Genomic DNA, 114,061 nt, shown 5'->3' with positions numbered 1-114,061 from the left:
GGAGCCGACCATCTCAATTAGGTAAGGGGAGATTTTTTTTGAAACGGTCGCGGGGTATGTATCTGATCTATACGGGCTGTTTTCTGATACTCGTCGGAATGGTCTATGGTATTTTTCTATTGACGGGTAAGTCGTTCATCTGGGAAGGTGACGGCCTGGCGCAGCACTATCCGGTTTTAGTAAAGTTTTACACGTGGTTGCATCACGGCGGCCTGACGGGCTGGTCGTGGGACCTTGGATTAGGCGCGGACAAGTTGACGACCTTTTCTTACTACGTGTTGGGAGACCCGTTCAGCTACTTGATTGGCCTGTTTCCCAAGCGCCATCTGGAAATGGGGTACAACCTGCTGATTTTACTGCGGCTGTACGCCAGCGGACTGGCCTTCCTATTCTTTACCCGGCAACGGTCGTTTCGGCCGCTGAGCGCGTTATTAGGGACCCTAGCGTACACGTTTACCGGCTACAGTCTCTACGTTAGCATTCGGCACCCGTTTTTCTTGTTGCCGATGAGCTTATTTCCATTGCTGGCTTACGGTATCGACCACGTTTACCGGGGCCGGTCGTGGGTCCCACTGGCCGTCGTCACGGGACTAGCGCTCGTCAGCAATTTTTACTTTGCTTACGTCCTGGCGATTGGTAGCCTGGTGTACGCGGTCTTGCGCTACTTGCGTTTGCGCCGTGAGCAGACCTTGCCGCTGGGCCGGCTCAGCTGGCGCTTGATTGGTGCGGGGCTGACGGGTTTCTTGCTGGCGGGTATCCTGTTGATTCCGTCCTTACTGGGCGTGTTGTCCTCGACGCGAGCCGGTGGGCAATTTGCCAACGGTTACGGGCTGTTTCCCGTGAGCTACTACTTGCGGCTACCCAACGCGCTGGTCACGACCGGCAATCCCATGCGGTTTTGGGTCAACCTGGGCGTGGCGGGCCTGACGTTTTTAGGCATCGTCTACGTGCTCCGGCATTTCCGGCGCTACCTGTGGCTAAATGTCAGCCTGGTGCTGCTGGGCGTGGGGACGCTCCTACCGGCAGTGCCGGCGCTGATGAACGGTGGGACCACGCCGTCACAACGTTGGCTGTTGCTGGCCGCCTTGCCGTTTGGCTTGGCGACGATGACGTTGCTGGATCACCTGGACAGCTTGACGCGCGCGGATCTACGGGTGTTGTGCTGGAGTGTGGTGGGGCTTCTGGTCGCCATTTGGGCGGCTAACGGCTTTATTTACAGCAATCATCCGCATGATTTCATCATTTACGGACTCCTACTCTTGACGCTGGGGGCCTTGTTGTGGGGCACCTGGGGACACTGGTCGTCGCGGCAATGGGCCCGCGTGCTGGTGCCATTGTTGGGGCTGAACATCGTGGTCAACGGCTACGGTTACTTCAATCCTAACGCCGGCGGGGCCAGTCAGCAGTTGTTGCCGCGCGGCGTGGCCAGCAAGTACCAACGCGAGATGCTGGATGGCGCGGAAACGGCGGTCAAGAACCAGCGGGGATTCAGCCGTTCGGCCACCAGTAAATATTATAATTACAGTAATGAAGCGAAGACCAACCTGGGGATGAACCTGGGCGTCCACGATATCATGAGCTATTTCTCCGTGCAAAATGCCGCGGTCGGCGATTTCAGCCAGGCACTGGGCAATTCGCAATTTAAAATGAATAAGCCCATTAACCAGGCCGATAGCCGGACCACGCTGAACAATCTGTTAGGCGTGCGCACGATTTTTGCCCGCAGTAATCAGCGGGGGATGCAAGCCTTACCGGCAGGGTATCGGCCGGCCAAGCGCCACGGTAAGGTGGTCAAGTTCCGTGATCGACCGGTCCATGGCTTGGGCAATAACTACGCCACGACCGTACTACAGTCGGCCAATGCGTTGCCGCTGGCTTATCTGCAGCAGCGACGGTTGACGCCCACCCAATTTGACCGGCTCAACGGTATCGACCGGGAACAGGCGCTGACGACGGGGGCTTTGGTCGGCGGTCAGGTCGCGGGCGTGCCCGCAGCCACCTATCACAGTCGGTCCCGGCGGATTGCTTATACGGCGACCACCGATGACCAAACGGTGCTGGATAGTTTGCACCAAGTGGTCAAGTACCGGCAACAAGGGAACCGACTGCTACCAGCAGAGCTGTTGCCCCAACGCCCGTCGTTGCGCAAGTACAATCCGGACCGTTCCGTGAACATTCACAACGATCAGGCGCGGCTCAAACGATTGACCCGGGAGAATCGGCGAATCGTCCAGCGAAACCAAGCACGAAATCGTGCGGGCGTGCGCCAGTTGATCAGTGACAATCAAAATCAGCCGCTAGCAGTCGACCTGCACGTCACGACGCCCAAGCAGACGCGTAAGACCGAGCTTTATTTGGAACTAACAGGCATTCAAACGCAGGACTTCAGTGTGGCCGACAAGTATCGCGGCTCTCAGAATACCCAGGCGTTTAAGAACCAGGCGTTCACGGGTATCGCGCGGTTGAACCGGTTGCGCAATGCCCTGTGGAACGTGGGGGATGGTGCCTACACGATGACCGTGGGAAGCAAGCAAAACGTGACGAGCTTCAGTCAGTTGGGGCAGGGCAACTTGTCGGATTTCCAGCCGAAGCACCGGGTACTATTGAACCTGGGCTACACGGCCCAGCCCCGCAAGACGATTCACCTGACGTTTAAGGGCGTCAAGCAATTGTCGTTCAAATCGGCCAAGCTGATTGCCGTGCCGTTCGGTCAGTCGTACCACCGTCACATGACTCAGCTCAAACAAAATGGGTTGCGGCATTTGCGGGTCACGGACAACCGGGTGACCGGGGTCGCTACGGCATCGCAGCCCACGGTCTTGACCACGTCGATTCCGTATTCGAAGGGCTGGCAGTTGACGGTTGACGGCCAGCCGACGCCGGTGAAAAAGGTTAACGTCGGCTTCATTGGTGCGCGCTTAGCCGCGGGCCAGCACCGTATCCGGCTGACCTACCGCACACCGGGGTTACGCCTGGGAAGCTGGTTGACGGGGCTGGGATTTATGGTCTTGGTGATCACAGGCCTCTGGACTTGGTACCGACGAAAAAATTAAAGCATGATCGTCTATTCAGCAGGTAATTTGGCTGGATAGGCGATTTTTTTGCGAAAAAAAACGATTTTTAGGCAAAAATATTTTTCAAGTGTCATAGTGTGTCACCCTCATAGTGTATGATTTAGATTGTTTAGGGGGAACCGGTCAGCTACTCGTGAGTGATAGGGCTAGTGAGCCGAGGATACCGTAACAAGGCGGCAGTGGGTGAGACTACTGTCCGCTAGAAGGAGGAATTTACATATGAAGTTGAGGCAAATCGTAAGCGGTTTACTGGTAGCAGTGACGCTCGGCGGGGTGGTCGTGGCGAGTCCTGGGACCGTGGCGCAAGCAAAGAAAAAAGTCGTCACGACGACGCAAAGTGTAGTCGATGGCAAGACAGTTTACACCTATAATGGCCAAAATTACACGCCGCGGCAGGCTGCTAAGCTGGGACTTATTACCAAAAATGGTGTCAAGGAGAACCGGTGGGCCTACAAGCTGACTAACGTGAAAGCTAAGCGCAGTAAATCCGGTAAGACCCTGAAGATTTCTGGCAAGCTGGTGGTCACCAACATTCCAATCAGTGTGTTCACGCCAGCTAAGCAGGTGCAAATCATCACCAAAAACGGCCTCAAGCACGCCAAGCTGACCAAGAAGCTGACATTTAAGAAGACGTTCAAAATCAAAAAGAAGGTCAAGAAGGTTACGCTGCGGGCCGGATACACCGGTAAGACTAGGCTGAAGGCCTTTAACGTGTTGTCGGCGGATAAGAGTTTTAAGGTAACGAAGTAGTTTAAGGAGGCAGAACATGTCATCTTTGAAAAAGAAATTTTTGTTGTGTTTGGCAGTCATCATTGGCTTTGGTTGCTTAGGTGTTGGGTCAATTAGTGCTCAGGCCAAGGCGAAGCCAGGATTTCCGCGAAAAACAATCACTTATCACATTAACTCGACGGGAAGCTACTATCGGAGTGTGTGGCGTAAGGCGGTTAAGGACTGGAATAAGTTGAAGATTGTGAAGTTGGTCAAGACTGGCCGGGCTTCTGATGCAGATTTGATTTTGACGACGACTAAGAATGTGGGGTTTAAAAGTTATTCTGATTCTGGAAGTCCCTATGACTATGGAAAAGGGCATTTTGTTACGAAAGAAGGAGAAGATGGCACCCTTACTCAAACTCAGGATTGGGGCTATTCGCTGCGACTATCTCGAAAGCTGATGAAGCGCATGTATTTTGACAAGACTGAGCGGAGCGGCTGGGCAGAAACGGCAATCGGCGATATGTTGGGCCTGAACTGGACCAAGCACTATGATAGCGTTATGAACAATACATCATTTAAATCTGATAAACCCACGAAGTATGACAAGAAGAATCTCAAAAAATTATACAAGAACATACCGTTCTAGATAGGACTGAAAATCATGAAAAAATTATTCAAAGCAAGTCTCATTGCCGCATTAAGTTTTGTATTAGTCGCCCCAAGCCTGACCACACCAGCTAGTGCCAAGAGTAAGGTCAAGGTCATTTCGACTAGCAAGGTGGCGCACAAGACGTATCACGGCAAGCACGGGAACATCTACAGCAGTGCCAAGCTGACCCACCGTAAATACAAGATGAGCAAGTACCGCTACACGACTTGGACGGCGACGAAGAAGGCCGTTATCAAGAATCATGGTAAGAAGGCGACCCTGGCTTACATCAAGTCCGGGAAGAAGGCCGGTTGGATCTACAAAAAGTATTTGACGGCTGGGAAGGCACCGTTTAATAAGCAAAAGCGGTTGTATAATACTTATTCTGCTTATATGAAGGCTTTGATGCAGGCTAGTGCTGGGAGTCAGAGAACACCTAATAGAGATGATGGGTATGAGGGCATGGCCGATTCAATTTCAGATAATTTCGGAAATGTATACTACGACTACAGCGATAGTGATGTTCAGAAGGACGCCACGAAAGATAAAAATGCACTGGTAAAAATCTACGGCGTGTTTAAGAATCGTTTCTCAGGTTCTCGGCGTTCTGACATGGATGCAATGGCGAAGGAATTAGATAATATGCAAGTTACGATGGATAATTTAGATCAATTCTCTTCCAACGAGGAAACGTTTGCGCAGACGTTGAGTACCGCTGTGCGTGACTTGAGCTAGTTAATTGTTACAAAATTAAAGGAGACAGCCCACATGAAACTAATGAAAATCTTTAGCGCCGTCATGGTCGCAACTACCCTGGGTGCAGCGGTGACCGTTGTAACGCCGAGCGTGACGGCGGATGCCAAGGCAAAGAAGTCATTGAAGACCTTTCCCAAGTCTTTGCGGCGGACCTGGTACCACTATGAGAAAAATGGTAAAGGTAAATTGGTCTACAGTAAGCTGAAGATTTCGGCCAAGAAGATTGTGAGCAACTGGAATGGTTATGATACTAGTAAGGTTTTTACGACAAAGTCTAATTTGCATCAATACAATCCGGCTAAGAAATTACAAAAGGGCAAGGATAACTGGATCTTTGCTTACAAGTCCGGTGCCAAGACGCGGCTTGATTCCTGGAATCCGGAGTTCCCGAAAGACATGACTTATAAGCGCTCCCGGGAACAATACAAGGTTGTAACGGCTAAGGTCAATGGTAAGAAGGTCAAGGTTTTGCATGACACTATTTTGCCGTCCCTTCCCCAAAATACTATGTACTACTACACCAGTAAGAAACTAGCCAAGCAGACCAACCCCAAGGGGCACAATTACGCTGACCACTACGGCGCCAAGTAATCCCCATTGCCACATCCCCACGGGTGTGGCAATGCCGAAAGCAGCTAACCAGCTGACTTCACTGAGGATGTGATGGCGGTCGGTCTTTCCACACAAAAGTTCCCTGACCGCTTGACCTCATTTCCCGAAGCTTAGATCCCCCCATTCGGGAGCAGAAAACCACGCGCAAACACTTGCCTGAAGAGGCGGGGTGTTGCGCGTGATTTTTGTGGTTGATCTGAATTAAGAAGCCGCTGCGGCCGAGCTAGCGATAACCGTGAAATGGGTAATCACAAACTGATGGCGTTGGTTGTCATGGCCAAAGAGGGCCACACGAGCACCACTGGTGGCTTGGTAGAGAAAATTAAGCCCGTGCTGATGAATCAGGCAGTTGTGCACCTGGTCCGCGTCATCAGTGACCTTGACGAAGATAAGCAGGGGATTCAGCTTGAGTACTTTGGGGTCGCTAGCGATGGTGCCGTTGATGGCAAGTTCTTTCATGGTTATCACCTCAGTAGTATTATACGAACAAACGTTCGATAACGCAAGCGGAAATTTGCTGTGTGAGGTGAAAAAAAGCGTGTAGATGACGTCAACCCCCGTAAAATTAGCGTCTAAGCCCTCTGAAAGAAGTTTCTGGGCAGATGGGCCTCGACTTCGGTAGACGAGCCTTCAGAGCTTATAATAATCTTGAAGTTACTCCGTTGGACGCACAGGACTTTAGGAGGTCTATCATGGCTAGTATCCAAAAATATCACGATAAACATGGTCACACACGCTATAAGGTCCAAGTTTACTTGGGCATCGACCCAGTGACGAGAAAGCCGCGGCGGACCACACGTCGTGGCTTGAAGACCAGACAGGAAGCGCGCTCGATTGGTGATCGGTTGCTGGGCACGACGACCGGGAAACCTTCTCATGAGCAGGATAAAGCGACTTTTAGGGATGTTTATCTGCGCTGGTTTCCTCTCTACCAGAACACGGTCAAGGAGAGCACGTGGGCGACTACCAAGCGGTTATTTCGGCTCCACATTTTGCCGGTACTGGGAAATGACCGCATCACGCAGATTGGCGTTCTGGACTGTCAAGATGCCATTAATAGCTGGTTTGCCGCGGGGCTGACGAAATACCACACGCTCCTGAACTATACCGCCAGCGTGTTGAATTTCGCTATTACCCTGCAGCTGATCACCGACAACCCAGCGAAACACGTCATCGTGCCCGTGAACAAGGATAATCGGGCGCGTGAAAATCTGGCAAATTATTTCGACCGGGCTGAACTCAAACACTTCTTCGATTGCCTGAACGAAGACGACAATGACCCGCAAGCCAACGTATTCTTCCGTTTGGCAGCCTTCAGTGGGATGCGCAAATCAGAAATGCTGTGTCTGCAATGGTCGGATATTGATTTTGCCAAGAACACGGTGACCGTTTCGAAGACGCAATCTCGGGGGGACAACGCCCGCTTGCTGGTCCAATCACCAAAGACGCTGCGCAGTAACCGCACCGTTTACCTGGATGCCAAGACCGGCCAAATCTTGCGACAGTGGCAGCTTGACCAACAGCAATGGTTAGCTGGGGGTGACAGTGATGGGAGCCAACTGGTCTTTGCCAACGAGAAAAACGAGATGTGCCAGCCGACGAAGCCAAGAAAATGGTTGGAGCACACGCTTAAGAAATATGGGCTGAAGCACATTACCATGCACGCCTTTCGCCACACCTACGCCACGCTGGCCTTTGAAGCGGGAGCGTCCATCAAATCAGTCCAGGATCAGCTCGGCCACGCGAGTTACCAAACGACGCTGGACCTCTATACCGCCGTGACGGCGAAGGAGAAAAATGAGGCGACAGAAAAATTGGCCAACTATTTGAATTTCTAAACGGGTGAGGTTAAAAAAGTGACTACCAGTTATGGGCCGTTGACAGTCACTGGGGAGGGCATTGCTGACAAAAAGAAAAGCCATCATAGCGGGCTTTGTCAGCTCCTATAATGACTTTTTTAAACTCTGTGATTGGGTATACTGGGCTCGAACCAGTAAATTACGGATTCAGAGTCCGCTGCCTTACCAATTTGGCGAATACCCAATAAGGTTACACGTTGCGTAAACAACTATTTAATAGTAACTTGTTCCGCTTTTGGTGTCAACCGATTTTGCCGAAAAAAGACGAATTCCTGTATGAATTCCCATTTCTGTGTAAATTTATTCATTCAAGGATTGACAATTTTAGGAGAATAGCGTAAATTAGATACTGCTAGTTGATAGTATTGCCCGCTGGTCAAACTGGTTTAAGACGTCGCCCTCTCAAGGCGGAGTTACGGGTTCGAGCCCCGTGCGGGTGATAAGTGGTCCACAAACGTTGGTAAAACAGCGTTTGTGGACTTTTTTTGTTGCGCACAAAAAGGAAAAGCAATTGGCGGGTAAAAGCTTGTGGACTAGACCAATTCTAAAGGGCCCCGATTGTATTGACAACTAGGAAGTCGGTTGCATATTTCTGAGCTAGATTTTTCGTGGGACCTGCATCTAGGGGATGGCGCATCAATAGGAAATGTGCCAGCGAGAGATACCGTTCAATGGTCTAATTAAACAGTGTTACATAAATGAATTCTTGTGAATAAAACTGTGATTAATACCGCAAGCCGGCGCTTACTATTAGTGAAGAACAAAATACAGATTGAATTGCCTCAATCCCTGTCACAAAGGCGTTCTTAAAAAATAACAGGCCATTTACAAATCCATTGACATTTAAACTTACAATCCCGCACGGTTGATGGTATACTATATTTATTAGGACAGTTAAATATTTCAATAAACATAGATTGTGGGCCTACTGGTAAGTTCACTGAAAATACAGACGTCAATTGAATGTCTTTAGTGGACCACAATCAATTAGCTAATTGACTACTAGCTAGTATCAATGATGACAAAGTTGAGGATGAAAAGTCCATTATCTTTGGACAGGGGGTTACTTAGAATGAAGAAAGGAATATTGGCAGCGCTAACAACGGCGGCGGTGGCCGGACTAGGGCTGTGGTTGAGTGCGCCGGGGTACGCTGCTGAGTCAACGTATAACAGCTATAGTGAAGCATTGGCAGGGGCACCACAGGGGGTTGATTTAAGCTCGGATGAGTATAAAGACTATTTTTGGAATGAAGATAATGGCGTGGCCACGGGTGGTAATATGGCCGGCATAGTTGACGCTGGTAGCCCGTCTGGGGCGAAAAATTCTGCGATTCGAATTTCTAAGGCCAGCCAACAAGACAGTTGGGGGGCGATTTGGTCGGAGAAAACCGTCTTTGACCTCTCGAAGCCGGAGACTGTTTCCATGTGGATTTACGCTAGTACCGAACAACAATATCTCCAGAAGAAGTGGGGTATAGGCGATGGTATGGCCTTCGTTTTGCAGAACTCCAAAGATGGTGTCAATGCCTTTTCTAAAGCGATAACTCAGGATAAAAATAAAAATGATGTTGTGACACCCGGTGTTGGTGAAAGCATGGGCGTTTGGGGAATGGATCCTGAGGACTGGCATAAGACTGATTTGGCAGGCAACGCCATAGACCATAGTTGGGCTTTGGAATTCGATACGTTTGTTAATAATTACAATCCACCCGAAAAAATTTTGGCTCAACCTCAATGGGATCTTGATGAATCAGCGCCATCTTCATTTGATTTAGGGAATTATTATAATAATTTTGATTCAAAGGGTGATCCAACTGGTACGGCGGGTACAATCAATGCGCAGGACAATCACATTGCATCGAACTACCCTGGAGATTCAAGTACGTACACAGGTGTTGCTCGGGATGGTTATAAGACAAATATCTGGGGGCTGGTATCGGCCTTGGTACCTATTCCGCTTTGGTATACGTCGAAGTATACCAGTTCATCGTATTATTTCTATAAGATGACGCATCTAGGCTACCTAGACGAAGGAAAAAATGCTGATGCGAACACGGATAAGATGACGGATCACCGGTGGCACCACGTCACTTTAACCTACACACCACCAACAGATGGCGGCAGTATTGGAGAAATGACGTATGTGTACGATGATAAAAATTCTGATACTGGTCAACCTAAGACGCCGGCTAATAAGGCAACAGTTCCGCTTAAACTAGATGAATTCAAGCAGGACGGACAGGATGATTGGGACAAAAAAGTTCGTTGGGGCTTCACTGGTTCTACGGGTACCAGTACGGAAAATAACTTAGTCGTCTTTGATCAAGTGCCTGGTGATGTCGAGAACAGTGCGAAGGCGACGCTCAGCACGCAGGATAACGACGCAGACACCTACTCGCCGGTTGATACCAGTTCAACACCGACAATTTTTGGCGGAATGCCGGTTAAATTAGATTATACATTCAAACGAGATGGTGGTACGAAGGACTGGAAAGACATTAATGCTTCGTTGAATGTTCCCAAGAGTATTACTCTGAGCTCTGGAAGTATTACCAATCCTGATAATTCCACTAGCAAGGTGGATATTTCTAAACGGGAGGGGACAACTCTTCCTGTTAGCTTAGGCAGTGATGGCCAAGGGCTCACCTTGACTGGTTCAGATGAAGCGCACATTACCCTGTATGGGACCGTTGGGACTTCAGCGGCAACTGAGGCGGAAGCGACCAGCTATTTCAATGGGTCTAATGCCTCGGCTACCGCCAAGTTACCTGCGTTTAACGTAAAAGCCTCCGACCTAACGATGACAATTGCTCCGGAAGAAAGTACCACCAGTGTTGACTACGGAGACTCCAAACAGCCTGCTGAAATTGTGGGACAGGCTAAATACCCTTATGGTCCTGCTTATGGGGCTGCTGCGATGAGTCCCGAAGATATCGTTGTCCACCTGAAAGTCAACGGCCATAGCCAGGGATCTAAGGCGTTACCGAATATTCTAGTGAACCGCGGTAGTGATCCATTTGTCTTCCAGTATGAGGTTGATAACAGCCTGCTCAAGAAAGGTGCGAATACCATCACCCTTTACAGCACTAGTAAATCTGAACCTGACGAAAGATCTAATGAGGATTCAACGACCGTCACTGCTGGCTCCTTGGGTTACGGCGATACCAGTGGTAATCTGGTATTTGCGCCCACCGTGCTAAGCGGGACCACGACGACTATTGAACGTGCAAACGATTGGTCATTTTACATTGATGATTCTCGTCAAAGCGGTGACTGGTACCTGTCTGCTAGGACGACGGGGATGACCCTTGATACGGCTGTGGATACGCGACTGGATGGCAACCTCATCTATGTTGGTAGCGATGGGACAACCCAAACGCTAAATGCCGATGACACGACTTTGATCGACTCTGGCAAGGCCGACGGAACTGACAAGAAAACAAACATTGCCAGTGATTGGGGCCCCAAACAAGGGATCCTACTGAGGGTCAATGGCAGTGCGATGCAAGGCGACTACTCTGGCGAAATTATCTGGAATTTGTCGAATGCACCAAGTTAAAAATGATGCCCAAATAATGTTCTCCTAAAACTTACTAGGAGAGCATTATTTTTTACTGTCCAAGGTAACCTTGGCGTGAAATGGCCGGATTGCCTGCGGTCGTGACCGTAACGCTGCGTCCCAAGCAAGGTCCAGGGCAGTCACGTCAGACACCTCATTTAAGCGGGGTACAAGAAAATAAATATTACCCGCAGTCCGGATCCCCTGGTTCAAGTCACCCGCGAAGACATCACTGTTGGAGCGGTCCGCAATCAGGCGTTGGCCGTCATTGAGTGTCAACATTTTGGCGGCGGGATAGGTCTGGATATTGGCGCCCGCGTGAATCTTCATGTGGACGCGAATGATGCCGGTGATGGTGAGCGGTCCGTCGTTACTGGGGATGCGGTAGGGGCGCTGGGTGCGGTAGACCGTGACTTGGTCGATGGCAAACGTCGTGTGGGCCCACCGACTGTTATGGTAGGCCATGGGGTAAGTCCGTTGGTTCGCCAGTGAAAGGTGGTGGCGTCCCAGTGTCAGTTGATTGGCGGCAGTCAGGGACTGCTGTTCGCCGTTGAGTGCGGCAATGCCCACGAAGTTGAAGCTGATGGCATACAACAGTGTGCCACCGATAAAAATTAGCCAGTTGCGTGCTCGTATGCCGTGTAGTGAGTTGGTGGTAACCGGTGCGGGGGGCCTTGACTCGGACCGAGCAGTTGGACCACCACGATTCCCCAACCGATGATGGGCAAGGCCAGTCACCATAACCAGCGGCCGGTCCGCTGGCGGTCATGCAGACGTTGGCGGGTGACGGCCAACGTGGCCAGAGTACAGCTAACTAATCCCCCAGCAACGACCAACAGTAACAGTGTTTTCTCAGGATTAAAGTGGGCGGGGTGTAAGCGAAACGCCGGGTACTGCAGGACCGTACTCATCAGCGTGCTCAGTAGGCCGACCGTCAACAACGTAAGCACACCCATACGCCGCCAGTAAACACCGCGACTGAGCGGACCGTGAGACGTGAACCAGGTCAGGCGCCGGGTGCCACAGCTTGGGCATTGTGCGTGAAATGAAGGGAGCTTTTGCCCGCAATGGGAACAGCGGTGCTGAAAAAATGACCAGTGCAGGGGGAACGCCTCCTAAGTAGACTCATGATTAGCCAGTCTAGCTGACTACAAAACTTTTTTTGATAAGTAAAAGACTACCAGAGATTGTGACCCAGCACAACCTATTAGTAGTCTTTAAAATAAATAATATTATTAATAAAAAGTATTGCAAAAATTATAACTGGAACAGGTGAGGCTTGCCGTAATACCAGCCTTGGCGGAGGTCGATTTCTAGGCCATTAGCCATCTGGTCCTCGTCAGCGTTTTCCACACCTTCAAGGATCAAGCGCAACTTGTAGTCTTGCGCGACTTTTTTCCAAAAGATCAGGTTATCGGGAATCTCAGCGGCACGACCCTCGGCCCGGAAATTTTGCATGGCGAATTTGATTTCGCTGGCGTAGGGCAGAATCGGCTTGATGTGGTCAAAAGTATTGATACCGGTCCCAATATCATCTAGACTAAGTTGAATCCCGTGGTCGTCAAAAAAATGAACTTGATCGATAATATCCTGATTCGAGACCGCGGTATCCGTTTCTTCTTCGGTCACTTCGAGAATCAGTTTCACGGGATAGATTTGTTGCTGAGCGGTCACAATCGCCTGGGCAATCGTGCAGTCGATAAACTGCCGTTGGTTGACGTTGTAAGAAACCGAGCCAATCTTCAGTCGCAACTTTTGCGCCGTCCGTTTGATTAAGTCCGCTTGGATGTCAATCGGAATCGACTCAAAATCTTTGGGCAGGACCCATTTGTCGTCGACTTGCTGGCGAATGAGCATTTCGTAGCCAATCAGCGAGTTGTTTGAGACATCTAACTGGGGCTGTAGAAAATAACGGTACATGTCGAATGGTTCCTCCTTTCAAGTGTCTGCTCCCATCATACTTTATTTTAACGAATACGGATAGTATAAATGACCAGAAATTTGGGAGTGGAGGGAAATAGCAAAGTGGCGAACCGTTCAGCCCGTGACACACTATTTTATATAAATAGTTATGGTTTTATTATATGAAATGTTTTATAGTGGGTGTTAGAGTAAATTAATGCGTTATACTAATACCTGAATTAAAGAACCAATTGCTGGATTAATTCTTAAATCACTGAACAAGGAGATCGATTCCATGTCATGGACAATGTGGTTAGTACCGCCCATCATCACCAGTATTTTCTTCACCCTGGGAATCATCACCCTGTACTGGTCGATTTTTACTTGGGTCACGGCCAAGGCTGAATCCAGTCGGCGACCGTATAATATCAAACGGGTCCAGGTCATCGTTGGGACTACCTGCGCGGTGGTGTCCGTCTTCGCCCTACAGCTGATTGTGCGGGATAGTCATCTGTCTTGGACATTTACCAACTTTCAACTGCTACTGTTGATTTTTGTGGCGTACTTTTTGGCGTTAAAGATTCCCAACTGGCTGATTTTGCTGGCGGGGGTGGGGTTCATGCTACTAAACGGCAACGTGACCGCCGTCTTGTCTTGGGGGTACACCTTCGTCTACGTGCTGTTCTACTGGCTATCTTACCAGCAAAGCACCCATCTTTGGCGAGCCCCGTACACCCGCTACATCTCGGTTGCCGCGGTATTTGGTCTCGTTTTGTGGCTGTTCGTTAAGACGCGCTTTCAATTGCCATGGACGACTTACTGGACTGAAATTGGCGACTACCTGGTCTTGGCGAGTCTGATGTATGGTTACTTCAAGATTCAAGACAAGGACCGGCGCATCAAGGACCGCTTATTCCAGTCTGCCAATTGGGATGCCCTGACGCACGTGCAAAATTACGCGGCGTATGACCGGGCCGTGAGCTTTCATTTCCATCAAAGCGCTGCGCATCAACGTAATCTGGGGATGATCATGTTTGACATCGACCATTTCAAGCACATCAACGATACCTATGGCCATTTGGCCGGCGACGAGGTGCTCAAGCAAGTCGCCAGTACTGTTACTACAATCTTGAAGCCGTTCGGGAGCGACGTTATCTTGTACCGTACCGGGGGCGAGGAGTTCAATATCTTACTGCCTGACCGCGACTTAAATCGGGCGCGACCAATCGCCCAGGAAGTATTTGATGCGGTTAAAGGGTTAACGACGACTTACAATGGGCAAGACTTAAACGTCACCATCTCCGTGGGGGTGTCCGTTCTGCATGAACGCGACCGTAACCCGCTGGACTTCTACAAGCGCGTCGATGCCAACCTGTACCACTCCAAGCAAACCGGGCGGCACCGCATTACGGCTAGCTAGTAGTATCCGCCTACCATGGTGGTCGGTTAGCTGCCGAGCCGACTGATCATCTGCTTGGGGAAAAGGCATCGAGTAATAAGTCACTAGTAACTATGAGGAACGGCGCCGATTGGTGGTCGTTCCTTCTGTTTATAAATTTTTAAATATTAAATCCGTGTCCCCGCTGAAAAAAGCGTGTAGAATACAGGTTAACCGGGGGATTTCCCGGGCAGAATGGAGCGATCATCGTGATTTTATTACTATTGTTATTGTTGCTGCTCTTTCCATTGTTGCGATTGGTCTTCGGCTTGGCCGGCTGGTTGCTGGGAATCGTGGGCACGCTGATTATTGGGGCCATCGTTCTGGTGGCGTTTGCCGCGCTCTTTCGCTTCTTTATTGTGGCGGTGCTGGTCATCGGTGGCGGTATCTGGGCGTCTCACGCCATCTTTAGCTAAACACGTTGCGACCGCAACTTCATAAATGATAAACGAAACGGGCAACCCACCACTGGGCTGCCCGTTTTTAAGTCATCATTCAAAAGACATTTCCACCAAGTACATGTGCTCAGTGGGGATATAGCTAGTGGTGATCCAGACTTCGCGGTAGTCCTCTTTGGAACTGCGCGTGCGGTCGAAGAAGTCGTTTAACAGCTCACCGTTTTTAGCTAAAAAGTCATCGTCCATCCGATTGACCAACAGGTGGCCAACGGGGAAGTAGAGTTCCTGATTCGCTACCGGCACCGAGTCGGGGACGCCAATCGCGATGACGTTGCTATTGCGCTGTTGGATAAAGCGGACCTGATCTTGATGACGGTGGATATAGGTTAAGACGTTATAGATTGAATCTGAGTTGCTCGCCATGCTCTTACTCCCTTCAGTGTCCCCATTGTAACAAATATTGACAACATTACCAGCTTTATGAATGGTAAAAAACGCTCCGCAAACGCTTTCATGGCGGCTGTTGTCGCTTCACTCAGTCCTAGCGAGGTTACAGGACAGCGGGTCAACCACTGGTCCGAATTGGTAGCGACTGACTATTTTTTGTCGAAACGGTAAACCAGTGATTACCCTGACAGTTTTTTTGCACCACTGACTAATTTAAGCGATAATCCTTGATTGCAAACACGATTCAAGCGAGTATAATTATCGCATATGCTTTTTTGATGTTTTATAGAGTAACCTTAGAAGAAAGAAGGCCAAAATTTCATGATGCGACTTGCCCGAAAACACTTGGACTGGTGGGCAGTAGTCCTTGCTGTTGGGTTTATGATTATTCAAGTTGCCTGTGATCTCTCCTTACCGACGTTGACTTCTGACATCATCGATAAAGGGATCGCCAACAACGATATCGGCTACATCTGGCGCACGGGTGGCCTGATGCTCCTTTTGAGTTTTATTGGAGTATTGGGGGCCGCCGGCAACGTGTATTATGCGTCTACGCAGTCGCAACGGATGGGCCAACGAATCAGAACTGATTTATTCAAGAAAGTTACCTACGCGTCCACTGAAGAATTTGAAACAGTGGGGAACGCGTCACTGATCACGCGGACGACCAACGACGTGGTGCAGATTCAAAACGTCATGGTCCAAATGCTGCGGATGATGCTGATGGCGCCTATCATGTTGGTAGGTGCTGGCGTCTTGGCTTACGTCAAGAGTCCCCGGCTGACCATGGTCTTCTTAGTGGCGTTGCCAGTCTTGGCCTTTTTCACCGGGCTGATTATGTACTTTGCGGTGCCGTTATTCAAGAGCCTGCAAAAGAAGATCGACCGCATCAACCTGGTCTTTCGTGAAGGCCTGACGGGGGTCCGGGTCATCCGGGCGTTCAACCAGGACCAATTCGAACAAGACCGCTTTGAAGACGCCAACCAAGATTACACATCCACCGGGATCAAGGTCTTCATGATCGTTTCCCTGATGCTACCCGTTATCACGTTGATCGTGAGTGGGACCAACATCGGGATTGTTTGGTACGGTGGTAAATTGATTGGGAGCCAAGCCATGGAAGTCGGTAACTTGGTGGCGTTCATGACTTACGCCACACAATTGCTGATTAGTTTTATGATGGTTTCAATGGTCTTCGTCTTCTTGCCTCGGGCCCAAGCGTCTGCGGCACGGATCAACGAAGTCATGGACTTGAAGAGCAAAATCAATGATGCTGACCAACCCAAAGAGCTGAATCCAGCAACGGCCAGTCTGACGTTTGATCACGTGAACTTCCGGTACACCGGGGCGGAAAAATTAGCCCTGACTGACGTGAACTTCACTGCCACAGCCGGCCAAACCGTGGCCATCATTGGGGGGACCGGTTCAGGGAAATCCACGCTGGTCAACCTGATTCCCCGGTTATTTGATCCGGAAAGTGGTCAAATCAAACTGAACGGCACGCCACTCACAGCGCTGAGCCAAAAAGCGCTGCACGAAGCCGTTTCCATTACCCAACAAAAGGCGGTGCTGTTCTCTGGGACAGTCCGCAGTAACATGACCTTTGGGATGCCTGACGCCAGCGACAGCCAGATTTGGCACGCTTTGGACGTGGCGCAGGCCAGCGACTTCATTAAAGAAGAGGGCGGCTTAGACGGCGTCGTTGAACAAAACGGGGACAACTTCTCCGGTGGTCAACGGCAACGGTTAGTCATTGCCCGGACGATTTTGAAGCGGGCCAGTGTCTACATTTTCGACGACTCGTTTTCTGCCTTGGACTTCAAGACCGATGCACTGTTGCGGCAAGAACTGCGTAAGGATGAGCAGGTCCAAGCCGGCGTGACGGTCATCGTTGCCCAACGGGTCTCCACGGTGGCGGATGCCGATTTGATCTTAGTGATCGACGGTGGGAACATCGTGGGTCAAGGGACTCATGACGAGTTGAAAGCTACCAACAAGACTTACCAAGAAATTCTAGAATCACAATTGCGGAAGGGGGATACCGTCGATGCGTAATGGACGTGGTGCCGCAACAAAACAGCGGCCACAAAATTTCTGGGGAACGACGATCCGGCTGTTCCGCTACATGAAAGCCTGGCTTCCCGGTATCTTCGTAGTGTTAGTCTTCGCTATCGTCTCGGTGATCTTGCAGATCAAGACGCCGAAGATCTTAGGTGAAGCCACCACGGAACTGTTCAAGGGTGTGATGAAGGGGACCGCCGAGTTAAAGGCCGGAATCGCCATTCACAGCCTGCCCGTTGACTTTGGCAAAATCGGCCACATCTTATTGGTCGTTGGTATCATGTATGCCGGAGCTGCGTTATTTGGCATCGTCCAACAACTGATTATGAGTTGGATTTCCCAGAAGGTCGTTTACCGCTTGCGGCGCGACTTAAAGGAAAAGATGCAACGGTTACCCATCAGCTACTACGATACCCATAGTAACGGGGACTTGATGTCCCGGATGGCCAACGATATGGATAACATCGGGGGCACGCTCCAACAGACTTTGTCGCAAATGGTGACGAGTGTTTTGACCTTCTTTGGGGTCTTGTACATGATGTTGACCATCAGTGGCTGGTTAACGTTGGTTGCCTTGATTTCCGTTCCACTGAGTATCTTGGTGGTCGGTATCGTGGCACCAAAGTCACAGCGGTTCTTTGCTAGTCAACAGAAGAACTTAGGGCTATTAAACAACACGGTTGAAGAAACGTACGCTGGCCACACGGTGGTCAAGACGTTCAACCGTGAAGGCGCCACCCAAGAAGAATTCGAAGAACACAACCGGAAGTACTACCAATCTGCGTGGAAGGCTCAATTTGTCTCCAGTCTGATCTTCCCACTGATGAACTTCGTGAAGAACTTGGACTACCTGGCCGTTGCCGTTATTGGTGGGATTCAAGTGGCCAACGGGACTGTCAGCTTGGGGAACGTGCAGGCCTTCCTGCAATATACCAACCAGTTCTCCCAGCCAATCACGCAAATGGCCAACTTGACCAACACGATTCAAGCGACGATTGCCTCTGCGGAACGGATTTTCTCCGTCTTGGATGAGGATGATATGGTCGAGACCAAGACTGCAGAAGTGCCAAGTGCCACGGCGCCAGATGGCAACGTCATTGAATTTGACAACGTCGCCTTCAAGTACGTGGAAAATAATCCGCTGATCGAAGACTTTAACCTGAAAGTCAAGCCGGGTGAAATGGTCGCTATCGTTGGGCCAACCGGGGCCGGGAAGACGACCATCATCAACTTGTTGGAACGCTTCTACGACGTGGACTCGGGTCAAATCAAGTATCGGGGGCAAGACACGCACGCCGTGGGGCGGACGGACTTGCGCCGGCACTTCGCGATGGTGCTGCAGGATACCTGGTTATTTACCGGGTCAATCTTCGACAACATCCGTTACGGTCGCGAGGATGCCACGGAAGAAGACGTGTACGCGGCGGCCAAGGCGGCCCATGCCGACACCTTCATTCGTCAATTACCGGATGGTTATGACACCATCTTGAACGAAGCGGCAACGAATATTTCGCAAGGCCAACGGCAATTATTGACGATTGCCCGGGCCTTCGTGGCGGATCCAGATGTCTTGATCTTGGATGAAGCCACCAGTTCGGTCGACACTCGGACGGAAATGCTGATTCAACACGCCATGCAAAGCCTGCTGGCGGGACGGACGAGCTTCGTGGTCGCTCACCGGTTGTCTACGATTCAAAATGCAGAGAACATTGTGGTCATGAACCACGGTCACATTGTCGAAACAGGGAACCACAACAGTCTGCTAGCGGCCAATGGCTTTTACGCCGACCTCTACAACAGTCAGTTTACGGGGAACGATTTGGCATAATACCATAGGATTTGGAAGCGTCTTGCCGTTAGTGGCAGGGCGCTTTTTTTGCGCCGGCTTTGGGTGAAAGCGTCCGCCTTACCGTTACTTTACTGGCTGCCAGCTAAAGATACTAAGCTGAATTAATACGTTGCCTCACGGAGCGCCAGTGGTTTGTCCGCTAAAGCTAGCGAAAGCAGGGCCTACGTCAACCAGGATTCCCTGTCTCTAAAGATACCAACGAAATGGGGGCGTGTTTTGTAACCAGTTCTGGCGGATATTTAACGAATTTTAAAATGTAGATGGAAACGTGTTGGCGAATGGTAGGTGGCCAATTACGTCTAGAGGATTGCCAACTACGAGTTTAAGACAATCTTGAATTGCCATTTGCCAGGCGGGATGGGTACAATGGGGACAGAGAAAGAGAGAGGTGCGGTCCATGGCGTATGTAGAAACGAAAGCGGCCCTCAAGCGGCTGGTCGCAGAAAAAGTGGTACCCGGGGTGAGCTTTGCTTTGATCGACGGCGACCGGGTGGAAACGGGACAGTATGGTGTCGCCGCCATTGTGCCCCATACGGAACCACTGCGGCCGGGAATGCTGTACGATGTGGCCTCGCTGACCAAAGTCGTGGGAACGTTGAGTGTGGTCTTACAGCTATTGGCCACGGGCCGATTACGGTTGACCGACCGGGTTCACGACTACTTGCCGGAGTGGCAGGATAAACGGGTAACGGTACGGCATCTACTCACCCACACGTCAGGCATTACGGGCTACATCCCCAACCGCAACCAGCTGGACGCCCCGGCGTTGACCCACGCTCTGTTGCATTTGCACGTGGGACCGACCTTTGGACGAAAAATGGTCTACGCTGACGTCAACTACATTTTCCTGGGCTGGATCGTTGAACAAATCTTGGGCGAACCGATTCAGGCGGCCGTGCAACAGCGCGTGTTGACGCCACTGGGGATGACCCACAGTACGTTTACCCCCAGTGATCCGGCGGCCTGTATCCCTACGGCGGTGACCGTGACGCGAGGGCTGGTTCGCGGCGAAGTCCATGATCCCAAGGGCTACGTATTGCAGCGCCGATGCGGGTCCGCGGGATTGTTCAGCACCATCGACGACCTGATCCGGTTCTGTCAGGCATACTGTCATCCGGAAACGGTTCCCGCCGTGCTGCCGCCGCGCTATGTCAATCAGCTAACCAACGACTGGACACCGGATGGTCGGGCAGGCCGTTCATTAGGCTGGGCGCTGACCGCAACGCAGTGGCCGCAAGCTCATCGGGTCATCTGGCATTCCGGCTTTACCGGTACGTATTTGGTTATCGACCAGGCAGCCCAGCAAGCGATGGTCTTCTTGACGAACCGCGTCCATCCCGTAGCGCCTAACGAACCGTACCTAGACCAGCGTAACGCGGTCATTGGCACGTATCTGGCGGAGAAGAGTCGCTACGCCAATCATGATTTTTCGTAAAATAACTGAAGGTTGAAAGATGAAAATCAGCTAGAAGCATTGTCACCACGCGACTCATGGCTTAAGAATTAGTCGTTTACAGCTTCGTAGTTTGCGCTGGCCGCCTACCGTCCGCCAACTATGGGTTGGAACGCGGTGGGCGGACCGGACCGAGCCTGAGGGACGGTCTCGGCCTCGCTTTGAGCCGAAAGCCCGCGTCTCAAAGACGCCAGTTGCCTAAGCGGCATGAACCCCATGCCACTAAGGCAACTCCCACGGCTGAACCCATAGTTGGCGGACTCTCGGCTACAGAAGTGCTTGCCAGTAAAAGTCGGCTTAGCCCCAGGTAGCAGCTGTTTTGGCAACTAGTCTTTAACTAACGCCATCTTGCTGATAATCGCCAACCCCGCCGGAGGCAGCCAGGGTGGAGCCAGCTGTGACGACGGGGTTGGCTGAGGTTTTGTCTCAGCCTACAGCGTGGGGCGACTTGGGAGACTGGCGGTTTTGGCCAGGCTTTCAAGCGAACCGGAAGACCGTTTCTCAGGCTGGAGGTGTTCCCCAGAGCAGGCGGAACCCTGGCTGACGCAGGCCCGGGTTTCACTAGTTCTGGTGGACAAAACGCTGTCGTTTCGGGAGTCAAGACATTAATTCAACTTTCAACCTTTAGAAAATAAAAGTTCCCACCGCAAATGTCTACTTGACCATTGCGATGGGAACTTCTTTTGTTTTCAGAATAGGTGCAGTTTGGCTAGAACGTTGCCGGAATCGGCAGGGCTTCTTGTTGGCTGAAGTCGGCGTCCGGATATTTACGCTTCAAAGCGGCCACCAGTAGGTGCTTGGCGATGTCGCCGTTACGCGTCAAAATTGGGCCGTGGAAGTAAGAACAGTAGACGTTCTTGTAAATAGCACCTTCCGTGCCATCTTCGCCGTTGTTGCCTTTACCAGAAACGACGTTACCCAGGGGCCGTTCGCCCTTGCCCAGGTAGGTCAACCCTTGATGGTTTTCAAATCCGTGGTAGGTTTCGCCGGTCTCTTGGTTCTTGATGACGATGTCACCGATGAAGCGGTTGTGGTCTTGAGCCAGTGTGTAGTGGTCCAACGCACCGATACCCGGCAACTTTTCGCCGTCCGCGCCGATGTAGTAATGGCCCAGTAATTGGAAACCACCACAGATAGCCAACAGGGGACCGTCAGATTCAATGAATTTGATCAGTTCGGCCTTCTTGGTTTGGATATCCTGGGATACGATAGTCTGTTCAAAGTCTTGGCCACCGCCGAAGAAAGCCAAATCGTAGTCGGCGGCGTGAAAGTCTTCCTCCAGGCTGACTACCTTGACGTTTAAGGTGACATCCATTTGCTTAGCATAGTAGTTCAACGCCAAAATATTACCAACGTCACCGTAAGTGTTCATCAAGTCGCCGTACAGGTGGGCGACGTTTAATTCGTAACTCATAGACCGAGTCCCTCCTTGACGTAGCCTTTATCAGCTAAAATTTTACGCATTTGTAGCATGGCAGTGTAGGTCGCCAGCACGTAAACGCGGTCGGTCGAGACCTTCTTGATTTCCTCGACGACTTTTTCCAAATTGGGTTCAACGATGTGACGGTCGTCAGGGATCCCCGCGACCTTCAACCGGAACGTGATGTCCTTGTAGCGTTCGCCCCCGGTGATGACCGTTGGAATATCCCGGTCGGCCAATTGTTCAAAGTCGCCGTCCCAAATCCAGCTGGTATCGATGCCATCCGCATAGTTGGCGTTGAGCAGACCCACCAGTGAAAATGGATGGGTGTCGGTGCCAATCATGTGTAGCACTTGGTCCAAGCCGACGGGGTTCTTGACCAGAATAATGGTCACGCGCTTGCCATCCACGTTGATGACTTCTTGGCGGCCGAAGACCTGTTGGTTGGCGTTGAAGGCGTCACTGACTTGTTCTGGCGTCACGCCCATGAACCGACCCACCGCGTAAGCCGCGAGGGCGTTGTAGATGTTGTAGGTCCCACCGACCTGAATCTTGAAGGGGTGGCCGTCGATTTCAAATTTCGAAGATGTCGGCGTTTGCTCGCCCAATTTAGTCAGTCGATAAGTCAGCTCAGGCCGCGAGAACCCACAGTTCGGGCAGAAATACTTGCCTTGGTTACTGTAGGTCAGGGAGTGGTAATGCAAGATGTGCTCACAGTTGGGGCACAACACACCATCCGTGTTGGGCTTGGCTTTGAAGTCGCCGTCGGGCTGGTCGTCAAACCCGTAATACTGAATCGGGTTAGGCAATTCCTTGGAATGGAAAATCGGTGAGTCGCCGTTGGCAATGATGGTTGCGTTCGGTGCCAGCGCCACGCCATCGAGAATCTTTTGATAAGTGGTGTAAATTTCTCCGTAGCGATCCATTTGGTCCCGAAAAATGTTCGTGAACACAAAGGCTTTTGGTTCAATATATTGGGTCACCTTGATAACGTTGGCCTCATCGACTTCCAAAACCGCCAGTGGCCGGCCAGTTTTGGGGTTCTTGGCGTTTAAGAAGGTGGTGACGATTCCTTGTTCCATGTTAGAACCGGTGGGATTCGTCAAAATATCGGGATACTTTTCGTGGAGCACGGAGACCGTTAATGCCGTGGTCAGCGTCTTCCCGTTAGTGCCCGTGATAACGATGACGTCATACTTGGCGCCCAAGGTCCGCAAAATGTTGGGATCGAGTTTTAACGTAATTTTTCCGGGGAGAGAACTTCCCCCGTGTAGAAACGTGTGGAGAAACCAGTAAGAGGATTTCCCCGCGAAGGTGGCAACGCCGCTTCTGAATGACATGCAATTCGCTCCTTAATCGCGACAAGATTTTTTAATGTCGGTTTCCTTAATATTCAAGCCTTAATTTTAGCATTTTTTCCGCCTGAAAGGGAGCACTCTGCTTGAACTTTCCCAAATCGCAAGGAGTTGGGCTGGTTAGCTGACAAGTTGGGTGGGGCTGGCGGACTCTTGTCTACGTGGAACATTGTCAGCAACTAACCGACTGGGTCTTAAGTCTGGGGCGTTGCACCATGGCTTACTGGTCACGCTATGGTTGATAATGACATGGGCTGAGATTATCAGGTAACTATGGTCGAGCAAACTGATGCCTACGGGCCGAGTGATTGGGTTTGGCAAAGACTGATGTAGCCGAGAGTGAAGCGAAATAGGCGCTCAGCCGTGGGATTTTCTAAGTGTTCTGCTTAGAAAATGGCGTCTGGGAAACGCGGGGTTCGGTTCCCAGCGAGGCCTGAGACCGTACTTTGGCTCAGGCCGGTCCTGCCCACCGCGTTCCAGCGCCTATTTCGCGAACGGTAAGGCGGTCCATTTCCGCAACGAGTCAGTGACCATCCAGTTGGTAACGGTTTCGTGGAAGAAATCTATCACCAATTGGCCGCGACAGTCGAATTTTCTAGCGTAATCGGCTATAATAGATAGAAACTGTCAAAAAGGTGGGAGCAACGTGGCGCAGCTATTTTTTCGGTACGGCGCAATGAATAGCGGGAAGACCATTGAAATCTTAAAGGTCGCCCATAACTATGAGGAACAGGGCAAGCGGGTCATCATCATGACCAGTGGCTTGGATACCAGAGATGGGGTCGGCCACGTCTCAAGTCGGATTGGCTTGAAACGCACGGCTCATCCCATTTTTAAGGAAACCAACCTCTACGATGAGGTGCAACGCATTGATGCGCAGGCCAACTGTGTGTTGATCGACGAAGCACAGTTCATGACCAAAGACCATGTGTTTCAATTGGCCAAGGTAGTCGATGACCTCCACATTCCGGTCATGACTTTTGGCCTGAAGAATGATTTCAAGAACGAACTGTTTGAAGGGTCCAAGTACCTCTTGCTTTACGCGGACAAGATCGAGGAAATGAAGACCATTTGCTGGTTCTGCACCAAGAAGGCCATCATGAATCTGCGGTTCCATGATAATCGGCCGGTTTACGAGGGTGAACAGGTTCAGATTGGCGGCAACGAGGCGTATTATCCCGTCTGCCGGCGCCACTATTTCAACCCACCATTGGATCAGATTGGTAAGTCGCGGCCAAAGTAGGCTGAGCAAAGCCGACGCGACGCAACAGGTTGCAAGGCGGTGAGAAGACCGTCTTGCCTGACGTAAGTTAATTTTGAAACGAGGTTAAATCGAATGGATGAAATGTTTGACAAGCTCCAAGCTGTAGCCGACCGCTACGACGAGCTCAATGAATTGATCAGTGACCCCGAAGTCATCGCGGACACGCAGAAATTCATGAAGCTGTCCAAAGAAGAAGGGGAGCTACGGGAAACGGTGGACAAGTACCACCAATACCAAGACGTCACCAAGCAAATTGCGGATGACGACGAGATGCTCCGGGAAAAGCTCGACGATGACATGGACGCCATGGTCAAAGAAGAGCTCAAGGACTTAACGGCCCAAAAGGAAAAACTCGAAGACGACATCAAGGTCTTACTGTTGCCTAAGGATCCGAACGATGACAAGAACATCATCATGGAAATCCACGGGGCCGCTGGTGGGGACGAAGCCAGCTTATTTGCGGCGGACCTCTTTAGCATGTACTCCAAGTACGCTGAACGCCAAGGTTGGAAGATCGAAATCGTCGACGAAAACGCGACTGAAGTCGGTGGTTTCAAGGAAATCGTCTTGATGATCACTGGCGACAAGGTCTACTCCAAGCTCAAGTATGAAAACGGCGCGCACCGGGTCCAACGGGTTCCCGCCACGGAATCCGCTGGCCGGGTCCATACCAGTACCGCCACAGTCGGCGTGATGCCTGAAGAAGAAGACGTCGATATCGACATCGACCCGAAGGATATTCGGACCGACGTTTACCGTTCCTCTGGTGCCGGTGGGCAACACATCAACAAGACCTCTTCGGCCGTGCGGATGACCCACTTGCCAACTGGAATCGTGGTCGCCATGCAAGATGAACGGTCGCAGCAACAAAACCGGGCTAAGGCCATGACCATTTTACGGGCCCGGGTCTACGACTACTACAAGCAACAAGAAGAAGACGCCTACAACGCTGAACGGAAGTCGGCCGTGGGGACCGGGGATCGTTCCGAACGGATCCGGACTTACAACTACCCACAAAACCGGGTGACGGATCACCGTATCGGCTTGACGTTGAACAAGTTGGACCGGGTCATGAACGGGGAATTAGACGACATCATTGATGCCTTGATTCTGTCCGATCAAGCGGCCAAACTAGAAGACTTAAAGAATAATGGCTAATACCACCACTTTGATGGCGTTAAAGGCCGCCGAGCACCAACTCGCGGCGGCCGGCCAGGAGACCAGCGTTGCCACCTACTTAATGCAGGAAGGGCAAGGCTGGTCCTTTACCCAATTGGTCCAACACTACCGTGAACCGCTATCCGCTGACCAATTAGTTGTTTACCAACAACAGGTGGACCGCGTTTGTACCGGTGAACCGGCGCAATACGTTTTGGGCCACGCGCCGTTTTACGGTCGCGAGTTTCACGTGACTCCGGCGACGCTGATCCCCCGGCCTGAGACCGAGGAATTGGTCGAGTGGCTGTTACAATTGCCCGCGACACCGCAACGCGTCTTAGACGTGGGGACGGGTAGCGGGGCGATTGCCGTCACCTTAAAGGCGGAACGACCGACTTGGGACGTGACGGCCACGGATATTTCGGCGGAAGCGGTGGCAGTCGCCAAAACCAATGCTCAGGCGTTGGGGACAGCCGTGACGTTTGCGGTGGGCGACCTCTTGGCCCCAGTAGCTGGTCAACGATTCGACGTGATCGTGTCCAATCCGCCTTACATTGACCACAATGAGCTTGCCGTGATGGACGATTCGGTCAAACGCTTTGAACCAGCAACGGCACTGTTTGCGGCGAACCACGGTCTGGCGTTTTACCAACGTTTCGCCCAGTCATTAGGCGATTATTTGGCGCCACACGGCCAGTTCTTTGCGGAAATCGGGTACCAACAGGGGCCAGCGGTTCGTCAGTTATTTGCAACGGCACTGCCCCAGGCGACGGTGACTATCAAGGCGGACATCAACGGCCATGATCGCATGGTCCGCGTGCAATTGTGAATTTAGATGGGAGATTAGAGAATAGTTATGGAAACCAAGATTTTTCAACCAACTGAAATCGCGGCTGCGGCTGCGGCGATTCAGGCCGGCCAACTCGTGGCCTTCCCCACGGAAACGGTCTACGGGCTGGGTGCCGATGCGACGAACGAAGCAGCGGTCAAGCAGGTCTATTTGGCCAAAGGGCGGCCAAGTGACAATCCCTTGATCGTGCACGTGACGGGCGAAGACACGGTCAAGCAATACGCCCAGCCGTTGTCAGACAAGGCGGAGGCGCTGATCAAGGCGTTTTGGCCGGGGCCGTTGACGTTGATTTTCAAGCTCCAACCGGGGGCCTTCTCCAAGGCTGTCACCGGGGGCTTGGATACGGCGGCCTTTCGTAATCCCGCTAATCAAGTCACGTTAGACCTGATCAAGGCAGCCGGGGTACCACTAGTCGGGCCGTCCGCCAACACGTCAGGTAAACCCAGTCCGACGCTGGCCAAGCACGTTTACCATGATTTGAACGGCAAGATTGCCGGTATCTTGGATGATGGGCCGACCAAGGTGGGGGTTGAATCGACGGTCTTGGATATGTCCACGGACATTCCGACGATTTTACGTCCGGGTGGCGTGACCGAAGAGCAGCTGGCCGCTGTGATTGGGCCGGTGCAGTCGAACCATCACAAGGTGGGCAAGGGTGAGATTCCTAAGGCACCGGGGATGAAATACAAGCACTACGCACCCAATGCGCAGGTCACCATCGTGGATGACGAAGCGGACTGGCCGGCAGCACTCGCGTGGGCGGCTCAACAGTCTGGCACCATTGGGGTGATGGCGTTGGACCACACGTTGGCTAACGAAACGTTGCCAGCCAACACGGAGGCCTTCTCGTTAGGCGCCGACATGGCTAGTGCCAGCCACCGGTTGTTTGCCGGCTTGCGGCACTTTGACCTGGAATCACCTGTGACGGGTATCCTGGCCCAAGGTTTTGCGGCTACGGGTTTAGGTGCGGCTTACATGAACCGGTTGAATAAGTCAGCTGGCCAACAACATTTTGAAAAATAAGTTTTGGAGACTGGAAGTTTTTCCGGTCTTTTTATTTTGGCCAAAATCTTTGAGGTGACGCGGGTGAGGCTGGCCGTCGCTGGTAATTGGGTTTGCCAACCGCAGTGGGTAAAAACATTGTCGTTATCAGCAGTCAACAATTAGCTGGTCAGGTCGGCGTTTTATAAAATAATAAATAATGCGAAGTAGTCCCACTGGCCCGAAAAATTTGGTAAAATAGGACCAATTACAGTTCAGGGGGAATTGCCAGTGAATTTCAAAGAAAAAGATCCAGAATTATGGGGCGCTATTGCCAAAGAAGAAGACCGTCAAGAAGAAACCATTGAATTGATCGCTTCAGAAAATATCGTCAGTGAAGCCGTGCGGACGGCCCAAGGGTCCGTATTAACGAACAAGTATGCAGAAGGGTACCCGGGCAAACGTTATTACGGGGGCACGCAGTATATCGACGTGGTCGAACAACTGGCCATTGACCGGGCTAAGAAGCTGTTTAACGCGGAATACGCCAACGTACAGCCCCACTCTGGCTCTCAGGCTAACCAGGCCGTCTATGCGGCATTTTTGAAGCCTGGAGACACCATCTTGGGGATGGGCCTGGATGCTGGGGGCCATTTGACCCATGGTGCCAAGGTCAACTTCTCCGGTAAGTTGTACAACGCCTACAGCTATGCGTTGAACCCGGACACTGAACTCCTGGACTACGACATGATTCGCGACTTAGCGCGTAAGGTCAAGCCACAACTGATCGTTGCCGGGGCCTCTGCATACTCCCGGTTCATTGACTGGCAAGCCTTCCGCGACATTGCGGATGAAGTCGGTGCCTATTTGATGGTCGACATGGCCCACATTGCTGGGTTAGTCGCCGCTGGTTTGCACCCCAGTCCAGTGGGCATCGCCGACGTGGTCACCACGACGACGCACAAGACGCTGCGCGGACCACGGGGCGGGATGATCTTATCCCAAGCTGAAAATGCCAAGCGCATCAACTCAGCCGTCTTCCCTGGTACCCAGGGTGGGCCGTTGGAACACGTGATTGCGGGTAAGGCTGCGGCGTTCTTTGAAGACCTCCAACCGGCATTCACCGATTATGGCAAGCAAATCATTGCCAACGCCCACGCCATGGCCGACGAGTTCAACCAATTGCCGCAGGTTCGGGTCGTTTCCGGCGGGACGGATAACCACTTGATGACGCTCGACTTATCCGCAACGGACCTCAACGGGAAACAAGCCCAAGAATTGCTGGACAGCGTGATGATCACGACCAACAAGGAAGCCATCCCTAACGAAACGTTGAGCCCGTTCAAGACGTCTGGTATTCGACTGGGAACGCCAGCCATCACGACGCGTGGATTCAACGCCGACGAATCACGGGAAGTGGCCCGGCTGATCGTTAAGACGTTACTGAACCCAACCGATGAAAAAGTCTTGGCAGACGTGCGGCAACGGGTCCATGAGCTGACCAGTGCCCACCCTTTATCAGCGTTGGACTAAAAAATTTATTGTAAAAACGTTTTCATTTGAAATTAACCGTTTTGGTAGCGGAAATTCATGGTACAATTGTAAGAAATCATAAAGGAGCGCTCATTCATGGGGAAGTTTCAAGTACTTGACCACCCGTTGATTCAACACAAACTGACGATTATCCGGAACAAAGACTGTGGGACCCGCAGTTTTCGGGAGGTTGTCAACGAAATCTCGACCTTAATGGCCTACGAAGTTTCGCGCGATATGCCTTTGAAAGATAAGGAAATCGAAACACCAATGGGCAAGATGACTGCCAAGGAACTCTCTGGTAAAAAGGTCGCCATTGTACCAATCTTACGTGCCGGTATCGGTATGGTTGATGGTATTTTGGAATTGATTCCAGCTGCTAAAGTCGGTCACATCGGGATGTATCGTGACGAGACGACCTTACAGCCTCATGAATACTTCGTGAAGATGCCTTCAGACATTGACCAACGGCAAATCTTTATCGTTGACCCAATGTTGGCAACTGGTGGTTCAGCCATGATGGCCATCGAAGCTTTGGAAAAGCGTGGCGCTGATCCAAAGAACATGAAGTTTGTTTGCCTGGTTTCCGCACCAGAAGGGGTCAAGGCTTTACGTGAAGCCCAACCCGACGTTGATATTTACACGGCAGCGTTAGATGATCATCTGAACGAAGATGGCTACATTGTGCCAGGTCTCGGTGATGCCGGTGACCGTTTGTTTGGAACGAAGTAAACGTTAAAGAGATTCGGCCGTGATGGTCGAGTCTCTTCTTTGTTAGGAAATGGAACATACCATTGCCGTGTGAGGTGGCGGCTAACTTTACTGCGCTGGTCCGGGTGACCATCAGTGTGTTACGTGGCTAGGTCAGGACACGTAGCTAAGTAGCCGTCAAGGCTCATAATAGACGCTCCTGGGCATTTCATGTCACTAACTAGGTGATAAGCCAGGTGACCAATGGACGTCTGTTTAGCGTCATTTTAGGCGGCTGTTACGAGAGCTTGCTCAGTGGATCTGAAGTAGATTTTTGGGGCAATGATCGTGAAAGTTGACTAAAAATTTTTATCGTGGCGAGTGCGCACGCAAGTATACTGTGAAACCGATAACAACCCTTTCGAGACCTGGATTTTAATCTTACTCACAGGAATGTTTATCCTGTGAAAAATTGTTTTGTCTTTTATCTAGATTGGTGGTATCATTTCCAGTGTATTTGAATGGAGCGCTCGCTTCGTTCACTATTCCGCTTTTCTTACAAAATTGCCTGACATGAGTGAGGAATTTAACAGAGAAATGCGTTCATATAGTGTGGAAAAGAGGTGATATTCGGTGAATGGTGATCCAGTTTCAACCTTCCAATTTCTGGGACTGACTTTTAGTACTGCCAACGTTGTATCCGGCCTAGTCGTATTTGTGCTGATGGTGGCAGTCATTTTTTTCACTTCCAGAAAATTGGCCATGAAGCCTACCAAGGGGCAAAACTTTTTGGAGTGGCTAATTGATTTTACCAACGGAATTTTGAAGGGGTCCATTCCAGCCGGCGATGTCGGTAAGTTTGGCTTGTGGGGATTCACGTTATTCCTATTTCTCTTCCTGTCTAACGAATTGGGGTTATTCATCCAAGTAGCGACCCGTGGGGGTGCGACGATTGTTCGCAGTCCAACGTCGGACCCGCTGACAACATTAACGTTCTCGTTAATGACGATGATGATTGCCCAATTTGCTGGTGTTTGGAAATTAGGGTATAAGCGTCACTTCACAAACTACCTGAAACCTTTCGTGTTCTGGCTTCCGATTAGTATCTTTGAGGAATTCACGAACTTTCTGACGTTGGGTCTCCGTATCTTCGGGGTTATCTTCTCTGGTGAAATGCTATTAGGGGTAATCTGGGATCTGGCAGCTTCACATGGTATTGCAACGATGATCGTTGCGGTGCCGATCGAAATGGCTTGGCAAGGGTTCTCCGCGTTCTTGGGGGCTATCCAAGCGTTCGTTTTCGTCACGTTGTCATCAGTTTATATTTCTCAAAAGCTAGAAGTCGAGGAATAAGTTTTATCTAATTTAAGGAGGAAACAAAGATTATGGGAGCTATTGCAGCTGGTATTGCTATGTTTGGTGCCGCCGTCGGTGGGGGTATCGGTGATGGTATCGTTATTTCCAAGATGCTAGAAGGTATGGTTCGTCAACCTGAATTATCAGGTCAATTACGGACGAACATGTTTATCGGTGTTGGGCTGGTTGAAGCCATGCCTATCATTTCCTTCGTTGTTGCTTTGATGGTTATGAACAAGTAGTAACAATGAACCGGTTTAGTTTTAAATATCTGATAGCAAAAGGAGGTGTCAATAGATGCTCTCACATTTAGTAATTGGTCAGTCGCTTTACTTTGGAGATTCTCTGTTCTACATTGTCACGTTCTTACTGTTGATGTGGATCATTAAGGTTGTGGCGTGGGGTCCAGTCACGAAGATGATGCAAGACCGGGCTGACAAGATCAGTAATGATATTGATTCTGCCGAAAAGTCCCGTAACGATGCTGCCGACCTGGTGCAAAAGCGCCAAGCAGCATTAGCAAATTCTCGTTCTGAGGCCCAAACGATTGTCAGCGATGCAAAGACTAACGGTCAACAACAACGCGAACAAATCGTGAACCAAGCCCAAGCAGATGTTCAAACGATGAAGCAAAATGCCCAAAAGGATATCGAACAGGAGCGTCAAGACGCGCTGTCCAATGCCCGTAACGATGTGGCGGACCTATCTATTGAGATTGCTTCCAAGATCATTCAACGAGAATTAAAAGGTGACGACCAAAAGGCATTAATTGATTCTTATATCGAAGGGTTGGGGAAGCAACATGAGTCTTAATAGGGCAACGGTAGCAAAGCGCTACTCCAAAGCATTATTTGATTTGTTGTCCGAAAAAGACCAACTGGAGTCAGGCTACACAGAGCTAGAGGAACTTCGGCGTATCTTCCAGGACAACCCACAGTTGAGCACGATGCTCTCAGACGCTAGCCTGCAGGTTGCTGAACGCGAAGCTTTGCTCCAACCATTGTTGAAGCAAGCCTCACCGTATATCAAAAACCTGATTCAAATGGCCTACGATTACGGTCGGATGGAAAACCTTGTCGATATTATCGACGCTTTCCAAAAGCTGTATGACGATGCCCATGACACGGTCTATGCTGAAGTGACGACGGCAGTCGAATTGACGGCTGAACAGAAGTCACAGATCGAGACCGTTTACGCTAAGCGCGTTGGGGCAAAGAAGGTCATCTTGAGCAGCAAGGTTGACCCTGCTGTGATTGGTGGAGTTATTATCAAGGCCGCAGACACGGTTCTCGATGGTAGCTTACGAACTAAAATTAATCGTTTACGGCAGCAACTGCTAGCATAACGAATTCGGTGATAAAGAGGTGAAACTTTCATGAGCATTAAAGCTGAGGAAATCAGTGCTCTAATTAAACAACAATTAGAAAGCTACAAGGATGAAATCTCAGTTGAAGAAACTGGTACGGTTACTTACGTTGGTGATGGTGTCGCTCGGGCCCACGGTCTGAACAACGCTTTGCAAGGTGAGTTACTGTTATTTGACAACGGGGTTTATGGAATGGTCCAAAACCTCGAAGCCAGTGATGTTGGTATCGTTATCTTGGGTGATTTCACTGGAATCACTGAAGGCGATACGGTTAAGCGGACTGGCCGAATCATGGAAGTTCCCGTTGGCGATCAATTAATTGGCCGGGTTGTTAACCCATTAGGTCAACCAATTGACGGTAAAGGGGACATTTCCACGGACAAGACGCGGCCAATTGAACATAAAGCACCAGGGGTTATGGACCGGCAAGGGGTTAGTGAACCTCTGCAAACCGGGATCAAGGCCATTGATGCCTTAGTTCCAATTGGTCGTGGCCAACGTGAATTGATCATTGGTGACCGGAAGACTGGGAAGTCCTCAATCGCCATCGACACGATCATTAACCAAAAAGACCAAGATATGATTTGTATCTACGTCGCAATTGGTCAGAAGGCTTCTACGGTGCGGTCACAAGTGCAAACGCTGGAGAAATTTGGCGCTATGGACTACACGATCGTTGTTACCGCCAGCCCTTCCGAACCAGCCCCAATGCTGTACATCGCGCCTTACGCCGGTGCAGCGATGGGTGAAGAGTTCATGTTCAACGGCAAGCACGTGTTGATCGTCTACGATGATTTAACCAAGCAAGCCGATGCCTACCGTGAACTTTCCTTGATTCTGCGGCGTGCGCCAGGTCGTGAAGCTTACCCTGGTGATATTTTCTACACCCACTCTCGTTTATTGGAACGGGCAGCTAAGTTGAACGATGAACTTGGTGGCGGTTCGATGACGGCCTTACCTGTCATTGAAACCAAGGCCGGGGACGTTTCTGCCTACATTCCAACCAACGTTATTTCCATCACCGATGGTCAGATCTTCCTGAACAGTGATTCCTTCTATTCAGGTATTCGGCCAGCCATGGATGCCGGGACTTCCGTATCTCGGGTTGGTGGGGACGCTCAGATCAAAGCCATGAAGAAGGTTGCCGGGACGTTACGGTTGGACTTATCTGCCTACCGTGAACTGGAATCCTTCGCTCAATTCGGTTCTGATTTGGATGCCGCTACGCAAGCACGGTTAGCACGTGGGGCCCGGACCGTGGAAGTCTTAAAGCAAGGCTTACACGAATCCGTTCCCGTTGCTAAGGAAGTTATCATCTTGTTTGCCTTGACTCATGGTCATTTGGACAAGTTGGAAGTGACTGACGTCTTACGTTACCAAAACGAACTGTTTGATTACATGGACGCAAGTCACCAAGACCTCGAAGACACGATTACCAAGACTGGGAACTTGCCAGAAGGCGACTCTCTGGAAAAGGCCATCGCTGAATTCGACACGACTTTCCAACCAACTGCCAAGGCCGATGACTCGGCTAACGCGGCTGATTAAGATACTTGAAGGAAGGATGGTGAGAAATAATGGCTGAATCAATTCATGACGTTCAACGTCGGATTAATTCCACGAAAGCGACCCGCCAAATTACGGCGGCCATGCACATGGTTTCGACGGCGAAGTTAAATAAGATTCAGAAACAAGCAGTCGGCTACCAAGACTATGTTTCTAAGGTTAAGGCTGTCGTCATGCATCTTTCGCAGTCTCATCTATTGGATGATAATTCCTCAAGTAGCCTACAGTCGAACCGTCCAGTAAAGAAAACCGCATATTTAGTGATCACCTCCGATCGTGGAATGGTTGGGAGCTACAATAGCAGTGTCTTACGGGATGCAAATGCGTTCATTAAAGAACGGACGCCGAACCCTGACGACTACATGGTGTTAGCCGTTGGAGGCACCGGGGCTGATTTCTACAAGCACCGGGGTGTCAACGTGGCTTATGAATACCGTGGGGTCAGCGATGTCCCTGAATTCAATGAAGTTCGGGAAATCGTAAAGACCGTCACTACGATGTTCAACAACGAAGTCTTCGATGAACTCTTCGTTTGCTACAACCATTTTGTTAACCGAATTTCTTCCCGCTTCCGGGCAGAAAAGATGTTGCCAGTCGACAAGGAAACAATGACGACTGACGCGGCAGAGGATACGCAAGCAACACCGTTGACCGCTGAATATGACACGGAGCCTTCTGATGAAGCGGTGCTCCAAGTGGTCTTACCGCAATACGCGGAAAGCCTGGTCTACGGTGCGATCTTGGACGCAAAGACGGCCGAACATGCATCAAGTACCAACGCGATGCAGTCTGCCACTGATAATGCTGATGATTTAATCGCGACGCTGCAACTGCACTATAACCGTGCACGTCAAGCACAGATTACGACTGAAATCACCGAAATTACTGGTGGACAAGAAGCCTTAAATAATTAATGACGGGAGGAATTAACGAATAATGAGTGCTGGTAAAATTGTTCAAGTTATCGGACCTGTTGTCGACGTTGAATTCCCGTTGAATGATGAATTACCTGACATCAACACTGCCCTGAACATCAAAAAAGATGATGGTAGTGTCCTTGTAACCGAAGTTGCCTTGGAATTAGGTGACGGGGTTATGCGGACCATTGCCATGGACGGTACCGATGGTCTTCGTCGGGGACTGGAAGTAGAAAACACTGGTGCTTCTATTTCTGTTCCTGTCGGTGACGACACACTGGGTCGGGTGTTCAACGTTCTCGGAAATCCAATTGACGGCGGTGCCGAATTTGGACCAGACGCAGAACGGATGCCAATTCACCGTGATGCACCGAAGTATGACGAATTAAACCCTACGACTGAAATCCTGGAAACGGGTATCAAGGTCATTGACTTACTTGAACCTTACGTTCGTGGTGGGAAGATTGGGTTGTTCGGTGGTGCCGGTGTTGGTAAGACCGTTTTAATTCAAGAATTAATTCATAACATTGCCCAAGGCCATAACGGGATTTCCGTCTTCACCGGTGTTGGTGAACGGACTCGTGAAGGTAACGATATGTACTGGGAAATGAAGGGGTCCGGGGTTCTGAAGCAAACGGCCATGGTTTATGGTCAAATGAACGAACCTCCTGGTGCCCGGATGCGGGTTGCCTTGACCGGTTTGACGATTGCGGAATACTTCCGTGATGTTAAGGGCCAAGACGTGCTGTTATTCATCGATAACATTTTCCGGTTCACGCAAGCCGGTTCTGAAGTTTCTGCCCTGTTGGGTCGGATTCCTTCAGCCGTTGGTTACCAACCAACGTTGGCTACTGAAATGGGTCAGTTACAGGAACGGATCACGTCGACCAAGAAGGGGTCAATCACCTCTATCCAAGCCGTTTACGTGCCTGCCGATGACTATACCGACCCTGCTCCTGCCACGACTTTCGCCCATTTGGATGCCACGACTAACTTGGAACGTTCTTTGACGCAACAAGGGATTTACCCAGCCGTGGACCCCTTGGCTTCGACTTCAACGGCTTTGGCCCCAGAAATCATTGGTCAAGAACACTACGACGTGGCGACGGAAGTTCAACACGTCTTGCAACGGTACCATGAATTGCAAGATATCATCTCTATCTTAGGGATGGATGAATTATCCGACGAAGAACAAACTATCGTTAACCGTGCTCGGCGGATCCAATTCTTCTTGTCACAACCATTCTCCGTGGCTTCACAGTTTACGGGGATGGACGGGAAGTACGTCAAGTTGGAAGACACCATCCGAAGCTTCAAGGAAATCCTTGAAGGTAAATACGATGACCTTCCAGAAGACGCTTTCCGGAACTGTGGCGCGATTGAAGATGCCGTTGCGAAGGCTAAGCAAATGAATGACGCCGTTGCCAACAACTAGGGAGGGATTCTAATTGGCTGATAATCAATCAGTGTTATCTGTTAGTATCGTTACCCCTGATGGCCAAGTTTACGAAGGTAAAAGCGACTTATTAGTTGTGAAGACGACCATTGGTGAACTTGGGATTATGTATAACCACGTCCCCCTCATCGCTTCTCTGGAAGTCGATGAGACCCGGGTCAAGTTAGGTGAAAACGAAGATAAAATCGCCGTTAACGGTGGTTTCTTGGAATTCTCTGACAACGTGGCGACCATTGTTGCAGACAGTGCGGAACGTCAAGACGATATTGACGTCAATCGGGCTGAAAGTGCCCGGGAACGTGCCAAAGCAACGATTGAAAAGGCGCAAGCTGCGCACGATGCCGATTCCCTTGCACGGGCTGAGGTAGCGTTGCGGCGAGCAATCAACCGGATCAACGTGGCTAAGCACTAATTTAAAATACGTTCGCGTGTTTCTAGCGACCATTCACCTTTGTTGGTGGATGGTCGCTTTTTTTGAAAAGTAGGACGGTAGGCGGACCAGATTACGACCACAATCAATGCGATGGATTTCCAGTTTACCCGAAAGAAGGGGCGAAAGGGGGATTGGGTCAAAAAGCACGACATTCACGTTTAAATTTGACAGAAATTTAAACAAAATCACCGAAATGACTAGAGCGACAAGGGATTGGCGCGTTGACGGCTTTTTTTGGTGGCCGGACGATCATCAATTAATTTTCGGGTTTAGTTGGGATACTTCACTAATAGTCTGGCGGAGGGATTAATTATCAAATGACGATAATTAGTGAGCATTGTTCAGGCCCGGAGTGGTGCGGGGCGAGCGGTTATTTTGGCGCATGTTAAATTAATGGCTTAGAAGTTATCACAGTGATTTAACTAATCCACTAGGTGGTTTAAACAGTGAATCAGGGCATTTGTAATATTACAAACGCCGATTTTATGGGTATCTCAAGGACAAGGCCGGAAAATTATGCTATAGTTAGTGAGAATGTTTAGAAAGGATTGAGCGAATGTCACTCATTGGATTACAAGGAATTCTAACCATCATCAGTCATTTATTTTTCATCGGGTTAGCCTTTTGGGCTATCTCTGCGTTACACATTGAGCGATTGATGACGTTTTACCCGCGGCAATCACGCGTCTTAATCGTGATGCTGTCGGTCGCAGTTGGATTCGCTTGCAGTTCGTTCTTTTTGGACTTCATCGATAACGTTCGTAATCTGGGCTATCTGTTACGTTAGACCCATAAAAATCTTTGGAGGTATCCCATGGAAAAAATTATTGTTCATGGTGGGAACCGCTTAACTGGTGTGGTCCATATTGAAGGGGCCAAAAATGCCGTCCTGCCAATCTTGGCAGCGTCGATTTTGGGCGAAGAGGGCATCACTCACTTAGCAAATGTTCCGGTTTTGTCTGATGTGTATACGATGAATAAAGTCTTACGCTTCTTGAATTTGTCCGTTGATTTTGATGAGGCCAAACGAGAAGTGACGATTGACGCGACTAAGCAACTTTCTAGTGAAGCGCCGTTTGAATACGTGTCTAAGATGCGCGCTTCCATCGTGGTCATGGGACCACTGTTGGCGCGGTTAGGTCACGCGCGGGTTGCCTTGCCAGGTGGCTGTGCGATTGGAACGCGGCCGATTGATTTACACTTAAAGGGTCTAGAAGCGCTAGGTGCCCGGATCGAACAACATGACGGGTACATTGAAGCCTTCGCTGACCGGCTTAAAGGGGCACATATCTACTTAGATTTCCCAAGTGTGGGCGCGACGCAAAACATCTTGATGGCTGCGTGCTTGGCTGAAGGCACGACCGTGATCGATAACGTTGCCCGTGAACCAGAAATCGTCGACTTGGCTAACATCCTCAACAAGATGGGCGCCCACGTTCGCGGTGCGGGAACGGAAACGTTGCGAATTGATGGGGTGGCTACGATGCACGGAACTGAACACAGTGTGGTTCAAGACCGGATCGAAGCCGGCACCTTCATGGTTGGCGCGGCATTGACGCACGGTAACGTCTTGATCCAAGATGGTATCGTCGAACACAACAAGCCATTGATTTCTAAATTACAAGAAATGGGCGCGCAAGTGATCGATGAGCCAGCCGGCATTCGGGTTATCGGCCCAGACAGATTACAAGCCACCGACGTTAAAACGTTGCCATACCCAGGTTTCCCAACGGACATGCAACCACAAATGACGATTTTACAACTGGCTGCTGAAGGCACCAGTACCATGACGGAAACTGTCTTTGAAAACCGTTTCATGCACCTGGAAGAATTACGGCGGATGAACGCCAAGTACCAGGTCAACGGACGGACGGTCGTCATGCACGGCCCAACTGACTTCAACGGGGCTGAGGTCGCGGCAACCGATTTACGGGCAGCCGCAGCCTTGGTACTGGCCGGTTTAGTGGCCGATGGTTACACGCAAGTCACCAACTTGAAGTACCTGGACCGAGGTTATTACGACTTCCACAAGAAGCTAGCTGCCTTGGGCGCTGAAATCAAGCGGGTCTCTGTGGCTGACGATGACACTGTGGTTTTGAAGAACGCGCACGTGAATAACTAAGAAACTTATAAAAGGTGGCAGCAATGCCGCCTTTTTCTTGTCCCCGCAAACGCTTTGAGCAATGTGGCTAAAGAAAGTAGCCTTGGCGCGGTAGTTCCCGGAATGGCAGTGTTCTGTCCACTAAAATTAGTGAAACTAGGACCTGCCTCCGGCGGGTTAGTGGTTATCAGCAACCTTGTCTTAATTAAGGACTAGTTGTCAAATCAGTCGCTACTTGTGGCTAAACTAACTGTTACTAGCAAGCACACTCAGTAGCCGCCCAGTAGCCGCCCAGTAGCCGCCCAGTAACCACCAGTATCATCTGGTTTGGCAGCGAGAAGAGAAGTTTTGCAAGAGCGGGAGAGAAACCGTTTAGAGTTCACGCGGTTTATGGTATAATGAAATGTTGAAAATTGGCATTAAAATTCAGGAGGACGCATAAGTATGGCGAAAGACATTGGCATTGACCTAGGTACGGCGAACGTTTTAATCTACGTAGTCGGCAAAGGAATCGTATTAAATGAACCATCAGTCGTGGCAATCGACACGAAGACTGACAAGGTATTAGCAGTGGGCTCTGAAGCCTACCGGATGGTGGGTCGGACTCCTGGTAATATCCGGGCAATTCGTCCGTTGAAGGATGGGGTCATTTCTGATTTTGATATCACCGAAGCCATGCTCTCCTATTTCATCAATAAATTAAGTGTAAAGGGCTTCTTATCCAAGCCAAACATCATGATCTGTGCGCCAACGAACATTACTGAGATTGAACGCAAGGCAATTATTCAGGCCGCGGAAAAATCTGGTGGCGCGAAGGTTTATTTGGAAGCTGAACCAAAGGTCGCTGCCTTGGGTGCCGGTATGGACATCTTCAAGCCAAGTGGTAACATGGTTATCGACATGGGTGGTGGGACTTCCGACATCGCCATTCTGTCCTTAGGGGACATCGTTTCCAGTCGCTCGATTCGGGTGGCCGGTGACCGCATGAACTCGGAAATCGTGAACTACTTAAAGCACAACCACAACTTGATCATTGGGGAACGGACCGCCGAAACCATTAAGATCAAGATTGGGACGGCTTACCCTGAACCAGGGAACAAGGAAAAGACCATGGAAGTGCGTGGGCGGGACTCCGTTAGCGGTATGCCAACCACCACGACGATTAACGCCGCTGAAGTGGAAGTTGCCATTCATGACTCCGTGGAACAAATCGTTTCCGCTGCCATGGCTGTGTTGGAAACGACACCACCAGAATTGGCCGCTGACATCATTGACCGCGGGATCATGTTGACCGGTGGGGGCGCTTTGCTCGACGGCATCGACAAGCTGTTCTCCGAACGGTTGACCGTCCCCGTCATCATTTCCGAAGACCCACTGGACAACGTGGCCAAAGGGGCCGGTGTCTTGCTGGAACATATGGACACCAAGACGGCTAAAGAAAATAACTAAAGGTTTGAGACGGTTCATTCAAAGGGAGGTCTGACGATGCGGCAGCTGTTGACCTGGTTAGTGCGCGGGTATCAGCGGTGGATTTCACCGCTATTTCCGCCTACTTGCCGGTACTATCCGACCTGTTCCAATTACATGCTACAGGCCTTGGCGAAGCACGGCGCAATCAAGGGTGGTCTCATGGGAATCGCCCGAATCTTGCGCTGTCAGCCATTTGTCCACGGTGGGGTCGATCCAGTTCCGGATCACTTTACCTTGCGACGAAACGTGGCAGCAGAAAAAGCCTATCGACAGGCGATGAACTTAGACGAAGAGACTCCCAACAAATAAAGGAGAGTTGGCATGAGCAAACGAGAAAAATCTGTACAAGTAACCATTGACGAGCAAAAGCTCCCAGACGGCGGCACGATGTCCGTGCTCAAGATCGGTGACGAAACCATTGGGACGGTCACCCCGGTAGAAGACCGGTTAGAAGCACAATTGAACGACGGGGATGTGTACCGCGTCAAGACCGTCGACGAAGGGGTCGAACTCCTGTTAAAGGACTACCACCTGCATCGCGGTTAATAAATTTTAGTAAAGTTGGCCGGAGCGAAACGTCGAATTTCACTTCGGCCTTTATACTAGGCTTAGAACAAATTTTAGTTTGAATTAAGGAGCAATCATTGTGGCAAAGAATGCGACTGAACGGCGAGGCGAGACGGAATCACGAATCGACTGGGGAATCATCTTCTGTGTCCTCATGTTGGCGTTGATTGGCCTTGCGTCGATCTATGTGGCGGCGACCCACGATAGTAGTGCCACGAGCATTACGTCGGCCGTGGTCTCCCAATTGGCATGGTACGTCATTGGGACCGTCGCCATTATCATCATCATGCAATTTGATTCAGAGCAACTGTGGAAGGTGGCTCCGCTGCTGTATGGTTTAGGGATTTTCCTGCTAGCGGCTGTTTTGATTTTCTACAGTCGGGCGTACTACGTCAATACGGGGGCGCGGAGTTGGTTTGCGATTGGGAGCTTGACCTTTCAACCGTCTGAAGTTATGAAGCCCGCCTTCATCTTGATGTTGGCGCGGGTCGTGACTGAGCACAACAATGCGAATCCGATTCACACCGTCCGAACCGACTGGGTCTTGATTGGCAAATTGATTCTGTGGACGTTACCAGTCGCCTTGTTATTGAAGCTACAAAATGACTTCGGGACCATGCTGGTGTTCTTTGCCATCGTGGGTGGCGTCATCTTGGTCTCCGGAATCACTTGGAAGATCATTGCGCCCGCCTTTAGTGCGATTGCGGTAGTCGGGGGGACGGCGTTAGCGCTGGTTACGACCGATGCCGGCCGGAAGATTTTGGAAAAGGTCGGGTTTCAGGCCTACCAATTCTCCCGGGTCGACACCTGGCTACACCCGTCCCAAGATACGTCAGACACCGGGTATCAGTTGTGGCAAAGTATGAAAGCCATCGGGTCCGGTGGCATCTTTGGGACCGGCTTTAACGTGTCACACGTCTACGTACCCGTGCGTGAATCCGATATGATTTTCTCCGTCATTGGTGAAAACTTCGGCTTCATCGGCGGCTGTGTGCTGATTTTCCTGTACTTCTTATTGATCTATCAAATGATTCGGGTCACGTTCGACACGAAAAATGTGTTCTACGCTTACATCTCGACCGGGGTCATCATGATGATCTTGTTCCACGTGTTTGAAAACATTGGGATGAGTATTGGGCTCTTGCCATTGACCGGGATTCCGTTGCCGTTTGTTAGTCAAGGGGGTTCCGCGTTGATTGGGAACCTGATAGGTATTGGCTTAATCATGTCAATGCGGTATCATTATAAGAGTTACATGTTTAGTCGTAACGAATCGTTTAAGTAGAAGGAGATTATTTAGCATGAGTGAAATGGTAAAGTATTTCTGGACCAAAGGTGTTAACGACGGTACGCGAATCGGTTTGACCACAGAAGGCCAAGACGAATTAGGGACCATCAAGTTTGCTAAGTTACCAGCTGTCGGCGATGACGTGAAGAAGGGTGAAAACCTGTTGAGCGTTGAAGCTGACAAGGCGGTTTCTGACATTCCTAGCCCCGTTTCCGGTAAGGTTACGGCGGTTAACCCAGCTTTAGGTAACGATTTCGACGCTTTAAACGGTAGCGATACTGATGCTGCTTGGTTTGTCGACGTTCAAGAAGACTAATCAACAGGCATTACACGACAGGGTCGGGGCATTTGTCCCGGCCTTGTTGCGTTTTATAGCTTTGGGCCGTTTGCTCAGCACAGATACAATGGTCTTAGCTGGCCGCCTACCGTCCGCCCACTGCGTTCCAACTCATAGTTAGCGGACGGTAAGGCGGCCAGGATGAACGAGGTAGCTGGAAATAGCGTAACGACTCAGTCATTTCTGGCGCTTCTTTGGGGTTTTCCGCCGTAGTCGGGTATAATGGGAGTATCAAAGCAATTGGAGGAGACCCGCATGAACGAAAAGAATGTCTTTCACATTAATGGTTATCTTGGCTTGGTCTTGGTTTTGCTGGTGTTGGCTGGGGGCATCTATCTAAGTATTGCCACAGCGCCCGTGATTGGTGGTATCTTGGTGGTCCTGGCAGTCTTGGCTGCTAGTAGTTTGACAATCATCAGCCCCAATCAATCCAAGGTGCTGACCTTCTTTGGCCGTTACATCGGGACGATTCGTGAAGCCGGGTTGTATTTGACCGTGCCATTGACTAATAAGTCAACAGTTTCCTTGCGGGTGCGGAACTTTAACAGTGCCATCTTGAAGGTCAACGATTTGCAAGGGAACCCAGTGGAAATTGCGGCCGTCATCGTCTTTAAGGTGGTCGACACCAGTAAGGCACTGTTTGCCGTCGAAGACTACGAGCAATTCGTGGAGATTCAAAGTGAATCGGCCATCCGGCACGTGGCTTCGGAATACGCTTACGATAACTTTGGGGATGGTAAGGAACTGACCCTACGGAGTAACCCGACTGAGGTCTCCAACCATTTGACCGAGGAATTACAAGAACGGCTGAACGTGGCCGGCGTCGAGATCATTGAGACGCGGTTGACCCACTTGGCCTACGCCACCGAAATTGCCTCAGCCATGCTGCAGCGGCAACAATCCCAAGCGATTTTATCCGCACGGAAGATTATCGTGGAAGGGGCGGTCTCCATTACCGAGGGTGCCATCGAACGGTTATCGGCGGAAACGAGTTTGAATTTATCTGACAATCAAAAGATTCAATTAATTAACAACATGATGGTTTCAATTATTAATGAACGGGGCTCCCAACCGGTGATCAATACCGGGAAGGTTGCGGAGTAAGACAAATACTGGAGGTTTCTTGATGGATGCACAGCTCAAAAAGGTGTTAAGTGACGTCGCAGTCCTTAGCGAACAAGTCAGACAAGGTGAAGTTTACCAGTCCCTGGGGCGACGTTTGGGCCAAATTATGGACGGTATCAAACGACATCGTCGCACGACCGTGACGCTCCCGGACGACCAAGACGGGGTCCAAGACGTCTTAGCTGACTTTCGCCATCAACTGGACCAACAGGTACCGGTAACGTTGACACAGGAGAATATCAAATTGTTACTGGCACACTTGGCGTCGACTGATGCCAAGCTCCGCTACCAGGGCATCAACTTCACGTTCTACGACGCCTTCCAACAGGATGCCTTAGATTCGCAGCAGATTCGGTTTATCTTAGATCAGTTGTCCCAGCCAGAAGCCTTATTTGCCCACATCTTGGAGCCAGCCAACAACGCTGTCTTCGGCCGGGCCGGACACGTGGCCATGCTGGGCGTGGTCTTGCACTTTCTGGACCAAATGATCGAACACGTCGACAAAGACAAGCTCCACCAAATCGTGATTTTAGCCGCCACGTATCTGTGTTTGGAAACGGATACCCGTGGCTTCGTTAACCAATCGGGCTGGGCGCACGCCTTTACCGCGATTGCGGATTTGTTGGCCGTTTTGTCAAATAGTCTACGATTGCCGCGAGCCGATAAGCTTTTCTTGATGACGGCACTGATGGAACGGATGAAACGGTTGAACACGCCGCTGATCTACGGCGAAAACGACCGCATCGCCAATTACCTGACAGAAATCACCAATCGGAGTGGGCTGTATGCGGATTTCCTGGTGCTGATCTTGAAAAATTGGCGGCAACAGGTAGCCTTGAAGCGGCGGCCAGATAACATTGCGGGGTGGAACCGGTTCTTCAATCGTAAGCGCCTCCTGGACGCGTTACGGTTACGCCAAGACTTGCCGGCCGCACTCAAGGGCTATTTGAGCTCAACTATCGATTTTTTAGGTTGATTTTTATTCTCAATTTTTTCGAGAAATGGTATACTGAAGGCTAACCGAAATATATACGATAGGATGAGTGACAACATGGAAAAGAAAACGAAGATTCACGTAGGTCTATTATTCGGTGGAAATTCTTCTGAGCATGACGTTTCTAAACGCTCAGCGCACAACATTTACGATGCAATGGATAAGTCCCGCTACGAGGTCAGTTTATTCTTACTGACCCGTGACGGTTTTGTCCTGAGTGATGCCGCTTCACGCCGGGTTTTTGATGGCGAAGATGAAGCGACTGTTGCGGCGGCGGAACAAACCAAAGTAGACGCTTCTAACCCATTGGCACCCATTTGGAATTTATCCCAAGCAAAGGACATCGATGTCTTCTTCCCGATTATTCATGGTAACCTGGGTGAAGACGGTACGATCCAAGGGCTTTTCCGTTTGTTGAAAAAGCCTTACGTGGGGAGTGGCGTCTTGGCATCGGCCGTGGCCTTTGATAAGGACATGACGAAGCAGGTCTTAACGGCCCATGGCATTCGCAACACCAAGTATCTGGTCTTGACGCCAGAAAACCGGGATGCGTTTGACTATGACACTGTTCAGGCCAAACTGGGCACGAACGTCTTCATCAAGCCAGCTAACCAAGGCTCATCAGTGGGAATTCACAAGGCGGGGAACGCTGCGGAATACAATGATGGGATTGAAGACGCCTTCCGGTACGATTACAAGGTACTGGTGGAACAGACCATCGACGGCCCAGAAGAAGTCGAGATTTCCATTTTGGGGAATGAAGAACCGGTCGCCTCTAAATTAGGCGCCATTCGGGTGCCCGATTCTGACGTATTCTACGACTACAACAACAAGTTCGTGGATGCCAGTGGGGTGACCTTTGAAGTGCCAGTTGACTTACCAGCTGACCTGACGAAGGAAATCACCCAGATGGGGCTACAAACCTATGCAGCCTTAGGGTTGAAGGGGATGGCCCGAATCGATTACCTGGTCTCTAAGGATGGTGTGCCTTACGTGGGCGAAGTCAACACCTTACCAGGGTTCACCAACATTAGCCTGTACCCACAACTGTGGCAGGCAACGGGCATCAATTACGCTGACCTGATTGACCGGTTGATCCAATTAGGCTTAGACGAGTTCAAGTACCAAGACGAACTGGCCTATGACTTTATTCCATTGGATGACCACTCGGCAGCGTCAACTTACAAGCCTAAACAATAAAGGTCAAAGCCGGTCAGGAGCGGAAACGTTCCGGCCGGCTTTTTCTTTGATCACTGGTTTTAGTGACACATGGGTTGCGCTGGCCACCTTACCGTTCGCTAGAGATGAGTTGGAATGCGGTGGGCGCCGGGTCGAGCCACAGGGCGGTCTCGACCCTCAACTTGAAGCCGAAAATCGTGTCTTCAAGTTGTCAGTTCCCTAAGCGGCGTGAACCTTGCCACTAAGGGAACTCCCACGGCTGAACTCATCTCTAGCGAACTCACGGCTACAGTGGCGGTGGTCACTAATAACTGGTTTATCCAATGGCATCAGCTGCCTGTCTAGAAGGCGCTGTCACCTGATGTTTAATCGTTTACAATATTTTTTAGCTTTAACAGCGTAGAGGAGGAGAGGCAAGTGCGATCTTGGGGACGACAACTGAAGCAAGCCTGGCGAACCGGTATTTTGGCTCCCGGTCTGGCGCTTGGCTGGTGCCTAGCAGTGTTGCTCTTCGCGGGTCTGCGGCTACTGGGTCAGCGTCCTGGTTGGCACGTTGATTTGGTCGTGTTGATTGGGGGACTCATGGTGCTGAGCGCCTGGCAACTGACCCACCTGGCATTGACCCTGATTGGCCGCCGCCCCGCTGGCTGGCAAAGCTGGCAACTGGTTTGGCGCCACAAGGGGACTTGGGTGCTAGTCGAATTGGGCCTGACAATTTTGGCCTTGCCCTTGGGATTGGGCGGTCTTAGTAGTCGGCTGTTAGTCCGGCTTCCATTGCCGGCTGATTTCATCAATTACGTGGGCCTGCACCGGCGACCAGTCGGTTTGGTCGTGGCCCTCATTTACGTGCTGGTAGCGGGCATTTGTGTGTTGCGCGGGCCGTGGGTCTTTCGGCGGTTGGCGCCACAGATTCAGCACCCCGGGACCTGGCGGCAAATGGCTGCGACAGTGCTAGTCAGTGCTGGATTGCTGGCAGTTTGGTGGGGCCTAGCAGAAGGTCTCGTCGCCTTGAACTGGTGGGGTGATGCCCGCTTGACCGCCGTTTCAGCAAAACTCTTAGCGGCGGGGTCGCTCCTTTTGATTTTCCTGGGGTTCGTGGTGGCGGTCATTTTAGCGGCCATCACGCTAGTCTGGAGTTGGTGTGGCCAGCCGTCCGTGAGTCGACCAGTACCCCGGCGACAGGGGTGGTGGCTGGTCGGCTTGCTGGTGATCGCCGGTGGTTGCGTCAGTAGCCAGGCATTATTCAGCGCGCCGCAGTTTGCGCCGATGGTGGCTATCAGTCATCGGGGCGTGGATCACGGGGTTGGCGTGCAAAATACGCTGGGGGCCTTGCGTCATGTGAGCCAATATCACCCAGCCTATGTTGAAATGGACTTGCACGAGACGCGCGACCGCCAGTGGGTCGTCCTCCATGATGAAAATTTGGCCGTCCTAGCCCAGCGTAACGTAACGCCTCACCAGTTGACGTTGGCTCAGTTAGAACGGCTGACAGTCCGCGAGAATGGCTATCACGACCGCTTGGTAGGGTGGCCGACTTACTTGCGCGTGGCAGAGCGCCTGCACCAACCACTCCTGGTCGAAATCAAGACGACGCCGCAGGATTCCGTGCATGCGGTGCGGCGATTCGCCCGGCAGTACGGGCCCCGTTTGCGACGAGAGGGTTCCGCGGTCCATTCATTGGACTATCGGGTGGTGACCCAGCTGAAGGCAACGACGCCGCGGTTGCGCGTGGGGTACATCACCCCCTTTAATTGGGTATCACCGGCAGCCGTGCCCGCTGATTTCTATTCGTTTCAGCGAATCTCCCTCAGCCAGCAGTTTATTTTAGCGGCACATCAGGCCGGGGCACCAGCTTGGGTCTGGACACCGGATTCACGGGCGGCCATGACCCGCATGTGGGCACTGGGCGCGGATGGCGAGATTACCAACGAACTCTCACGCTTACAACAAGTCATGCGCCAGTCACCGCGTGAAAATTGGTGGGCCGTCGTGCAGAACTTTGTGTTCAGCTGTGTATAGATTGGCGGCCAAGCCAATTAATGGATTAAATACGAATGATTATCACTATTAAAAGAATTATATCCGGCATAGATGACCGTTTATAATTCTTTTTATATAAAGATGATAAAATGGACTAGACAAATTAGAGTTCCTTAATAAACTCGCATATCACTTGTATTCGGGGATAAATCCCTTATTATTAGTATTAATGATAAACAGCTGGACGTGGCTATCGCTTTTTTAGGAAAATCCGGAGGTGCCAGACGGTAAGTTAACGTTGTGGACCGTCGCTCGCAATTATCAAGTAATGTTCGGCTTTATCGGAATTGGCAACTGACCAACGTGCGATACGTGAGGGAGAGAAAGCAGATGCGTTTATTAGGGAATAAGGTAAAACAGTATCGGAAACAAAAAAACATGTCACAGCAAGAACTCGCTGATGGCATTTGTACCCAAGCTACGGTGAGCCTGATGGAAAAGAAAAATAAGATTCCAAGCATTAAGATCATGCTACAGGTTTGCCGCCGGTTAAATGTGTCCTTCAATGATATTTTGGCGGGTGTCGGCAGTGGCATGGATGAGCAGTTCGATGAAATCTCGACGGCCATTCGTCAGGAGAATTTCCGGGCGGCGGCCAACTTGTTAGCGGCCGTTGAAATGTCAGATGTCGCCAGCGCCTTTGACCGCGAACGCTATCATTACTATCGCGGTTTTATCGAATTGGGTGCTCACGAACGGCCCGACGAAGCCATTTTCCACTTCAACTTGTTGTTGCACCGCTCTTATCAAATGCCATGGGATCTGTACGCTATCGTTGGCAACGTGGGGATGGCGGCGGCTTATTTGCGGCGGCAGGAATTGGAGAAGGCCCGTTACTACCTGAGCGAAGCGGTGGGCTATCTCGATGAATTCGAATGGCACGATGAATCGGATTTCCGTCGGTTGATCTGGGCCCGGTACCGCATTGCCCAAATGTATCTGGAACTCCAGCAACCGCAATTGGTAATTGAAAGTGTGGAATCGGCCTTGCGGGCAGTTAAACAACAGGCGTCCCTTTACCTGATTGACGTTCTCTACGAAATTCGTGGTCAAGCAGAAGTGGCGTTGAGTGCCAAGGCAGCCGCTCGCCGGAGCCTGACGATTGCCAAGACTCTGGCGCTGGTCACCCACAACATTGCCTTACAACAACGTTTGGCACCAGCCGCCGGGTCAGCCATTGCGGATTAACTCAAAATGATGGGTAAATAAAAACGCCACTGCTTAATAGCAGCGACGTTTTTCAATTTCAATCTTAACTTTTAAGCTTCGGCGTGGGTCACTTTAGCCGGTTGGTTGTTGAGATCCGTCCGTACCACGATGACGTCACAAACGGCCGTCCGGGTAACGTATTCGGTGACAGAACCAATCAAGAGGCGTTCCACGGCGTTTAACCCGGTGGCCCCAATCATAATCAGGTCCGTGTCATTATCACGAGGAACGTCCCGGGCGATAATGGTCTTCGGTGCGCCGTATTCGATCGCGTAGTCAATGTTTGCCAGGCCATCAGCCTTCGCATCAGCCACGTACTTATCGAGTGTCTTCTTTGCCGTTTCCGTAACTTGTTCAACCATGCTGGTATCGAAGCTGGAAATGTTTTGGAAAGCCCGCGTATCAACAACGTGAACGAGATGTAAATCAGCATCGTTACGCTTAGCCACAGCAACCGCTTTCTTAAAAGCTAATTCTGCTTCGTAGGAACCGTCAACTGGGACTAAAATGTGCTTGTATTGTTGTAACATATTGTTCACCTCTCATTACTTTATACTCTTATCATACGTTATTTAACGTGAAATAAAAAGCGAAATGGTCAAAAAATGAAAGAAAAGTGAAACCGGTTACCCCTTAGGCAACCACCGAACAAGAATCAACTGTAGGCCAATCACAACGATAACCCCCACCAATAAAACGGCGGAAATGAAAATCGTATTGTTCATGAACGTGGCCACGGCGGCAACGACGCCAATCAGCATCATGAGGATACCACCAATGCTTAAAACGTTGCTGAGGGCAGCGGATTCTTCGGGATGGAAAACCAAGAAAGCCCGCTTGCGATGACTGTAAAAATACCAGCCAATACCAAGGGCTAACAGGGTGTAGCAAATCATTAAAATCGTAATGGCCAAGGGATGACTCCTCCTTAAAAATTTGGTTCTGTGAGATTAAGTATACCCGATTACGCGCCAGAACCCAAGACGGGTTTTATTCACTAGCGGGGATGAAGTTGCGGGTTGAGACCGCCCGGTGGCTCGGCCCAGCGCGCCCAGCATTCTCACTCATTGCTAGCGAACGGTCAGGCGGCCAGTCCGATTTTAGCCAAAAGAAAAAGACCATTCAAAGGAATGGCCTCCAAAGCAGAGCTTTGATGATCTAAGTGGTGCCGTTAATTGTCTAGTCATGTTGACCCGCGATGACAATGCAGGGGGGAAAGCTAGCTAGAGCGTCTGACTTCCAAGTGAAAAGGCATGTCATGTTCTCTAGCGTCTTGCAATCCCGTTTATAAATTACTTGATCGGCAACTTGTAGTGAGACAACGCGTACACCTTAGAACCACTTGTATATTAGCATATAAATATTAAAATATCAATTAGCGACGTCGATTGGCCCGTAAAAGACGTTGGTACTGTTCGCCTAATTGTGTTTCAAAGCGGCCATTGGCCTTCGGGTGATAGTACTCCGCGTGCTTGAGGTCGTCCGGCAGATATTGTTGTTGGACCCAGTCGCCGGGAAAATTGTGTGGAAATTGATACCCGTTGCCGTGTCCCAACTTCTTGGCGCCACTGTAATGGGCGTCCTTCAAGTGGGCGGGCACTGCGCCGTTGTGGCCGTTCATGACGTCAGCCAAAGCCGCGTCAACGGCAGCAATCCCGGAATTGGACTTAGGGGACAAACACAGCTCGATGACGGCATCGGCCAGTGGAATCCGCCCCTCAGGGAGACCCAATTGTTGCGCAGCCTGAACGGCCTGCACGGTGCGGGCCGCCGCGGGGAGGTTGGCCATGCCGATATCTTCGTAGGCGATGACCATCAGTCGCCGGCAGATCGACGGGAGGTCGCCCGCCGCAACCAGTTGGGCCAGGTAATGCAAGGCAGCATCGGTGTCGCTTCCCCGGATGGATTTCTGGAAGGCCGAGATGACGTCGTAGTGGGCGTCACCATTTTTATCGCCGACCAGGGCTTTGCGTTGAAAACAGGCCTCGGCCACGGTCAAGGTCACGTGAATTTCACCATCGTCAGCTGGTGGGGTGGATTGGGCGGCTAATTCTAGGCCGTTCAGTGCACTGCGCAAATCGCCGTTGGTGGCGCCAGCCATGAAGGCTAAGGCGTCGTCATCCACGTGCAAATCGAGTTGGCCCAGCCCACGTTCCTTATCAGTGATGGCCCGATTCAGCGCGGTCTTAATGTCGTCGAGCGAGAGGGGATGAACCTCAAAGATCTGCGTTCGACTGCGAATGGCGGGGTTGATGTTGATATAGGGATTTTCGGTGGTCGCGCCAATCAAAATGATGCGGCCGCTTTCCAGGTGGGGCAACAGGAAGTCTTGCTTGGTCTTGTCCAACCGGTGGATTTCATCCAGTAGTAAAATGACGGTGCCGCTCATCTTGGCTTCTTCGGCCACGACTTGCAGGTCCTTCTTGGAATCCGTGGCCGCGTTGAGCTTCCGGAAGGCGTATTTGGTGGATCCAGCAATCGCGCTGGCAATGCTGGTCTTCCCGGTACCCGGCGGCCCATATAAAATCATTGATGAAAGTAGCTTAGCCGCCACCATCCGGGCGATGATTTTACCCGGCCCGACCAGGTCTTGTTGGCCAACGATGTCTTCCAAACGTTGCGGCCGCATGCGGTAAGCTAAGGGATGTTGTGCCAAAAATGAGACTCCTTTCCTAGTGGCCGATTAATTTATCGAACCAACTTTTCTTGGGGGCAGCGGCTTTTTCTGCCGGTTTAGCGGGATACTTTTTGCTTAAGCTAATGGGGTTCTGGTTGATGGCGGTATCACTAGCCACGACCAGTCCCAGGTCACTGTCGTTCACGCCATAGATGGTGTCTTGGCGAATCGTGAATTTTAAATTGTGTTGGCTCGCCAGCTTGAGGTAGGGGGCGAGGTCGGCTTGGTCGATGTGGCCGTTTAAGATGACCTGATAGTCCGGATGGGCCGAAATCTCCGTCACAAAGGCGTCCAAGTTCTCCCGGTCCGTAACCTCCGCAATCGTCATCGCTAGCGAGACCCGTTCCCGGAAGGTGCCCAGGTAGTGGCGTTGCTCGTCCGGATTGATTTTCGGGGTGCCGTAGACAGAATTCTGTAAATGTTGTTCCATTTGACTCTTCTCAGCCATGCGTTTCCCTCTTTTCAAGTTAGTTTTACTAGTATAACATGGAATGGTAAAGAGTTTCAGGGAAGGAGACTTTACCAAATGTACGTGGATCAAGACTTTCACGTTTGGGACGACACCACGTTGCCTGGACGATTGGGGAAGATTCGAGCACAGATCGACCCGAAGTTTCAGGCGACCGTGACGGACCTGGACCCGGTCTTTGCCAAATTGGCGGTGCCCATCTACGACCACATTTCGCAGCATCGTCGGCGGTCTAAAAATCCGCCGCCAGATACTTGGGTGGCCTTTAGTACGTCGAAGCGGGGCTATAAAATGTTGCCGCATATCGAGGTCGGCTTCTGGGATGACCGGTTCTTTATTTGGCTGGCTGTCTTGCAGGAGGCGAAGAATCGCCAAGCGTTGTTGAGTAGCCTGGCCGAGGACTTGGTGTGCCAACTGCCGGCGGGGTTTGAATGCGGTGGGGACCATACGGATAAGAATTGTGGGCGGCCACTGACGCGTGAAACGTATCAGGAGCTGATGCGCCAACAGCCGCAGCGGCACGCTGAATGGCAGGTCGGCCGGAATTTTTTGCGGGGCAGCGATTTCTTTACCGGGACGCCCGCCCAGCAGGTTCAGGTCATCCAAGACACGGTGGCGGCGTTGTTGCCGCTGTATGACCAACTGATTCGTATCTGACCGCAACGAAGGGAGTTTTTCTGTGAGTAACTTATTCAAGCGGGTGTGGAAAAATCCGCTGACGATGACCTATATCGCCTTGGTACTGCTGATCATCATTGCCTGGGAAGCGCACGCCTTTTTGTCGTTAGCCCTGTTTACGGTGATTTTCATTTATCTGGGGGATGCGGCCATCACGGGCATCGAACATCATTTTCACGTGCACCATCTGTGGTCAACACTGCTGGTCTACGTGTTGTTCCTGGCCATCTTAGTCGCGGCATTTGGCCAAATCATCCCGCCGCTGGTTTCCGAGGCGTCAAATTTGCCCAATGCACTTGATAAATTGATTAATACTTACCCACAACTGGAGACGGAGCTGACCCGACTGATTAAAAATCTCTCGCAGAACGCTTCCGTCATCAGTAATGGGAAGACGATTCTGACCAGTGGAATGGGTCAGTTGTCTCGCTTTAGTTCAGGAGTGGAAACGATTCTGCTGGCATTTTTCTTCAGTTTCATCTTTAACCTGACGAAAAATCAGTTGAAGACATTTGTCCACGCCTTTACGAAGAGCCGCTTTGCGGGATTGTTCGTGCCGATGGGTCAGCTGATTTTGAAATTCGTTCGAATCTTTGGGACGGTCATCGAAACCCAACTGATTATCTGCACCATCAACACGATTTTGATGGTCTTGGGACTGTGGATCATTGGTATGCCTAGCCTGTTGATCCTGGGCATCATGGTTTTCTTCCTGGGTTTGATTCCGGTAGCGGGGGTCTTGATCTCCTTGATTCCATTAACGGTCGTCGCCTTCTTAACGGGCGGTCTGATTCGTGTCGTGGCAGTTTTGGTGTTAGTGATTTTGATTCACATGTTCGAATCATACTTCTTACACCCACGGCTGATGGCCAACGCCACCAACTTGCCAATCTTCGTGACCTTCATCACGTTGATTGTCAGTGAGCGGATTTTCGGTGCCTGGGGCCTGATCGTAGGGGTACCACTCGTGGCATTCTTCCTGGAAGTCTTTGACGTTCAGCTGAAGCCCCACCGAATCACTTCGGAACAGGCGAGTGAAAAGTGAGTAAAGGAAAGACGCTGGGCCGGGGGGCCTGGCGTCTTTTGGTCAAATTGATCAAAAAAGTGCCCAAACAAAAAATCCCGCCCAAAGGCGAGATCTTTTAAACCAGTCAGAATTAATCTTAACGGTTGTAGTATTCATTTACTACAAGAAATGGGCTTCAATGCACTGGTATCAAGGGATTCCGTATTTCGAAAAATAAAATCTCCCACAGAATCTCCCACAGCTGACTAAAGGTTAGCAATTTTAGCGAAGAGTTCAGCGTTCTTCTGGTCGTTGCCTTTAATCGCGTGAGCGTAGATTCTTAGGGTAATAGCCGGGTCAGAATGACCAAGGCGATTGGCGACATCGACCGGGCTCACGCCGGCACCCATCAAAATGGTCGCATGGGTGTGGCGCAAACTGTGGATGACGTAACGGCCTGACTCAATGCCCGCTGATTCGATGATGTTTTGGAAGTAGTAATGTGCTGAGACATGTTTGAAAGCGAAGATGAATTGCTTGTCAGTATACTTGTTGCCCATCTGGAGACTATCAGATTTGGCTTGAATCATAAACTTGTGTAGGCTAGCAAGCATACTCTCATCAATTGAAATAGTACGAACACTGGAAGGGGTCTTAGTAGGCCCAATTCCCTTAGCCGTTCGGGCCCGCTGAACCGATAGCGTCTTTGCTTTGAAGTCAATGTCGCGCCATTCAAGACCAAGCCCCTCACTCAGTCGCAGACCAGTTGATTCTAATAACTGGAAGAATATGCGCTGGGGTGCTGGTTCTTTTCGGAGCTGCTTGTTGAAACGAGCTAGATCATCCTCACTGAATGGTTTGCGCCGTTCTGATTTTTTAAAGCGAACGCCCTTGAGCTTGTTACGGGTGATAACTTCGTTTTCTTCCGCGGCGTTCATAATCACCATGAAGTATCGATGATTTGCTTGAACAGAAGACGGTTTGAGATGTTCCAGCTGCGGTTGGATAAACAGGTAGTTGTATTCCATCTTGGTTAGCTTGCCGAGTTTACGGTCACCAAGAAGTGGCAGAATATACCGATTGATAGCTGTTTCCATATTTTGACGGTAGTTGGGGCGCCATTCAGCACGCCGCATAGTGAGAAAATGTTTCGTCCACTGACGGACCGTCGTGTTCGAATCTAGTAGCTGATTGGCTTCGTCGTTGACAACCATTACCTCAGCTTCCAACTCTGCTTTATGGGCAGCAATTGGCGTGGTGAACCCACGTTCCTGTTTCTCATGGCGCTTGCCAAAGGAGTCGCGGAAGGGGTAGCGGAACATCCAGCGTGTACCTTTCTTGGTTTCATACGAAAAAACGTTGTTATAATCTGTTTTTGTTGGTTTCATTATTATTCTCCTTAAATGCGTGGACAGCGCCGTTTAGGAGAGGTTGTGTCATCACCTCCTTTAATTTATAATTAATCCAATAGGGTACAACTATGTATTCTTAAAAGAGCTTGCGGATTTATCTACAAGCGTATATGTATTAGGCTAGCGCATCTTACTTCTTGGCGGGAGGGGATGCGCTTTTTTAATTTTTATGATTTGAACCATTTAAATTCTGTGTCGTTGGAAGTCATCGTAGAGCGTCCTAATTTCTTGGAACCACTATATACGTTGGTTGAAGGGGAAGACTCTGCTTCTACATCTTTTCCTAAAATTACCACTTGAGTGTTTGCGATGCTTTGAGCGTGCTTGGCTACGGTGGTCTTGTCATCCTTGCTTAAAGATGGAAATTCATCTGAGACATATACAAGCAAGCCGCGGTTGCCGTCGTATTTCATATTGTCGATGTAAAGAGAAGCATTATACTTTGTCTTTCCGTCGGATGCCCACTGCTGCTCTTCTGATAAGCTATCAATCAGTCCCGAATTGTATTTTTTCAGCTCTTTTGCGGACAAGTTCTGTAAAACATCATTTTCATCTTTCTCAGCTGATGAAGCACTGGAACTGGATGTAGCTGAGGAGGTACTGCTTTCGTTGGTTGAAGATGCATTGTCTGTTGACGAACCAGGAAAAGCAACTGAGAGTCCGAAGAGAACAATGGTTACTCCAAGAGAATATAACAGAACCTTTCCAGAGATTTTTGAGGCCTTTTGTTTGCGACGAGCACTAGCTCTTAAATAATATAATACCCCGAAGACCATGGCAGAGATAAGCGCGAGTGGATATACAAATTGCATGTTGGAGACCCTCCAGTATGTAGTTTTGCAGCTTTTAATGACGTCGGCATTGTTGGTCAATTCATTACAAGGCTTCGCGTAGCTCCTCCCTCACAATGTTTTCCAAATGAGAGGGAATGACAAAACAAGTCATGAATTCGGTTACATTGACTTGTTCTGAACTCCGTTCCTGTAAGTAGTATGGAATGAGAAGTTTGATGGCAGTTCGGTTGGCGTTCAATTCCATTTTGTAATCAGATTGCATTGGACTAAAGTACAACGGATGGGTGGCATGATCACCATTTATGATGTGGGCTATTTCATGTGCTAGGTGCAAGGGCAACTGCTGTTGAAGATACCAGTTGGTGTTGATTAGAATACTTCTTGTCTCAGAGTCAGCCACGGAAGGTGTGTACGGGGACAACTCAGAGGACAGTTTCACGGAGATGTGCTTTTCCCACATTGCGTAATTGATTAGTTCTGTCATGATATCATCCATACTTATTTACCTCGCAGTAATCGTTTGATAAGTTCTCGATCTTCTTCAGGAATTGGTTTCCCATCAAAAGTTAAAAGAGCATCATCATCGTTTAAGTCAACTGACTTCTTGGGTGATTCAGCCTCACCCTCTTCTCCAAGTAGGTAATCCACCGTAACGCTTAAGACACTGGCAACTTTCTGTAGATTTTCTGTACTAGGATCTTTGTGCTTCCAAGAATAAATTGTGTTCTTTCCAAGGCCTGCTTTATCATTTAAAGCAGATAAAGAATATCCACGACTTTTGGCTAATTTTTTTATTCGCTCAAGTAGTGTCATATCAGCATTTCTCCTAATATTGACAATACAAATTAGACTAAAGTGAAATAACATGCTTTACATTTTTAGACTTTAGTGCAATAATGTATTCATCAAGTAATTAAGCAATAAGAAACCAAGTCCTGTCAGTGAAGGCTTTGGCGAGTAGACACTGATAGGAAGGGCTTATTTGCTTATGTCTTATACGCTTATTTTAGACCATAGTCGAAAATAAAGCAACTACTTGATAAAGAAATTACCGAAAGGGGTGAAAATAATATGGCAAAGAAACGGCTATCCATACGTGAGAACAAGGACGGTATTTTCGTCAATGGTGTTGCGCAGAAGAATGTTGTTGATGTTCAAGTAAAAAGAAACCTCCATCAAAAAGTGGAGGTCCAGATCACCTATTTAGCTGATGAGTTTCTAAAAGAAGATTTTAGCAATGGCCTTACTGATCGTACCGACTGTTAATGGGAGTCCTTCTTCCTTTAAAAAACTCTTAACACGATTCCAGTGCGTATCTTCAGTTATGGCATCAATAAACTGGTGTCCCTGAGGGGTTATGTCACTAACAGTAAAGAAAAGAGAGCCGGAGAGTGTCGACATTATATTTCCTTGAAGTAGTCCAGAATCAATGGCTTGCTTTACAGCGTACGTGACATCTTCTCGAGTGAATCCCTCAGCGATAGTTTTATCTATCACATCTTCTACATTGGGATTCATTGGTTCTGATTGAAATGTAACCATAGTTGAGCGTAACGCATTGTAGTTAATCTTCATTATTTATCCACCACCTTAATTTTAAATTATATCAAAAGGAAGTGAATAACAGTGACCGAACAAAGTTTAGTCGATGGTGCTAAAGCCATCACCAACCGCATCAAGATGCGTCTACTTGAAAAAGACATGACGCAGGTGGAGTTGGCTAGTCTGATCAACGAAAAACCCGTGCAACTTAACCGCGCGATTCATGCGGATATGTCGCCCAAGTCGGTTGAAATTCGACAGAAAGTCTATCGAGTTTTGGACATTCAAGATTAGGAGGAAAGAATCATGGCAAAACCACGTTTAGTAATCTACAAAGAGAAAGAAGCCAAGAGTACTCGGCCGGTCTACATTGACACAGACCTACACGCTCAGCTTTTAGCACTGAAAGCCGAAACGGGACTGACAGTTAATAAAATCGTTCAGCGATTCATCACTTACGGTTTGAAGAACGTTGAGATTGAAGAAAGCGAGGAAGACTGATGATCACAGCTAAGTTACTAATGTTTCTCCTCGTTGGCTGGTTGGTCGGCCATTACGGAATCAACGACATGTTCGAATAGAGGTGAGCTGGTATGGAGTTGGAGGCAGTTGTTGATAATGCTGTAGCCACGGAAGTTGAGAAGTATCTAGGACCACGGCTACAAACAATTATTCGAGAATATATCATGTTAGATCGTGATACGGCCTTTAAGGAACTTTGCGTCTCGCGTGCTTTCTTCGATAAGAACATCAAGAACAAGCCGCAAGTAAAGTTGATTGAACGTCGCTACAAAGAATCTAACAAGGTATTTTATGAACCAAGTGAATTGAAACGAGCAATTCTATCTATCACTGAATTTTAAAGTCGTGGACAGCGCCTAATGATGGATAGGGTAATTGGAGGTTACAGAGTGACAGCAGTAACGATCTTTGTAGTAATTTTCGGGCTTGGCGGCTTATTGAGAATTGGTTATGAAAGGTGGCGAAAATAATGGAACCCAAGATTAAATTTTCAATAAAAGATTTAGATGAATTAAAAAAGCTGCTCGTGCTTGCCGAAGAGCAAACAAAGCAGCTAGATGAAACCATTAACAAAATCAAGGAGTTTAAGCTAGTTATCAAATCCTAGTTTGTTAGCAAGGTAACCACCGAGGGCATCTTCAACCATAGCATCATAGCTATTGAAGTCACTAGTTTCTTTGATAAATGAGGCTAAATCAGCATCAGGAACTTCATGAGGATCGGAAACATCAAAACCTGAGGATTTCCACCAAGAGTCGAAGTCGTTGAACTTCGTGTGGGTCGAAATGAAATTGTCGGTGAGTACGGCACCGAGTTCAACTTCATTTTTGCCATCAAGCTCTTTAACGCCTTTTTCAGCTTTATCTAGAAATCCTTGAACCTCATCAAGTCCATTGATGCTGAGGTCAAAATCATTGTTACTCATTTAATCACCTCCTTTCTAGGAAGAGTATATCAATTGCCAGAAAGAAAAGGAATGACACGTGGGTGCCATCTAGGTGACATTGGAGGGACATGTAAGTGAAATTAACTAATAACACTACGCTTAATTTATGGAAAACAGCATTTCAAACGTTTAATCCACAGCCAAAGAAGAGACCCGTTAGCGTTGCACCGCTAACGAGCCCCAGAAAAACATTTATCTACGGTTATCGTACCGGAAAGCGAGGCATTTTTCAATGAAGAAGAGCGAATACTGGCACCAGAAGTTTTTGCAAACCCCAGTAGGCTACGAGAATTTGGCCTACTACCGGTTCCAGCAGTATGAGTATTACCTGAAGTTGGAAGGGGTGGAACTGAATGGCTAATGAGTTAATGATCGTTGAACCGGCCGTGGATGTTCATCCATCGCCAATTACCATCAAGAACCTTGATCAGGTCCAACAAGCCGTGTCCGCAATTGTCGCCAAGTATGGTCAAGATTTCGTGGTGACTGCGGATAACATCAAAGATACAAAATCCATGCGGGCAAGTCTGAACAAAGTGTCCAAGGCAATTGATGAGAAGCGCCTAGCCGTCAAGCGGCAGTATGCCGAACCAGTCAAGATTTTCGACAAGCAAATGGGGGCCTTCAAGGACCAGATTGACGGAGTTATTTCTCCGCTTGACGTAAAAATCAAGGAAGTCATCGCTCAAGAACGCGCTGCCAAGCAAGAAAGGGTTGAAGGCCTGATTGCTGAGATGGCCCCCAGCTACGGCGTGGAACCTGACGCAATTGAAATTGAACCGTCTTGGCTAAATAAATCGGCCACTAAGAAACAGATTGTCGATGGTATCGCTGGTGCCATGACGGCTACCAAGAAAGCGGCTGACCAGCTGGCCGCCGATACCGAGACGATTACCAAGTATGCCACAGTTCAGGGCGTGGATCCCGCCGGTTGGGCTGACCAGGTCAAGCATGGACAAGATGTGGACTACCTGATGAAGGCCATTGACAACCAGGTGGAACGGCAGGCTGAGAAGCAACGCCAACTAGAAGCTAAGGCCGCCGAGGAACGCACACACCAGCAGACTAAGGGTGATACGGTAGTTGATACCAATACCGGCGAAGTGGTCTCACGTGCCGTTGTATTGAAGATTACGGCTACTATTCCACAAATGAAGTTGTTGAAAAGCTACATGGACTCTGAAGGCATCAAGTATGAACGGGAGGGATAGCCGTGGAAATTCAACACGCAACTGACATCAAGCGGGGGCAAGACTTTTCGATGCTGATTTACGCTCAGCCTGGTGTGGGTAAGACGACCACACTGCGGTATCTTCCTGGTCGGACTCTGGTCATCGATGTTGACCGAACGACTAACGTTCTGGCTGGGGTTCCCAATATCGATGTGGTCAAGCTAGACACGAAACACCCGCTAGAAGGGGCCCGCACGCTACTAGGAGAGATCTATAAGACCCAGATTGGCAACTACGATAACATCGCCTTCGACAATTTGAGTGAGTTTGAGCAAGCTTGGCTTGGTGAGAAAGCTAACGAGGCTAAGACTAAGTCCGGGGCTGATATGGGGATTCCTCAAATGGGGGACTATAACCAGTTTGGCTTCTACTTGCCTGATATGATCCGTTTCGTCAACTCATGGCCTGGTGTCAATAAGATTTACACAGCATGGGAGACTACCCGGCAGATTGATACGCCGTCCGGTCAGACTTACAACCAGTTTGTGCCACAAATGCGTGAGAAAATCACAACCAACATCATGGGACTGATGAATGTGGTCGGTCGAATGGTTATCTCGGATAAGACAGGTGCCCGGGGGTTCATCCTCCATCCGTCGAACGCGGTGTTTGCTAAGAATCAGCTGGATAATCGTAAGTTTGCGGTACCGGAGACGCTTTTTACAGAGATTGGTGGTGATGTGGATGTACCAACTCCATCCGTACCAAGCCAAGCTGGTCAGCCAAGCAAGGCAGGCACTAGCCAAGGGCAATAAAGCGGTGCTCTTACAATCTCCGGCCGGGTCTGGTAAATCGATCATGATTGCCGAGGTCGCGCGTCTCGCAGTAGCTAAGGGCGGTCAGGTGATGTTTATGGTCCACCGTAAGGAGTTGGTCAGTCAAATCAAACAATCTTTCCGGGAGAATGATGTTGACTTGACTAAATGTACGGTTCAAACAGTGGGGAAGATTGCCCACAGATTGGATATCTTACCGATTCCGACGTTGATTATCACTGATGAGACTCACCACAGTTTGGCCAAGACTTATCAGAGCATCTATAACTATTACGCGGGAGTGCCGCGGTTGGGATTCACGGCCACTCCATGGCGATTAAACGGCAAAGGGTTGCATGATGTGTACGATGAGTTGGTGCTGGGGCCCTCAATTGATTGGTTAATTGAAAATCACTACTTGGCACCGTATAAATATTTTTCAGTCAAGTTGGTCAACGATGAGAAATTGAAAAAGTCGAGTACCGGTGACTACACCACAAAGTCAATGGATGATGCGGTTGGGCGAACCATCTTTGGGGATGTCGTTAAGACCTACCAGGAGAAGACGGCGGGCCAGCAGGCAATCGTTTACGCCCATTCAGTGGAATTCTCCAAGGAAGTGGCGGGAGCGTTCAGGGCGGCTGGTATCAACGCCGAACACGCTGATGCAAAAACGCCCGCAGCCAAGCGCAATAAAATCATGACTGACTTTAAGTCAGGCGAATTGAAAGTGCTTTGCAATGTTGACCTAATTAGTGAAGGCTTCAACGTCCCAGATTGTTCGGTAGTCATCATGCTCCGACCGACTGAATCATTGGTGCTCTATATCCAGCAGTCGATGCGTTCGATGCGCTACCGACCGAATAAAGTGGCGACCATCATTGATCATGTTGCGAACTATACGCGTTTTGGGTTGCCGGATGATGAGCATACCTGGACCTTGGACGACCGGAAGAAACGTAAGAAGAAAGCCAGCGATGCACTGCCAATTAGAACCTGCGAGTTCTGTTTCGCGGTAATCCCAGCTTCATCCACAGTCTGTCCGGTATGTGGTAAAGCTATTCAACGCAGTGAGTCTGAAATTGAGGTTGACCAAGAAGTCAAGCTGGAGCAGATTCACGGCCGATTGGATATGAAAACCGAGTACAACACGGTCCGCTACGGTCGGATGAAGCCTAGTGAGGCCCAGAGCATGGAAGACCTGTATGGAATTGCGAAAGCCCGGGGGTATAAGCCAGGATGGGCGTGGTTTCAAGCGAAACAACTAGGGTTGATTAAAAATTAGGAGGAAAAATAATGGCAGACTTTATGAACACAGACTACTCAAACAACACAGGCGGTAACTACGATGCGGTGCCCGCCGGTAACTACGAAATGATCATCAATAACGCTAAGGAAGACGCCACTAAGAATGGGGCCGAAACATTGCAGATTGATTTGTTAGTCCGGAACGATTTGGATAAGGTGACGGACTTAGCAGAAACCAACGCAAAGTTCCACAACCGCCACATCTTCATGGATAACTGGAAACGCAAAGCGACCAACCAGTATGACTTGGATGGCTTCCAGTACATCCTGCAAGCGGCGAAGGTCCCAGAAGGCACACCGCTACACACTGTGGATGATTTCATCAAGTTGATTGTCGGTGTACCAGTTCGGGTTTTCGTGAAACAAGAAGAAAACACCTACAATGGCGAGACCAGCACGGTTAACCGGGTGGCACCGTGGAATTTCGAAGTAACGAAGTTTCCACAAGTGCAGCATACTTTTAAGGACAAGAAGAACGCACCAACTCCGCAGCCAACTACTAGTTCGACTGGCAATAATAGTGATCCATTTGCTAGTACTGGGAACGCACCGGTTGTCGATGATTCAGACTTACCGTTCTAATACGAGGAGGCTTGCTGATGTATGAACGAATTCCCAAGGAACTCAAGTCCCTAAAGCGGTGGGGACTTTATAAACTCAAGTGGCAACCGGACCGCAACAAGTATGCCAAGTACCCCAAGGACCCGTATACTGGCGGCGACGGTAAGTCCAACGACCCGTCCACATGGTCAGACTTTGATACAGCGCTACAAGCGATGGGCGACTACGGCATGGACGGCTTGGGATTCTATTTCCAGCCGCCGTATATCGGTATTGACGTGGACCACTTGGAACAAGACTTGGAACGTTGGAAGAGTGGGGATGTGGACGATAACGAAGTACAGCATTTCCTGACAATCACCAAGTCTTATGCTGAGACTAGCGTTTCTGGGACTGGCATCCACATCATCGTTAAGGGTAAAATCCCGGGTGATCGCCGTCGGTCAGGTAACGTTGAGATGTATACGAACGGGCGTTTCTTCGCGATGACGGGTAACCAGATTGGTCCTCACAACGAAGTTAGCGAGCCGGAGCCGAAACTTTTGAAGTTACTATATGACCGATATTTGAAGCCTAGCAATGTTGTCACCTTACCTAATCAGCAACTTCCACAGTTGAATGACTTGTCGGAAACGGAAGTGATTGCGCGAGCTGAATCTTCCCGTACTGGACAGCGATTCAAATTATTTATGGAAGGTGGTTGGGAGCAATTCTATGCCTCTCAGTCGGAAGCTGACCTCGCGTTCGCTAACGACTTGGCATTCTGGACTGGTCGGGACTTCACAAAGATGGATTCGATTTACCGGCAATCCAATTTGATGCGACCTAAGTGGGACGAGAAACACGGTAAGACCACTTATGGGGTAGCAACACTAAACAAAGCGATTAATGAGACGCGAGACGTTTTCAATCGCCGCCGCAAGGAGCCATTGAAGTACAACTTTGAGTTTGCTAACCAGACAGAAAAGAAGAAAGATTCACCGCCCCGAAGCTGGGACGATACCGGGAATGCCGACCGGTTTATGGATCGGTATGGCGAGCTGGTAAAGTATTCATTCACCGATAAAACTTGGATGGTCTACAATGGCAGTTTCTGGTCTGTGGATGAAACTGGTCAGATTCACAGCTTAGTGGACCGAGTTGTTGATGATATGAAAAATGAGAAGCTTGTGGTACCGCCGAATAGCGACCTTTCAACTGATAAAGCCGAGAAAAAGTTTCATGACCACATCAAGAAAGCCCGTTCCAACGCAGGTAAGAAAGCCATGATGGATGAGCTGAAACACCGGGTTCCAGTTCTCCATGGCGAGTTTGATAGTGATAAGACGTTGCTTAACGTAGCCAATGGGTTTGTGGATTTAACCAGCGGTATCCTTCGTGAGCATGATATCAAGAAGCTTTTCTCCCGGCAGGCCGCGGTGGAGTACACCGACACGATTGATGCACCGGAATGGACCCAGTTTTTGAAACAAATTTTCAATGATGATAAAGAACTGATTGACTACGTGCAGAAGGCAGTGGGGTACTCACTCACTGGCTCCACGAAAGAGCAAGTCATGTTTATCCTCTATGGTAACGGGAGAAACGGTAAGTCAATCTTCATTGATACGATTGCCGACACCCTAGGAAACTACGCTCGGTCGATGCAGGCCGACTCAATCATGGTGAAGAATAACAGTTCCGCTGCCAACTCGGATATTGCTCGGTTAGAGGGCGCCCGACTGGTAACTTCCAGTGAACCCAACGACGGTCTCCGACTAGATGAAGGACTGGTGAAGCAACTTACCGGTGGTGACACAGTGACAGCCCGATACCTTTACGGTAAGGAATTTGAGTTTAAGCTATGGCTGGCTACCAACCACAAACCAATTATCCGGGGCACCGATGACGGTATCTGGCGGCGACTCATGCTAGTCCCGTTTGCGGTCAAGATTCCAGACAACCGGGTAGATAAGGATCTGAAGTACAAGTTGCAACGCGAAGAGGTCGGCATACTGAATTGGGCTGTAGAGGGAGCCCTGAAGTGGCAGAGAGAGGGACTGAAGCCGCCGGCAAGTGTAGTCGAAGCTAGTCAGGCCTACCGGAATGAAATGGACGTGACGGCCGAGTTCTTAGAAGAATGCTGCACGATTGGTAAGCATGAGATGGCTCGGGCGGCCGAGCTATACCGACGTTATAAAGATTGGGCAACCAACAATTCTCAGTATCTGATGAATTCAACGAAATTTGGTAAGGAAATGGGGAATAAATTTGAAAAGAAGCATGACCGGCAAGGTACGTACTACGTCGGTGTTAAAGTACAAGAATTTACGGCCCCATTTGACTTGGTGACAAACTACAAGAAGTAGGTGTGACGGGTGTGATGGGTTGTGACGGGTACCCAGATAACCCGTCACGCTTAGAGCCTCAAGCGATGTGACTAGTGTGACTAGTTTTTCTTATAAAACATGATATGAAAAAAATAAATGTATATAAGAGAAAAGGGTCTGAAAGTGCCGTCACACTAGTCACACCCGTCACATGCGTTGGGAGAGTAAGAACTGAGCGTGTGATGGGTAAGAAAGTGGGTCGTCACACCCGTCACAGATTGGAGGTAATCAGGATCGAAAGTGAGCACAAAATTCAGACAGACATCATGCTGGCCCTATCGAAGAAAGGTTTCACCGTATTCCGTAGCAACGCCGGCCGTGTCCGAACAGAGTCTGGACAAACAATTATGTTATTTCCGCGAGGGTTCCCCGACCTCTGCGGGTTCCGGCATTCGGATGGTAGATTTTTCTGTCTGGAAATTAAGAACGCTAAGGGGCGTTTGCGACCAGACCAGAAATTATTTGCACAATTCATTAAATCTTTTCCGGTTTTGTATGGAGTAGCTAGGAGCGTGGATGATGCTTTGGAGGTGGTTAATCGTGAATGAGCTTGTAAAGGCGGTTCGCAAAGTTGAAAACCTTTATGGCAGTGTCGCCACAGCGCCTGACGAAGTGGTTGAGGAGCTTCAAATAGTTGCGAAGCCGTTTTATAGAGGTGGTCATCATCAGCGAAAAACCAATTCCCGACAGCGCAAAGTAATTCTTTTGGCCGCTTTACGTGAGATGGGGACCATGGAACTAACGGCAGATGAAATTCTGGAACGAGTCAACTCAATTTCGGAACTAACCAGCGATGGTGAGTACCCCATGCCGATTAACAATTTGTACATGCTGCTTAAAAAATATGGTTTTAAGTATAAGCGGCGACGAAGGAAGTGAAACGTATGACTGATAAGGATATTCGACCACTGTATTACCAGCATGGGGGCCAAGACTTGTTTGACCATTTTGAGACCGGTGTACTCACCAATGTGCAGTTTGTCGGTTTTATGGTTGGCAACGTGATTAAGTACGTTGTCAGATATCAAGGCAAGAATGGTCTGGAAGATCTGTATAAAGCTCGGACTTATCTGGACCGGTTGATTCAGCATGAGGAGGATAAAAGTGGACGACAAGGCGACTGAAAAACAGAAAAAGTTTGTTCGAAAAATTGCCGCAGAACTTTATATTGATGAGCCAACCAACTTGTCAAAGACAGGGGCAACTAACTGGATTAGTGACCACGTCAAGGAATATAGGCGATCTTGCTATATTTGGTACTGCCAGTTTATGGACGCAATGTCCGACAACCAATAGGAGGTATACCATGCACAAATATTTAATTGTCAACGAATTTCGTCGTCCTGAATTATACCCGTACACTCGGACGGTAACGGTTGAAGCCGCGACTGTGGAGGGAGCACTTTCTAGGCTGTCGTATTATGAATTTGTCAGTAACTCGCGGCTAGCAAAGGCGGTTCGAGCGGGAGTTGCAACGGAAGAAACTAGAGCGGTTTATGAGCTGAAGTCGACTAAGAATTTATTGGAGGAACTCAAATGAAAAACATCGAAATTGGAGATGTAGTTTACTGGCATGATCGTAATGGCGCAACCGTAAACGGGGAAGTTTTTCAAGTTGGCAAGGGAGCCGTTATGGTGACGTTTAACAACGGCTTTGGAACCGTGGTTTCTAACGATAGCATCGTTAAAGTGAAAAAGGGCAAGCGGGGAGTCATTTAAGGAGGAAGACAAATGACACAATATGAACAAGTAGCACTGACGGAACCTAAAGTAATTGAAGGCACGTTAGGTATTTCTGACAATCGCGATGGAACTTATACCATTACAGTAACGAAACAGTTTGCACGGAAGAACGACCAAATTGTTTCTGTAAAGTTTACCAAGAATGGTTTGGCAGCATTGACTGGGTACCTGAGAATGCTTATGGGGGAATAACCATGGCTGATAAAACTTGTCCATACTGCCACGGAAAGGCAGACTTAAATGATCCAGCTAACAGCGATTTTCAAGTTTTTGTTGATACTAGTGATACCGGTTATCCGGTGATTCTCGTAGAATATTATGACGGGGATGGGGATAGTACGCGAGTTATCAACTATTGCCCCATGTGTGGACGAAGACTGGTAGGTGAAGAGCCATGACGACAGCTGAATTTACCGCTGCTATGAAGAAACTTGGTTATGAGGTAGTGCCGTCGGGCACCAGTCTGATTTTCGAGAAGTATGATAGCAGCCCAACTGCATATGGGAGCGTCGATACTCAGGCACTTAATTATTTTGAAGTACGAAACGTTCCTAGTCGAGTGGTACAAGTAATTATGGAGTATGCGAGCACACCGTTTATCAAACGGAACCACATTTAGGAGGGGCGATGTATGGCAAAGTCACTGACAGATAAGCTATTAATGATTGAGAGGTATCAGCAAATGGATAGTCTTATTCCAAAAATTGAAGAGTGGTCAGCCGCTCGAAAGTTAGACACGCAAGATTCAGCTAAGCAATTGTTAAAGCTGATTGAAGAGGTTGGCGAGCTGTCCGCTGCCTACAACAAGAAACAGGTAGTGCAAGAAATTGATAGCGTTGGCGATATTCTGGTGGTTCTGACTATCTACTGCCAACAACGTGGATTATCTATCCGAGACTGTTTAGAACTTGCCTACGAGCAAATTAGCGGCCGTAAGGGGAAGTTGGTCAATGGCGTTTTTGTGAAGGAGGTGGACTTGAATGAGTAAAATCCCTTGGGGAACCTACGGTGCTGGCAATGAAATGGCTGTTGCAAACCAAAATAATATTGAGTCATATGAGTTCAATCCTTTAACGGGAGGAGTGACGGTATATTTTGTAAGTGGCCGAACTTGGGAACTCGATGGTGATATGCAAGATATCTTGAAGTCGTTGCAATTAGAAGATGGGAAGGGGACTGATAGTGATGACTGATGATCAAAAGACGTTTCGAAATTACCTGCTAACCGTATTTGAGGACCAGTGCCGGGATATTATCCGCTCCCTGGTGTGGATTAGCAATCACGTTTACAAGTTACCTCACAATGTGCACGTAGCCTATCATCGGCTGTCTAGTTCCGAACGCAATGCAGTTATCCGGGAGGTGCTGCTGAATGGCAATTGAACTGTCTGACTCGAGCATCCGTAAAATTGTTGATGGGCTGATTACACGCGGTAAGAAATTCTCTAAAAGCGAGTCAGAATTGGAGCTACGAAACACCAAATCATTGCTGTCTCACTACCAGTTATTGGAGAGCCACCTCAACGTGGATATGCCGGAGGTTCATGACGACGTGCCACTGTCTCAGTATGAACGGAGTCTGTACTCCTTACTGGGGTACCGCGTGCGGTCGAAAGAGATGATGGAGTTCGTCAATAACATTCTCAGTCGGTATGAAGAAATTTGTAAGGCTGGGACGTTTGAAGAGCAGCGTCGGTATGATGTGATCAAGAAGCTGTACTTGATTGATGGCAAGTTGACGCGATTACAGCTGGCTGACTTCTACCAGGTTGACGAAAAGACTATTCGGAGAGATGAACGCAAAGCAATTGATGAGTTGTCGATCATGATGTTCGGCATCGACGCTCTAAACGATATGTCCAAAACGCGCCGAATGGATGTCCACAAAACGCCGAACTAAAGAGTTACTATGATATTGTGATATAAATTTAAAGAATGCGTATTGCGGTGGTGCAATAGGTAGACACAGCTGAATTGAGGTACCAAGCCTCCTTCAATTCAGCCTTGCCGTTGTGAGGTGCAAATCCTACCACTGGCATTTTCCATTATTACATCTCCTTCAGACTGACCCTAGCAGTAATGCTGGGGTTTTGTTATGCTGTAATTCAATGTACTAAATTTGAAGGAGAAAGTAATTATGCTTAATTCATTGGCTCTTAGTTTTTTAGGACTAGAGGTAGGATCATGGTCTAGTTGGGTCACAGGCTTAATAACGGCAAGTGGGTTATTATATTCGATACACGCATCACATAAGAGTAAAAAGATACGAATATCAACTAAGATAGCTAACCATGCCCATATGGAAGCAGATGGACAAGTGCGTATTCTGATAGATGTCAGAAATAAATCATCAGAAAAGGCTGTCAGCATTGATACCATTTATCTTTTTGCTGGTGTTTCATGGCTGGGTTGGGATACAGGTTCAACCATCATTGGTGCTAGTGCACCATATCTGTATGAAAATGAAAATAATCATGCTGTTCTAATTCCAGGCGAGACTGGACAATATAGTATTTCCCCCAGTGCTGGAATCTTAAAAGACCTTTGCACTGAATATTCAGTTAAACCGGAAAATTTGATTTTTATGATTAAAGTTAAAGATCGTTCAGGAAGCATAGGAAAGAAATACATTAAAGATGTTTTTCTAAAAACTTGGTATCATGACGGTGAAAATATTAAATGGACGATGATTAAATAGTAGTGTCTTAATTGCAAAATCACGCTAATGATTAAGGAGGGATTACATGATAACAAAGAAGCAGAAACGCGCTATTGAACTAATGTTTGAGGGTAATCTCTCCCAAACACAAATTAGCACAGAACTAAAAATTCATCCGACTACGCTTTCTCGTTGGAAACGTGATGAAGAGTTTGTGGAAGCAATGCGAGCTTTCACTGATGGAGTGATTGCCCGATCGACGCCTAGAGCGATGAGCACAATGGTTCATCTACTGTCAGCTAAAAGTGAGCTGGTCCGGTATAACGCCGCAAAGGATTTACTGGATCGCGCTGGATTTATGCCAACGGTTAAACAAGATGTAACTGCAACAGTCGGTCCCGTGCAAATCACCGATGACATCCCCGCTGGGAGTGATGAAGATGGCTAAAATAAGTCTCGCTCACTCAATGGCACCGAGCTTCTATCAGTTGCACCAAGACATCAAGCATCGATTACATTCGAATTATTGGCTTTCTGGAGGACGGGGTAGTACCAAGTCCTCTTTTATTTCGCTTGAAATTGTGTTGGGAGTTATGAAGGACACGGACGCTAACGCCGTTGTGATGAGACGGTACGCTTCCAATCTCCGTGAGTCCGTTTACGACCAATACCTATGGGCGATTGACACTCTCGGCGTCTCTCATCTGTGGGCGGATTCGGTGAGCCCCATGCAGCTAACCTACATTCCAACTGGCCAGCAAATCCGATTCAAAGGTGCCGACAAGCCCGAGAAGATTAAGTCACAAAAGTTCCGGCATGGCTACACTAAGTATAAGCACTTTGAAGAAGTGGCAGATTTCAAAGGCTGGAAGGAAATTCGGAATATCAACCAGTCACTCAACCGGGGCGGCTCGGATATCCTGACTTTCTATTCTTACAACCCACCGGCCAGTGTCAACAATTGGGTTAACCAAGCTCGCGAGGAGCAAGGACGCCGCGAAGACACGCTGGTGCACACCTCGGACTACCTCAGCGTTCCTAAAGCCTGGTTGGGTAAAGAATTCCTAGCCGATGCAGAGCAGCTTAAGAAGGATAATCCCAAGGCATACGCTCACGAATATCTGGGTGAGGTCACTGGGACGGGTGCCGAGGTCTTCAACAATCTTACTATCAGAGAAATCACAGACGAAGAGATTTCTCACTTCGATAAAATCTACCATGGCATGGACTTCGGGTTCGCCCACGATCCGCTAGCCTATGGGGATGCATACTGGGACGCGGCAAGACGCCGGGTCTTTTTGTTTAACGAGATTTATCAGGTTGGCATGACCAATCGTGAGGCTGTGGAAGCCATTAAGCGGCTTAACCCTGAGAACGGATTGATTACTGCTGACTCCGCTGAACCACGGACTATTGCTGAGTTCCGAGACTATGGACTGAACGTGGTTGGTGCTAGGAAAGGTCCTGGTAGCCGGGAGCACGGATTCAAGTGGCTACAGGACTTGCGTGAGATTGTGATCGACCCAGTGCGGTGTCCGAATACAGCCCGTGAGTTTACTAGCTACGAGTTAGCGCGGGACCCTAACGGCAACTTTAAGGCGGGGTACCCGGATGGCAATGACCACTCAATTGACAAGACCAGATACGAGCTTGAATCGCTTATGAGGAAGGGAGGTTTCAGACCATGGAAGTAAAGACGATGAAACAATTGCTTAAAAACACGGATGGGCGGCGGATTCATTTTGCCAACCAGTTCGACAAGTCGTTGAAGTACTACTTCAACAAAAATGACATTACCAATCGCAACAATGGCGAGTCTAAGCTGAACGAATCTGGCAAGAACGAGCCATTGCGTCGAGCCGACAACCGCGTGTCGAGTAACTTCCATCAATTGCTGGTTGACCAGGAAGCTGGCTACGTGGCCACGGTGCCGCCAACTATTGATGTGGAAGATGACACGCTTAACGATAAGATTAAGGACGCACTGGGGGATAACTTCAACCTCAGACTCAATCAAATGGTGGTGGATGCCTCAAATGCTGGGGTCGCCTGGCTACACTACTGGATTGATGACAGCGGCCAGTTCCGGTATGGCATCGTGCCCCCAGACCAAGTGGTACCTATCTATTCTAGCGATTTGGACCGCAAGCTATTGGCTCTGAGACGAAGCTACAAGCAACTTGACCCTGATACCGGTAAGTACTTCAAAGTGCACGAATACTGGACAGACAAGGACGTGACCGTCTTCAAGTCGACGATGCCGGACTACGGCGACCTATCCCTCTATTCTGACCGCTTTACTCTCTACGATGTGACTAGCGGGGATGAGACGGGCACTGGTGCGGTGCTGGAACATCAGTTGCGCCGGATTCCCTTCATTGCGTTTCCGAAGAACAAGTACCGCCGCCCAGAATTACTGAAATACAAAGGTTTGATTGATGTCTACGATAACGTCTACAACGGATTTGTGAACGACGTTGACGATATCCAGCAAGTCGTTCTGATTCTCACCAACTATGGTGGGGAAGACTTGTCGAGCTTCATGAAGGCGCTCAAAGAAGACCACGCTATCAAGATGGACAGCGTTGGCCCCGGTGATAAGTCAGGCGTTGACAAGCTGACCATCGACATTCCTGTGGAAGCTCGCAATACACTGCTGGAAGTCACCAAGTCAGACCTGTTTGTCGAAGCTCAGGGTATTAATCCGACTGACTTTAAGGAGATTGGGAATGCCTCAGGAACGGCTATTCGTGCGCTGTATGGTCACTTAGAACTGAAGGCGTCTATCACTGAATCTTACTTCCGGGACGCTCTCACCGAACTTGTCCGAGCCATTCTGACATGGCTTAAAGTATCTGACGCTGATAGTCGAAAGATTAATCAGACTTGGACCCGAACGGCTATTCAAAACGACTTGGAACAAGCGCAGATTGTGGCCCAGCTTGCTCAGTACACTAGTGATGAAGCAATCGCCAAGGGCAACCCAATTGTGGATGACCCACAGCAGGAGCTGCAAGACCGGCAAGATGACATCGTTAAGCGTGACGGCTATGCTAATCCTGATGCCCTTGATGACTTAGGTGGTGAGGACGATGACGAAAGCTAGTACCGAGAGATATTGGGAACGACGTCACCTTCAGGTCAAAGCCAAGGAAATTAAGAGCGCTGAAGCCTACGAGAAGGCTCTGCAACCCGAGCTTAATGGCTTATACCGTGAGTTACATGCTGAAATGGAGAAATGGTACGTCAAGTACGCCAACAACCGTGCGATGACTAAGGAAGAGGCCGTCGAAGATCTCGCGGGGGTCAACTCTGAGAACTGGGGGATGACGCTTGAACGATTTGAACGTAATGCTAAGAAGGGGCGACGTACCGAGCGCTTAGATGAAGAGTACTACCGCAGTCGAGTTGCTCGACTACAAGACTTAGAGGAGCAGCTAAGACAGGTTTCGCAGCCATATGCTAGTCGAGAGACTGGTAATATGCGAGATGGATTGGCTAAGCAGTTTGAAGATACTTACATGCGGACCAACTACACTGTTCAGGCGTCTAAGGGGAACTTCACAGCCAACTTCGCGCACTTCAACGAGGCCCAGCTACGAATGGTCGTTTCAAATCCCTGGGGTAAAGATGGCAAGGACTTTTCCAAACGTATTTGGAAGAACTACCAGCAAGACCTACCGAAGATGTTGAGAGAGTCGGTACTCACAAGTACACTGATGGGTTATAGCCCGCAGAAGGCTAGTCAATTGTTTCATGCTAAGTTTCAGGACTTCAAAAAATCCAATTTACACAGGCTGGTTACTTCTGAGATGGGGCACATCGCCGAAGAGGCCGCCGCTAAGGGATACGAAGAAAATGAGATTGAGCAGTACGAATACATGGCTACTCTGGAGTCCCATACTTGTGACACTTGCGGGAGACTTGATGGCCAGAAGTTCAAACTGTCGGAACGCAAGGATGGTATCAACTATCCGCTTATCCACCCGTACTGCCGCTGTACTACAGTTCCATATATGGATGACTTGCCAGAGATTACCGAGCGCTGGTCTCGGGATCCTACAACCGGTAAAGGTAAGATGGTCAAGGACGTTAAGTTTAATGAATGGAAGGATCAGTATGCTGGTAATAAGCTTCTGGGGGCTTTTGTTTCACAGTCTCTAAAAAATAATCTTGATTCAAATAGCATCGGTGCAATTAATAGTAAGCTGGGGCAAAGTTTGGTTCCCATTCAAACGATGTGGAAAAAGTACGCGCCAGACTTTATTATTGAAAAGATGGTAAAAGAGGGCTCGTCTTATTTCATGCCATCTACCGGTAAGGTGACATTTAATACTAATCATATTCATCCGACGAGTAGTGAATGGTTTAGAAATGATAATGACGTTATTTTTCATGAGTTCGGACATGCAATTGATAGCTTTTCTGGTAAAATAAGCTTAAAAGAAGAATTTAATTTTAAGAAGGCTCTCAACGATGACTTCCGCTCATTGATTGAGCAAAAAATAACTCAAAAAATAAGTGAAATTAAGTCTGTCGGGTTGACCTCAACTAGAAAACTGGTGTGGGATCCTAGTACTTCTCAGGGGAAGTACAATGGTGAAAAAATACTTTTTGATACGAAGAGTGGAGAACTGAATAAGTCTAGTGTTCGGAAAATTGTGTATAAGGAATTACGAGAAAGCAGTTCTTTGTATGATGATTCCGGGCACCCAGAGAAGGCTCGGGCTTTCGGGGATGTTTCCGATATGATTGATGCTGCTTCTGTTGTTGATAATCCAGATGAGGAAATATGGATTACTATGGGCCATGGTAAAGAATATTACAAGAGACCAGGGGCTCAAGAGGCGGAAGCGCTTGCGGAAATTACAAGTGCGATTATTAATAATCCAGAATCACTAGATGAGATTAGAAAGATTTTTCCAACTGCTTATGCGTCCTACTTGAAAATTGTCGATAAAATAAACGAGGTGTAAAATGATGAACTTGTTTGGATGGCAGAATAAATATTATGAACATTTTCATGACTACTTCCCTAGCTATCTGTTTTCTGGAGATGAGGCTATCAAGGTCATTAAAAACTGTTTGAAGAAAGATGAACCGTACCAAGTAAAGCCTGATACGAGCAAGGTTTACTAGCACCCAACAAAAACGTTGAGTGCTATTTTTATATCCTAATTGTCCCCAGCACGACGTAAAACTGCTTTTTGTTTTGCCTCAATTCGTGGCCGCTCCACGTAAATCTAGCGAGAGAGGATGTTTGAAATGAAACGAGAATTTTTAAAGGGTTTGAAATTGGAGGACGATCAGATCGATGCCATTATGGCCGAGCACGGCAAGGATGTGGAAGCTTCGAAGTCCCAGTTGGCCGAATTGACCACTGAAACGGAGAGCCTTAAGACTCAGATTGCCGACCGTGACAAGGATATCAAGTCACTCAAGAAGGACGCCGGCGATAACGAGGGCTTATCTAAACAGCTGACTGAACTTCAGGACAAGTACAAGACCGACACGGAGACTTTAACCAACCAATTGAGCCAAACCAAGCTGAATAGTGCGTTGACTACGGCACTGACGGGTGCCAAGGCCCGCAACCCTAAAGCTGTGGAAGGATTGCTCGATATGGATAAGGTCAAACTCACCGATGACGGTAAGCTTGAGGGTTTAGATGACCAGCTCACTGCGCTTCGGAAGACTGATGGCTACTTATTCGATGGTGGCAAGCAGACTCACTACGATCCGGCTGGCGGTCAAGGCTCTGATGATTCTGACCAGGTTCAAACCCTAGTCGACGCTTTTAAATAAAGAAAGAAGGAATAATTTATGGCAACAATTAATTACGCTGAGGCTTACCAACAAGCCATTCAGCAAGCATTCTACGATGGACACTTGTTCTCTGCTGACTTATGGAACTCTCCATCGAACGGTGTTATCAAATTTGACGGGGCCAAGCACATCAAAGTTCCACGCCTGACGATTGATGAAGGTCGGCGAGACCGGGCGCGGCGGACTATCACGCAACCCAACGCCAACTACTCCAACGATTGGGATTCATATGAATTGAAAAACGAACGTTACTGGAGCACGTTGGTTGACCCATCTGATATTGATGAATCTAACATGGTTATCAGTATTGCCAACATTACCAAGCAGTTCAACCTTGATGAAAAGATGCCAGAAATGGACCGTCAAATGTTTAGTAAGCTCTATCAAGAAAAGGTAGCAGCTGATGATGGTGGCTTGCACACCGACACGCTGGATGAAAAGAACATCCTGACTGCTTTCGATAACATGATGGTGAATTTCGATGAAGCACGGATTCCGCAACAGAACCGGGTACTTTACCTGACGCCTAAGAATAATGCTATTCTGAAGCGCGCCGAAGCCATGAACCGTGAGCTTAACTTGAAGGACCCTAACAACGTCCAACGCACGGTCTACAGCATCGATGATGTGACGATTGTGGTTGTTCCGTCTGACCTCATGCAAACTGCATTCGATTTTACCGTCGGCTCTAAGGCTGTGGATGACGCCAAGCAAATCGAAATGTTCCTGATTTACAATGGTGTTCAAATTGCACCACAAAAGTATAGCTTCGTTGGATTCGATGCGCCTAGTGCTGCTAACAGCGGTAACTACTTGTACTACGAACAATCCTACGATGATGTGCTGTTACTTCACACTAAGACTAAGGGGATCGAGTTCGTTACGTCCGATAAGGCGGCTTCCACAGACGACCCAAAAGTGTAGCCCCCGATAAGCCGACTAGTGCCAGTACGGTAGCCGAGATTACCGACTGGCTGGACGCCAATGGTATCAGTCATGACGGGGTAACCTTGAAAGCTGACCTATTGGCGCTGGTACCAGCTGACTAAAGGGGGAATCCACATGGATAAACATCCACGGAGAGACGAACTGCTGGAGCAACTGAAACTGCTCAATCCTGATGATGGGAGCAATCTCAGCTATCAGGTGATGTTAGAGTTTGCGTTCGATAAGGTGGTGCAGGACGTGTCTAACTACACGCACTTGGCTGTTTCAGGGCTGCCTGTTGAGCTTGACACAGTTCTGTTAAGCTTGTGTCAGCAGTTTCTAGCTACTCATCAATTACTCACCCCAATAGCTGATCGTGATGGGGACGTTAAGACACTCAGTGAGGGTGACACGTCGGTTACCTTTCGGTCAGCTAGTGAGGCTTATCTGGAGCTTCAATCAGTGAATACGCTGACTGATAACTATCTAGCCCAGTTGAATTCATTTCGGGTGGTGAAGCGATGAAAGCAGCATTTAATAAGATGGGGCGCCAACTCACCAAGCTGTGGTTTGATCGAGTCACTATCACTGGTGTGGAGACAGTAAAGGACGGTGCCTTTACTGACACCGTGCCGGTAGTGATTGTTGAAAATGAACCAGCTAAGGTGATTCTGAAAGGTCTCAAAGCCAGTGAGCAAACGTTCTTCGGGACTGACGCTTATGACGCTAAACTACTCATCCGTAATGGCCTCAAAATCCCTGCTGGTGCCACTGTAGATGTGACTGACGTAAATGGTCAGGTTACCCACTACAAGCGTGCCAGCAAAGGATATGCCGGGTACGTGAGCCATCAAGAAGTGGCCATGGTCAGAGATGAGAAAGCTAGTGAGGAGGTGGAGTAGATGGGATTCTACACGGTTGATGATGGTGAGTTTCAGGCTTGGACTAAAGAGGTTCAGGTCAAGGCAGCCAATCCCACCAAACTAAAGATGGAGCTTCAGCAATCACTTAAACGGGTTGGGGTGCAAGCACAACGACGTGTCAGCAATTCAACTCCTGTAGACACCGGTAATCTCCGGCGAGGGTGGACCATTCAGGGGCCATTCATTGGCGGAGCCGTCATCTCAATTCAGCTATCAAACAATGTTGAGTACGCACCGTTCATTGAGAATGGTCACCGTACTCGCGGTGGTGGCGGTTGGGTGCCGGGGCGCTTCATGCTCCGTGATTCAATCGAAGCTATCTCTGGTGAATTGCCGCTACTACTGACACCTGGCTTTATGAGCGCGATGGAGGGGTTGCTGTAAATGACTATCATTGAACGTATCGGGCAACTACTCACGACTATCGCACCGGCGTTGCCCGTTTATCGTGAGAATCAATCTGGTGGCTTTAAAGAGCCGTCTTTTTACGTGTCGACTATTGGTGGTCGCAGTGAGCCAGAACTCTTTGGGCGGCAGAAGCGGACTCATGGGTATCAGGTGGTTTACTTTCCGAATCTGAAGAAGCCGAATGCAGATATGGAGCGGATGGAGCAACTGCTATTAAATCAGTTCTTGACACTTCCAGATTTTGCCCACATTCGAGACCGCGACTTCAATCGAGTGGATGGTACGCTGACGCTGGATTTTAACGTTGTACTCTGGGCGGCCCCGGTGGATAACACACCGAAACAACAGAAAATGAAACAAATAGAAAGGGTGACGAATAGTGACCGTAGCGAAAACTAAACAACGGGTGGCCAAAGCTACCTATGATAAGGCCGGACTGGTGAACAGTACCGGCTTTTCTACTACCCAACGAGCAATTTTGAACGTCGTTTTGGACGATGGTAAAGAGTACTCGCTGGACGATGCAAAGAATCTAATCAAGAAATTTAAAGGGGGTATCTAGTATGGCTGGTGGAATTTGGACAACGCAAAACAAGGTACGGCCGGGTGCTTATATCAACACCATTGGAGCGCCACAAGCTAAGGCAGACGCGACTTCTGGCCGAGTCTTACTGGTAAATGGCGTTCAGCTGGATTGGGGCCCACAAGGGATTGTAGAGCTCGATAGTGGCAGTGACTTCCAAGCGCTCTTAGGAGCACCATTATCTGACAGTAAGCTGGTGACCATTCGGGAAGCATTAAGAGGAGCTGTGACGGTTCTTTACTTGAATCTTAACGGCGGTAAGACAGCAACGATTTCCGATGAAGCACTGCCCTGGAACTTCACAGCTAACTATGCTGGGACTAAAGGGAATGAGCTCACAGTTGCCGTCACAAAAGATGCGGCGGATGAAACGCGATTGACCGTGCAATTCTTGTATGGAACAGCAATTGTCGATGAACAAGTCATTCATACGACTACGGCGGCCGGTCTTAAAAGCAATGATTTTGTAACCGTGAAGTTGACCGACGAATCTAGTGCACAAACTAAGCTGGAAGCACTTGCAGGTAAGACAACGTACAAGTTGGCTGGCGGTGTTACTACCCCTGTAGACGTAACCGAGGTACTCAGTGACACACTGGCAACCAAGACGTTTAATGTTGCCACTACGGCTGGTTATCCAGTGGATAGTAACGTTCATGCCTTGCTAGCTCAACTGATTGAAGACTTACGGGATAACGAAGGTTACAAGGTGACTGCGGTGGTTCCCGGTGTTGAAGGACTGGATTATGATCACGAAGCTATCACGGCAGTCATCAATGGTGTTGAACTGACGGATGGTGAAAAGCTGGACGCTACTACAGCAGCTGCTTATGTAGCTGGTGTTGCTTCTGCTGCGGGTGCTACCGGTTCACTGACTTACGTAGCTTACCCTGATGCTGTGGATGCCAACCCACGGCTGACGAATGAAGCAACCATTCGAAATCTAGCTAATGGCTATATTGTCTTTACGGCACGCCGAGACGGTTCAGTGGTGGTCGAGCAGGATATTAACACGCTCACGACGTTTACCGAAGCTAAGCCAAAGGACTTCCACAAGAATCGGACCATTCGAACTCTAGATGCGATTGCTAACGATACACAGGATGTATTCGAAAGCCAGTTTATTGGCAAAGTGAACAACGATTCGACTGGTCGGGATTTATTTAAGGCCAACCGAGTAGCTTATCTGCGGACTTTGGAAACGGCTGGAGCGATTGGTAGCTTCGATCCAAGCGATTTGACTGTCGAACCTGGGGACGACAAGGATTCTATTCTGGTTACTCTGGGCATTACGCCGGTTGACGCTATGGAAAAACTGTATATGACTATCACGGTTTATTAGAAAGGGGCGAGTGATAAATGGATAACGAACAAGTATCTACCGTAGGCCAATTCCTGAATGGCCGGGATACCATCAGCACGAAGGACGCCAAGGTTTTCGTGACAATCAACGGTAAAGTGTTACCGATGATTGAAGCTAACAAGTTTAGCGCTAAGCTGGAAAAGAACAAAGAAGACGTACAAACGCTGGGAAGCCGCTGGAAACACAAAAAGGTTACTAGCGTGGAAGGAACCGGGACATTGGGCGGCTACCTGATTACGTCCAATTGGGCCAAGTACGCCCTGCCTTACATTCGCGGCGGCAAGGACTTGTACTTTGAAGTCACATTGACCATCGAAGATTCGACTTCGAAGGCCGGCAAGCAGACGCTGCATTTCTCTGGGGTGAACCTGGATGATGTACCATTTGCTGACTTTGAAGCCGATGATGATGTGATGCAGTGGGAATCAGACTTTACGTTTGAAGATGTTGAACTGGTAGAGCCATTTACTGGCTTCGATATTTAATTTAGGAGGAATTTAGCATGGCTGATCAAGTAAGCATTCAAGATTTTATTCAAAAGAACGAGGAAGAAACAGCTGAGGTAAAGCTGGACCGTTTCCCAACGCCATTTATTTTACGAGAACTTAGCATTTCGGAAGGAGAACGTCTTCGGAAGCAAGCTACCAAGAAGCAACGTAACCCTAAGAACGGTCAAGTGGAATCAACGATTGACCAGTCGTTGGCTGGTGAGTTGATGCTGGTTGCTGGGATTGTTCAACCGGATTTGGACAACAAGGAACTTCAAACGGCCTATGGCACTTTAGGCGATAGCCTGGGAACATTGAAAGCCATGCTAAAGATGAGTGAATTTGCTACGCTGGCTAAGAAATTCAACGCAATCAACGGTTTTGATACCTCTGTAGACGATGATGTGGAAGCAGTAAAAAACTAATTGAGGCCGGCAACGGCAATGATTTTAAGTACTACTTCTTCTCTATGAACGAATATCATTGGACACCCCAGCAATGGGCTGGACTTTCACGGAAAGAAAAGGCTGTTGTGATTGCGGGTATTGATATTCGCATCAAGGAGGAAGAACAAGAAAGAAAACGAGCTGAACGAAAGGCTAGGTCTAAGCATTAGATTTGGCTTTTCCGCAGGTTAGAAAGGAGGTAGCCTATGGCGGACAAAGTCGTTAGTGCCACGATTAAAATTAACGATGGGTTTAGCGCGGCATTAAGTAAATTAAGCGCAGGGGTCGGCCGCGGTTCTGCGGCGATGAATCAATTGTCGGCTGGGGCCGGGAAGACTGGTGGTATGTTTAAGTCGATGTTGGGCGCCAATATCATTGGTGCTGGTATCACTAAAGGCATCGGCGTAATTACCAGTGGCGTTGGCAGTATGATGTCAGAGCTGAACGAGTCTAGTACTGCTTGGCAGACCTTTAATGGGAACATGGCCATGATGGGCAAGAGTCCGGCACAAATTGCTAAGACGCGTGGTGGACTACAAAAATTTGCCCAAGATACTATCTACTCAGCATCCGATATGGCGTCCACATATAGCCAACTAGCTGCCGTAGGGACCAAGGGGACTGATAAGTTAGTCAAGGGCTTCGGTGGTTTGGCTGCGGCTTCTTCTGATCCACAGCAGGCCATGAAGACGCTTAGCCAACAGGCCACACAGGCTGCAGCTAAGCCCAAAATTCAGTGGCAAGACTTTAAGTTGATGCTTGAACAAACGCCGGCCGGGATGTCACAGGTTGCTAAGACCATGCATCGAAGTACCGGACAGCTGGTTAAAGACGTTCAAGATGGTAAAGTCAAGACCCAAGATTTCTTCGCTGCCATCGCCAAGACAGGGACCAACAAACAGTTCTCAAAGATGGCCACGCAGTATAAGACTGTGGGGCAGGCGATGGATGGTTTAAAAGAAACAGTCGCTAACCGTCTGCAACCAGCCTTTGACCAAGTCAGCAAGGTTGGTATCAAGGCGATTAGCAGTTTTACCGATAGTCTTGGTAATGTAAACTTTGACGCTATCGGGACGAAACTAGTTCCGGTAGTTCAAGGCGTTGTAAATGCTGTCAAGACTGCGGGACAAGCAGTTGGAGCCTTCTTTTCTTCGTTAGGGAAGACAGGAGCCTTAAGCTCGGTTGGTTCAGCCTTAAGCAGTATTGGTAAAGCCTTTGGAGACGTAATGGGTAAGCTGTCTAGCGGCGGGGGTAAAGATCCTTTTGCCATGTTTAAGACTTTGGGGAGTATTAGCGGTAGTGTCATTAAAGGACTGGCTAACGGCTTAAAGGCGGTTGCTGATGTAGCTGGAAGTTTGGACCCCACAGCAATCAAAGTTCTGGCTGCGGCGTTTATCGCACTCAAGATGAGCACCAAGGGCTTAGTTTTAACAGGTATTGTGGTGGCACTGACGATGCTAAGCAAGTTGAACCCTGGAGTTTTAAATGCGATTGCTATGGGAATTGGACTTCTGGCGACGGCAGTCTTGGCTTTCAAAGCAGTTAAAAACGTGAGTGGCATTATTAGTGGCATCGGTCACTCTCTCGGTGGCCTTGGCAAGGGCGGCGGACTTGCCAGTGCCGCTAAGTCATCCACAGCCGCCGCTACGGGATTCATCAAGCTAGGCGTGTCATTGTTGCTTGTCGGTGCTGCGGTTGCCCTGACCGGTGCCGGTCTGTGGATGATGTCCGAGGCGGTTACCTCACTGGTTAGTGCTGGTTGGCCCGCTGTAGCTGTATTTGCGGGGATGGTTGTTGGCATTGGAGTCCTAGCTGCTGTAGTTACAGCTTTGGGACCGGCCATGATTGCTGGCGCGATTGGTTTTGGGATTTTTGGTGCTGCTTTGATTCTCATTGGTGTGGCTACGTTGATTGCCTCAGCAGGGATCGCCCTGTTAGCTACACAGCTACCTACGATTGCCGAATCGGGTGCTATGGCGGCCCTTAACATCGTATTGTTGGGTGGCGCGCTGGCGGTGTTTGGTGCGTTATCCATCATTGCAGCGGCTGGATTACTACTGCTAGGTGTTGGCCTTGCCGTGGCTGGTGTTGGTTTTATGGTAGCCGCGGTCGGAGCGCTCTTATTCGGGGTAGCCATGATGGTTGTTGCTGTAGGCGTCACAATCGCGGCGGTAGGCATGATGATTTTGGCAGTTGCCTTACCACTTATTGCCGCGTCAACGATGATTGCGGCTGTGGGGATGCTACTGATGGGTACCGCTATGGTTGTTGTGGCGGCTGTCGCAATGATTGCCGGTGCCGGTATGATGATTTTTGCACTAGCGCTGGTTATCGCAGCGCCACTCATGATGGTAGCCGCAGCTGGTGCTCTACTACTGGGTGCAGCTTCTATCGCACTCGGGGCGGGGCTTGCCGTTGCTGGTGCCGGATTGATGGTTGTCGCCGCTGGATTACGATCAGTGACTTCGGCGGTTTCAGCGATGGTTTCGGCATTCATCAGCGGCGTTGCCCGGCTTGTGAGTGGTGTAACCTCTGGTATGGCAAACGTCGTCTCAGCAGTGCGGGGCGGTATGCAACAAGCTGTGAATGCAGCACAAAGTTTTGCCGGTGCGCTGTTTAGCGCCGGTGTCAACTTGATTCAAGGACTGGTTAACGGGATTAAGTCGATGATTGGGTCAGCGGTTAGCGCCGTGGCAAGCGTTGCAAGTAAGGTTGTTGGCGCAGCTAAAGGTGCTTTAGGCATCCACTCACCGTCAACGGTTTTCGCTGAAATTGGTGGTTATTTAGTGCAAGGATTTGCGAATGGAATTACAGGTAGTTCCCAGTTGGCTAGTCGTGCAACTGGAGCAATGGCTCAACAAGCAATCGGTGCTATGGATTCCTTAAACCACATGCCTAATGCCAATCCTGGCAATCTCTTAGCTAGTGGCTTCAATAACGCGGCCACAGCGGTTGGTAGTCTCACTTCTGCAATGCGAGGTATCAACGGCACGGCTGTGGATGTGAATGGCCGTCTGAGTGGTAGTGGCACTGGAAATGTGCCCCAGAGCACTTCTTTCGGTAGTAACGGCGGTGGTTATTCCACGGTTAACAACTATTCAGACGCCAATAGCTCTGAGCGAACCGGTAATAGTATCACAATTCAACCCGGGGCATTTGTACTCCAAAGTTCCGGTAACGCAGACTACGATGCGGAAACGATGGTTTCAAAGATTGAGACGTACCTGATTGGACTAAAGGAACGGAGGGGATAGCTAGTGGCGGGGATGCAGTTTAAGTTAACTAACAACAAGAACAAAACGTTTGCGTTGCCGGTTAACCCCAAAGAAATTCAGTTGGATTATGGTACGGATGATAAGACCGTATCGGTGATTAAGCTCGGTCAGATTAACCTTATCGGCGACGAAAAGCTCAAGACCATTGAGATTACTAGTACCATTCCGGTCAAACCAAAACAAGTTCACTATCGCAGTATTTCGAAGCCTTATGCCAAAGGGCAAACATACTTGGATAAGCTTTTGAAGATTTATAAATCTAAGAAGCAAGTACGTCTGGTTGTTACTAAGACCAAGATTAGTTTCAAAGGTATCATGACTGACTTTCAATACGGGATGACGGGCGGTAACGCCGATGAGTACACCTATACCTTCAAGCTAACCGAGAGTAAGCCTCACAAGGCCAAGAAGGTCAAAACTTCTAAGAAGAAAAAGAAGAAGGTCGCCAAGAAAGGCAAGTCCCGGTCGGCCCCACCAAGTAAGATTGGTCGGGGTTCTAAAGTGATTGTGAACGGCCGGCTGCATGCTAGTTCTGCTGGTTCAGGTCCCGGCCTGACCGAGCGCAATGCTACTCGTAAGATTTCGCTGATTGCCAAGGGTGGCAAGTACCCGTACCACGTCACTACACTTAGTGGTGGGGCTCGGGGATGGGTGTCCAAGTCGGCAGTAAAGGCGGTGTGATATGACAGTAACATTTTTCCAGTCACAGACCCCTGGCGAGAAGACTAAGTGGGACCTGCGGGAGATCTTGAAGACCGATATCAAGTGGACGACTGACATTGATTTCTCGGCCGGACAGCTGACTTTCGGCCTGGTTGAAGTCGATGAGGGCTATACGCCGAAAAACGGCGATGTAATTTGGTTCAACTGGGATCACGACCACGTCTTTAAAGGGAAGGTCTTTAAGGTGGATTATGATGAGTCCGAAGTCTTTAACGTTACGGCTTACGACAGCCTGCGGTATTTTAAAAATCAGGACTCACTTATCTGGCCGGTGTCTACCATCTCGCAGCGCTTCACTAAGGTAGCTAAATTGGCTGGTGTCAAGCATAAGGTTGTGGATAAGTCGACTCACAAGCTGGTGGCTGAGGTGGCTGACAGTAAGAGCTACTTTGATATGCTCAAGGCATCCTTTAAGTCCACACGGTTAGCTACGGGTCACCGATACTTTCTGCACGATAACTACGGTGTGGTAGAGCTAAGACGGTCACCGTACAAGAAACTGAAAAATGTGATTGGTGACCGGTCGCAGCTGACCGGCTTTTCTTTTACGAAAAGTATTGATGAGGCAGCCAACGTGGTTCGGGTGGTCCGGACCGACAAAAAGAAGAAACAGAAGTCTTCGTCCACAGCTAAGGCCAAGAAGCAGACCGCAGCTCAGAAGAAGGCTGCTGAGGTGGCTAACACCAAGTTAAAGACAGTCACGGCCGCCGGGAATTCGGTTGACCGTTGGGGAAAGTTGCAGATTGTCGAGAAGGCCAAGGACAAGGCCAACGCCGCGCAGATGAAGCAGAAGGCCAAGGATATTCTGAAGTCTAAGAATAAACAAACCTATACGCTTAAACTGACAACGTTGGCTACACTCTCTATGGTCCCCGGCAACCAGGCGATGGTGAAAGTGAAGAGCTTGAAAGACATTGGACTGGGTAACAAGTATCTGTTGATTACCAAGGCTACCCATACTTTCGGAACGACCAGTCATACAGCTGAATTAGAAATGAAGGTGCGTATTTGATGGCGGGAGAAACCATGCTTGAGTGGTGGGCCGACCGTGGTGGCCACGATAGTGAGTATTCGGATATCGTTTTTGGAACTGTGGTATCGGAGTCGCCGCTAGCTATTCAGATTTCTAACCAGATGACGCTCACTGAAGCCTTTCTGAATCTCAGTGAGTCGGTTACCGACCACAAGGTGAAGATGAAGATTGATGGCAAGGAAACAACGGTCACTATCTTGGGCGCTCTAAAGAAGGGCGATGGGGTCACTATGATCCGCCAAGATGGGGGCCAGCAATTTTATGTACTAGAAAAGACGGGAGGTGACGAAGATGGATGATGAATTGGAAGAAGTCGAGACCGATGATGTGGTCGATGAGGTTGAGGACGAAGTGGAAGAAGAGACGCTCCCCAGCCGGACCTATCGGATGCAGAACGGTCGAATCATTGCGATGACGGACGGCCAGGCGGCTATGGTTCAAGCTGTGGATAAGATTCTCCGAACAGAACGTTTTGTCTACCCGATTTACGATGACCAGTATGGCAACGACTTGAACGAGCTGATTGGCAAGGACTTCGATTATGCTGAAGTAGAAGTTGACCGGATGCTTACTGAAGCGCTAGAAGCCGATGACCGGGTCACCGACGTGTCGATTGATGAGACCGAACGGGTGGATTCGACCACACTGAAGGTTACTGGCTCCTGTGAGACCATCTTCGGCACTATCCCCATTGAAAGCGAGGTGACACTGAGTGAATCCTGAATTACTGGCGCAAGAATTGGAGTCACATGACTTCGATTACTTTATGGACTCCATGCTGGATGATGTGAGTGATGACGTGGATAAGCGACAAGGCTCTATCATCTATGATGCATTGGGCCCCGCAGCTACCCAACTAGCTGAAGAGTCGCTACAAATGGCAACTGTGGTTCGGGCGGCCTATACGAAGACTGCTCCGGGTGAGTTCCTGGACTATCGGGCTCCGGAACGTGGGACAGTCCGGCAGGCTGCCACCACAGCGCAAGTACTAGCAAAGTTTTTGGATAGTAATGGGGCGGCGATTGGTAATGTGGAGTTGGGTGATCAATTCGCTAGCGTGGGTGAGGAACCCATTTTCTACCACGTCACCAGCGTCAACGATGACCAGACGGCTATTCTGACAGCTGATGAGGTCGGGACCACGGCTAACGGGTATCTAGGTCAAATCCTGCCGGTGACGCCGAACGACGCCCTGAGTTGGGCCGAGATTATCGCTGTGACGGTACCTGCCAAGGATAGCGAGACCGATGACCACTTACGGGAGCGGCTGCTATCACCGGATGCTTACAACGCGTACGGCGGCAACGTTGCGGATTACTTGGATATGCTGTCTAAGATTAGTGATGTGGGGGCCGGTCAAGTCTATCCGACTTGGCAAGGTGGCGGCACGGTCAAGCTAGTCATTGTAAACAATGAGCTTCGGGCGGCGAGCACTTCACTAATTGGCCAGGTCAAGAAAACTATTGATCCAATCGAGTTTGAGGGCCAAGGCTATGGTCTGGCTCCAGTCGGCCATGCGGTCACTGTGGTGGCTCCCACAGAGGTCCAAATTGATATTGAGTCAACGGTAACGACGGACTCGCAAGCTACTGTATCAAGCGTCGAAGCCCAGATTAAAGCTGGCATTGAGTCTTACTTCGCCAAGCGGCGTGAAGCTTGGGATGATGTTGACAAGGTGACCGGCCGGGGCTATTCGCTGACGGTATACCGTTCGCAGATTCTTTCGGAGATTATGCGAATCGAGGGTGTGATTAACGCCACTCTCCCAACTCTGAACGGGGCCGAGAGTGATGTAGTGATGACTTTCAGCGGCGAAGTTTCCGAGCTTCCGGTGGTTGGTGAGGTGGTGCTTCATGGTTAAGCTAAAAGATTACCTGCCGGATTACTACGATGGTGTCCGTGAGATGCAACGGTTGATGGAAGCGGAACAGAAACAGGCTGACAGCTTCGATGATATGGCTACTCGAATCTTACTGAACCAGTTTGTCAGCACCGCTGACAGCGATGGACTCAGCATTTTCGAGAATCAACTAGGGTTGCCAACGGATTTAAGCCAGTCGCTAGAGTCGCGTCGCTACGATATCATGGTGCGCTTGCTGCCCCCGCGGCCAATCACGATTTGGTATTTTCGGGAGCTACTAGCGTCGATGGATATTCCGGCCACAGTAGACCAGGATGCCATTCGCAGCCATGTGACGACGATGAGTCAGGCCGACGAAATCACCCCGGAGCAAGTCAAGCGACTGCGGTATTTGCTGAACGTAATGCTGCCGGCGGACCAGACGTATCAGATTACTACTGAATCTAATGTATCGGTGGAACAGGCCGTGTTTATTGGTAGTCTGACGCAGACCTATACTAAGGCGACGATTATGCCAAAGACGCGGCGAACCGCAGTGGTGCAGCAACTGCAGTACTTTGGAGCAATTAAACCACAGATTTATGTAAGAGCAAAAATTAAGGGAGGGGATGAGAATCGATGAGTAAGTATGATGCGTCTGAGTTAACGAATGAAGGGTTGCGGCTATCTAGTTTGGCAGCCAACGGAAAGACTAGCTTTACGATTACCCGGGTAGCTTCCACAGCTGATGACTTGTCGGATGTGGATGTGACTGAGTTGACGGCACTACCAAATGAGGTGCAAACAGGTACCATCAACGACCGGCTGAGTTCTCCTGATGGCAACGGCGCCATTGTGGGGACTGACGTCACGTTTGAAAATTCAGGACTTACTGAGAGCTATTCAATCGGTGCGGTTGGCCTGTATGCTACTGAGACCGGTGACAGTAAGTCAGAAGTTCTCTATGCCGTGGTCAAGGCCATTAAGCCGGAGTTTATTCCGGACTTTAACGATAAAGTTTTGATGCAGTTCGGCATGATCGTCTACATGATTGTCGGCAAGGCCGAGAATGTCGAGGTGACTATCAACCCAGCCGGGATGGCAACCAAGGAATACGTGGATAAGGCGATTGAAGCCCACAAAGTAATCCTGCCAGCTACACTGATGTATTCAGATAAGGATGCTGAGATTGCGGCTCTGTGGAAGTTCTTGAAAGACCCGACCAATGCCAATGGGAGTCCTTACGTAGCCCGAGAGACAGCTGATGGGGCTTATGTGCGGGATAATACCGACGGCACTATCACTGTGGACAAGCAGGTTATCACGCCTGCCGATGAGAATCATGTAGTCACGGTGAGCGAAGCAGGCAAGGGTAGCAAGGTTGACTTCGACCCGGGTAATTTAAGCGTTGATGGGGCCAGCGTGCTAGGCGTGACTACCGTCTATGCCGATGATGATGCGGATGCAGTCACGGCCTATGTGGCAGCGCATCCAACGACAATTATCGTACACAAGGATGGCACGCGCCCAGCCGCTGAACCGGCTCCATGGGGAGGTGCAGCATAATGGCTGAATTGGAAGTACCAAATAGCGTCAGCAAGATTACGTTGGGCGGCGACACTGTCTGGCAGAATTCTGATGGATGGATTCCGCTGAAGCTACCTGATGGGGTGAGCGGCAATGTGTTTTTTAAGGATTACGGCGATGGAACAGCAGGATTAGTTGGAAGCTTAGGCTATTTGACCCAAGCAACATCGGATAGCTTGTACACGCCGTCTTTTAAGTTGCTAAATCCACCCAACGGGTATACTTTTCTAGATCATAATTGGCAAGTTGGACCATCTTATGGACCGACAATTCTAGTTTATACGAGTATGTATACAACATCAGGATCCAATCAAGCCGTTCAGCGTGGCTATGGATATATTTCTTTTGCAGATGGAAATGTCACAGTTGTGCGAGCTCAACATAACAGTAATCTTTATGGAAAAATACGTGTGTTGATTAACTTTAACGGTAATGACATCAACCATGTCTCTGCTACAGACGATAATTTTGGTGGTCCTGCAATCATCGGACTTGAGAAAGTATAGGAGGTAATACCATGACTAATAAATTAACCCCATTTATCATGGGGGGGGGGTAGAAATACTCGTCTGAACCACCGAGGTGATGCCTTATGACACTCACAGTAGGCGGAGACAAGATATCACGATTGACACTGGCCGGAAACGAGTTTGTGAATGCGGAAGATGTGTGGCTACCATGTATGGTCAATGCAGACTTTTCGGGCACGCCAATTTTGATGCACTATGATGCATCGACAGGCGTTACTAGTTTTATTGGAGCTGCTGATATCACATGGACATATAGTCAAGGTACATGGAACAAGATTCTTTTAACGCTGCCAGATGGGTATCGGTTTAGCAAGACTGACAGTACTTTCCCACTCGGAAGCAAAACTAGTAATGCCACATCTGGAATTATGTATGGGACTGGATCCTACTATGGTGATTTGTCTTTCACCATGTCAGGTGATTCAATTAGTGCAAAATTCAATTGGAAAATGAACTCAGCTTCAGTTTACCCTGCAGGAAGAATAATTATTTTTATGAGCGATTTAGATGATAACTACACAGGATATCATTGCTGGACTACAACGTCTGTAATACCGGACTAGAAAGGATGAGACAAATGAAACTAGTTAACACGCTTAAAATGTCGGGGGGGGGGGTAGAAACCACCCTCTAACCGCTGGTTCTACTCAGACTGGTGGTGACTGCCATGAGTGAGGTTAGCATGTCTAGCGATGTAGCGAAAATCACCCTTGGCAGTGAGACTCTGTGGGAGCGGCAAGACCCGAATACTACGTGGATTGAGCTTCCAGACAACGGGACAAAGGGAACGGATTTTGTCGGTATGGAAATTATGAAATTTGACCCTCAAACCGGTATTGCAGCTTTTAAAGGCATCCGCGCGGTTACAATCCCATCTGGTGAGGGCATTAAAAAATGGCGACTGGCATTAGAGTTGCCAAATGGGTATAGCTTCGCGTCTAATAACCCAGCAACTTTTACTATTGGTGATTCAGGAGCGGGAGGAGGACATGCTGTTCCGATGAAATACGATGGAAATAAGTGTTATGGGCAAATCTCAAATAACTATGCGGCAAATCAAGGTAGCCAAACATGGGTGCTCAACAACTCATATGGCGGGCCTGGAGCTGCTAATGTATTATTTTCTGCAGATATCCAATTCAATGTAATCAAGGAGGACTAACCATGTACGATAAATTCACAAGCACCGTAAATGTTCGGGGGGGGGCAACCCTATAGAATTTCACTAACTCATAAGGGTTCGTCTTTGATTGGAGGCGAACACTTATGGGATTAGCAATTAGCGATGATGTATCCAAGATTACCCTGGGTAACCAGGTGCTTTATGACCGGATAAATCAGTGGAAACCGTATACAAATTTTGTCGGAACAATTAGTAGTGGATTGCTGTTGTCTCAAGTGGATAATACTCAAATGAAAATTTTTGGTATGGTTTCCACGTCAACGATGTCTTTCAAAATTAATCCACCTGATGGCTTTAGGTTTGTTAATTTTGCTGGGGCAAATAACTTCGTTGGAAACTGTATGCAAAATTATGGTGCCACTATAGGTGGTGTTAGATTAATGATTAGCGATGATGGTATGACAATTAGCGCGGTGTCGTACAGCAGTACAGATAGAGTCGATGCTCAGAACTTTTATATCGGTATGTCCGGTTCAGTTAAAATCAATATCGAAAAAATTAAGGAGTGATTTTATGTCAAAAACAGTACCAGTGTATGTCAGCATCGATGCTGATAATTCAACACTAAACGAGCAGCCCAAGTCGGTGTCTGCAGACGGCCTGACAGAACTGTGGATTCGGCCGGGGATGCTAAATTACTTGTTGGAAAATTGGACGAAGTATTTGGTGATTGACGGCCAATTCAAGCGGACCAGCGATGATTTTGCTGACTTAAGCGTCGATCACTTGCTACACGTCATTGATGTGGTGAACGGCCAACTGACAACGGCTACGGATACTATCAGTACCATGGATAGTCAGTTGACTGCCGCCAATGCTACTATCACACAGTTGCAGCAGATGTTGATTCAGTCAAGCCAAGCGCAAGCTGAATCGGCCGCCGACCAGACTCAAATGAAACAAATGTTAGTTCAAATGTCAAAAGTAATGGCGCAAAGCCAAGCTGCTACTACAGAATAAAAATAGGAGGAATTTATCATGACTTATCCAAATTTTGATGTTTTAAAGATGCAATACAGCTGGGGCAAGATGTTTATGACAGATGAGTTCCTGGCAGCCTACGTTCCGCTGGGGACTATCACCGCTGACCAGTATAAAGAAATCACGGGCACCGACTACAAGCCAGCTGAGGCATAGGGGGTGCTTTTCTTATGGACTCAAAGCTATACGGACACTACAAGAAGAACCAGTTTTGGTTCTGGTCTGCAGTCGAAACTTACGCTATCGCAGTAGTCTTCATCATCCAAGTCAATTTCTTCGACTTGAAGCCCCCAGCGCACACTATGCTGGGATTCCTTGATGATCCGGTGTCGATTTTTCTAATTGCGGTCATCGGTACGTTTGCGATGGTCTACTCAATCTGGGACTTCCATTGGTTCTATGCCCGGCCGATTATGATTGGTTGCCTGGTCTTTGTGTGGATGTCATTTTTCTTGGGATTCCTGGTTCATGACATGGAGATGGGAGCGTTAATCAGTCCCGGGGCCGTTCTGACTGGTGGGGTGATTTGTCGGATTATCAGTTATGCATTCACAGGGGATGATTAAAGTTGAGCGACAAGGTATTCACGGCCATTCTCTCTGCAATCTCAGCTATTGCGGTCGGTTACGTGCCGGTGTGGGTGGCCCGGATTAACGCCGGTAAGCCGCCAACTAAAACTGATGAAATTAAGCGATTAAAGAGAGAGAATGACCGATTAAAGAAGGAAGTAGAAAAGTTGAAGAAGCGAGGTGAGTAGTGTGGATTATATCCAGCAACTCAATCTAGGAACGGCGACTGAACTGGCATTGACCACTTTAGTCGTTTTTGTTTTGACACAGGCAGCGAAGCAAACCAAGGTACCCAACCAGTGGATGCCGTGGCTGTCTATGCTGGTGGGGACGGTGGTCGGCTTGTTATCGGTAGTTGTGACCGCCGACCATAACTTCCTGTCAGGGGCCGTTATGGGGCTTCTGGTAGGCGGTTTCACGTCTGGATTATTCGATGGCTTTAAAGGTTTCAATGTGAAGGAGGATGATAAATAATGGGTTATAGTTTAAATCATAGCTACGAGTTAGGGGCCAACCAGGGTTCTAGTGGTAAAGCGTCCCATCAGTACATCATTGCCCATGACACCGGTAATGATAACAATAAGGGAGTCGGAAGTGCCAAGAACGAGGCTAGCTACATGCGCGGTCACTGGCAGAATGCGTACACGCATGCTATTGTGGATGACCAAGGTATTTACATCGTCGGGACGCCGGGATACATCGCTTATGGCGCTGGCAGTCCTGCTAACGAACGCAGCCCGTTTCAAGTGGAATTGGCCCACGTTAACACGCAGACGCGTTTCGATGCCAGCTATAAGCGCTACGTATGGGTGATTCGGTATTATGCTAAGAAATACGGGATTCCGCTTGCTTTGGACGGAGCTGGTAATGGAATCAAGACCCACAAGTGGGTGTCCGATAACCTCTGGGGTGACCACCAGGATCCATACGGCTATCTTAAGAAGTGGGGTATCAGTAAGAGTCAGTTTGCCAAGGACTTGAAGAATGGCGTTGGTGGTTCGGCTTCCACACCAGCAAAAAAGGCCACCTATTTGAAGGCGGCCAAGCAAGTGAAGGCTAAGACTAATGTGACGCGGTACCATGACAAGGCGTTCAAGAAAAGGGAACTGACCTTTAAGCCGGGGACAATCTTTGATATTGCTAGTGTAGTTGGGTATGGTAAGATTACACGGCTGAAGCTGGGAAATGGTCTATATATCACTAGCAACACAGATTACGTGAAAAAACTCAAGTAACGCGAAAGCCACTCTATCCAAATTGATGGGTAGGGTGGCTTTCCTTTTACGCTGCTTTAATATTTAATTTTGAAGTTATCAAAAATCCATCTTTTATTTTTTGACGGATCTAGGAGATTGAAGGCATCGTCGTTTGCTGAAACTACAGTTATGTTACCGTCAACCGATTCTCTGTATTTAGGGATTACAATTGAACCGTTGTACTCAAAGTATTTGTGTGCATCGGATGGATTTATTGCTAAATTCAAAATATCATTTTGGGGATTTAGTACTGGCGTGAAGAAAAATGCAGCTGCATTATTGGGAACAAAATTATAGAAATTCGACAAAAAGTTTGACAGTTTATATACGTTTTCTCCAAACTTTTCTGAAGGAAGGGAGAATATATCACTAATCATTTTTGAATATATGTCTGCTACGCTTCCACTTTTACCAAAATATCCAATTTGTGTGGCCGTGATAGGTTTAGTAACCTTGTATGAGTTAACAACGACCGCATAGTGCCGACTCTTTTTCACTTGATAACGTATTTCTTTAAAGGTTTGCGACACATCACTAGATAAGTATAGGACGGATTCATGGGGACGATTTAAGCGTCCCCAATGCTTGACATACTCTTTAGGCGCTTCCCAAAATTGAGAAGCATCCCAATAACCAATATTTCGGTAATTTTTAGCATCCGTAATACGGGCCCTGTAATAAATAGTACCGGGCCGTAGTGTTCCAACACGAGAGTTTAATATAAGCTGAGGAGGTAAAATGTTTTTCAATTCATCAACAGATAAGCTATCAATTGTTTCCCACATCCTTTTTACGTTTAACAGTGCTTCAGCCACTGTTTCCTCTTTGAAGCCGCTGATTTGATGTCTATCCTTGATGAGGATTCTATTTACCTTTTTTCGTTTCATAAGACAATCGCTCCTAAGTAGTCAGTGTTTATTAATGTTACGATGTTGATCCAGTAGAGGAAGTTTTCATAAAAAAACGCACCTCCCACAAAATGGAAGGTGCGCACCTCTATAATCCTTGACGCTGTCCTAAAAATCTCCCACAAAATCTCCCACAGAATGGGGGTAATCAGTAGTAATCAATAGAAAACGGAATTTTAAGAATGCCGTAATACCAGCGTTTAAAGCACCACAGAGCAACCAAGAAAGACCGAAATCTCTAACGGTTGTAGTATTCAACGATAAGAGATTCGTCAAGTTCTGCGTCTAATTCTTCACGTTGAGGGAAGCGGGTAAGAGAACCTTCCAGCTTGTCAGCGTCGAATTGAACGTATTGTGGACGACCAACAACGGCTTCAACAGCGCCCTTGATGATGGCCATGTCCTTGGACTTTTCACGAACAGAGATGACTTGGCCAACTTCGACTTCGTATGAAGGGATGTCAACGCGCTTGCCATCAACAGTGATGTGACCATGGTTAACCAATTGACGAGCTTGACGACGAGTCGTTGCCAAACCTAAACGGTAAACCATGTTGTCCAGACGACGTTCGAGCAAGATTAAGAAGTTAGTACCATGAGTACCTTCAGAGATCTTGCCGGCACGCTTGAACAAGTTGTAGAATTGACGTTCAGTCATGCCGTAAGTGAACCGGAGCTTTTGCTTTTCACGCAATTGCGTACCGTATTCAGATAACTTTTGACGACGACCTTGACCATGATCACCAGGTGCGTAAGGACGACGGTTTAATTCTTTACCAGTGCCGGAAAGGGATACCCCTAAACGACGGGAAATACGCCAGCTTGGGCCAGTGTAACGAGACATAGATAGTTCCTCCAATAAAATATTATTTGGAGTAAAATAAGCTGTTTATAAGTTTAGTATTCGTGCAGGTTGCTTTGCAAGTTTCACCCTATGCAGCCGCAGGTTACTTCTTGAACCAATGTAACGGCAACAATCTGTTGACGAGCTTACCACTTATCGCTGCATTATTTTACACAACGACCAGTATAACCAGAAAGCCTACTGGTTGTCAACGTGTTTTAACAAAACGCGGGCAAATTCTTCTAAAACGGCTTGGTCAGCGGCACTGAAACGGTCCAGACTAGGGGAATCAATATCCATGACGCCCAGGGGGTTGCCGTTGGCTAAAATCAGTGGCACCACGACTTCGGAATTGCTGGCGGAATCACAGGCAATGTGGCCGGCAAATTGATGGACGTCAGCGACGCGTTGCACCGTCTGCGTTGCCAGGGCAGTGCCACAGACCCCGCGGTTATTTTCGATGTGGACACAGGCCACGTTTCCTTGGAAGGGGCCTAAGATGAGATCGTCGGTTGCCGGTTGATACAAATAAAAGCCGGCCCAGTTGACGTCGTCGAGCGTTTGCTTCAATAGGGCTGAGGCATTGGCCAAGTTAGCGACCAGGTTCGTCTCGCCGTGCAAGAGGGCGTCAAGTTGTTCGGTGATTAAAGAATTTATTGCTACACTCATAGAAAGGCCTCCAAAGTTTAAAGATTAAATTATTCCGATATAGGTAAAAAATGGCTAGGGAATCGTGAAAACCTAGTGAAGCCTAGGCGTGACTTATGCTATAATCGAAATTAGATTAAATTGTAAAATGAACCGAGCGATTTTGCAACTCGTTAAACGTTGAAATGCTGATGAAGGATGGGGTCAATTATGGTAGGTGTGTTGATTGGAATCGTGATTCTTGCGATTGTCGTCTACGTGGGTGTGCTGATATACCAGCAGCGTATTCGTAAACAAGTCACGGCGTTAACCACAAAAAAAGAATCGATGGTGGCAATTCCGCTAACGGATGAGCTTAATTTGGTCGGAAAGTTAAGCCTGACTGGCCAATCGTTGGCGCAGTTCCAACAACTGCAGGCCGACTATCAAGACATTACGGAGAATCGTTTCAAGCGGATTGACCAAGAGTTAGACCAGCTGATGAGTGATTCGCGGGGCGTTAATTTGCTCCAATTGCGCCAGCGCCTGACGAAAATCACCCTATTGGTTAACCAAACTGACGCATTGGTGCAAGAAGTCCAAGCGCAATTGGCGAGCCTCCAAGAAGTTGATAAGCAACATCGCGAGGCCGTTCATGAGTTGGAAAAGAAGTACCAGGACTTGCGGAAAACGCTGTTGGCAAAGAACTTTGCCTTTGGCCCTAGCATTGATGGCTTAGAGGAACGCTTAGGCCAGTTAGAGGGTAACTTTGATACCTTTACCCGACTGACCCAAGAAGGCGACCACGAGCGAGCAGCGGACGTTTTAAGCCAACTGCAGACCGACACCACGAACTTGGAAGACTTGATTGCGGCTATTCCCCCGTTGTACAAGGACTTAACGGTGGTCTTCCCGGATCAGATCAAGGAATTGAAGGGCGGCTACCAGCAATTGGCGGCGGACCATTATCAGTTTGGCGACCAAGATGTGCCGGGACTGATTCAAGATGCTGAGGAGCATATCAAGGACAACGCCAACACGTTGACGGAATTGCGGCCGTCCGACGCGGAAGTCGTCAATGACCGAATTGCCAAGCAGATCGATCACATTTACGATGTGATGCAAACGGAAATGGATGCCAAGGAGCCGGTCAATAAGAATTTAGACCGGGTCGCCAAGTTTATTGCCCATGCGCAAAACCAAAGCCATTCCTTATTGAATGAGCTGGACCGGTTGAGCCAAAACTACACGCTGGATCACCAAGAATTGGAAACGGCGCGGGAGTTGAATGAGCAGTTACGCCATATCGACGGCACTTACCAACAAGACGTGCAGGCGTTGAGTGGCAAACAAGCGGTGTTCTCTCAAGTGTTGGCCCACCAAAACCAGCAGGAAAAAGATTTAAAACAAATTGAAGAACAACAAGCAGACATTTTGAAGAGCGTGGCGGGGTTGGCCGATGAAGAACGGCAAGCCCGCGACACCCTGCAACAGTTTGATTTCAATCTACATAGTTTACGCCGGCAAGTTGAGAACCTGAATTTGCCCGGGATTCCCCAAGAATATTTGGATTACTTCTTCGTGGTGCGTGACGAGGTGGCCCAATTGGCGACCGACATGGACCAACCCCAAATTGATATGGAACGAATCACCAAGCAACTATTGATTATTCAAACTGATTTGGACACGTTACAAGAAAAGACGGACGACTTGGTTGACAGCTCGCAACTGGCAGAACAGTTACTACAGTACGCCAACCGTTATCAGACCAGTCACGAAGACGTGGCCGAAGCTAGCCACACGGCGGCCGACTTGTTCGAACACAAGTACCAGTACGCCCAAGCACTGGAAACCATCGCCACGGCCTTAGAGCAGGTCGAACCGGGTGCGTACAAACGTCTGGAAGATGCCTACTACGACCGCAAAGGCACAGCCAAACCTAAGCGGCGGCAAACTGAAAAAGATTAAGCTAGACTAGAAGCGCTACTCGGACCCCATCCGGTAGCCCTTCTTTTTTAGACTCGGCTGAGTGAGACCAGGCGTCTGCGTTAGCCAGAGATTCCGGCCGCATAGTTGACGAACGGTAAGGCGGTCAATGAAAACCGGCTAGCCAAGAACAACCAGCCTTTCAGACTAAGGTATCGCTTACATCTTGGACTTCCGGTTGAAAGGCTTGTGGTCAGCAGCGTTTGTGTTTATAATGAGAAGGAATTTCTATCGGAGTCGAACCAATAGAAGAAGGATAAGAGGGTTCAGCATGATTTATTTTGATAACAGTGCGACTACCAAGGCAGCGCCCGAAGTAGTCGATACTTACGCGAAGGTCAGCGCGAATTACTGGGGGAATCCATCAAGTTTGCACAAATTTGGTGAACAGGCATTTAACCTGTTGGAACAGTCCCGCCAGCAAATCGCTGATCTAGTGGGTGCCAAGCTGAGTGAGATTCTCTTCACTAGTGGCGGTACCGAAGGCGATAACTGGGCCATCAAGGGTACGGCGATGGCTAAACGTGAATTTGGGAACCACCTGATCACGACTGAGGTCGAACATCCGGCCGTGCACAATTCCATGGAACAGCTGAAGCAAGAAGGGTTTGAAGTGACCTACTTGCCAGTTGATGAAAATGGGCGGGTCTCTGCGGATGACTTGCGCGCCGCCATCAAGCCGACGACGATTCTGGTCTCCACCATGGCCGTTAACAATGAAATCGGGGCGGTGCAACCACTCGATGAAATTGCGGCCGTCATGCGTGACTTTCCGCGGATTCATTGGCACATTGACGCGGTCCAAGGCATCGGGAAGGGCTTAGCCGACAAGATTTTTAACGACCGGGTCGACTTTGTCACGTTCTCCGGGCACAAATTCCATGCGCCGCGCGGGATTGGCTTCATGTACAAACGCCAAGGCCGTAAAATCACGCCATTAATGGCTGGTGGTGGTCAGGAACGGAATTTGCGTTCTGGGACCGAAAACCTGCCGGCGATTGCGGCCATGGCTAAGGCCTTACGGTTACTGCTCGATGACGAGGCCGCCAAGGTTCAACGCCAACGGGCCATCCGGTTGGCCATCTTGCACCACGTAGAAAAATTCCCGAACGTGACGATTTTTTCCAAGGACTTGCCAGTCTTCGCTCCACACATTCTGTGCTTTGCGATTGCGGGAGTTCGCGGTGAGACCATCGTGCACGCGTTTGAGGAACACGATATCTACATTTCGACGACCAGCGCTTGCTCGTCCAAGAAACACGTGGAATCCAGCACCCTGCAAGCCATGAAGGTCGATGATGGCATTGCCACCAGTGCTGTGCGGATTTCACTCGACGAGCACAACACCATGGCGGAGGCCGAGAAATTTAACCAAGTCTTTGACGAACTTTACACGCAATTTGCCAAATTAAGCTAAATCACGAAAGGGGTCGCGCAATGGAATATAGTGAAATTATGGTCCGTTACGGCGAGCTGTCGACGAAGGGGAAAAACAAAAAAGACTTCATCAAACAGCTTGGCCAAAACGTCCGTAAGGCGCTCAGTAGCTTTGAGGGCCTAGAAGTAAAAGCACAACACGATCGCTTGCATGTCACCTTAAATGGGGCGGATTCAGACGCCGTCATGGATCGCCTGAAGGGTGTTTTCGGGATTGAAAATTTCTCACCATCGGTCAAGGTCGATAAAGACATTGACGCCATCAAGGAGACGGCCGTGGCGATGGTCAAGGAAGCCTTCAAACCCGGGATGACTTTTAAAATCAATACGCGCCGGCAAGACAAGGAATTTGCCTACGACACGTACCAAATGAACGAAATCCTCGGGAGCACGATTCTGGAAAACGTGCCGGGGTTGACCGTGCAAATGAAGCATCCCGACCTGGAATTACGGGTCGAAGTGCGGATGAATGGGGTCTTCCTGTCCGGCGAAACCATTCAAGGAGCCGGCGGGTTGCCCGTCGGTACCGGTGGCAAGGCCGTTATGATGTTGTCTGGTGGAATCGATTCCCCAGTTGCGTCTTACTACGCACTGCGCCGAGGCGTTAAAATTGATATGGTCCACTTCTACAGTCCGCCATACACGTCTGAACAAGCTTTGGCCAAGGCCAAGGAATTGACGGCGCGGTTAGCGGGCTACTCAGGTGGCATTCAGTTTATCCAGGTGCCATTTGCCAAAATCCAAGAGACCATCAAGGAAAAGGTGCCCGAGGGGTATTTGATGACGGTCCAACGGCGGCTAATGCTGCGGTTGACGGCGGCCATTGCTGAAATGCGCCATGCCAAGGGAATCTTCAACGGGGAGTCTCTAGGACAAGTGGCCTCACAGACGCTGGAAAGCATGGCGGCCATCAACGACGTGACCTCCATGCCAATCCTGCGGCCACTGTTGTCAATGGATAAGACGGAAATCATCAAGGTCGCTGAAAACATCGACACCTATGATCTGTCTATCTTGCCATACGAGGACTGCTGTACCATCTTCACGCCACCAGCACCCAAGACGCATCCGAGCCTGGAAAAGTCCCGGAAGTACGAAGGGTACATCGACGTGGATGGCTTGATGAAAGAGGCCTTGGACGGCATCACCATCACGGAAATCCGGCCAGGGGACAACTACCTCAACCAAAATGAAGATGTATTCGCTGAATTGTTGTAAAGAATAAGAGTGGACCCAAAGGCAGCCGGCGAGCGATGACGCTACCAACCGAACAATCCTGATTTAGGATTGTTTGGTTAGTAGGTTTAAGTGGCGCCAGCTGTCTTGGGGACCACGTTTCAGCCATTTAAAGTTGCTGAACAGGGGGGCTTGAGAATTTTTTCTCAGGCCTTTTTCTTGTAGAATTTTAGTTGAGAATTTAGCGGAGTTAGGCTATGCTGGTAAAAACGAAGTTAAATGAATTTCGGGTTTTGGCAAAAATGAAATGCCGGTCTGACGGGATTTGTTTAGTGTATTCCCCACAGGTGTGGGGGTGATCCTACTTGTCCTTGTATTGAGAACCATACTGCACTGTATTCCCCACAGGTGTGGGGGTGATCCTGGAGTGCCCTTTTACTTGGTAAGCTTTGAACGGTATTCCCCACAGGTGTGGGGGTGATCCTCGGGGAGCCGTCAGCGGTGGCTTCAGCAGTCAGTATTCCCCACAGGTGTGGGGGTGATCCTGTCATAACGGAATCGCAGATTATATTATCAACGTATTCCCCACAGGTGTGGGGGTGATCCTTTACGGGGATGCCGTGCATCACTACCAGCGGCGTATTCCCCACAGGTGTGGGGGTGATCCCGGTGTGAAGGTATTATCATGATGTGGCATAGAGTATTCCCCACAGGTGTGGGGGTGATCCTACTGCATGCTCCATCACTTAATCTCCTCGATTGTATTCCCCACAGGTGTGGGGGTGATCCCGGCCCCAGTCTTTCGACGATGAGTTTCGCATCGTATTCCCCACAGGTGTGGGGGTGATCCTACCTCTTGTGAATACCTCCTGACCGGACGGGAGTATTCCCCACAGGTGTGGGGGTGATCCCCTTCCAGTCAACGTCTTGGAAGTCTGGTTCTGGTATTCCCCACAGGTGTGGGGGTGATCCTTTTGCGGTTCCACTTCGCCGGAGCGTAGGTCAGTATTCCCCACAGGTGTGGGGGTGATCCTAATTTTCGGCATATTCATTCTCCTTAGTTTGAGTATTCCCCACAGGTGTGGGGGTGATCCTCTGACACCTATCTGACACCCTCAGATAGGAACGTATTCCCCACAGGTGTGGGGGTGATCCTCACATACGATTGATGCCCTTACTCAGCAGGTAGTATTCCCCACAGGTGTGGGGGTGATCCCCCGAACCACGTTGCGCCGCCCGAGATGAAACTGTATTCCCCACAGGTGTGGGGGTGATCCCAGCCTTCATAGAGGTATTCAAATTAAAAAAGGGTATTCCCCACAGGTGTGGGGGTGATCCTCATACCGCACCCACGGGACGTTGTCACGTCTTGTATTCCCCACAGGTGTGGGGGTGATCCCTTGTCAGCTTAGAGGTTATGTTGTTTTGAGCAGTATTCCCCACAGGTGTGGGGGTGATCCCGATCGCTCTAGCGTCGTTATTACCTTGCCTCTGTATTCCCCACAGGTGTGGGGGTGATCCCATGGCTGGTGGTACGGCACACTCTACCAACCAGTATTCCCCACATCGATGACATGTAGCAAGTGATCGATACGTATTCCCCACAGGTGTGGGGGTGATCCTCTGCTGTTCACGCTGCTTGATAAGTTGTAGCCGTATTCCCCACAGGTGTGGGGGTGATCCTGAATAATTTAAAGACGTTGCTTAAAACATTTTGTATTCCCCACAGGTGTGGGGGTGATCCTAAGGAGACGCGACCCGTGGTTCGAGTTCGTGCGTATTCCCCACAGGTGTGGGGGTGATCCCAGTTATTATATTATATGTTATGCAAATGAATGGTATTCCCCACAGGTGTGGGGGTGATCCTGGGGGACCGAATTAATCAGGAGGAAATTTAAAGTATTCCCCACAGGTGTGGGGGTGATCCCGACTAGCCTGCAAGTAGCAGAAACATTTGGCAGTATTCCCCACAGGTGTGGGGGTGATCCTAGAGATTCGTAATGCGATTGGAGAAGATGTAAGTATTCCCCACAGGTGTGGAGTGATTTCACCACCAGCAATTTGGTGGTGTTTTTATTTTGTCGTTGAAATTATTTTGCTGGTGGTGCAGTGGCAACTCAACCTCATAAAGTTGATACGATGAGGCATCACAACTAAATGACTGTGGCAAGCGGATTAGGGCTTCATACAGTCATTATCAATGAGACGGAGGTGAAGTAGCATGAAGTATAAGTATAGCCAGGATACAGATGGGTGTGGGTGTTGTGGGGTGCTTGTGACGGTAACTATAGCTTATGTCATGATTAAGTTGTTGATTGGGGTCATTACATACTAGTAAGCGGATTAACGGTATTTCCCACAAGCGTAGGGGTGAATCACCAGAGTTTTTCGCAATTTTATGGCAAAATGCTTGTCATTACCCCTGGAGTTGCGCGATAATTAAAGCAATTAGTCGGTGAAAGCCGATAAATAACTGAAGGGGTTGATCTGCGTGGAAGTCACACGACTCGGCGATACATTCTCTTTATCTGGTACGTTGCCAGAAGTAGGAGATCAGTTACCAAAGTTTAAGGTATTCGATCAGGAAAATAAGAAGGTCAAGACGGCTAACCTTATTGGTAAAGTCACCTTGATTAGCGTGGTTCCGGACCTGGATACACCAGTATGTACGATTCAAACGCGAAAGTTCACCCAGCAAGCGGATCATTATCCAGATGCGCGGTTTGCGACGATTTCAAATAATTCAATCGCTGAACAAACTGGCTGGTGTGCGGCTCAGGGCGTAGAAAACGTTGATTTGTTGTCAGACGAAGAATTATCGTTTGGCTACGAAATGGGTCTGTACGTCCCGAACTTGGGTAATTTGGCCCGGTCGATTTGGATCATTGATGACACGGGTAAAATCGTTTACCGGCAAATCGTGACTGAACAAACTGATGAACCTGACTATCTGGCGGCCATTGATGCCCTGGAAAAGTTGGTCAAACGTGTTGACCTTTAGTCAGAAATTGCGTAAACTGTGAAAGTAGCATTGAGCAAGTCAGTAGCGTGAAGCTGTTTGTCACAGAGAGCCGGGGATTGCTGGAAACCTGGTGAAACACTTACGTGAACGTAGCTTGTGAGCCGTTGGGCTGAACTTACAGTAAGCCTAGACCGGAGCACTCTCCGTTAACAAAGAAGTTAAGTGGGGCATGAACGCCCAATTTAGGTGGTACCGCGAAGACTCTTCGTCCTAATTTTTTAGGATGGGGAGCCTTTTTTATCTCTAAATCGTTAGCTTCCGTAGTCAAGAAAGGAATTGATTTACATGGCAGATAAGCAAGTTGATATGCCGACCAAGTATGATCCGACCGCCGTTGAAGCGGGTCGGTACCAGACTTGGCTCGATGAAGATGTTTTCAAACCCAGTGGGGATAAAAAGGCGACCCCGTATTCAATCGTGTTACCGCCACCAAATGTTACGGGTAAGCTGCATTTAGGCCATGCCTGGGACACCACGTTACAAGACATGATCATCCGGCAAAAGCGGATGCAAGGTTTTGACACGTTATGGGTACCGGGGATGGACCATGCCGGGATCGCCACGCAAGCCAAGGTGGAAGCCCGGTTGCGCGAACAAGGCATTACCCGTTACGACCTTGGTCGGGAAAAGTTCGTCGACAAGGTTTGGGAATGGAAAGACGAATACGCCGCGACCATTCACAAGCAGTGGGCTAAGATGGGGTTGTCCATGGACTACTCCCGCGAACGGTTTACGCTGGACGATGGCCTGTCCGACGCGGTCAAGAAGGTCTTCGTAACCCTGTACAAGAAGGGCCTCATTTACCGTGGTGAATATATCATCAACTGGGATCCGCAAGCGCGGACGGCGTTGTCTGATATCGAAGTTATTCACCAAGACGACAAGGGTGCCTTCTATCACGTGAAGTACCCATTCGCCGACCCTGATTACACGTTCAACGGCAAGCACTACATTGAAATCGCTACGACGCGGCCAGAAACCATGATGGGGGACACGGCCGTGGCGGTCAACCCAGATGACGACCGTTACAAGGACCTGGTCGGTAAGGAAGTTATCTTGCCATTGGCCGACCGGAAGATTCCGATCATCGCTGACCAGTACGTTGACATCAACTTTGGGACCGGGATGGTTAAGATCACCCCAGCCCATGACCCGAACGACTTCTTAGTCGGTAACCGCCACAATCTGGAACGGATCAACACCATGAACGAAGACGCCTCCATGAACGAAAAGGCCGGTAAATACGCTGGCATGGATCGTTTTGACGCCCGCAAGGCCATGGTCGCTGATTTGGACGACCAAGGCTTACTGTTGAAGGTCGACCCAATCGTCCACTCCGTTGGGCATTCCGAACGGACCGGGGTCCAAGTTGAAGCCCGCTTGTCCACCCAATGGTTCGTGAAAATGAAGCCATTGGCCGAAGCCGCCATCAAGAACCAACAGGGTGACGACGCGGTTGATTTCGTGCCAGAACGGTTCGAACACACCTTCACGCAATGGATGGAAAACGTCCATGACTGGGTTATTTCTCGCCAGCTCTGGTGGGGTCACCGGATTCCAGCCTGGTACAACAAGAAGACTGGCGAAGTCTACGTCAATGAAGAAGCCCCGAAGGATATTGAAAACTGGGAACAAGACCCTGACGTCTTGGACACCTGGTTCTCCAGTGCCCTGTGGCCATTCTCCACGATGGGTTGGCCGAACGAAGACAGCGCTGATTTCAAACGCTACTTCCCAACCGACACGTTAGTTACCGGGTACGACATCATCTTCTTCTGGGTTTCCCGGATGATTTTCCAAAGCCTGGAATTCACTGGCAAGCGGCCGTTCAAACACGTCCTCTTACACGGTTTGATTCGGGCCGAAGATGGCCGTAAGATGAGCAAGTCCTTAGGTAACGGGATCGACCCAATGGACGTCATCGACAAGTATGGTGCCGACGCGTTGCGGTGGTTCTTATCCACCGGTTCAACGGCGGGCCAAGACGTGCGGTTCAGCTACGATAAGATGGACGCTGCCTGGAACTTCATCAACAAGATCTGGAACGCCAGCCGATTTGTCATCATGAACTTGGGTGAAAACACTCAGCCAGTCGTACCAGCCGCTGACAAGTGGGATTTGACCGACAAGTGGATCTTGAGTCGCTTGAATGACACGGTCAAGCACGTCACGGAAATGTTTGACAAGTTTGAGTTCGGTGAAGCCGGTCGTTCCCTGTACAACTTTATTTGGAACGACTTCTGTGACTGGTACATCGAAATGAGTAAGGAAGTCTTGAACGGCGATGACGCGGCAGCTAAGGCGACTAAGCAAGACCTGTTGGCCTACGTGCTGGATCAGACCTTACGCCTGTTACAACCAATCATGCCATTCGTGACGGAAGCCATTTGGCAAGCGATGCCCCATGATGGCAAGTCACTGGTGACGGCAACTTACCCAGTTGACCACCCAGAATTCGACAACGCTACGGCTGAAACTGACATGACTAGCCTGATCGACTTGATCAAGGCAGTCCGGAACATTCGGGCCGAAGCCAACGCCCCAATGTCCACGCCAATCGACTTGCAGATCAAGTCCAGTGATGCCAAGCTACAACACGTCTTCGAGACCAACCGCGACTACATCGACCGGTTCGTCCACCCGAAGGACTTGCAAATTGGCGCCGACCTGGTCGCACCGAAGTTAGCCATGACGGCGGTCATCACTGGCGCCGAAGTCTCAGTGCCACTGGCCGAATTGGTCGACTTGAACGACGAAGCCAAGCGCTTAGACAAAGAAGTTGCCAAGTTCACGTCTGAAGTTGAACGCGCAACCAAGAAGTTAGGCAACGAACGCTTCGTGGCCAACGCCCCAGAAGACGTGGTCAACGCCGAACGCGAGAAGCAAGCCGACAACGAAAAGAAGTTGGCCGCTACCAAGCAACGGTTGGCTGATATTAAGGCCCAACTTTAATGACTGGCTAAGGCTAACCCGGTTGTTTCTGTTAGCCAGGTTAGCGCCTGTCAGTCATGTATCCTGGCCTTGAGTCAATCTTTCGTATATCTAATTTGAGCGAAACAAAACGGAACATCAACCGGCGACGGTTGGGGTTCCGTTTTTTTGCATTGGTTGAGCTTGCTCAAAGTGGTATTAATCAACCGGAAATTTGTTTGTTGTGTGGATTATCCTAGTGTGACTAGCTTGTGTATCAAAGTAATTGGTGATGGTAACTGATGCTGGGGCGCTGCCTACTGACGGGGATGTTGTCGCTGGCAACGACCAATCGTAGCCGAGAGTTCGCTAGAGATGAGTTCAGCTGTGGGAGTTTCCTTAGCGGCGTGGGTTACGACGCTTAGGAAACTGGCACCTGGAAGACGTGGGTTGTCGGCTTCCAGGTGAGGTCTGAGACCGACCTTTGGCTCGGACCGGCGCCCTCAGCGTTCCAACTCATCTCTAGCGAACGGTAAGGCGGCCAGTTTCCCCAGTGGTTGCCAGCCGCAACGGAAAATCCACCACAAAAACTAGGCAATCACTGGGGGAATCTGCTAAACTGAGAGGCAGTGACTATCTGGGAGGTTTTCAATTTGATAAAAACGTATGCCGAGGCATTACAGTTTATTCACGGGCGCGACCGCTTCAAGAAAAAGCCGACGCTGACCCGCATGCGAGAGTTCATGGCCTTGCTGGGTAATCCCCAGGACCAACTCAAAATGATTCACGTGGCCGGGACCAACGGCAAAGGCTCTACGGTCGCCTTTTTGCGTGATTTATTTCTGGCGGAAGGTGCAACGGTGGGGACCTTTACCTCACCGTTCATTACCCGGTTCAACGAGCGCATCAGTGTGAACGGTGAGCCAATCAGTGACGCGGACCTGCTCGCTGACGTGCAGCGCATTGAGCCCATTGTGGCCCAGTTAGACGCGCAGTTAGGACCAGAGGGACCGACTGAATTTGAGATCGACACGGCCCTGATGTTTTGCTACTTCGCGACGCATCCCGTCGATGTGGTGGTCGTGGAAGTCGGGCTAGGCGGCAAATACGATTCGACCAACATCATCACTCCCGCCGTGTCCGTGATTACCACGATTGGCATGGATCACATGAAAATTTTAGGGGACACGATTCCCAAGATTGCCGCACAAAAAGCGGGCATCATCAAACCCGGTGTTCCGGTCGTCTGCGGCCGCTTGACACCAGATGCCTTAGCGGTGATGGACCAAACAGCTGCAGCCAACGACACGCAGGTCCGGGCGCTCGGGCGAGAATTTCACGTGACCAACCGGCCCGAACACGAGTGGGGCGAGCGGTTCGACTACACTTGGGGCGACCATCGCTGGCGTCGGTTACAAATTGATTTGTTAGGCCAATATCAGATCGACAATGCGGCGACAGCTTTGACGGCGTACATCACGTACCACCAGCAACAGCAGACCCGTGTCAAAATCGCTGAGATTCGGCAAGGCCTGCAACACACGGCTTGGCCTGGCCGGTTTGAACGGTTAGCTAACGAACCGTTGATTGCCATTGATGGCGCGCACAATGAACCGGCCATGGTCGAAATGGCCCAGCTCTTGCGGCAACATTTTTCTGGCCACGATATTTACATCATTCTGGCCGTGCTGGCAGATAAGCAGTACACGCAGATGGTCAAGACCCTGATGAAGGTACCGCAAGTACATCTGGTCGTGACCCAATTCCAGGGACCCGGCAAGCGCGCGGCCGCCACACCAAAGGAGCTGGAGGATGCGGTGGCTAGTCACAAGCGCATCACCATGGCGCCGGACTGGCCGACGGCGTTAAAGACTGTGTTGGCTAGCATTTCAGCTGATGATTTGGTCCTACTGACGGGATCGCTGTACTTTATTTCCGAGGTCCGGCAATATTTTAAGGACCCTGACAAATAAAGCGGCCTTTTTTACGGAGTTAATCCGTAGAGGGGTGAAGAGAGATGCAACGACAAAAAATGACGATTCACAACGAGCGCCAACTGGTGGGTCAGGTGTTAAAGAGCCTGGGACTGCCGCACATTGCGGAGAGCGACCGGTTCTTCCGCTACTTTCACAGCGTGGCCAATCTGCGCTATGCCAGTCACCGCCAGTGTCGCGCCTACGTGGGTGGCCAGGCCCAACGCCGCAGTCTACTGACCGCCATTGACTTGGGACGCTGGGTCCAGCAGGCGCCGCGGCCCATCTTAGGTGAGGTGACGGCCAGCAGTCAGTTGGGGCAGGCCTTGATGGATGACCTGCGCTACCTCCAGCAGGAGCGCGTCGAGGTCTTGGTTTTAGACGCCAAACACCGCATCATTGACCGGCAGACGGTCTTTCAGGGAACGCTGGACAGTTGTCCGGTCCATCCCCGTGAAATCTTTCAGTTAGCCGTGATCAACGGTGCCGCGGCCATCGTGGTCGCTCATAATCATCCCAGCGGAGTCCCCCAACCGTCGACCAACGACCTGGCTTTCATGCGCCGCTTGGCCGATTGCGGCCGGTTGATGGGGATTCCGTTACTGGATGGTTTTGTGGTGGGCATTCACAGTTATTTTAGCCTGCGAGAAGCGGGCCAATTACCGGCTAACGGGAAAGAAAATGCGGCAGAACCTTTAAAAACTGATTAAAATCTGTCTTTACTATTTCTTTCTCGTTAAAAGTTCGGTATTCTTGACATTGACGACGTGTTCTCACGTAGATAGGTATGTTATAATACGTCTATCAATGTACAAAAATAAAAATCAATTAAAGTTTTGTTGACAATGAAGGGATGAAACACATTGTTCGGATTAGGAACGAAAAATATTGGGATCGATCTGGGTACCGCCAATACGATTGTCTACGTTGACGGGAAAGGTATCGTTCTTCGCGAACCTTCCGTTGTCGCCAAGAACACAAAGTCTGGGGAAATTGTGTCCGTTGGTGAAGACGCACGCGCAATGATTGGCCGGACCCCGGCTAGCATCGTTGCCATTCGGCCCATGAAAGACGGCGTGATTGCCGATTACGATACGACCGTTGCCATGATGAAGTACTTCATCGAAAAGACAGTCGGTAAGTCGAACGGCAAGCCTTACGTGATGGTTTGTGTGCCTAGTGGCGTAACGGAAGTTGAAAAGCGGGCCGTGATCGACGCGACCCGAGTCGCTGGTGCTCGTGACGCTTACGTCATCGAGGAACCATTTGCTGCAGCCATTGGTGCTGGTTTGCCCGTCATGGACCCAACCGGTAGCATGGTCGTTGACATGGGTGGTGGGACCACTGACGTTGCCACCATTTCTTTAGGTGGGATCGTTTCCAGTCGTTCTATCCGGGTTGCCGGTGACAAGTTGGACGACGCCATCGCGACGTACGTTCGCTCTAACTTTAACCTGTTGATTGGTGAACGGACCGCTGAAAAGCTGAAGATGGACATCGGTTCTGCTTCCGTTGAAGCGGCCGAAAAGATCGACGGCGCCACGATCCGTGGGCGTGACCTGGTTACCGGGTTGCCGAAGGCCGTGGAAGTTTCCGCTGTCGATGTGGCTAAAGCCATCCAAGAACCCGTTCAAGACGTCATTACGGCTATCAAAGAAACCTTGGAAGAAACGTCACCAGAAATCGCTGCCGATGTCATTGATCACGGCATCGTCTTGACTGGTGGGGGCGCCTTACTGCAGAACTTATCTGAAGTTATCGCGGACGCAACCAAGGTACCGGTTTCCATTGCAAACGACCCGTTAGATTGTGTGGCCGCTGGTACTGGGGAATCATTAAAGAGTATCGATGTCATGAAGAAAAAATAGGGACTAGCGGGAAGGCAGCTTCCCGCTTCTTTATTGTGAGGGTAGGGGGTAACTTACAGCCGTACCCGCAAGATGGAGGTCAAACATGCAGAAATTTTCTCTCAATCGCCGACTGGTCATTATCATTGTTTGCGTGATTGTTAGCTTTGCTTTGATGACGGTGTCCGTGACCATGCGGAACAAAAAATCCACGCCGCCGCTGATTCAACAATTTGGTAATGACATTGTCGGCTTAGTTGATCGTGTCGTGGCGATTCCCACCAATGGGTTGAGCGGCTCTGTCAGCTCCGTTTCGGAATTACTGAACACGTATCAGGAAAACCAACAGTTAAAGAAACAAGTCAGTGAACTGGCGCAGACTAAGGTCCGGGACCAAACGCTGGCTAAGGAAAACAAGCAGCTGAAAAAGGAAATGCAGTTGAATGCTTCGTTGACGGATTACACCGCCGTTTCTGCCGCCGTGATTACGCGGACGCCATCTTCCTGGCAAAGCCAAGTGGTCATCAATAAGGGGGCCGCTGCGGGGGTCAAGAAGAACATGCCGGTCATGTCAGGCTCTGGTCTGATTGGTCGGGTCGCCGAAGTTAACAAGACCAATTCCAAGGTGGAACTGATTACGGACAACAATGACTCCTCGAACCGGTTTGCGGTCCAAATCACGACCAAATCTGGCAAGACGGTCAACGGGGTCCTGAGTGGTTACAAAGCCACGACGGGACAAATCACGATGGACAACATTACGACCAAGGCGAAGCTCGCTAAGGGTGACAAGGTCGTGACGAGTGGTCTGGGTGGCGTGACGCCAAAGGGCTTGTACGTCGGCACAGTGGCTAAGGCTACCGGGTCCGATTACGGGTTGGCCACGAAGTTATACATCACCCCAGCCACGGATCTCAGCGCGCTGAACATCGTCACCGTTGCCGTCAGCAAGCAGTAGGGGGGACTAGTCGTGTATCGATTATCAAAGTTACGTTTCGGCTTTCCCGTCTTCTTGTTTTTGGCCCTGTTTCTAGACGGATCGATTAGCCAAGTCTTTAGTGTCCAAATGTTTCGCTACCCAACTGCCATGGTCAGCCATCTGGTGGTGCTGTGGTTAGTGTGTGGCGTGCTTTTTGAAGCCGATGATGGCACGTTTGACATGCCACTAGGACGGTGGGCTGCGGTCGCCGGGGCGGTGTTTGATTTGTACTATACCGGAATCTTCGGGATAGCCGTCTTCATCTTCCCACTCGTCGTTTACCTGACCCGCCGGCTTGCCAGTTGGATTCGCCCGAACTTTTTAAGCGGCTTGTTGATTTACTTTATCGACATCACCGTGGTGGAAGGTCTCGGTTACTTGGCCAGCCGAGCGATGCGGTTAAATACCGGGGCCGGCAGCGCGTTTTTAGTGAACACGCTGGGACCGACTTTGGCCTTTAATTTAGCGATGTTTGTGATTTTATATTTCCCAATTCGTTGGGTGTATAATTGGTTAAAATAGGTGAAGGGAACGAACGCTATGCAGGCTGCCGTATTACGCGGAACGCAAAACGGCTATGACTTGGTCCTTAAGCAATCAGCGAGTCTGGACCAAATCTTGGTTGATTTAAAATCATTATTAGAAAATCTCAAGGTGGACCCCCAGGCTTTAGAGGCATCCAAGGTCTCGCTGGATGTGCTAACTGAAGACCGGATCTTGACTGCAGAGGAGAAGACGCGCATCGAACAGATGGTGGCGCAGTATCCGCGGTTTGAGATCCACAAGATTGCCGCCAACGTGATGACGATTGCCGATGCAGTCCAGTTGCGCGAGCGGGAAAACGTTCACCTGTTAAGCAAAGTGATTCGTAATGGGCAGGAGGTCGTCATGAAGGGCGACGTCCTGTTCTTGGGGACGATTCACGAAGGTGGTAAGCTCCGGACGACGGGCAACATCTTTTCCATGGGGGATGTCGCTGGAATTCTTCAAGCGGGGTATCCCGATGACGAATCCAAGCTGATTATGGGAAATCTTCAGACCGCACAACAGGTGCGCATTGCCGAACAGTTTGACATCATTGAACCGGACAGCGTGTCTGATTCGCAGCAGACTGTGGCTTACGTGAATGATTTGCACGTCTTGTCCTATGGCAAGTTGGCGCAATTAAAGAAGATTAATCCGAAGTTGTATAACCAGATTGGAGGAATTTAAAAATGGGAAAAGCAATTGTGATCACCTCCGGTAAGGGTGGGGTCGGTAAAACCACGACCAGTGCCAACATCGGGACGGCGTTAGCCTTGATGGGCAAACGGGTCTGCCTGATGGATTTGGACATTGGGTTACGGAACTTAGACGTGGTCTTGGGCCTCGACAACCGTATCATCTACGATATCGTGGACGTAGCGGAAGGGCGAGCAAAGTTGCCGCAAGCGCTGGTCAAGGACAAGCGCTTTGACGACAAGCTTTACTTATTGCCAGCCGCGCAAAACACGGACAAGACGGCGTTAATGCCAGAACAAGTCAAAGAAATCGTGGATGAGTTGAAGCCAGAATACGATTACGTCTTGATCGATTGCCCAGCCGGGATCGAACAAGGCTTCATCAACGCTGTTTCCGGTGCAGATGCTGCCATCGTGGTGACGACGCCAGAAATCTCAGCCGTCCGGGATGCTGACCGGGTCGTGGGCCTGTTGGAACAACACCCACTGACCGAAGCACCACGGTTATTGATCAACCGGATTCGCCGGAACATGATGCAAGACGGGTCCATGATGGATATCGATGAGATCACCCATCATCTGGGCATCGAATTGCTGGGCATTATCTTTGATGATGATGCGGTCATCACGACCTCCAATCAAGGGGAACCCGTGGTCATGCAAACGGACAACCCTGCTGGTCAAGGTTACCGTAACGTGGCGCGCCGGCTCGAAGGCGAAACTGTGCCATTGATGAAGATTGAAGAACAAGAGGACACCGGTTTCTGGCACCGCGTCAGCAACTGGTTTCATCGCGGATAAAGTGATAAATAAGAGCGCGTCGACCGGGGGAAGCCTGGGTTGACGCGCTTTTGGTCTGAGGTTGACTTAACGCGCTTATTCTCGAAATGACAGCGTTTTGCTCATTAAAATTGATGAAACCAAGAGCCTGTGGCAGCCAGATTTTGGTTCTAAAATATCTGTTGTTGGTAATCAACTTAATTGGTTACTGGCAGCGGATATTTTTGTATACTGTATAGAGTAAAAATGGGTACAAAAAAGGGATATAGTCGCAGATCTATGTCCATCCACTACCACATTTCAAGAGAAAGA

General features: G+C 49.4%; 126 protein-coding genes, 2 tRNA genes, 2 CRISPR repeat arrays and 1 other annotated feature. Of the genes, 107 read left to right on the top strand and 21 right to left on the bottom strand.

Features of this window, described 5'->3' with window-relative positions; all coding sequences use genetic code 11:
- Nucleotides 1-38 precede the first annotated feature (38 nt).
- From EKM83_RS04320 to EKM83_RS04300, 5 genes are all read left to right on the top strand, one after another.
- Nucleotides 39-3,053: a YfhO family protein gene (locus EKM83_RS04320; protein WP_125575400.1), complete on the top strand. Its 3,015-nt coding sequence runs from the start codon at nt 39-41 to the stop codon at nt 3,051-3,053.
- 240 nt (nt 3,054-3,293) lie between these two features.
- A complete protein-coding gene (locus tag EKM83_RS04315) occupies nt 3,294-3,824 on the top strand; it encodes a hypothetical protein (RefSeq protein WP_125575399.1) in 531 nt (176 codons plus the stop codon).
- A 16-nt stretch (nt 3,825-3,840) separates the two neighbouring features.
- Nucleotides 3,841-4,434, top strand: a complete 594-nt coding sequence (locus tag EKM83_RS04310; RefSeq protein WP_125575398.1) for a hypothetical protein — start codon at nt 3,841-3,843, stop codon at nt 4,432-4,434.
- Between the two features lie 15 nt (nt 4,435-4,449).
- The gene (locus EKM83_RS04305; RefSeq protein WP_125575397.1) at nt 4,450-5,172 is read left to right on the top strand and encodes a hypothetical protein; all 723 of its coding nucleotides are present in this window, start codon (nt 4,450-4,452) and stop codon (nt 5,170-5,172) included.
- A 33-nt stretch (nt 5,173-5,205) separates the two neighbouring features.
- Entirely contained in the window at nt 5,206-5,784 is a 579-nt protein-coding gene (locus EKM83_RS04300) for a hypothetical protein (protein ID WP_125575396.1), read from the top strand.
- A gap of 222 nt (nt 5,785-6,006) precedes the next feature.
- Here EKM83_RS04300 and EKM83_RS04295 read toward each other — a convergent pair whose 3' ends face one another.
- Entirely contained in the window at nt 6,007-6,264 is a 258-nt protein-coding gene (locus EKM83_RS04295) for a hypothetical protein (protein ID WP_125575395.1), read from the bottom strand.
- Between the two features lie 233 nt (nt 6,265-6,497).
- On the opposite strand from EKM83_RS04295, the gene EKM83_RS04290 reads away from it, so the two are divergent.
- Entirely contained in the window at nt 6,498-7,643 is a 1,146-nt protein-coding gene (locus EKM83_RS04290; protein ID WP_125575394.1) for a tyrosine-type recombinase/integrase, read from the top strand.
- A 132-nt stretch (nt 7,644-7,775) separates the two neighbouring features.
- Here EKM83_RS04290 and EKM83_RS04285 read toward each other — a convergent pair.
- Nucleotides 7,776-7,848: transfer RNA gene (locus EKM83_RS04285), tRNA-Gln, on the bottom strand.
- Nucleotides 7,849-8,030: 182 nt separating this feature from the next.
- Here EKM83_RS04285 and EKM83_RS04280 point away from each other — a divergent pair.
- Nucleotides 8,031-8,104 (top strand) — tRNA-Glu (locus EKM83_RS04280).
- A gap of 632 nt (nt 8,105-8,736) precedes the next feature.
- Nucleotides 8,737-11,223, top strand: a complete 2,487-nt coding sequence (locus tag EKM83_RS04275) for an L-type lectin family protein (protein WP_125575393.1) — start codon at nt 8,737-8,739, stop codon at nt 11,221-11,223.
- 45 nt (nt 11,224-11,268) lie between these two features.
- On the opposite strand, the gene EKM83_RS04270 is transcribed toward EKM83_RS04275, so the two are convergent.
- The 3 genes from EKM83_RS04270 to EKM83_RS04260 form a co-directional block, all read right to left on the bottom strand.
- On the bottom strand, nt 11,269-11,817 hold the full coding sequence (locus tag EKM83_RS04270; protein ID WP_125575392.1) for a hypothetical protein: 549 nt from the start codon (nt 11,815-11,817) through the stop codon (nt 11,269-11,271).
- A 140-nt stretch (nt 11,818-11,957) separates the two neighbouring features.
- Complete coding sequence (locus EKM83_RS04265; protein ID WP_404819584.1) at nt 11,958-12,233, bottom strand: DUF805 domain-containing protein; 276 nt, start codon at nt 12,231-12,233, stop codon at nt 11,958-11,960.
- A 247-nt stretch (nt 12,234-12,480) separates the two neighbouring features.
- The gene (locus tag EKM83_RS04260; RefSeq protein WP_125575390.1) at nt 12,481-13,143 is read right to left on the bottom strand and encodes an EAL domain-containing protein; all 663 of its coding nucleotides are present in this window, start codon (nt 13,141-13,143) and stop codon (nt 12,481-12,483) included.
- A 277-nt stretch (nt 13,144-13,420) separates the two neighbouring features.
- On the opposite strand from EKM83_RS04260, the gene EKM83_RS04255 reads away from it, so the two are divergent.
- Nucleotides 13,421-14,545: a GGDEF domain-containing protein gene (locus EKM83_RS04255; protein WP_125575389.1), complete on the top strand. Its 1,125-nt coding sequence runs from the start codon at nt 13,421-13,423 to the stop codon at nt 14,543-14,545.
- A gap of 227 nt (nt 14,546-14,772) precedes the next feature.
- The gene (locus tag EKM83_RS04250; protein ID WP_125575388.1) at nt 14,773-14,979 is read left to right on the top strand and encodes a hypothetical protein; all 207 of its coding nucleotides are present in this window, start codon (nt 14,773-14,775) and stop codon (nt 14,977-14,979) included.
- Nucleotides 14,980-15,054: 75 nt separating this feature from the next.
- Here EKM83_RS04250 and EKM83_RS04245 read toward each other — a convergent pair whose 3' ends face one another.
- A complete protein-coding gene (locus tag EKM83_RS04245) occupies nt 15,055-15,384 on the bottom strand; it encodes a hypothetical protein (RefSeq protein WP_125575387.1) in 330 nt (109 codons plus the stop codon).
- Between the two features lie 345 nt (nt 15,385-15,729).
- Between EKM83_RS04245 and EKM83_RS04240 the strand changes: the two genes are divergently transcribed.
- The 3 genes from EKM83_RS04240 to EKM83_RS04230 all read left to right on the top strand — a co-directional run bounded on the left by EKM83_RS04240 (nt 15,730) and on the right by EKM83_RS04230 (nt 20,753).
- Nucleotides 15,730-17,463, top strand: coding sequence for an ABC transporter ATP-binding protein (locus EKM83_RS04240; RefSeq protein WP_125575386.1), 1,734 nt, complete (start codon nt 15,730-15,732; stop codon nt 17,461-17,463).
- Complete coding sequence (locus EKM83_RS04235; RefSeq protein ID WP_125575385.1) at nt 17,456-19,297, top strand: ABC transporter ATP-binding protein; 1,842 nt, start codon at nt 17,456-17,458, stop codon at nt 19,295-19,297. The genes EKM83_RS04240 and EKM83_RS04235 overlap by 8 nt, the downstream gene beginning before the upstream one ends.
- 418 nt (nt 19,298-19,715) lie before the next feature.
- Nucleotides 19,716-20,753: a serine hydrolase domain-containing protein gene (locus EKM83_RS04230; RefSeq protein ID WP_125575384.1), complete on the top strand. Its 1,038-nt coding sequence runs from the start codon at nt 19,716-19,718 to the stop codon at nt 20,751-20,753.
- 727 nt (nt 20,754-21,480) lie between these two features.
- On the opposite strand, the gene EKM83_RS04225 is transcribed toward EKM83_RS04230, so the two are convergent.
- The gene (locus tag EKM83_RS04225) at nt 21,481-22,185 is read right to left on the bottom strand and encodes a type 1 glutamine amidotransferase (RefSeq protein ID WP_125575383.1); all 705 of its coding nucleotides are present in this window, start codon (nt 22,183-22,185) and stop codon (nt 21,481-21,483) included.
- Entirely contained in the window at nt 22,182-23,531 is a 1,350-nt protein-coding gene (locus EKM83_RS04220) for a Mur ligase family protein (protein ID WP_125575382.1), read from the bottom strand. Before EKM83_RS04220 ends, EKM83_RS04225 begins: the two co-directional genes overlap by 4 nt.
- 661 nt (nt 23,532-24,192) lie before the next feature.
- On the opposite strand from EKM83_RS04220, the gene EKM83_RS04215 reads away from it, so the two are divergent.
- The 26 genes from EKM83_RS04215 to EKM83_RS04090 all read left to right on the top strand — a co-directional run bounded on the left by EKM83_RS04215 (nt 24,193) and on the right by EKM83_RS04090 (nt 49,405).
- Entirely contained in the window at nt 24,193-24,789 is a 597-nt protein-coding gene (locus EKM83_RS04215) for a thymidine kinase (protein ID WP_125575381.1), read from the top strand.
- Nucleotides 24,790-24,882: 93 nt separating this feature from the next.
- Complete coding sequence (prfA, locus tag EKM83_RS04210) at nt 24,883-25,968, top strand: peptide chain release factor 1 (protein WP_125575380.1); 1,086 nt, start codon at nt 24,883-24,885, stop codon at nt 25,966-25,968.
- Entirely contained in the window at nt 25,961-26,797 is an 837-nt protein-coding gene (gene prmC / locus EKM83_RS04205; RefSeq protein ID WP_125575379.1) for a peptide chain release factor N(5)-glutamine methyltransferase, read from the top strand. Before prfA ends, prmC begins: the two co-directional genes overlap by 8 nt.
- Nucleotides 26,798-26,824: 27 nt before the next feature.
- On the top strand, nt 26,825-27,841 hold the full coding sequence (locus EKM83_RS04200; RefSeq protein ID WP_125575378.1) for an L-threonylcarbamoyladenylate synthase: 1,017 nt from the start codon (nt 26,825-26,827) through the stop codon (nt 27,839-27,841).
- Between the two features lie 249 nt (nt 27,842-28,090).
- Nucleotides 28,091-29,332, top strand: coding sequence for a serine hydroxymethyltransferase (gene glyA / locus EKM83_RS04195; RefSeq protein WP_125575377.1), 1,242 nt, complete (start codon nt 28,091-28,093; stop codon nt 29,330-29,332).
- 96 nt (nt 29,333-29,428) lie between these two features.
- Entirely contained in the window at nt 29,429-30,064 is a 636-nt protein-coding gene (gene upp / locus EKM83_RS04190; RefSeq protein WP_125575376.1) for a uracil phosphoribosyltransferase, read from the top strand.
- A 591-nt stretch (nt 30,065-30,655) separates the two neighbouring features.
- Complete coding sequence (atpB, locus tag EKM83_RS04185; protein ID WP_125575375.1) at nt 30,656-31,375, top strand: F0F1 ATP synthase subunit A; 720 nt, start codon at nt 30,656-30,658, stop codon at nt 31,373-31,375.
- 32 nt (nt 31,376-31,407) lie between these two features.
- Nucleotides 31,408-31,620: a F0F1 ATP synthase subunit C gene (atpE, locus tag EKM83_RS04180; RefSeq protein WP_125575374.1), complete on the top strand. Its 213-nt coding sequence runs from the start codon at nt 31,408-31,410 to the stop codon at nt 31,618-31,620.
- A 55-nt stretch (nt 31,621-31,675) separates the two neighbouring features.
- Entirely contained in the window at nt 31,676-32,191 is a 516-nt protein-coding gene (gene atpF / locus EKM83_RS04175) for a F0F1 ATP synthase subunit B (RefSeq protein ID WP_125575373.1), read from the top strand.
- A complete protein-coding gene (gene atpH, locus EKM83_RS04170; protein ID WP_125575372.1) occupies nt 32,181-32,723 on the top strand; it encodes an ATP synthase F1 subunit delta in 543 nt (180 codons plus the stop codon). The genes atpF and atpH overlap by 11 nt, the downstream gene beginning before the upstream one ends.
- Before the next feature lie 30 nt (nt 32,724-32,753).
- Complete coding sequence (gene atpA / locus EKM83_RS04165) at nt 32,754-34,292, top strand: F0F1 ATP synthase subunit alpha (RefSeq protein ID WP_125575371.1); 1,539 nt, start codon at nt 32,754-32,756, stop codon at nt 34,290-34,292.
- 29 nt (nt 34,293-34,321) lie between these two features.
- Nucleotides 34,322-35,224: a F0F1 ATP synthase subunit gamma gene (locus EKM83_RS04160; protein WP_125575370.1), complete on the top strand. Its 903-nt coding sequence runs from the start codon at nt 34,322-34,324 to the stop codon at nt 35,222-35,224.
- A 22-nt stretch (nt 35,225-35,246) separates the two neighbouring features.
- On the top strand, nt 35,247-36,662 hold the full coding sequence (gene atpD / locus EKM83_RS04155; protein WP_125575369.1) for a F0F1 ATP synthase subunit beta: 1,416 nt from the start codon (nt 35,247-35,249) through the stop codon (nt 36,660-36,662).
- A gap of 13 nt (nt 36,663-36,675) precedes the next feature.
- Nucleotides 36,676-37,095: a F0F1 ATP synthase subunit epsilon gene (locus EKM83_RS04150; protein WP_125575368.1), complete on the top strand. Its 420-nt coding sequence runs from the start codon at nt 36,676-36,678 to the stop codon at nt 37,093-37,095.
- 577 nt (nt 37,096-37,672) lie between these two features.
- Nucleotides 37,673-37,903, top strand: coding sequence for a DUF1146 family protein (locus EKM83_RS04145; protein ID WP_125575367.1), 231 nt, complete (start codon nt 37,673-37,675; stop codon nt 37,901-37,903).
- 27 nt (nt 37,904-37,930) lie between these two features.
- Nucleotides 37,931-39,238 (top strand): UDP-N-acetylglucosamine 1-carboxyvinyltransferase, encoded by a 1,308-nt coding sequence (gene murA, locus EKM83_RS04140; protein WP_125575366.1) that lies wholly within the window; start codon nt 37,931-37,933, stop codon nt 39,236-39,238.
- Between the two features lie 423 nt (nt 39,239-39,661).
- Nucleotides 39,662-40,666: a rod shape-determining protein gene (mreB, locus tag EKM83_RS04135; protein WP_125575365.1), complete on the top strand. Its 1,005-nt coding sequence runs from the start codon at nt 39,662-39,664 to the stop codon at nt 40,664-40,666.
- A gap of 36 nt (nt 40,667-40,702) precedes the next feature.
- Nucleotides 40,703-40,996 (top strand): membrane protein insertion efficiency factor YidD, encoded by a 294-nt coding sequence (yidD, locus tag EKM83_RS04130; RefSeq protein ID WP_125575364.1) that lies wholly within the window; start codon nt 40,703-40,705, stop codon nt 40,994-40,996.
- A 12-nt stretch (nt 40,997-41,008) separates the two neighbouring features.
- Nucleotides 41,009-41,233 (top strand): DUF2969 domain-containing protein, encoded by a 225-nt coding sequence (locus EKM83_RS04125; RefSeq protein ID WP_125575363.1) that lies wholly within the window; start codon nt 41,009-41,011, stop codon nt 41,231-41,233.
- Between the two features lie 100 nt (nt 41,234-41,333).
- A complete protein-coding gene (locus EKM83_RS04120; protein ID WP_125575362.1) occupies nt 41,334-42,539 on the top strand; it encodes an FtsW/RodA/SpoVE family cell cycle protein in 1,206 nt (401 codons plus the stop codon).
- Nucleotides 42,540-42,555: 16 nt separating this feature from the next.
- Nucleotides 42,556-42,858, top strand: coding sequence for a glycine cleavage system protein H (locus tag EKM83_RS04115; protein ID WP_125575361.1), 303 nt, complete (start codon nt 42,556-42,558; stop codon nt 42,856-42,858).
- A 276-nt stretch (nt 42,859-43,134) separates the two neighbouring features.
- Entirely contained in the window at nt 43,135-43,983 is an 849-nt protein-coding gene (locus EKM83_RS04110; RefSeq protein WP_125575360.1) for an SPFH domain-containing protein, read from the top strand.
- Between the two features lie 22 nt (nt 43,984-44,005).
- Nucleotides 44,006-44,980: a DUF2785 domain-containing protein gene (locus tag EKM83_RS04105; RefSeq protein WP_125575359.1), complete on the top strand. Its 975-nt coding sequence runs from the start codon at nt 44,006-44,008 to the stop codon at nt 44,978-44,980.
- Nucleotides 44,981-45,055: 75 nt separating this feature from the next.
- Nucleotides 45,056-46,198, top strand: coding sequence for a D-alanine--D-alanine ligase family protein (locus EKM83_RS04100; RefSeq protein WP_125575358.1), 1,143 nt, complete (start codon nt 45,056-45,058; stop codon nt 46,196-46,198).
- Between the two features lie 396 nt (nt 46,199-46,594).
- Nucleotides 46,595-48,196, top strand: a complete 1,602-nt coding sequence (locus EKM83_RS04095) for a glycerophosphodiester phosphodiesterase (RefSeq protein ID WP_125575357.1) — start codon at nt 46,595-46,597, stop codon at nt 48,194-48,196.
- Nucleotides 48,197-48,547: 351 nt separating this feature from the next.
- Entirely contained in the window at nt 48,548-49,405 is an 858-nt protein-coding gene (locus EKM83_RS04090; protein WP_125575356.1) for a helix-turn-helix transcriptional regulator, read from the top strand.
- A 71-nt stretch (nt 49,406-49,476) separates the two neighbouring features.
- On the opposite strand, the gene EKM83_RS04085 is transcribed toward EKM83_RS04090, so the two are convergent.
- The 4 genes from EKM83_RS04085 to EKM83_RS04070 all read right to left on the bottom strand — a co-directional run bounded on the left by EKM83_RS04085 (nt 49,477) and on the right by EKM83_RS04070 (nt 52,551).
- Nucleotides 49,477-49,956, bottom strand: coding sequence for a universal stress protein (locus EKM83_RS04085; RefSeq protein ID WP_125575355.1), 480 nt, complete (start codon nt 49,954-49,956; stop codon nt 49,477-49,479).
- A 96-nt stretch (nt 49,957-50,052) separates the two neighbouring features.
- Nucleotides 50,053-50,340, bottom strand: a complete 288-nt coding sequence (locus EKM83_RS04080) for a hypothetical protein (RefSeq protein WP_125575354.1) — start codon at nt 50,338-50,340, stop codon at nt 50,053-50,055.
- Between the two features lie 461 nt (nt 50,341-50,801).
- Nucleotides 50,802-52,055, bottom strand: a complete 1,254-nt coding sequence (locus EKM83_RS04075) for a replication-associated recombination protein A (RefSeq protein WP_125575443.1) — start codon at nt 52,053-52,055, stop codon at nt 50,802-50,804.
- A 43-nt stretch (nt 52,056-52,098) separates the two neighbouring features.
- Nucleotides 52,099-52,551: a YueI family protein gene (locus EKM83_RS04070; RefSeq protein WP_125575353.1), complete on the bottom strand. Its 453-nt coding sequence runs from the start codon at nt 52,549-52,551 to the stop codon at nt 52,099-52,101.
- Nucleotides 52,552-52,629: 78 nt separating this feature from the next.
- Here EKM83_RS04070 and EKM83_RS04065 point away from each other — a divergent pair, with 78 nt between their 5' ends.
- Both EKM83_RS04065 and EKM83_RS04060 read left to right on the top strand, forming a co-directional pair.
- Complete coding sequence (locus tag EKM83_RS04065; protein ID WP_125575352.1) at nt 52,630-53,229, top strand: DUF1054 family protein; 600 nt, start codon at nt 52,630-52,632, stop codon at nt 53,227-53,229.
- 64 nt (nt 53,230-53,293) lie between these two features.
- Nucleotides 53,294-54,295, top strand: coding sequence for an AI-2E family transporter (locus EKM83_RS04060; RefSeq protein WP_449807410.1), 1,002 nt, complete (start codon nt 53,294-53,296; stop codon nt 54,293-54,295).
- 227 nt (nt 54,296-54,522) lie between these two features.
- Here the strand turns inward: EKM83_RS04060 and EKM83_RS04055 are convergent, their stop codons facing one another.
- The 4 genes from EKM83_RS04055 to EKM83_RS04040 all read right to left on the bottom strand — a co-directional run bounded on the left by EKM83_RS04055 (nt 54,523) and on the right by EKM83_RS04040 (nt 57,275).
- The gene (locus EKM83_RS04055; protein WP_125575350.1) at nt 54,523-55,644 is read right to left on the bottom strand and encodes a site-specific integrase; all 1,122 of its coding nucleotides are present in this window, start codon (nt 55,642-55,644) and stop codon (nt 54,523-54,525) included.
- Nucleotides 55,645-55,835: 191 nt separating this feature from the next.
- Nucleotides 55,836-56,480, bottom strand: a complete 645-nt coding sequence (locus tag EKM83_RS04050) for a hypothetical protein (RefSeq protein WP_125575349.1) — start codon at nt 56,478-56,480, stop codon at nt 55,836-55,838.
- A 64-nt stretch (nt 56,481-56,544) separates the two neighbouring features.
- Nucleotides 56,545-56,958, bottom strand: a complete 414-nt coding sequence (locus tag EKM83_RS04045) for an ImmA/IrrE family metallo-endopeptidase (protein WP_125575348.1) — start codon at nt 56,956-56,958, stop codon at nt 56,545-56,547.
- A 2-nt stretch (nt 56,959-56,960) separates the two neighbouring features.
- Nucleotides 56,961-57,275 carry a helix-turn-helix domain-containing protein gene (locus EKM83_RS04040; RefSeq protein ID WP_125575347.1) on the bottom strand — a complete coding sequence of 105 codons (315 nt, stop codon included), beginning with the start codon at nt 57,273-57,275 and terminating at the stop codon, nt 56,961-56,963.
- A gap of 258 nt (nt 57,276-57,533) precedes the next feature.
- Between EKM83_RS04040 and EKM83_RS13265 the strand changes: the two genes are divergently transcribed.
- Nucleotides 57,534-57,728, top strand: coding sequence for a hypothetical protein (locus tag EKM83_RS13265; RefSeq protein ID WP_164505587.1), 195 nt, complete (start codon nt 57,534-57,536; stop codon nt 57,726-57,728).
- Here the strand turns inward: EKM83_RS13265 and EKM83_RS04035 are convergent.
- Nucleotides 57,681-58,037 (bottom strand): DUF2513 domain-containing protein, encoded by a 357-nt coding sequence (locus EKM83_RS04035; RefSeq protein WP_125575346.1) that lies wholly within the window; start codon nt 58,035-58,037, stop codon nt 57,681-57,683. The genes EKM83_RS13265 and EKM83_RS04035 overlap by 48 nt on opposite strands.
- 51 nt (nt 58,038-58,088) lie before the next feature.
- On the opposite strand from EKM83_RS04035, the gene EKM83_RS04030 reads away from it, so the two are divergent.
- The 4 genes from EKM83_RS04030 to EKM83_RS13260 all read left to right on the top strand — a co-directional run bounded on the left by EKM83_RS04030 (nt 58,089) and on the right by EKM83_RS13260 (nt 59,133).
- Nucleotides 58,089-58,298, top strand: coding sequence for a transcriptional regulator (locus EKM83_RS04030; RefSeq protein WP_225418616.1), 210 nt, complete (start codon nt 58,089-58,091; stop codon nt 58,296-58,298).
- Between the two features lie 12 nt (nt 58,299-58,310).
- On the top strand, nt 58,311-58,505 hold the full coding sequence (locus EKM83_RS04025) for a hypothetical protein (RefSeq protein ID WP_125575345.1): 195 nt from the start codon (nt 58,311-58,313) through the stop codon (nt 58,503-58,505).
- Between the two features lie 92 nt (nt 58,506-58,597).
- On the top strand, nt 58,598-58,867 hold the full coding sequence (locus tag EKM83_RS04020; RefSeq protein WP_125575344.1) for a hypothetical protein: 270 nt from the start codon (nt 58,598-58,600) through the stop codon (nt 58,865-58,867).
- A 128-nt stretch (nt 58,868-58,995) separates the two neighbouring features.
- Complete coding sequence (locus EKM83_RS13260) at nt 58,996-59,133, top strand: hypothetical protein (RefSeq protein ID WP_164505586.1); 138 nt, start codon at nt 58,996-58,998, stop codon at nt 59,131-59,133.
- On the opposite strand, the gene EKM83_RS04015 is transcribed toward EKM83_RS13260, so the two are convergent.
- The gene (locus EKM83_RS04015) at nt 59,116-59,451 is read right to left on the bottom strand and encodes a hypothetical protein (protein ID WP_125575343.1); all 336 of its coding nucleotides are present in this window, start codon (nt 59,449-59,451) and stop codon (nt 59,116-59,118) included. The two genes, EKM83_RS13260 and EKM83_RS04015, sit on opposite strands and share 18 nt — an antisense overlap.
- A gap of 253 nt (nt 59,452-59,704) precedes the next feature.
- Here EKM83_RS04015 and EKM83_RS13510 point away from each other — a divergent pair, with 253 nt between their 5' ends.
- From EKM83_RS13510 to EKM83_RS03775, 49 genes are all read left to right on the top strand, one after another.
- Entirely contained in the window at nt 59,705-59,833 is a 129-nt protein-coding gene (locus EKM83_RS13510; RefSeq protein WP_263853773.1) for a hypothetical protein, read from the top strand.
- A complete protein-coding gene (locus EKM83_RS04010; protein ID WP_125575342.1) occupies nt 59,826-60,683 on the top strand; it encodes a DUF1351 domain-containing protein in 858 nt (285 codons plus the stop codon). The genes EKM83_RS13510 and EKM83_RS04010 overlap by 8 nt, the downstream gene beginning before the upstream one ends.
- 2 nt (nt 60,684-60,685) lie before the next feature.
- The gene (locus EKM83_RS04005; RefSeq protein ID WP_125575341.1) at nt 60,686-61,459 is read left to right on the top strand and encodes an AAA family ATPase; all 774 of its coding nucleotides are present in this window, start codon (nt 60,686-60,688) and stop codon (nt 61,457-61,459) included.
- Nucleotides 61,389-62,744, top strand: coding sequence for a DEAD/DEAH box helicase (locus EKM83_RS04000; RefSeq protein ID WP_125575340.1), 1,356 nt, complete (start codon nt 61,389-61,391; stop codon nt 62,742-62,744). Before EKM83_RS04005 ends, EKM83_RS04000 begins: the two co-directional genes overlap by 71 nt.
- 11 nt (nt 62,745-62,755) lie before the next feature.
- A complete protein-coding gene (locus tag EKM83_RS03995) occupies nt 62,756-63,349 on the top strand; it encodes a DUF669 domain-containing protein (protein ID WP_125575339.1) in 594 nt (197 codons plus the stop codon).
- 17 nt (nt 63,350-63,366) lie between these two features.
- Complete coding sequence (locus EKM83_RS03990; protein WP_191987399.1) at nt 63,367-65,676, top strand: phage/plasmid primase, P4 family; 2,310 nt, start codon at nt 63,367-63,369, stop codon at nt 65,674-65,676.
- Between the two features lie 104 nt (nt 65,677-65,780).
- The gene (locus EKM83_RS03985) at nt 65,781-66,245 is read left to right on the top strand and encodes a VRR-NUC domain-containing protein (RefSeq protein ID WP_318531774.1); all 465 of its coding nucleotides are present in this window, start codon (nt 65,781-65,783) and stop codon (nt 66,243-66,245) included.
- Nucleotides 66,238-66,576 carry a hypothetical protein gene (locus tag EKM83_RS03980; protein ID WP_125575338.1) on the top strand — a complete coding sequence of 113 codons (339 nt, stop codon included), beginning with the start codon at nt 66,238-66,240 and terminating at the stop codon, nt 66,574-66,576. Before EKM83_RS03985 ends, EKM83_RS03980 begins: the two co-directional genes overlap by 8 nt.
- A 5-nt stretch (nt 66,577-66,581) precedes the next feature.
- Nucleotides 66,582-66,821 carry a DUF3310 domain-containing protein gene (locus tag EKM83_RS03975; protein ID WP_125575337.1) on the top strand — a complete coding sequence of 80 codons (240 nt, stop codon included), beginning with the start codon at nt 66,582-66,584 and terminating at the stop codon, nt 66,819-66,821.
- A complete protein-coding gene (locus tag EKM83_RS03970) occupies nt 66,802-66,993 on the top strand; it encodes a hypothetical protein (protein ID WP_125575336.1) in 192 nt (63 codons plus the stop codon). The genes EKM83_RS03975 and EKM83_RS03970 overlap by 20 nt, the downstream gene beginning before the upstream one ends.
- 240 nt (nt 66,994-67,233) lie before the next feature.
- On the top strand, nt 67,234-67,416 hold the full coding sequence (locus tag EKM83_RS03965; protein ID WP_125575335.1) for a hypothetical protein: 183 nt from the start codon (nt 67,234-67,236) through the stop codon (nt 67,414-67,416).
- Between the two features lie 12 nt (nt 67,417-67,428).
- A complete protein-coding gene (locus EKM83_RS03960; RefSeq protein ID WP_125575334.1) occupies nt 67,429-67,632 on the top strand; it encodes a hypothetical protein in 204 nt (67 codons plus the stop codon).
- Between the two features lie 2 nt (nt 67,633-67,634).
- Nucleotides 67,635-67,838 (top strand): hypothetical protein, encoded by a 204-nt coding sequence (locus EKM83_RS03955; protein WP_125575333.1) that lies wholly within the window; start codon nt 67,635-67,637, stop codon nt 67,836-67,838.
- Nucleotides 67,839-68,071: 233 nt separating this feature from the next.
- Nucleotides 68,072-68,428, top strand: a complete 357-nt coding sequence (locus tag EKM83_RS03950; protein WP_225418615.1) for a MazG-like family protein — start codon at nt 68,072-68,074, stop codon at nt 68,426-68,428.
- Nucleotides 68,421-68,633 (top strand): hypothetical protein, encoded by a 213-nt coding sequence (locus EKM83_RS03945; RefSeq protein ID WP_125575332.1) that lies wholly within the window; start codon nt 68,421-68,423, stop codon nt 68,631-68,633. The genes EKM83_RS03950 and EKM83_RS03945 overlap by 8 nt, the downstream gene beginning before the upstream one ends.
- A gap of 179 nt (nt 68,634-68,812) precedes the next feature.
- Nucleotides 68,813-69,340, top strand: a complete 528-nt coding sequence (locus EKM83_RS03940) for a hypothetical protein (protein ID WP_125575331.1) — start codon at nt 68,813-68,815, stop codon at nt 69,338-69,340.
- A gap of 237 nt (nt 69,341-69,577) precedes the next feature.
- Nucleotides 69,578-70,138, top strand: coding sequence for a hypothetical protein (locus tag EKM83_RS03935; protein ID WP_125575330.1), 561 nt, complete (start codon nt 69,578-69,580; stop codon nt 70,136-70,138).
- Nucleotides 70,139-70,184: 46 nt separating this feature from the next.
- Nucleotides 70,185-70,547 carry a phBC6A51 family helix-turn-helix protein gene (locus tag EKM83_RS03930; protein WP_125575329.1) on the top strand — a complete coding sequence of 121 codons (363 nt, stop codon included), beginning with the start codon at nt 70,185-70,187 and terminating at the stop codon, nt 70,545-70,547.
- The gene (locus EKM83_RS03925) at nt 70,540-71,793 is read left to right on the top strand and encodes a PBSX family phage terminase large subunit (RefSeq protein ID WP_125575328.1); all 1,254 of its coding nucleotides are present in this window, start codon (nt 70,540-70,542) and stop codon (nt 71,791-71,793) included. Before EKM83_RS03930 ends, EKM83_RS03925 begins: the two co-directional genes overlap by 8 nt.
- Nucleotides 71,784-73,205 (top strand): phage portal protein, encoded by a 1,422-nt coding sequence (locus tag EKM83_RS03920; RefSeq protein ID WP_125575327.1) that lies wholly within the window; start codon nt 71,784-71,786, stop codon nt 73,203-73,205. Before EKM83_RS03925 ends, EKM83_RS03920 begins: the two co-directional genes overlap by 10 nt.
- Nucleotides 73,192-75,075, top strand: a complete 1,884-nt coding sequence (locus tag EKM83_RS03915; RefSeq protein ID WP_125575326.1) for a minor capsid protein — start codon at nt 73,192-73,194, stop codon at nt 75,073-75,075. The genes EKM83_RS03920 and EKM83_RS03915 overlap by 14 nt, the downstream gene beginning before the upstream one ends.
- 289 nt (nt 75,076-75,364) lie before the next feature.
- Nucleotides 75,365-75,904 carry a phage scaffolding protein gene (locus tag EKM83_RS03910; RefSeq protein WP_125575325.1) on the top strand — a complete coding sequence of 180 codons (540 nt, stop codon included), beginning with the start codon at nt 75,365-75,367 and terminating at the stop codon, nt 75,902-75,904.
- An 18-nt stretch (nt 75,905-75,922) separates the two neighbouring features.
- Nucleotides 75,923-76,849: a capsid protein gene (locus tag EKM83_RS03905; protein ID WP_164505585.1), complete on the top strand. Its 927-nt coding sequence runs from the start codon at nt 75,923-75,925 to the stop codon at nt 76,847-76,849.
- A gap of 138 nt (nt 76,850-76,987) precedes the next feature.
- Entirely contained in the window at nt 76,988-77,377 is a 390-nt protein-coding gene (locus EKM83_RS03900; protein WP_125575324.1) for a head-tail connector protein, read from the top strand.
- Nucleotides 77,374-77,754, top strand: a complete 381-nt coding sequence (locus EKM83_RS03895; RefSeq protein ID WP_125575323.1) for a hypothetical protein — start codon at nt 77,374-77,376, stop codon at nt 77,752-77,754. Before EKM83_RS03900 ends, EKM83_RS03895 begins: the two co-directional genes overlap by 4 nt.
- Nucleotides 77,755-78,159 carry an HK97 gp10 family phage protein gene (locus EKM83_RS03890; protein ID WP_125575322.1) on the top strand — a complete coding sequence of 135 codons (405 nt, stop codon included), beginning with the start codon at nt 77,755-77,757 and terminating at the stop codon, nt 78,157-78,159. It begins immediately after the preceding gene.
- Nucleotides 78,160-78,582 carry a phage tail terminator family protein gene (locus EKM83_RS03885; protein WP_125575321.1) on the top strand — a complete coding sequence of 141 codons (423 nt, stop codon included), beginning with the start codon at nt 78,160-78,162 and terminating at the stop codon, nt 78,580-78,582.
- Nucleotides 78,563-78,745 carry a hypothetical protein gene (locus EKM83_RS03880; RefSeq protein ID WP_225418614.1) on the top strand — a complete coding sequence of 61 codons (183 nt, stop codon included), beginning with the start codon at nt 78,563-78,565 and terminating at the stop codon, nt 78,743-78,745. The genes EKM83_RS03885 and EKM83_RS03880 overlap by 20 nt, the downstream gene beginning before the upstream one ends.
- A 1-nt stretch (nt 78,746) precedes the next feature.
- On the top strand, nt 78,747-80,108 hold the full coding sequence (locus tag EKM83_RS03875) for a phage tail sheath C-terminal domain-containing protein (RefSeq protein ID WP_125575319.1): 1,362 nt from the start codon (nt 78,747-78,749) through the stop codon (nt 80,106-80,108).
- A gap of 17 nt (nt 80,109-80,125) precedes the next feature.
- Nucleotides 80,126-80,614: a phage tail tube protein gene (locus tag EKM83_RS03870; protein WP_125575318.1), complete on the top strand. Its 489-nt coding sequence runs from the start codon at nt 80,126-80,128 to the stop codon at nt 80,612-80,614.
- Nucleotides 80,615-80,631: 17 nt separating this feature from the next.
- Nucleotides 80,632-81,042: a phage tail assembly chaperone gene (locus tag EKM83_RS03865; RefSeq protein WP_125575317.1), complete on the top strand. Its 411-nt coding sequence runs from the start codon at nt 80,632-80,634 to the stop codon at nt 81,040-81,042.
- Between the two features lie 227 nt (nt 81,043-81,269).
- A complete protein-coding gene (locus tag EKM83_RS03860; protein ID WP_125575316.1) occupies nt 81,270-84,317 on the top strand; it encodes a tape measure protein in 3,048 nt (1,015 codons plus the stop codon).
- A gap of 12 nt (nt 84,318-84,329) precedes the next feature.
- The gene (locus EKM83_RS03855; RefSeq protein WP_125575315.1) at nt 84,330-85,019 is read left to right on the top strand and encodes a hypothetical protein; all 690 of its coding nucleotides are present in this window, start codon (nt 84,330-84,332) and stop codon (nt 85,017-85,019) included.
- A gap of 1 nt (nt 85,020) precedes the next feature.
- Nucleotides 85,021-86,073: an XkdQ/YqbQ family protein gene (locus EKM83_RS03850; RefSeq protein WP_125575314.1), complete on the top strand. Its 1,053-nt coding sequence runs from the start codon at nt 85,021-85,023 to the stop codon at nt 86,071-86,073.
- Entirely contained in the window at nt 86,073-86,393 is a 321-nt protein-coding gene (locus EKM83_RS03845; protein ID WP_125575313.1) for a DUF2577 domain-containing protein, read from the top strand. Before EKM83_RS03850 ends, EKM83_RS03845 begins: the two co-directional genes overlap by 1 nt.
- On the top strand, nt 86,377-86,817 hold the full coding sequence (locus EKM83_RS03840; RefSeq protein ID WP_225418613.1) for a DUF2634 domain-containing protein: 441 nt from the start codon (nt 86,377-86,379) through the stop codon (nt 86,815-86,817). The genes EKM83_RS03845 and EKM83_RS03840 overlap by 17 nt, the downstream gene beginning before the upstream one ends.
- Nucleotides 86,807-87,955: a baseplate J/gp47 family protein gene (locus EKM83_RS03835; protein ID WP_125575311.1), complete on the top strand. Its 1,149-nt coding sequence runs from the start codon at nt 86,807-86,809 to the stop codon at nt 87,953-87,955. Before EKM83_RS03840 ends, EKM83_RS03835 begins: the two co-directional genes overlap by 11 nt.
- Nucleotides 87,948-88,577, top strand: coding sequence for a putative phage tail protein (locus EKM83_RS03830; protein ID WP_125575310.1), 630 nt, complete (start codon nt 87,948-87,950; stop codon nt 88,575-88,577). The genes EKM83_RS03835 and EKM83_RS03830 overlap by 8 nt, the downstream gene beginning before the upstream one ends.
- Nucleotides 88,574-89,500: a phage tail protein gene (locus EKM83_RS03825; RefSeq protein ID WP_125575309.1), complete on the top strand. Its 927-nt coding sequence runs from the start codon at nt 88,574-88,576 to the stop codon at nt 89,498-89,500. The genes EKM83_RS03830 and EKM83_RS03825 overlap by 4 nt, the downstream gene beginning before the upstream one ends.
- Nucleotides 89,500-90,027 (top strand): hypothetical protein, encoded by a 528-nt coding sequence (locus EKM83_RS03820; RefSeq protein WP_125575308.1) that lies wholly within the window; start codon nt 89,500-89,502, stop codon nt 90,025-90,027. Before EKM83_RS03825 ends, EKM83_RS03820 begins: the two co-directional genes overlap by 1 nt.
- 86 nt (nt 90,028-90,113) lie before the next feature.
- Nucleotides 90,114-90,614: a hypothetical protein gene (locus tag EKM83_RS03815; protein ID WP_125575307.1), complete on the top strand. Its 501-nt coding sequence runs from the start codon at nt 90,114-90,116 to the stop codon at nt 90,612-90,614.
- 119 nt (nt 90,615-90,733) lie between these two features.
- The gene (locus EKM83_RS03810) at nt 90,734-91,213 is read left to right on the top strand and encodes a hypothetical protein (RefSeq protein WP_125575306.1); all 480 of its coding nucleotides are present in this window, start codon (nt 90,734-90,736) and stop codon (nt 91,211-91,213) included.
- 104 nt (nt 91,214-91,317) lie between these two features.
- Nucleotides 91,318-91,743 (top strand): hypothetical protein, encoded by a 426-nt coding sequence (locus tag EKM83_RS03805; protein ID WP_125575305.1) that lies wholly within the window; start codon nt 91,318-91,320, stop codon nt 91,741-91,743.
- Between the two features lie 4 nt (nt 91,744-91,747).
- Entirely contained in the window at nt 91,748-92,194 is a 447-nt protein-coding gene (locus EKM83_RS03800; RefSeq protein ID WP_125575304.1) for a hypothetical protein, read from the top strand.
- A gap of 18 nt (nt 92,195-92,212) precedes the next feature.
- Nucleotides 92,213-92,371, top strand: coding sequence for an XkdX family protein (locus EKM83_RS03795; protein WP_125575303.1), 159 nt, complete (start codon nt 92,213-92,215; stop codon nt 92,369-92,371).
- 14 nt (nt 92,372-92,385) lie between these two features.
- Nucleotides 92,386-92,781: a hypothetical protein gene (locus EKM83_RS03790; protein WP_125575302.1), complete on the top strand. Its 396-nt coding sequence runs from the start codon at nt 92,386-92,388 to the stop codon at nt 92,779-92,781.
- A 2-nt stretch (nt 92,782-92,783) separates the two neighbouring features.
- A complete protein-coding gene (locus EKM83_RS03785) occupies nt 92,784-92,972 on the top strand; it encodes a hypothetical protein (RefSeq protein WP_125575301.1) in 189 nt (62 codons plus the stop codon).
- Nucleotide 92,973: 1 nt separating this feature from the next.
- Entirely contained in the window at nt 92,974-93,258 is a 285-nt protein-coding gene (locus tag EKM83_RS03780; protein WP_225418612.1) for a holin, read from the top strand.
- Nucleotides 93,258-94,019 carry a DUF5776 domain-containing protein gene (locus tag EKM83_RS03775; RefSeq protein WP_125575299.1) on the top strand — a complete coding sequence of 254 codons (762 nt, stop codon included), beginning with the start codon at nt 93,258-93,260 and terminating at the stop codon, nt 94,017-94,019. Before EKM83_RS03780 ends, EKM83_RS03775 begins: the two co-directional genes overlap by 1 nt.
- A gap of 56 nt (nt 94,020-94,075) precedes the next feature.
- Here EKM83_RS03775 and EKM83_RS03770 read toward each other — a convergent pair whose 3' ends face one another.
- The 3 genes from EKM83_RS03770 to EKM83_RS03760 form a co-directional block, all read right to left on the bottom strand.
- A complete protein-coding gene (locus EKM83_RS03770; RefSeq protein WP_125575298.1) occupies nt 94,076-94,927 on the bottom strand; it encodes a hypothetical protein in 852 nt (283 codons plus the stop codon).
- Between the two features lie 259 nt (nt 94,928-95,186).
- The gene (gene rpsD / locus EKM83_RS03765) at nt 95,187-95,792 is read right to left on the bottom strand and encodes a 30S ribosomal protein S4 (RefSeq protein ID WP_125575297.1); all 606 of its coding nucleotides are present in this window, start codon (nt 95,790-95,792) and stop codon (nt 95,187-95,189) included.
- A 198-nt stretch (nt 95,793-95,990) separates the two neighbouring features.
- A complete protein-coding gene (locus tag EKM83_RS03760; RefSeq protein WP_125575296.1) occupies nt 95,991-96,461 on the bottom strand; it encodes a GAF domain-containing protein in 471 nt (156 codons plus the stop codon).
- 189 nt (nt 96,462-96,650) lie between these two features.
- Between EKM83_RS03760 and ezrA the strand changes: the two genes are divergently transcribed.
- From ezrA to minD, 12 genes are all read left to right on the top strand, one after another.
- Nucleotides 96,651-98,387: a septation ring formation regulator EzrA gene (gene ezrA, locus EKM83_RS03755; protein ID WP_164505584.1), complete on the top strand. Its 1,737-nt coding sequence runs from the start codon at nt 96,651-96,653 to the stop codon at nt 98,385-98,387.
- 289 nt (nt 98,388-98,676) lie between these two features.
- A complete protein-coding gene (locus EKM83_RS03750; RefSeq protein WP_125575294.1) occupies nt 98,677-99,822 on the top strand; it encodes a cysteine desulfurase family protein in 1,146 nt (381 codons plus the stop codon).
- 20 nt (nt 99,823-99,842) lie between these two features.
- On the top strand, nt 99,843-101,060 hold the full coding sequence (gene thiI, locus EKM83_RS03745) for a tRNA uracil 4-sulfurtransferase ThiI (RefSeq protein ID WP_125575293.1): 1,218 nt from the start codon (nt 99,843-99,845) through the stop codon (nt 101,058-101,060).
- A gap of 292 nt (nt 101,061-101,352) precedes the next feature.
- A CRISPR array of direct repeats spans nt 101,353-102,539; the repeat unit is 28 nt; unit sequence GTATTCCCCACAGGTGTGGGGGTGATCC.
- 72 nt (nt 102,540-102,611) lie between these two features.
- A CRISPR array of direct repeats spans nt 102,612-103,006; the repeat unit is 28 nt; unit sequence GTATTCCCCACAGGTGTGGGGGTGATCC.
- Between the two features lie 503 nt (nt 103,007-103,509).
- On the top strand, nt 103,510-104,019 hold the full coding sequence (gene tpx / locus EKM83_RS03740) for a thiol peroxidase (protein WP_125575292.1): 510 nt from the start codon (nt 103,510-103,512) through the stop codon (nt 104,017-104,019).
- A 21-nt stretch (nt 104,020-104,040) separates the two neighbouring features.
- Nucleotides 104,041-104,256, top strand: a binding site (T-box leader).
- 69 nt (nt 104,257-104,325) lie between these two features.
- The gene (locus EKM83_RS03735) at nt 104,326-106,992 is read left to right on the top strand and encodes a valine--tRNA ligase (protein WP_125575291.1); all 2,667 of its coding nucleotides are present in this window, start codon (nt 104,326-104,328) and stop codon (nt 106,990-106,992) included.
- A gap of 611 nt (nt 106,993-107,603) precedes the next feature.
- Nucleotides 107,604-108,923 carry a bifunctional folylpolyglutamate synthase/dihydrofolate synthase gene (locus EKM83_RS03730; RefSeq protein ID WP_125575290.1) on the top strand — a complete coding sequence of 440 codons (1,320 nt, stop codon included), beginning with the start codon at nt 107,604-107,606 and terminating at the stop codon, nt 108,921-108,923.
- Nucleotides 108,924-108,967: 44 nt separating this feature from the next.
- Nucleotides 108,968-109,633 (top strand): JAB domain-containing protein, encoded by a 666-nt coding sequence (locus EKM83_RS03725; protein ID WP_125575289.1) that lies wholly within the window; start codon nt 108,968-108,970, stop codon nt 109,631-109,633.
- A gap of 153 nt (nt 109,634-109,786) precedes the next feature.
- Complete coding sequence (locus EKM83_RS03720) at nt 109,787-110,791, top strand: rod shape-determining protein (protein ID WP_125575288.1); 1,005 nt, start codon at nt 109,787-109,789, stop codon at nt 110,789-110,791.
- Between the two features lie 85 nt (nt 110,792-110,876).
- On the top strand, nt 110,877-111,728 hold the full coding sequence (gene mreC, locus EKM83_RS03715) for a rod shape-determining protein MreC (protein ID WP_125575287.1): 852 nt from the start codon (nt 110,877-110,879) through the stop codon (nt 111,726-111,728).
- 12 nt (nt 111,729-111,740) lie between these two features.
- Nucleotides 111,741-112,271: a rod shape-determining protein MreD gene (gene mreD / locus EKM83_RS03710; RefSeq protein ID WP_125575286.1), complete on the top strand. Its 531-nt coding sequence runs from the start codon at nt 111,741-111,743 to the stop codon at nt 112,269-112,271.
- 18 nt (nt 112,272-112,289) lie between these two features.
- Nucleotides 112,290-112,961, top strand: coding sequence for a septum site-determining protein MinC (locus EKM83_RS03705; protein ID WP_125575285.1), 672 nt, complete (start codon nt 112,290-112,292; stop codon nt 112,959-112,961).
- Nucleotides 112,962-112,963: 2 nt separating this feature from the next.
- Nucleotides 112,964-113,770: a septum site-determining protein MinD gene (minD, locus tag EKM83_RS03700; protein ID WP_125575284.1), complete on the top strand. Its 807-nt coding sequence runs from the start codon at nt 112,964-112,966 to the stop codon at nt 113,768-113,770.
- The last annotated feature ends 291 nt before the right edge of the window (nt 113,771-114,061 follow it).

Origin of the sequence: Levilactobacillus angrenensis (assembly GCF_003946085.1) — a bacterium.
GTDB classification, from domain to species: domain Bacteria; phylum Bacillota; class Bacilli; order Lactobacillales; family Lactobacillaceae; genus Levilactobacillus; species Levilactobacillus angrenensis.
This window is presented reverse-complemented; position numbering and strand designations above follow the sequence as displayed.

What these genes read in the sequence shown, in the direction of transcription:
- EKM83_RS03915 (WP_125575326.1), top strand. Translation starts at nt 73,192, where the DNA reads ATGACGAAAGCTAGTACCGAGAGATATTGGGAACGACGTCACCTTCAG.
- EKM83_RS03725 (WP_125575289.1), top strand. Translation starts at nt 108,968, where the DNA reads ATGCAACGACAAAAAATGACGATTCACAACGAGCGCCAACTGGTGGGT.
- EKM83_RS03825 (WP_125575309.1), top strand. Translation starts at nt 88,574, where the DNA reads ATGAGTAAGTATGATGCGTCTGAGTTAACGAATGAAGGGTTGCGGCTA.
- EKM83_RS03735 (WP_125575291.1), top strand. Translation starts at nt 104,326, where the DNA reads ATGGCAGATAAGCAAGTTGATATGCCGACCAAGTATGATCCGACCGCC.
- EKM83_RS03790 (WP_125575302.1), top strand. Translation starts at nt 92,386, where the DNA reads ATGGACTCAAAGCTATACGGACACTACAAGAAGAACCAGTTTTGGTTC.
- atpD (WP_125575369.1), top strand. Translation starts at nt 35,247, where the DNA reads ATGAGTGCTGGTAAAATTGTTCAAGTTATCGGACCTGTTGTCGACGTT.
- EKM83_RS04290 (WP_125575394.1), top strand. Translation starts at nt 6,498, where the DNA reads ATGGCTAGTATCCAAAAATATCACGATAAACATGGTCACACACGCTAT.
- EKM83_RS03815 (WP_125575307.1), top strand. Translation starts at nt 90,114, where the DNA reads ATGACACTCACAGTAGGCGGAGACAAGATATCACGATTGACACTGGCC.
- EKM83_RS03940 (WP_125575331.1), top strand. Translation starts at nt 68,813, where the DNA reads ATGGCAATTGAACTGTCTGACTCGAGCATCCGTAAAATTGTTGATGGG.
- atpA (WP_125575371.1), top strand. Translation starts at nt 32,754, where the DNA reads ATGAGCATTAAAGCTGAGGAAATCAGTGCTCTAATTAAACAACAATTA.
- EKM83_RS04065 (WP_125575352.1), top strand. Translation starts at nt 52,630, where the DNA reads ATGTACGTGGATCAAGACTTTCACGTTTGGGACGACACCACGTTGCCT.
- EKM83_RS03895 (WP_125575323.1), top strand. Translation starts at nt 77,374, where the DNA reads ATGAAAGCAGCATTTAATAAGATGGGGCGCCAACTCACCAAGCTGTGG.
- EKM83_RS04060 (WP_449807410.1), top strand. Translation starts at nt 53,294, where the DNA reads ATGACCTATATCGCCTTGGTACTGCTGATCATCATTGCCTGGGAAGCG.
- EKM83_RS04025 (WP_125575345.1), top strand. Translation starts at nt 58,311, where the DNA reads ATGGCAAAACCACGTTTAGTAATCTACAAAGAGAAAGAAGCCAAGAGT.
- EKM83_RS03885 (WP_125575321.1), top strand. Translation starts at nt 78,160, where the DNA reads ATGACTATCATTGAACGTATCGGGCAACTACTCACGACTATCGCACCG.
- EKM83_RS04045 (WP_125575348.1), bottom strand. Translation starts at nt 56,958, where the DNA reads ATGGATGATATCATGACAGAACTAATCAATTACGCAATGTGGGAAAAG.
- EKM83_RS03750 (WP_125575294.1), top strand. Translation starts at nt 98,677, where the DNA reads ATGATTTATTTTGATAACAGTGCGACTACCAAGGCAGCGCCCGAAGTA.
- EKM83_RS03985 (WP_318531774.1), top strand. Translation starts at nt 65,781, where the DNA reads ATGAAAAAAATAAATGTATATAAGAGAAAAGGGTCTGAAAGTGCCGTC.
- EKM83_RS04055 (WP_125575350.1), bottom strand. Translation starts at nt 55,644, where the DNA reads ATGAAACCAACAAAAACAGATTATAACAACGTTTTTTCGTATGAAACC.
- EKM83_RS03960 (WP_125575334.1), top strand. Translation starts at nt 67,429, where the DNA reads ATGACACAATATGAACAAGTAGCACTGACGGAACCTAAAGTAATTGAA.
- EKM83_RS03900 (WP_125575324.1), top strand. Translation starts at nt 76,988, where the DNA reads ATGGATAAACATCCACGGAGAGACGAACTGCTGGAGCAACTGAAACTG.
- EKM83_RS04245 (WP_125575387.1), bottom strand. Translation starts at nt 15,384, where the DNA reads ATGGCGAGCAACTCAGATTCAATCTATAACGTCTTAACCTATATCCAC.
- EKM83_RS03955 (WP_125575333.1), top strand. Translation starts at nt 67,635, where the DNA reads ATGGCTGATAAAACTTGTCCATACTGCCACGGAAAGGCAGACTTAAAT.
- EKM83_RS03875 (WP_125575319.1), top strand. Translation starts at nt 78,747, where the DNA reads ATGGCTGGTGGAATTTGGACAACGCAAAACAAGGTACGGCCGGGTGCT.
- EKM83_RS13265 (WP_164505587.1), top strand. Translation starts at nt 57,534, where the DNA reads ATGGCAAAGAAACGGCTATCCATACGTGAGAACAAGGACGGTATTTTC.
- EKM83_RS04100 (WP_125575358.1), top strand. Translation starts at nt 45,056, where the DNA reads ATGGAAAAGAAAACGAAGATTCACGTAGGTCTATTATTCGGTGGAAAT.
- EKM83_RS04145 (WP_125575367.1), top strand. Translation starts at nt 37,673, where the DNA reads ATGTCACTCATTGGATTACAAGGAATTCTAACCATCATCAGTCATTTA.
- EKM83_RS04300 (WP_125575396.1), top strand. Translation starts at nt 5,206, where the DNA reads ATGAAACTAATGAAAATCTTTAGCGCCGTCATGGTCGCAACTACCCTG.
- EKM83_RS03805 (WP_125575305.1), top strand. Translation starts at nt 91,318, where the DNA reads ATGGGATTAGCAATTAGCGATGATGTATCCAAGATTACCCTGGGTAAC.
- EKM83_RS04200 (WP_125575378.1), top strand. Translation starts at nt 26,825, where the DNA reads ATGGAAACCAAGATTTTTCAACCAACTGAAATCGCGGCTGCGGCTGCG.
- EKM83_RS04305 (WP_125575397.1), top strand. Translation starts at nt 4,450, where the DNA reads ATGAAAAAATTATTCAAAGCAAGTCTCATTGCCGCATTAAGTTTTGTA.
- EKM83_RS04035 (WP_125575346.1), bottom strand. Translation starts at nt 58,037, where the DNA reads ATGAAGATTAACTACAATGCGTTACGCTCAACTATGGTTACATTTCAA.
- EKM83_RS03925 (WP_125575328.1), top strand. Translation starts at nt 70,540, where the DNA reads ATGGCTAAAATAAGTCTCGCTCACTCAATGGCACCGAGCTTCTATCAG.
- EKM83_RS03965 (WP_125575335.1), top strand. Translation starts at nt 67,234, where the DNA reads ATGAAAAACATCGAAATTGGAGATGTAGTTTACTGGCATGATCGTAAT.
- upp (WP_125575376.1), top strand. Translation starts at nt 29,429, where the DNA reads ATGGGGAAGTTTCAAGTACTTGACCACCCGTTGATTCAACACAAACTG.
- EKM83_RS04020 (WP_125575344.1), top strand. Translation starts at nt 58,598, where the DNA reads ATGGAGTTGGAGGCAGTTGTTGATAATGCTGTAGCCACGGAAGTTGAG.
- EKM83_RS04010 (WP_125575342.1), top strand. Translation starts at nt 59,826, where the DNA reads ATGGCTAATGAGTTAATGATCGTTGAACCGGCCGTGGATGTTCATCCA.
- EKM83_RS03930 (WP_125575329.1), top strand. Translation starts at nt 70,185, where the DNA reads ATGATAACAAAGAAGCAGAAACGCGCTATTGAACTAATGTTTGAGGGT.
- prmC (WP_125575379.1), top strand. Translation starts at nt 25,961, where the DNA reads ATGGCTAATACCACCACTTTGATGGCGTTAAAGGCCGCCGAGCACCAA.
- EKM83_RS04255 (WP_125575389.1), top strand. Translation starts at nt 13,421, where the DNA reads ATGTCATGGACAATGTGGTTAGTACCGCCCATCATCACCAGTATTTTC.
- EKM83_RS04105 (WP_125575359.1), top strand. Translation starts at nt 44,006, where the DNA reads ATGGATGCACAGCTCAAAAAGGTGTTAAGTGACGTCGCAGTCCTTAGC.
- EKM83_RS04275 (WP_125575393.1), top strand. Translation starts at nt 8,737, where the DNA reads ATGAAGAAAGGAATATTGGCAGCGCTAACAACGGCGGCGGTGGCCGGA.
- EKM83_RS03865 (WP_125575317.1), top strand. Translation starts at nt 80,632, where the DNA reads ATGGCTGATCAAGTAAGCATTCAAGATTTTATTCAAAAGAACGAGGAA.
- EKM83_RS03870 (WP_125575318.1), top strand. Translation starts at nt 80,126, where the DNA reads ATGGATAACGAACAAGTATCTACCGTAGGCCAATTCCTGAATGGCCGG.
- EKM83_RS04040 (WP_125575347.1), bottom strand. Translation starts at nt 57,275, where the DNA reads ATGACACTACTTGAGCGAATAAAAAAATTAGCCAAAAGTCGTGGATAT.
- EKM83_RS04240 (WP_125575386.1), top strand. Translation starts at nt 15,730, where the DNA reads ATGATGCGACTTGCCCGAAAACACTTGGACTGGTGGGCAGTAGTCCTT.
- EKM83_RS03810 (WP_125575306.1), top strand. Translation starts at nt 90,734, where the DNA reads ATGTCTAGCGATGTAGCGAAAATCACCCTTGGCAGTGAGACTCTGTGG.
- EKM83_RS03950 (WP_225418615.1), top strand. Translation starts at nt 68,072, where the DNA reads ATGGCAAAGTCACTGACAGATAAGCTATTAATGATTGAGAGGTATCAG.
- EKM83_RS03975 (WP_125575337.1), top strand. Translation starts at nt 66,582, where the DNA reads ATGACTGATAAGGATATTCGACCACTGTATTACCAGCATGGGGGCCAA.
- EKM83_RS03845 (WP_125575313.1), top strand. Translation starts at nt 86,073, where the DNA reads ATGGCGGGAGAAACCATGCTTGAGTGGTGGGCCGACCGTGGTGGCCAC.
- EKM83_RS04075 (WP_125575443.1), bottom strand. Translation starts at nt 52,055, where the DNA reads ATGCGGCCGCAACGTTTGGAAGACATCGTTGGCCAACAAGACCTGGTC.
- EKM83_RS03905 (WP_164505585.1), top strand. Translation starts at nt 75,923, where the DNA reads ATGGCAACAATTAATTACGCTGAGGCTTACCAACAAGCCATTCAGCAA.
- atpF (WP_125575373.1), top strand. Translation starts at nt 31,676, where the DNA reads ATGCTCTCACATTTAGTAATTGGTCAGTCGCTTTACTTTGGAGATTCT.
- EKM83_RS04085 (WP_125575355.1), bottom strand. Translation starts at nt 49,956, where the DNA reads ATGTTACAACAATACAAGCACATTTTAGTCCCAGTTGACGGTTCCTAC.
- EKM83_RS04015 (WP_125575343.1), bottom strand. Translation starts at nt 59,451, where the DNA reads ATGAGTAACAATGATTTTGACCTCAGCATCAATGGACTTGATGAGGTT.
- EKM83_RS04110 (WP_125575360.1), top strand. Translation starts at nt 43,135, where the DNA reads ATGAACGAAAAGAATGTCTTTCACATTAATGGTTATCTTGGCTTGGTC.
- EKM83_RS03995 (WP_125575339.1), top strand. Translation starts at nt 62,756, where the DNA reads ATGGCAGACTTTATGAACACAGACTACTCAAACAACACAGGCGGTAAC.
- EKM83_RS03850 (WP_125575314.1), top strand. Translation starts at nt 85,021, where the DNA reads ATGACAGTAACATTTTTCCAGTCACAGACCCCTGGCGAGAAGACTAAG.
- EKM83_RS03760 (WP_125575296.1), bottom strand. Translation starts at nt 96,461, where the DNA reads ATGAGTGTAGCAATAAATTCTTTAATCACCGAACAACTTGACGCCCTC.
- prfA (WP_125575380.1), top strand. Translation starts at nt 24,883, where the DNA reads ATGGATGAAATGTTTGACAAGCTCCAAGCTGTAGCCGACCGCTACGAC.
- EKM83_RS03945 (WP_125575332.1), top strand. Translation starts at nt 68,421, where the DNA reads ATGAGTAAAATCCCTTGGGGAACCTACGGTGCTGGCAATGAAATGGCT.
- EKM83_RS04220 (WP_125575382.1), bottom strand. Translation starts at nt 23,531, where the DNA reads ATGTCATTCAGAAGCGGCGTTGCCACCTTCGCGGGGAAATCCTCTTAC.
- EKM83_RS03935 (WP_125575330.1), top strand. Translation starts at nt 69,578, where the DNA reads ATGCTTAATTCATTGGCTCTTAGTTTTTTAGGACTAGAGGTAGGATCA.
- EKM83_RS04310 (WP_125575398.1), top strand. Translation starts at nt 3,841, where the DNA reads ATGTCATCTTTGAAAAAGAAATTTTTGTTGTGTTTGGCAGTCATCATT.
- mreB (WP_125575365.1), top strand. Translation starts at nt 39,662, where the DNA reads ATGGCGAAAGACATTGGCATTGACCTAGGTACGGCGAACGTTTTAATC.
- thiI (WP_125575293.1), top strand. Translation starts at nt 99,843, where the DNA reads ATGGAATATAGTGAAATTATGGTCCGTTACGGCGAGCTGTCGACGAAG.
- atpE (WP_125575374.1), top strand. Translation starts at nt 31,408, where the DNA reads ATGGGAGCTATTGCAGCTGGTATTGCTATGTTTGGTGCCGCCGTCGGT.
- EKM83_RS04090 (WP_125575356.1), top strand. Translation starts at nt 48,548, where the DNA reads ATGCGTTTATTAGGGAATAAGGTAAAACAGTATCGGAAACAAAAAAAC.
- minD (WP_125575284.1), top strand. Translation starts at nt 112,964, where the DNA reads ATGGGAAAAGCAATTGTGATCACCTCCGGTAAGGGTGGGGTCGGTAAA.
- EKM83_RS03800 (WP_125575304.1), top strand. Translation starts at nt 91,748, where the DNA reads ATGTCAAAAACAGTACCAGTGTATGTCAGCATCGATGCTGATAATTCA.
- EKM83_RS03990 (WP_191987399.1), top strand. Translation starts at nt 63,367, where the DNA reads ATGTATGAACGAATTCCCAAGGAACTCAAGTCCCTAAAGCGGTGGGGA.
- EKM83_RS03775 (WP_125575299.1), top strand. Translation starts at nt 93,258, where the DNA reads ATGGGTTATAGTTTAAATCATAGCTACGAGTTAGGGGCCAACCAGGGT.
- EKM83_RS04225 (WP_125575383.1), bottom strand. Translation starts at nt 22,185, where the DNA reads ATGAGTTACGAATTAAACGTCGCCCACCTGTACGGCGACTTGATGAAC.
- EKM83_RS04125 (WP_125575363.1), top strand. Translation starts at nt 41,009, where the DNA reads ATGAGCAAACGAGAAAAATCTGTACAAGTAACCATTGACGAGCAAAAG.
- EKM83_RS03910 (WP_125575325.1), top strand. Translation starts at nt 75,365, where the DNA reads ATGAAACGAGAATTTTTAAAGGGTTTGAAATTGGAGGACGATCAGATC.
- EKM83_RS13510 (WP_263853773.1), top strand. Translation starts at nt 59,705, where the DNA reads ATGAAGAAGAGCGAATACTGGCACCAGAAGTTTTTGCAAACCCCAGTA.
- EKM83_RS04235 (WP_125575385.1), top strand. Translation starts at nt 17,456, where the DNA reads ATGCGTAATGGACGTGGTGCCGCAACAAAACAGCGGCCACAAAATTTC.
- EKM83_RS03830 (WP_125575310.1), top strand. Translation starts at nt 87,948, where the DNA reads ATGGTTAAGCTAAAAGATTACCTGCCGGATTACTACGATGGTGTCCGT.
- EKM83_RS13260 (WP_164505586.1), top strand. Translation starts at nt 58,996, where the DNA reads ATGGAACCCAAGATTAAATTTTCAATAAAAGATTTAGATGAATTAAAA.
- ezrA (WP_164505584.1), top strand. Translation starts at nt 96,651, where the DNA reads ATGGTAGGTGTGTTGATTGGAATCGTGATTCTTGCGATTGTCGTCTAC.
- EKM83_RS04160 (WP_125575370.1), top strand. Translation starts at nt 34,322, where the DNA reads ATGGCTGAATCAATTCATGACGTTCAACGTCGGATTAATTCCACGAAA.
- EKM83_RS03820 (WP_125575308.1), top strand. Translation starts at nt 89,500, where the DNA reads ATGGCTGAATTGGAAGTACCAAATAGCGTCAGCAAGATTACGTTGGGC.
- EKM83_RS03860 (WP_125575316.1), top strand. Translation starts at nt 81,270, where the DNA reads ATGGCGGACAAAGTCGTTAGTGCCACGATTAAAATTAACGATGGGTTT.
- EKM83_RS04050 (WP_125575349.1), bottom strand. Translation starts at nt 56,480, where the DNA reads ATGCAATTTGTATATCCACTCGCGCTTATCTCTGCCATGGTCTTCGGG.
- EKM83_RS03855 (WP_125575315.1), top strand. Translation starts at nt 84,330, where the DNA reads ATGCAGTTTAAGTTAACTAACAACAAGAACAAAACGTTTGCGTTGCCG.
- rpsD (WP_125575297.1), bottom strand. Translation starts at nt 95,792, where the DNA reads ATGTCTCGTTACACTGGCCCAAGCTGGCGTATTTCCCGTCGTTTAGGG.
- EKM83_RS04000 (WP_125575340.1), top strand. Translation starts at nt 61,389, where the DNA reads ATGTACCAACTCCATCCGTACCAAGCCAAGCTGGTCAGCCAAGCAAGG.
- EKM83_RS04260 (WP_125575390.1), bottom strand. Translation starts at nt 13,143, where the DNA reads ATGTACCGTTATTTTCTACAGCCCCAGTTAGATGTCTCAAACAACTCG.
- murA (WP_125575366.1), top strand. Translation starts at nt 37,931, where the DNA reads ATGGAAAAAATTATTGTTCATGGTGGGAACCGCTTAACTGGTGTGGTC.
- atpH (WP_125575372.1), top strand. Translation starts at nt 32,181, where the DNA reads ATGAGTCTTAATAGGGCAACGGTAGCAAAGCGCTACTCCAAAGCATTA.
- yidD (WP_125575364.1), top strand. Translation starts at nt 40,703, where the DNA reads ATGCGGCAGCTGTTGACCTGGTTAGTGCGCGGGTATCAGCGGTGGATT.
- EKM83_RS03795 (WP_125575303.1), top strand. Translation starts at nt 92,213, where the DNA reads ATGACTTATCCAAATTTTGATGTTTTAAAGATGCAATACAGCTGGGGC.
- EKM83_RS03770 (WP_125575298.1), bottom strand. Translation starts at nt 94,927, where the DNA reads ATGAAACGAAAAAAGGTAAATAGAATCCTCATCAAGGATAGACATCAA.
- EKM83_RS04315 (WP_125575399.1), top strand. Translation starts at nt 3,294, where the DNA reads ATGAAGTTGAGGCAAATCGTAAGCGGTTTACTGGTAGCAGTGACGCTC.
- EKM83_RS03920 (WP_125575327.1), top strand. Translation starts at nt 71,784, where the DNA reads ATGGAAGTAAAGACGATGAAACAATTGCTTAAAAACACGGATGGGCGG.
- EKM83_RS03890 (WP_125575322.1), top strand. Translation starts at nt 77,755, where the DNA reads ATGGGATTCTACACGGTTGATGATGGTGAGTTTCAGGCTTGGACTAAA.
- EKM83_RS03705 (WP_125575285.1), top strand. Translation starts at nt 112,290, where the DNA reads ATGCAGGCTGCCGTATTACGCGGAACGCAAAACGGCTATGACTTGGTC.
- mreC (WP_125575287.1), top strand. Translation starts at nt 110,877, where the DNA reads ATGCAGAAATTTTCTCTCAATCGCCGACTGGTCATTATCATTGTTTGC.
- EKM83_RS04070 (WP_125575353.1), bottom strand. Translation starts at nt 52,551, where the DNA reads ATGGCTGAGAAGAGTCAAATGGAACAACATTTACAGAATTCTGTCTAC.
- EKM83_RS04295 (WP_125575395.1), bottom strand. Translation starts at nt 6,264, where the DNA reads ATGAAAGAACTTGCCATCAACGGCACCATCGCTAGCGACCCCAAAGTA.
- EKM83_RS04115 (WP_125575361.1), top strand. Translation starts at nt 42,556, where the DNA reads ATGAGTGAAATGGTAAAGTATTTCTGGACCAAAGGTGTTAACGACGGT.
- EKM83_RS04230 (WP_125575384.1), top strand. Translation starts at nt 19,716, where the DNA reads ATGGCGTATGTAGAAACGAAAGCGGCCCTCAAGCGGCTGGTCGCAGAA.